The organism is Flavobacterium sandaracinum, from assembly GCF_004349135.1.
GTDB lineage: Bacteria > Bacteroidota > Bacteroidia > Flavobacteriales > Flavobacteriaceae > Flavobacterium > Flavobacterium sandaracinum.
The window spans coordinates 1-115,343 of record NZ_SMFN01000012.1; the positions used below are offsets into that span (position 1 = coordinate 1).

Genomic DNA, 115,343 nt, shown 5'->3' on the forward strand with positions numbered 1-115,343 from the left:
AAGACTTACGGAATGTTTTTGAGAATACCACCGATAAAATTTATGGTCTAAGCAAATTAGCTAGATGGCATGAAAAAGTAGCTCAGGCTGAGTTTAAATCATTTAATACAATATCTAGATCAATACAGAATCATTACCAAACGATAGTAAACTATTTTGACAACAGAAGTACCAATGCTTCTGCAGAATCCTTTAATGCAAAAATAAAAGCGTTTAGATCTCAATTTAGAGGCGTGAGGAACATAGAGTTTTTCCTTTTCAGACTAACAAATATTTACGCTTAATTTTTGCTACTCCACGGGTTTTCGTTATGATCCATTAAAGAGGTAGAAAATAATAAAATACTCAATAGTATTAAATAAAAAAAACTCCATTATTTCTAATGGAGTTTTTTGTGGGCGATGAGGGGTTCGAACCCCCGACCCCCTCGGTGTAAACGAGGTGCTCTGAACCAGCTGAGCTAATCGCCCTATAACAATTAAGTAACTTTCGTAACCGTTTTTGCTGGTGCAAATATACACTTAGAATCCATATATACAAACACTTTTTTAAAAAAAATTATTAAAATTTACGATAAATATTCTTTCTTACTCTTTCACAGCATTTTAAATAAAGGATGAAACGGAATGATTTTTTTGTATTGACTTCGTATAGTCTTACATTTGTCCCATAAATAATAAATAATGGCAAGATTCAAAGAAAACGATTTACCAAAATCAAAAATTACTGCAAGTTCACTCCAAAAAGCGACTGTAATATTTCAATATGCAGGAAATCACCGTTGGAAATTTTATGTAGGTTTAATTTTTTTATTATTCACTGGAGCGACTGCCCTTGCCTTTCCTAAATTGATGGGAATGCTTATTGATTGCGTAAAAAACAAAGACAACTCTCAGGCTAATATGATTGCAGGAGGACTAATCGTAATCTTATTTCTACAATCGATTTTTTCGTTTTTTAGACTATATCTATTTGTCAATTTTACTGAAAACACACTTGCGAATCTGAGACTAGCACTTTATAGTAATTTGGTAAAATTACCTATGTCTTTCTTCTCGCAAAAACGTGTTGGGGAATTAAACAGCCGAATCAGTTCTGATATCACCCAAATACAAGATACCTTAACATCAACCATAGCCGAATTCCTAAGACAATTTATTCTAATTATTGGTGGCGTTCTTTTATTGGCAAATGAAAGTATCAAATTGACATTGTTGATGTTATCCGTTGTTCCGCTTGTTGCTGTTGCGGCAGTTATTTTTGGGCGATTTATTAGAAAATACTCAAAAAATGTTCAAGACAAAGTGGCTGAAAGTCAAGTAATAGTTGAAGAAACCATGCAAGGAATCAGTATTGTAAAGGCTTTTGCCAATGAATGGTACGAAATTGCCCGCTATAACGGAAAAATAAAGGAAGTCGTTAAAATAGCCATTAAAGGTGGAAAATACCGAGGTTACTTTGCTTCATTTATTATTTTCTGTCTTTTTGGAGCCATTGTTGCCGTAGTTTGGTTTGGTGTTCGATTGAGTATTAGTGGAGAAATGAGTGTCGGACAATTAATCTCTTTTGTCCTGTATTCTACGTTTGTAGGAGCTTCTTTTGGCGGAATTGCAGAACTTTATGCGCAAATTCAGAAAGCTATTGGAGCAACGGAACGCGTTTTTGAATTATTAGACGAAACGCCTGAAAAAATTAATTCAACTCAAAATGAAACAGCTCAAAAAATAAAAGGAAACGTTACTTTCAAAAATGTGGCTTTTAGCTACCATTCCAGAAAAGAAATAAAAGTATTGAAAGACGTTAGTTTTACCGCTAATTTTGGTCAAAAAATAGCGATTGTGGGACCTAGTGGAACTGGGAAATCTACTATCGCTTCGCTCCTATTGCGTTTTTATAACATTGATAACGGAGAGATATTGATTGACGGAAAAAATATTTACGATTATGATTTAGAAAATCTTCGAGGAAATATGAGCATAGTTCCTCAAGATGTGATATTATTTGGAGGTACCATTAAAGAAAATATTGCCTACGGAAAACCCAATGCTACTGATGAGGAAATTATTTTAGCTGCACGACAAGCTAATGCTTTAACTTTTATCGAAAGTTTTCCTGAAAAATTTGAAACTATTGTGGGTGAAAGAGGAATTAAATTGTCTGGTGGGCAAAGACAACGCATTGCAATTGCAAGAGCGTTATTAAAAAATCCAAGTATTTTAATTTTAGATGAAGCCACATCGTCATTAGATAGCGAAAGCGAAAAACAGGTTCAAGAAGCTTTAGAAATTTTGATGCAAGGAAGAACCAGTATCATTATAGCGCATCGTTTGTCAACCATTCGCAGCGCAGATCAAATTTTAGTTTTAGACAATGGTAAAATTTCAGAGCAAGGAACACATCAGGAATTAATTGCCTTAGAAAATGGAATCTATAAAAATTTAAGTAATCTCCAGTTTAGTAATTCTTAACCTTTTGATTACCCCTCTCCAAAAGAGAGGGAGTTTTTAATTCTACAATTTTAAAAGCGCTAATTAGTCTGGAAATCAGAATCAATTAGAAATACAATACCTTCGATTTTAAGCAGCAATTAAACCATGAAACTAAAAAAACTTAGCTGATGAATGGGTTGTAACATCGTATTTCTGATTTATATTTTATAAAAATACTGGTTCAATAATTATCTCTGTAAAACTGAGTTTGCAATAAAACACTCCGTGTGGGCGCGATGGTGAATTTCATTTAGTATCGTTTCATCTGGAATGCTATCTCCTGTAAAGGTTATTTTTGGTCGCAGATGGGTACGATCATAATTTTTATAGGAGAAACCATCTAACTCATTTTTCCAACTTCAATTAACTTAATGTTCTGACATGGTTATTTTTTTTAATTAATTATTCTGGTTTGCGTTTCTTATTTTTAATATGGTGTTTTTTAAGCTCACTCCCTTTAGTATCAAAACGAGTTATACTATCCTGACCAACAACATTTACATAGGATAGAGGCTTTACAACTTCAGGCTTTTTTTGTGTTTGTGCCTCATCGTGCCAAGCATCCGATTTAATTAGTTGATTATTTTCGCTTTCATCATTGATGTAGCATTCAAATTTATCACCTTGTCGCTTATATAATGAATTTTTTTTGTGAGGACCTACCCAAGGAGAATCGGTTTTAAAATTAGTTGACCAAGTTTGGCAACACAAATAGCTTCCACAAGGACCTATATCGCCAATGCGATTTGCTTCTTCACGCAACCCAATTTGACACATCTCTATCCGCACATGAAAGGCTTCGAAAAGGCATTTAATTAACTCTCGATAATCCACACGTCCTTCGGCGGTGTAATAAAATGTGGCTTTAGTTTTATCACCCTGATAATCCACATCGGTTAGTTTCATTGATAAACCGAGCTCTTTGGCTATCACGCGTGCTTTACACATCGTATCTAATTCCATTTCTTTGGCAAGCTTCCATTTACTTGTATCATAGGAGGTTGCTTTGCGTTGGATTTTTTTTAAAATATCTTCGCTACGCACATTCTTTTTCTTGAGCTGCAAACTTACTAGTTCCCCAGTTAAGGAAACATGCCCAACATCATAACCACCCTTATTGCCATCAACTAGAACTAATTCTCCATTTTTTAAATCTATGTTTTGATCGTTAAGATAAAATTCCTTTCGGGATCCTTTGAATTTTATCTCAATAATAGTGTAAACTTTATCATCAAGTGGTACAACGATATCCGATAGCCAGTCATATACATCGGATTGGCTGTGTCCATAAGAATAGTATGAATCGCTAGTTTTGATTCCACCAAGAACAATAGTCCCTTCTGTTGAATAATTTTTCATATTGACTTATATATTAATTTCCTCTCGAGCGCGTTTGAAAGTTTGAAATTTCAGTTTAATAAAAGAAAGATAATCAAAATTCGTCTTCATCAATCCCTAGAAGCATATTGTAAACTTCTTGTAATTCCAATAACGTTTTTTTATTCCCCATTTTTTTGGCAATCTCAATTCCTCTTTTATAAATTTCAGCTGCTTTGTCTACTTCATTCAGCGACTCATATAATTTCCCCAATTGATAATAACTCGCTACATAATTTTCATCATCATTTAACAATTTCAAAAAGTAATTTACAGCGGTATCCTTTTCTTTAACCAAAACATATTCTAATGCCAATGCGTATTTCAGAAAAGAGTCGTTGCTATCTTCCTTCAAAAATTCTTGTAATTGTTCAATTCTATTATTCATTATTTTTTGTGAAAGTATTAGTCATATTGAAGAGTCTTTTGCAAAATAATTGCATGCTTAATTTATAAAAATAATTGGTTTTTTTATTAGATTCCAACTAACCTTTAAACTTTATAAATGGCTAAGCTAATCCAGTTTGGTTTTATACCTTGGATCTTGGGCTATTTGAATATCATTATTTGACATTTTCTTACTTTTTTTAAGCTGTTTCCGTAACTACTTTTTTCACTTCGGGAACCATTTCTCGTAGCATATTTTGAACACCCATTTTCAAAGTAGTATTAGTAGAAGGGCAGCCGTGACAAGAACCCTTCAGCATCACGGTTACGGTTCCGTTTTCGAAAGATTTGAAATGAATGGCGCCACCATCTCCTTCAACGGCTGGCCGAATATATTCATCAAGAATTGAAATTATTTTTTGTTCAATATCCCCAGAAATGTTTACCGGTACTTCTGATTTTTCTTCAATTAATTCGCCATCGAGAAGAGGTTCTTTTAGGGCAAGCTTTGCTTTAATTAGCTCCTTAATTTCCGGTATTACCTCATACCATTCAAAGCTTTCGTCCTTGGTTACGGTAATAAAATTGGAAGTAATAAAAACGCCTTTTACATAAGGAAGTTCAAATATTTTTGTGGCAAGAGGAGAAATGGCTGCCTTTTCTTTTGTTCGGAATTCAATGCTTTTGCCTTCCTCATCGATTAACAAAAAGGTCAGTACAAATTTCATTGTGACGGGATTAGGCGTCATTTCGGTATAAATGGAGATTGGTGCGTTCATTTTTTTATATTTATTTAAACTTTTATCGAAAAAAAGATAGGTGTTATATTATTGATTTTACCATTTAACATCTGCCACTTGAGCTGGTACTTTTGCATTTTGTATAGACACTTGCTGCGCCACCTTGCGTGCCATTTCCATGTAGGCAATAGCTTGGGGTGTGTTTTCCTGCAGCACAGCGGGGCGACCTAGATCACCAGATTCACAAATATTTTGTACTAATGGTATTTCTCCCAACAACGGAACTTCTAATTCTTCGGCAAGCTTTTTTGCTCCGTCTTTACCAAAAATATAATAGCGTTTCTCCGGCTCGTCGGGCGGACTGAAATAAGCCATATTTTCTACAATGCCTAAAACGGGTACATTTATAGACGGTAATTGAAACATTCCAACTCCTTTTTTGGCATCAGCCAAAGCCACAAATTGAGGAGTGCTTACAATTACAACTCCGTTCAAAGGAACGGCACCAACCAGTGATAAATGAATGTCGCCAGTTCCGGGAGGTAAATCAATAATCATATAATCTAATTCCCCCCATTCTGCTTCCTGAAACAATTGGACAACCGCTTTTGATGCCATTGGTCCACGCCAGACTAGCGCTTGGGAAGTATCTACAAAAAATCCGATGGATAATAATTTTACTCCAAAACTTTCTACGGGAATCATTTTATTTACACCATTAATCTCTTTAATCATTGGCTTTGCATCCATTACATCAAACATAATGGTTTGTGAAGGTCCATAAATATCGGCATCTACCAAACCAACCGATGCACCTAGTTTTACCAAAGCCAAAGCTAGGTTTGAAGCCACCGTTGATTTCCCAACACCACCTTTGCCGGATGCTACTCCTATAATATTTTTAACATTTGGTAACAAAGGTCCTCCGCTTTTTCGAGAGGAAACATCGGAAGTCATTTTCACATTTACATTCGCTTCTTCATCTATAAAATGTAAAATTGAATTTACACAAGCCTTGTGAATCAATTCTTTCATTGGGCAAGCAGGCGTTGTAAGTACTACGGTAAAACTTACGTTTTTTCCCTCTACTTCTAAATCCTTGATCATGCCAAGGGTTACCAAATCCTTTTTTAAATCAGGATCTTCGACATTTTTTAAAGCTTCTAAAACTTGTTCTTTCGTAATATTCATTTTGGCCTCCTTTTATTTCATTAATTTTTTGTTCTAAAAACTATTTACTTCTCTTACCATAACCAATCTATCATCACCTACAGAAACTAAATAGTTATTATAAGTACTCCAAATTAATTTGTTTACCGAATGTGTGTGAGCATCAAAATTTTCTTTGGTGATGCGTTTTAATAATTGAAACGTTTTTGCATCCCAAATTTTGATAGTTTTATCACGGCTGGCAGTAGCAAATAAGGTCGCATCAGGATTATATACAATATCGTAAATTGCCCAATTATGTGCAGGAATTGACTTTACTAAATCATAATTTCCTACTTGCCATATGTTTAAATGTGCATCTCTTCCTCCAGTCAAAAGAAATTTACCATCAGGGCTGTAACGCACAACATTTGATGCAAGTCCATGCCCAATAAAATCTTTTTTATAATCCAATGTATGCAGGTCAAATACAAGAATATTACAGTCCCCTAGTGCAACCGCTATTTCGGAAGTGGTATAATTAAAATCAATGCTGCGTACTTTTTCCTTGGATAGTTTTTTCATTTTAATCAATGACAAAGTATCAAGTGAGCAAACGGCAAAATTACCATCGCCACCGGCTGTATAAAAGCAATTGGTTTCTAAGGAATATTTGATATCAAAAATCGGTGCCGTATGATGTTGCAGCATTTTTATTTCTTCCTTTTTCTCTAAATCAAGGATGTGAATACTTCCGGTTGTTGTTCCCGCAAGCAATAATTTTTTTTCAGGAATATGACAAATAGCATAAACAGCAGCAGGTAAAGATGCCGAAAATTTTTCGGCTTGCAGAGTTTCTAAATTCCATAATGCGATAAACATATCACTGCCCGCTGTAAAAACAGTATTTTCAGATGTGCCTTTATCCATCGCATATACACAGCCGCTGTGGCCAGTAAGTGTTGCGATATGTTTCATACCAATGTTTATTTTTTTTATTGTCTCCATTTTATTTTAAAAAATTATGCCCACACTATTTTATTTGTAAAGCTGTAACCTAGTGGATTATTGAAATGCTAATTAATTATTTTTGTATCGGGCTACTTTTCTTTCCTTATTTCGAAACTATAGCTACTTCTGACGGTTATTATTGTGTTATAATCCCAGCATATTATAATTTTGGAATGATTATCAATAATTAGTTCCTCTCTCTCTTTTTTTATTTCTTTTAATACTATTCCATTTTTAATTCCTTTTATTCATAAATTCAGGAAGGCGATTATGGTTTTTTTAATTATTGAGTAGCTATTCTATTCCTATTTAAAGAATATGGTATTTAGTCGTTTTCCAAATTTAAATTTGTTTGGGCTGCTTGTATAACGGAACCATAGAACAAGCTTCGCCATACATAACACTTTTTGCAATTGGTCGTAAAAGCCTGGTGATTTCGACATAAGCCGCTTTAGGAACTGGTAAATGGCCACAACCCTTAATCACGACGCGAGCATCTTTATATTCATCGAAATTTAGTTTGTTAAGGATCTCATTATACAAAATGGTTTCCAGTGTTTCTAAATCACCAAACACAACCCTTTTTACGTAAGGCTCTAATTGAATTGCTAACAGCATATAAGCCCAAGTTGGAACAACAGCATCGGCAGAACAAATAAGGGCAGCGTATTTATCTGTGTATTTGCTCCAATCTTCATTCTTAACAAATTCCCTAAAGTCTTTTTCTTTTAATATTAAACCTTGAAATAAATGCTCTTTTATATCCAATACTACACGATCACCCTGAGGGTAAAACGTTTCGAGGTCAATGGTGATGATGCCACTTAATGCTACTTTATTAATTATTTCCTTCATCTATTTCTTTTTTGCTCCTCTCCTTTGGGGAGGTTGGGTGGAGATTTTACATAAATCCTAATTCGAGTTCTGCCTCTTCGCTCATCATTTCTTTTTCCCAAGGCGGGCTATAAGTCATTGTTATTTTTGCTGATTTAATTCCCTCTATTTCACGTAATTTTTGTTCTGTTTCAGGGGGCAAGGTTTCAGCTACAGGACAGGATGGTGATGTTAAAGTCATTAGAATAGTAAGATTGTTCTCTATATCAATATTGAGTTCGTAAATCAATCCTAACTCCCAAATATCAACTGGAATTTCCGGGTCGTAACAAGTTTTAAGGGTATTGATAGCCTTTTGCGCAAGCTCCATATTTTGTGTAATAATTTCTGCTGCCATATCTTTTATTCAAATGTTTTAGCAATCTTTCCTTCAATATAGTCACGCAAAGCCTCAATTTTTAGAGTGTTCACAACTTCCGAAGCGAAGGCGTGCATCAATAATTTTTTAGCATTTGTTAGACCTATTCCACGAGCCTGTAGGTAAAATATTTTTTCTTGATCTAATTTTCCGGTGGATGTCCCGTGCGAACATTTTACATCATCGGCATAAATTTCTAATTGCGGTTTTGTATTGATTGTTCCGTCTTCGCTTAGTAAAATATTTTTATTGGATTGAAATGCATTTGTTTTTTGAGCATCTTTTCTAACAAATATTTTTCCATTAAAAGTAGCGGTTGACTTTCCGTCAATAATCCCTTTGTAAAGCTCGTTGCTGTTGCAATTTGGCTTGCGGTGATCTACGACAGTATGATTATCAACTACTTGATTTCCTGCAGTTATATACAATCCGTTCAAATGCGATTCGATATGTTCATCATCTAACACTAAAGTTAAATTATTGCGAACTAATGCGCCACTCACGGTAAAAGTATGGGTAGAAAATACGCTTTGTTTCTTTTGAATTACTTGTGTGGTATTCATTAAATAACCCAACTCATTTTCATCCTGAATTTTATAATGATCTAGAATAGCGTGCTTATCGACTACAATTTCTGTTACTGCATTACTGAATGTTTTGGCTTTAGAATCAACCGTTTCAAACGATTCAATAATTTTTGCTTGCGCATTTTCATCCACCACGATTAAATTACGTGGATGAATAATGGTGCTTTTGGATGCTGTTGAAATGTGAATGACGTGTATCGGTTTTTCAATTATCACATTTTTTGCAATATGAATAAATACGCCATCTTTAGTCATTGCGGTATTTAACGCAATAAATGGATCCGTTTTTATATCTGCATATTGTGCATAATGTTTTTCAAAAAGAGCAGAATTGCTAGTTGCCGCATTTACTAAACTGCAAATCGTTACCCCTTTTGGAAGATTTTCTAAATTAGATAATCCTTCCACAAAAATACCGTTTTCGATAATTACATTATAAGCCTCTTTTAAAAATTTCAGCGGCTCGATTTGCTCATCGCTGCAGTTTTTACTGGTCGAGAAATCAAATTCCCCTTTCAGCATTAAAGCGATAGGAGTGTATTTATATTCTTCATGCTTTCGGTCTGGAATGCCTTGTTTGTAAAAGCTTTCCATCGCCTGATCACGAAGTTGTGTATCGCCGAATAAAAATAATTTTGATGTCTCAAATTCAAAAATCAATTTATCTTTTATCGTACTGGTTTTAATTGCTGTTTCCATTTTGTACTAAATTAAGCTTCTACTTCTTCTACTTCTTTAATAAAATCATATCCTTTTTCTTCTAGTTCTAAAGCCAATTCTTTTGGCCCTGTTTTCACAATTTTTCCATTATATAAAACGTGAACAACATCGGGGATAATATAATCCAACAACCTTTGATAATGCGTGATAACAATGGTTGCGTTATCTTTCGATTTTAATTTATTCACGCCGTTGGCAACAATTCGTAAGGCATCAATATCAAGTCCACTATCGGTTTCGTCAAGTATGGAAAGTTTTGGCTCCAGCATTGCCATTTGAAATATTTCATTTCGTTTTTTTTCACCACCGCTAAAACCTTCGTTTATCGAGCGACTGATAAGTGCTTTATCTATCTCAACTAATTTTTGCTTTTCTTTCAACAGTGTTAAAAACTCTTTTGCTGCCAGAGGTTCCAAACCTTTGTAAGCGCGAATTTCACCAATAGCTGTTTTTAAAAAATTAATATTGCTTACTCCCGGAATTTCAATGGGATATTGAAACGCAAGAAATATGCCTTCTCTAGCTCTATCTTCCGCTTCTAGTTCTAATAAATTTATACCGTTATAGATTATTTCACCTTCTGTAACTTCGTATTCGGAACGCCCTGCAAGCACTGCAGATAAGGTGCTTTTTCCAGAACCGTTAGGGCCCATAATAGCATGTACTTCTCCCGCTTTTATTTCTAGATTAATTCCTCTTAATATTTCTTTCCCGTCAATTGACGCGTGTAGATTTTTTATTGATAGCATTTTTTTAAAATTTATGAGTTAAAATTTATAGGTTATAAAAGATCTCTCCTTATCCTACTGAGCCTTCCAAGGAAACCTCCAATAATTTTTGCGCTTCAACAGCAAACTCCATTGGCAATTGACTTAATACGTCTTTGCAATAGCCATTTACGATTAGACCAATAGCTTTTTCCGTATCAATACCCCTTTGTTTGCAATAAAATAGTTGGTCTTCACCAATTTTTGAAGTTGTTGCTTCATGCTCGACAATGGCGGTGTTGTTTTTTATTTCGATGTATGGAAAGGTATGTGCACCGCATTGATCAGTCATCAATAAACTATCGCATTGCGAAAAATTACGGGCATTTTCTGCGCCTTTTCCAATACGGACTAACCCTCTGTAACTATTGTTACTATAGCCTGCCGAAATCCCTTTGGATATGATAGTACTTTTAGTATTTTTACCAATGTGGATCATTTTTGTTCCAGTATCGGCTTGCTGATAGTTATTGGTGAGGGCAACAGAATAGAATTCACCTATAGAATTGTCGCCTTTTAAAATCACCGATGGGTATTTCCAAGTAATTGCAGAGCCTGTTTCTACTTGTGTCCAAGAGATTTTAGAATTTTCTTCCAAACAAATGCCACGTTTTGTAACAAAGTTGAAAATACCTCCTTTACCATCTTTATCACCTGGATACCAGTTTTGTACGGTGCTGTATTTTATCTGTGCATTTTTATGTGCCACGAGCTCTACAACGGCTGCGTGCAATTGATTTTCATCACGCATCGGTGCCGTACAGCCTTCGAGGTAACTCACATATGAATCTTCATCAGCAATAATTAAGGTGCGTTCAAATTGCCCAGTTCCAGCCGCTTCTATTCTGAAATAAGTCGAAAGTTCCATCGGACAGCGAACTCCTTTTGGAACATAACAAAACGTACCATCTGTAAATACGGCGGAGTTCAGAGCTGCATAAAAGTTGTCGGTGTAGGGAATAACAGAGCTCATATATTTTTGCACCAATTCTGGATGTTCCTGAATTGCTTCTCCGAAGGAGCAAAATATAATTCCTTTTTCAGCCAATGTTTTTTTGTATGTTGTTGAGACCGAAACGCTGTCGACAATAATATCCAGAGCTATTCTGTTTTCAACGCCTGTTAAACGTTCTTGTTCCAAGATTGAAATACCGAGTTTCTGAAATGTTTTCAATAATTCAGGATCTACTTCATCTAAACTGTTTAATACTGCTTTTGGCTTTGGAGCCGAGTAATAAATGATATCCTGAAAGTCTGGTTTTTGGTAAGAAACATGAGCCCATTTTGGTTCTTCCATTGTTATCCAATGACGGAAAGCCGTTAAGCGATAGTCTAACATCCATTCGGGTTCGTTTTTCTTTGCAGAAATAAAACGAATAATATCTTCATTCAATCCTTTCGGTGCGTTGTCAGCATCAATATCGGTAACAAACCCGTATTTGTATTCCGTGCTGAGTTTTTGTTCTAAAACCTCGTTCATACTATTTAAGTTTTACTATTGTTATTTTGTTCATCGGTAATTCCCGATCCCAAAAATCATTTTGATTAAATTATTAAATGCAAACTATCTTTTTTGGCAAATAATTCTTCTTCGCTTTCGCGCCAATTTTCATCATCTACACAGCAATCAACAGGACAAACAGCGGCACATTGAGGCTCATCATGAAAACCAACACACTCGGTGCATTTATCAGGTACTATGTAATAAACATCATTGGATACAGGTTCTTGCGGTTCATTTGCATCGGCAGTCAATCCGCTTTTTGAGGTAAACATTCCCTTTATGGCTGTTCCATCAGCAAAGCGCCATTCATCGCCCCCTTCGTAGATTGCATTATTCGGACATTCTGGTTCACAAGCGCCACAATTAATACATTCATCTGTAATTATAATTGCCATTTTTTCTATTTTTATAGTGTTTGGAATTTTGCAAGAAATACTTCCAGCTTTTAAGGCTTAAATCCAATATTAAACGCCAAACGATTCTCCACAACCGCAAGTTCTGCTTGCATTTGGATTAACAAATACAAATCCTTTTCCGTTTAAGCCTCCCACATAATCGAGCTCCGTACCTATTAAATAGAGAAAACTTTTTTTGTCAACGGCAATCTTTATTCCTTTGTCTTCAAAAACCTTATCGCTCTCTGTAATCACATTGTCAAACACGAGTTTATAAGTAAGACCGGAACATCCGCCACCATCCACACCTACTCTTATAAAGGTTCCTTCTGGGCTGTTTTCGTTTGCTATTAAACTTAATGCGTGTTCTTTTGCATTTTCTGAAACTGTTATCATTCTATTTCTAATTAATGATTATAATAATTCTTTATTTTCTCCACTTATTTCTTCAAATAAACTTTTAAAAGTAACTGTAGCTTCTTTTTCACCATGGGACAAATCAGATAGTGTGATGGTATCTAGTAACTTATCTATTGCAGATTGAACTATGGTCCAAAGCGATCGAATGGAGCAATCAACTGAATTGCTACATATTTTCATTACGCCAACATGATTGACGCAAAATTGTTCGTCAAATAACCGCCCGCCTAAGGCATTCAAAATGTCGTTTACTGTTATCGTATTTGCAGGTCTGGCCAATACATATCCTCCAACATGTCCTTTGGTACTATTAATTAAACCTTCCATACGAAGGATTCGGGTCAATTTAGAAACATTGGGTTGCGATAATCCTTCGGCTTCACTGAGCTGAGGAATGCTCAAGCCGGACTGATCATTACATTTTGCAATCCGGACTAATAGTCTTAAGCCATACTCGTCTTGTGCTGTTATTTTCATTGTTTAAAAGTTTGATGTTTTAATAATGGATTTTTAATATTTAAATAAACCTATAAGACAAATGTAAACATTGTTTTTCAATATATACTAAAAAGTATATATTAATTTATACTAAAAAGTATATTGATAGCTTTCGTAAAAACTACTATAAAAAGTATCTCTTCATTTGAAACCTCTTTAGTGTAACAAAGAGGTTGAATGACTCAGAACGCCTATTAATCTATGAGAATAACCTTTTATTAATCATGCGATTAACCGGAGATTCAGTACCTCGGTAAAAAAAAGTTAAAATTGACATTGAAGGTTGTTTTTTCAGGATACAGTCGAATGTCCAAAGAAGAACTTGACTTAAAAGAAAATAGAAAAGCAAAGGAATCTCACTAACTATTGTAAATAAAAATTAAACGAACTACGTAATTTTTATCTACAATAGTAAGTAAGTAGTTGGACTTATTTATTGCCGTACTATAAAATGAGTGAAATACTATTTAACATAAAAAGTCATGTAAGCATTAAACCTTAAATGACCTTATTGTTGCTAAAGTTATCAGTCTTACACAAATGAAACTTCAATGACTTATATGGTAAAAAAAATACGTCATTGTTTTATTCTTATTACTTACTTTCGATTATAAAAAAAATGAAACAAAAAAGTGATACACTATACTCAAAATCATCAATAAACAGGAAACATCTCCTACTTATATACTAATAACTATACTTATAAGAGCTAGTAATTAAACGTAATTATATATAAAAAGCTCCAATTTTAAAAAATTGAAGCTTTTTTCAGTGAAAGAGATTTTAAAACTATTTCCCTTTTCTTCTTTTTCTTTCTTCTTTAATCATCGCTAATTCGCGGCTCGTTTGACCCGCTACTGATGTATTTTCTTCTGCTCGACGAATCAAGTATGGCATCACATCTTTGACAGGGCCAAAAGGCAAATATTTAGCCACATTATAGCCGTTAGCTGCCAAATTATAGCTGATATTATCACTCATCCCATACAATTGACCAAACCAAATTCGATCATTATTGGTTTTTATGCCTTGCTCCTGCATCAATTCCATCAATTTGTATGTACTTAATTCATTATGCGTTCCCGCAAAAATCGACATCAAATCTAAATGATCAACCATGTAACGAACTGAGGCATCGTAATTTTCATCTGTAGCTTCTTTTGAAGCGCAAATTGGTGATGGATATCCTTTTTCTTCGGCACGAGCCATTTCTTTTTCCATGTAAGCACCACGGACTAATTTCATACCTATAAAGAATCCGTCATTTTTGGCTTGCTCATGCAATTTTTTCAAGTAATCCAATCGATCCCAACGATACATTTGCAACGTATTGAAAACAATTGCTTTTTCTTTGTTGTATTTGCGCATCATTTCAGTCACTAAATCATCCGCAGCATCTTGCATCCAACTTTCTTCACCATCAATCAAAAGAGCTACATTTTTAGAATGAGCATCTTTGCAAACCAAATCAAAACGCGCCACTACTCTATTCCATTCTGCTTGTTCTTCAGAAGTTAACGTTTGCTTCTCTCCTAATTTCTCATACAATTCAAAACGACCAAAACCGGTTGGTTTAAAAACAGCAAAAGGAATAGCCAAACGTTCTTTTGCAAATTCAATTGTTTTTAGAGTCATTTCAAGTGCAGCATCAAACTGATCTTCTTCTTCTTTACCTTCCACAGAATAATCCAATACAGAAGAAACCCCTTTCGTATACATTTTATCCACTACAGATAGGCAATCTACTTCATTTACACCACCACAAAAGTGGTCAAAAACAGTAGCACGAATTAAGCCTTCAACAGGGAGATTGGCTTTCAAAGCAAAATTTGTAACTGCGGTTCCAATTCGAACTAAAGGCTGATTAGCAATCATTTTGAAAAGGAAATAAGCTCTATCTAATTCGGTATCACTTTTTAATGAAAAGGCAACTTGGGTATTATTGAATATTTTTTCCATTATTTGTTATAATTTTTGTACAAATATAGACAGAGTTTTGAATATTATTCCCCAAAAATTACCTTATTTTGCGGTTCCAATTAATCCATAAAGATGCAATCAATTCAAGCCAACAGTTACCCAATACATTTTAACGAAAAAGCATACGAAGCCTTAAATATTCATTTGAAAGAAAATAAGTATTCTAAAATTTTTATTATTGTTGACAGTAATACGAATGAATTTTGCATTCCAAAATTTCTCCCTTTTCTCGAAACTGAACTTACTATTGAAATCATTGAATTTGATGCAGGTGAAGTAAATAAAAATATTGAGACTTGCGTCCAAATTTGGAATGTACTCACTGAACTTGGTGCCGACAGAAAAAGCCTAATAATTAATTTGGGTGGCGGTGTTGTTACTGATTTAGGTGGTTTTGTTGCTTCAACATTCAAGCGAGGAATTGATTTTATTCACATTCCTACCACATTACTATCAATGGTTGATGCCTCTGTAGGCGGAAAAAATGGGGTCGACTTAGGAAATTTAAAAAACCAAATCGGTGTTATTAATGTGCCAAAAATGGTGCTTATCGACACTCAATATCTTGAAACGGTGCCACAAAATGAAATGCGTTCCGGTCTCGCTGAAATGCTCAAACACGGTTTAATATATGATAAGGACTATTGGGAGCAATTTTTAGATCTAAAATCCATTGATTTTGCTGATTTTGATTCCTTAATTTACCGTTCGATTGAAATAAAAAATGAAATTGTTATCCAAGATCCAACGGAGAAAAATATTCGTAAGTCATTAAATTTTGGTCATACTTTGGGTCATGCCATTGAGAGCTATTTTCTAGAAAATGAAAATAAAACAACTTTGTTACATGGAGAAGCCATAGCCGTTGGGATGATCTTGGAAAGTTTCATCTCGTTGCATAAACAACTAATCAATAAAGAGGAATTCTCTGAGATAAAATCTGGCATAAAATCCATCTATGACGATATCATTTTTGAAGAAAAAGATATAGAGCCTATTTTAGAATTGTTGATACACGACAAAAAAAATGAGTATGGAAACATACAGTTTGCTTTGATTGATGGTATCGGAAAAATAAAAATCAATCAATCGGTTGAAAATGAATTAATTCTTAAGGCGTTTCTGGATTATAAATCTTAATTATTTTTTATAAAAAGGATTGCATTGCGTATATAATATTTTTTACATTTGCACCAATGAAAAAAAGTCAAAACAAACAAAATTATAGTTCTAATAAAACCCAAAAAAAGATGTCTTTTCTAAAGATATTAAAACGGTTTTATTCTATCAAAGGCAACTTTAGTTTTGATGTTTTCCAATATTTAAAAGCAGACCACGAAAAGCTTCAGATCGTTTATGCAAATATTCGGGTTTGAATTATCGGTTACTTTATTTTTACAATATTTTAATCTATAATTACGACATCTAATGAACACAAAATATTCTGATTTAATAAATCAAACCTACTATTTCCCTCAAGAAGAATTTACTTTAAACAAAGATAACCTGCAATTTCACAACATTGATTTGATGAAATTGGTTGAGCAATACGGCACGCCGTTAAAATTCACTTATTTACCTCAAATTTCAAATAACATCAATAAAGCCAAAAGCTGGTTTCGTAAATCGATGGAAAAAAATAAATATGAGGCAAAATACTATTACTGTTACTGTACAAAGAGCTCTCATTTTGAATATATCATGAACGAAGCTTTCAAAAATAATATTCATATTGAAACTTCCTCTGCTTTTGATATTAATATTGTTGAAAATTTATTGGCAAACGGAAAAATCAATAAAAGTACCTATGTGATTTGTAATGGTTTCAAAAGAGACCAATACATTGATAATATTGCGCGTCTTATCAATAATGGTCATAAAAATACGATTCCAATTATTGATAATTTTGAAGAGCTAGATCTACTTCAAGGACAGATAAAAAGTAAATTCAAAATTGGTATTCGCATTGCTGCCGAAGAAGAGCCAAAATTTGAATTTTACACGTCAAGATTAGGAATTGGTTACAAAAATATTGTTCCCTTCTATAAAAGAGAAATCAAAGAAAATAAAAAATTGGAACTGAAAATGTTACACTTTTTTATCAACACCGGAATCAATGACAATGCGTATTATTGGAATGAACTAGTAAAATGTATTAAAGTATACGTGGCATTAAAGAAAGAATGTCCTACACTTGATGGATTAAATATTGGTGGCGGTTTTCCAATAAAAAACTCGCTGGCATTTGAGTATGATTATCAGTATATGATTGATGAAATTATCAATCAGATAAAAATTGCTTGTGATGAAGCTGAAGTAGATGTACCAAATATTTTTACCGAATTCGGTTCCTTTACAGTAGGAGAAAGCGGCGGTGCTATTTATCAAGTTTTATATCAGAAGCAACAAAATGATAGAGAAAAATGGAACATGATCGACTCCTCTTTTATTACCACTTTACCAGATACTTGGGCTATCAACAAGCGTTTTATCATGTTAGCTGTCAATCGATGGAATGAAACTTATGAAAGAGTACTACTGGGTGGAATGACCTGTGATAGCGATGATTATTACAACTCCGAGCAGAACATGAATGCTATTTACTTGCCAAAATACAATAAAGAAAAACCTTTATATATTGGTTTTTTTAACACCGGAGCCTATCAGGAAACTATAGGAGGATACGGAGGATTACACCATTGTTTGATTCCGCAACCCAAACATATATTAATAGATAGAGATGAAAACGGGATTTTAGCCACTGAAGTTTTCTCAGAACAACAAACCTCAGAGGACGTTTTAAAAATATTAGGCTACGACCGAAAATAAATTAACAAGCATTCAGTTATTCAATTTAAAAAATCGTTAAATTTGAAATAATAATTTTAACGTAATGATTATTAGGTATTTAAATTAAAAAAAATGAGCAAAGGACCAATCAGTCAGTTTATTGAAAAGCACTACCTGCATTTCAACTCTGCATCTTTAGTTGACGCAGCTAAGGCATACGAAGAACAATTAGCCAATGGTGCAAAAATGATGGTGAGTATGGCCGGTGCTATGAGTACGGCCGAGATTGGAAAAATATTTTCTGAAATTATTCGTCAGGACAAAGTGCATATCATTTCTTGTACAGGTGCAAATCTAGAAGAAGACATCATGAATTTAGTTGCTCATTCTCATTATGAAAGAGTACCAAATTACCGTGATTTGACTCCTCAAGACGAATGGGATTTATTGGAAAGAGGTTTAAACCGCGTTACAGATACTTGTATTCCTGAGCATGAAGCATTTCGTCGTTTGCAAAAGCATATTTACAAAATCTGGAAAGATGCTGATGACAAAGGAGAAAGATATTTTCCACATGAATTCATGTACAAAATGTTACTATCCGGAGTTCTTGAGGAATATTACGAAATCGACTTAAAAGACAGTTGGATGTATGCAGCGGCCGAGAAAAATTTACCTATTATTGTACCAGGATGGGAAGATAGTACCATGGGAAATATATTCGCATCGTACGTTATAAAAGGAGATTTAAAAGCATCTACAATGAAATCAGGTATTGAATACATGGTTTTCTTATCAGATTGGTATCCAAAAAACAGTACTAATGGGGTAGGTTTTTTCCAAATTGGTGGAGGAATTGCAGGAGATTTTCCAATATGCGTGGTGCCAATGTTGTATCAAGATATGGAAATGCATGACATTCCTTTTTGGAGTTATTTCTGTCAAATTTCAGATTCAACAACCAGTTATGGTTCGTATTCTGGGGCGGTACCAAATGAAAAAATTACTTGGGGTAAGTTAGATATTAAAACGCCTAAGTTTATTATTGAGTCAGATGCTACCATTGTAGCACCTTTAATTTTCGCTTATTTATTAGACCTATAGAATTATTTTATGAAAAGAGTAATAGTTGATTACGCAAAACTTACCAATGAAATTTTAAATCTTTTGGTTGATAAATTTCCAGATGGTTATGATGATTCAAACATTATTAGTTTTAGAAACGCTAAAAATGAATTGATTGAAGCAGTTGAAGTACGAACTGAAGACACTATTTATTTAGTTAAAGTAAGTACTAAACTAGCTGATAGAATTGAAAATTATGATGAAGATGATGAAATCATGATTGATGAAGTTGTTGAGCCAATTAAAGGATTGGATTTAGACGATGATATTGAAGATGATGACGAGGACGAGGATGGTATTGACAAACCAGATGCTGACTCAGGTGATGATGACGATGACGATGATGCGGATGAAAAAGATTTTTCGGATGATGATGACGAAGATGAGGATTAATTAATCCCATTTTTAAATATATTTATAAAAAGGAACTCCTACACGAGTTCCTTTTTTTATAACTTTAGACCTCTAAATATACGCCACAATGACTCAAGAAATATTACACGCCAAACTGAAGGAAAACTTTGGTTTTGAAAAATTCAGACCCAATCAGGAGGAAATAATAAACTGTATTCTTTCTGGACAAGATACAGTAGCAATAATGCCAACTGGTGGTGGAAAATCAATTTGTTTTCAATTGCCTGCATTGGTATTTCCTGGAATTACAATCGTAATTTCCCCGTTAATAGCTTTGATGAAAGATCAAGTTGATAGCTTAAAAGCTAATGGCATTGAAGCCTGTTTTATCAATAGCAGTCAAACCGAAGACGAACGGCAGTTTTATATCGAAAGCTTAAAATCGAATGTAATTAAATTGGTTTACATTGCTCCAGAAAGCTTGTCTTTTCTGGATAATATTTTTAATAGTTTAACCATAAGTCTTATTGCTATTGATGAGGCACATTGCATTTCATCTTGGGGACATGATTTCCGGCCCGCTTATACGAATCTTGGATATCTCAAAAACCGCTTCCCTTCTACTCCAATCCTAGCTTTAACTGCAACCGCTGATAAAGCTACACGTAAAGATATTAGCCAACAATTAAATCTAAAAAATCCTAAACTATTTGTAGCTTCTTTTGATCGAAAAAATCTGAGTTTAGAAGTGCGTCCCGCTTTGGACAGAGTAAAACAAATTATAGATTTTATTCAAGAAAAACCTACCGAATCCGGAATCGTATATTGCTTAAGCCGAAAAACAACCGAAGAACTTGCCGAAAAATTACAAAAAATTGGAATCAGTGCAAAGGCCTATCATGCTGGTTTAGATAATAAAATCCGTTCCAAAACTCAAGATGAATTCATTAATGATGAATGTCAAGTAGTTTGCGCCACTATCGCTTTTGGAATGGGTATCGATAAATCAAATGTGCGTTGGGTGATTCACTATAATTTGCCTAAAAATATAGAAGGTTATTATCAGGAAATTGGTCGAGCTGGCCGAGATGGTTTACCCTCAGAAACCATATTATTCGAAAGTTACGGCGATGTGATTCAATTGCAAAAATTTGCCTCAAAAGGCTTAAATGCTGAAGTACAACTAGCCAAACTAGAGCGTATGAAACAATATGCTGATGCTTTGAGCTGTCGCAGAAAGATATTGCTGTCCTATTTTGGCGAACTCGTTACAGAGAATTGTGGAAATTGTGATATCTGTAAAAATCCACCGCTATTTTTCGATGGAACCATCATTGCACAAAAAGCATTATCGGCAATTTTTCGTTTACAGGAAACGGAACCATTACCGGTGATAATTGACTTTTTACGCGGATCCAAAAATGCTTATATTTATGAAAAAGAATACCAAAATCTAAAAACGTATGGTGTTGGAGTTGAACTCTCTTGGTATGATTGGAACCAATATTTAATCCAACTGATAAATCTTGGTTATTGTGAAATCGCTTTTCATAAACAAAATAAAATTCGACTTACTTCTTTAGCTAAAAAAGTATTATTTGAAGGCGAAAAAGTACAACTCACAACTGTCCAAAAAATCAATATCGACAAGCAAGAAATCAAAGAAACGAAAAGCAAATCTACAGCAAATTCACTTTTTGAAACCTTACGAAAACTACGCTATGAAATTTCCAAAGAAGAATCCGTTCCAGCTTATGTAATTTTCAGTGATGCGGCTTTGCGCCAAATGGAAACCGAAAGACCGATGAGCGATCAAGAATTACTGGCAATTGACGGCGTTGGAAAAGCAAAACTAGAAAAATATGGTGATGCATTTATCAATGCGATTATTGATTTTCAAAAATCTAAGGTTGTCAGAAAAAAGAAAGAAGCTACTACTTACAAAGAAACATTGGAATTGTATAAAAATGGATTTTCTGTTGAAGAAATTGCTCAAAAAAGAAAGTTAGGTCTAAGTACGATTATGTCGCATTTAGCTAAATTGTACATTGATGGTGCTGATATAGATTTGGATTCTTTTATTTCAAAAGAAGAAGTTACGCAAATTGCCGAAGCACAAATAAAACTGGAATCACCAAATACTTTGAAACCCTATTTTGATTATTTTGAAGAAAAAATAGATTACGGAAAAATTCGATTGGCACTGGCAATATTAGAAAAAGAAAACGCAATAGTTTAGCAAGTATTATGATTCATTCCTTTCCTCCTTTTGTGAATTCACAAACAGAAATTTTGATTCTAGGAACTATGCCTGGCATTGCATCATTGGAAAAACAAGAATATTATGCGCACAAAAGAAATCATTTTTGGAAAATAATGTACACTTTGTTGGATAATTTACCAATAGCTGAAGTTTTTGAAAAAAAAATACAATTACTCCAAGCGAATAAAATTGGACTTTGGGATGTTTTAGGAAATTGTGAAAGAAAAGGGAGCTTAGACACTCATATCAAAAATCAAAAAGAAAATGATTTTGAAACACTATTCAAAGAATTCCCCGGAATTGCCACAATCATTTTTAATGGCAAAGAAAGTCATAAATACTTTCTGAAAAAATTTGGACAAATAAAAAGCATCACGTATTATGTGATGCCTTCTACTAGCCCTGCTAATACCATGTCTTTTGAAAACAAGCTAAAAATCTGGTCAGCCGGTTTTCAATAAACTATAAATACCTTTCTTGAAAAACTTTTTGATGGTGTTTTTGATGACCAATGATAATAAAACCAATTGCACGAACCGATACAGCAGCGTTCGAAGCAGTTCCAATTCTCTTTAACTGCTCTTCAGACAAACTTTTGAAAAGAAACAAATTGGAATGTCTAACCGCTGAAAATTCAGTTAGTAAATCCTGAATACTTCTACTGTTAGCACTCGTATTGTCAATATAATCATTTTCATCAAACCCGGGTAAAGGTGTTTGATCCTCTCTAGAAATTCGTAATGCCCGATACGCAAAAATACGCTCGGTATCAATTATATGCTGAATGATTTCTTTGATAGTCCATTTCCCTTCTGCATAGCGATAATCAAATTTGTCCATGGGAATATTTTGTACAAAATGAATAAAATCGTGTAATGAAATTTCTAATTCATCCATCAATGTGACTTCCCCCAAAGCGTTTATGTAGGGAGTATAATAAGCGGCATATTCGTTTACAGGTAATTGTGTTGATTTCATTTTATATTATTTAAGCTGAATTTCTACTAGCATTTGTGTTTCCAAAAAGAGAACGAGTCACTATTTTTTCATATACTTTTATCAAAGCTTCATCAGGTGATTTTTCCTTGTTCAACTCGTTAATTCGTAACAAAGCATATTGCTGTATCGTTAACAATGGCAGTACTATACGTTCTCTTATCTGTATCGATGCTTTACCATCAGGATAATTTTCCATTAGCTCTTTGTGACCCGCAATTTTCAAAAGCAATCGTTTTGTTTCTAAAAATTCGTCATAAATAATTTGCCAGAATTCTCCAAACTGTGGATCTTTTCTCATATAAGCCGTTAATGGAAAAAATGATTTAGCCAATGACATCATACTATTTTCCAACAAGGTTTTAAAGAACAAAGAATTATCATATAAATCTTGGACTTTATTCCATTGGTTCGTATCCTCAAAATGTTTTAAAGCACTACCAACACCAAAAAATCCAGGTACATTTTGCTTCAGCTGACTCCAAGAACCCACAAAAGGAATGGCTCGCAAATCAGCAAAATCTAAGTGTTCTGATTTACTTCTTTTCGAAGGTCGACTTCCAATATTCGTTTTAGCGTAGTACTTTAGCGTACTCATTTGTTCTAAATAGGGGATAAAATTGGGATGATTCTTAAAACTTAAATATTTTTCATATCCTAAACCTGCCAATCGATCTAATATACCTTTTTCCTCTAAAGTCAACTCATTATCTCCTTTGCCAAAAACCTGATTGGTGACACCAGCACTCAATAAGTTTTCCAAGTTATACCTGCAAGAATCTAAAGTCCCAAAATTAGAACTAATAGTCTGCCCTTGCACTGTAACCTGAATTTCATTATTCTCAATATTTGGTCCTAAGGACGCATAAAACTTATGTGTTTTTCCACCACCACGAGCGGGCGGACCGCCACGACCATCAAAGAAAATAACCTTAATTCCATATTTTCTAGATACCTCTGTAAGCTCTTCTTTCGCTTTATAAATACTCCAGTTTGCCATAAGATAACCTCCATCTTTTGTACCATCAGAAAAACCAAGCATGATGGTTTGCTTATTATTTCTATTAATTAAATGTTTTGCATAAGCCGGATTAGTATATAATTTTTCCATAATGGCATGCGCATTTTGCAAATCATCCACTGATTCAAAAAGAGGAATAATATCAACTGTAGGATCCTCCCAATTACTCAAACGAAAAAGCGCAAAGGTTTCCATTACATTAAGCGCACTTTCATTATTACTAATGATATAGCGATTAGCACCAAATTCTCCGTTATTTTGTTGAATTGTTTTGATAGCTTGAACAGATTCAATAGTTAAGCGTGTCAATTCATTTTCAAAAACAGCGGGATCAAGATTCCCACTAGTATTTGACAAGACCTTAAATTTTTCTTCTTCGGTTAATTCAAAATAATTTTTTGGAAAAACAGATTCATCGGTTTTCAAATAATACGTGACGATGTCATTAAACACGGAATCGTGTATTTTACTATTTTGACGAATATCTAAAGAAGCAAAATGAAATCCAAATAAATTCACTTTTATCAGAAGTGCATCCAATTCATCTAAATACAACGACTGATGTTGATCAATAATAATTTGTTTAATTTTACTCAACTGCGATTTAAATTCGTCAAGAGTAATGAAAATTTCTCCTTTTGAATAAAAAACAGATCTATAAAGTTTTTGTTCAAGCTGATTGACTAAAGTATCTACACCAGAGAAAGTTAATTTTCTTTTTAAATCTCTCATTTCAATATAATAACATTTCAGAATAGACGTTCGTAAACGCTCTGCTACTTTCAATGTAATCTCTGTAGTTACAAATGGATTCCCATCACGGTCACCTCCGGGCCAAAATCCAAGCTTAATTAATGGATTTTTTATTGAGTTTCCTTCAAAAATATTTTTTTGAAGATAATGAACCATCTCACCAGAAGTATGATAAAACACATTTTCTAGATACCAAATCAAGCTTACTGCTTCATCAAAAGGATTTGGCTTTTCATTTTGAATAAAAGGGGTTTTACCTAATTGCGCTAAAAGTTGCTTGATATCTAATAAATTATTATTGCGGATTGCCTCTGTTAAATCATTGATAATACCAAGAACTGCTCCAGGATAAAACTGTGTAGGATGAGCTGTTAAAACCGTCCTTATATTGAAATCTTCTAAGAAATCAATTAACTCCTCTTGCTTATTTTTTGCATCAGACTTCTCTTTTATATCTCGAAGAGAACCTCTACCCTCCATATTATTAACAATTGGAAAAGCAGCATCTTCGATAGCATCAAATAATACGATTTGGCGCTCTATATACTGAATAAAACGAAACATGATGTCGATTTTATCAGCCTCCGAGGCATTATGCAAATACCGATTAGCAAAAAAATCAACTATTTCTTTAGGTGTTTCTTGTTTTTTGAAGCCTGTATCGCAAATATCTGAAAATAAAGGAAGTAAAGCTCCTGTATTATCTATAGAATGAAAAGGTAGCGTAATAAAGACACTATTGTAAATATTATATTTAGACAGAACGTCTTGATTAAAACGTTCAATTTTAGGTAGTGTATACATAGTTGTTTAGTTGTAGTTGGTTTAGTTAGTTGGTTTGTCATAAAAAAACCCCAAGAATTAACTTGAGGTTATATTTATTATATAGCATATTCAAGACTAATTACATATTTTTGAAAATAGTATGCATCAAGCGCTTCTTATCATTAATGCTTTCTTCTAGTGAAATCATAGTTTCAGTTCTATAAACACCATCTATATCATCAATCATAAAGATAACATCCTTAGCGTGCTTTGTATCTTTAGCTCTAATTTTACAGAAAATATTAAATTTCCCTGTTGTAACAGACGCAACTGTAACATAAGGAATTTCATTAATTCGCTCCAAAACAAATTTAGTTTGAGAAGTATTGTTTAGAAAAACACCTACATAAGCAATAAATGAATACCCTAACTTATCATAATCAAGAACTAATGAAGATCCCATTATAATACCTGCGTCCTCCATTTTTTTCACTCTGACATGCACGGTACCTGCAGAAATCAATAACTTTTTTGCAATATCCGTAAATGGAACTCTTGTATTGTCTATCAACATATCTAAAATCTGGTGATCTACTTCATCTAAACGAAATTTACTCATAACTCTTAAATTAATATTATTAATTGCTTTAACAAAGTATAAAAATATACATAAAAACAACAAAATGACATAAATATTATATTTTTATCATTCCGTTAACAACTTTTATGTTATTATCTAAACAAAAATCAGTTTTTTGGTTTAATTTAGGAATTGAATCAAAATCATCTTTATAAAGTGCTCCTTTAGCATCGTATTCAAAATGACCAAAATAATTTTCTAAATCGCCTATCTGAACAACGTAGGCATTAAAACAAATCTGATTTTCAATTAACTCTTCTTTGTATTGTGATGCAAAATTGGTGATTATTTCGATACCATCATAATTTATTTTGATGTTTTTATATATAAAATCATAAAAAACGACTTTATTTTGAGGAATATTCAAATATTTGTTAATTCCGTTGCTAACTATAACGTTTTCGCTCAGTGTAGTAAAACTCAGAATTAGTGCCATAAAAACATATTTGCGCGTTTCTTCTCTTTCGTAATCATTTGCAAAATGCCCTGCTTCAAATAATAATGTCGGTACGCCCAAATATTGAAACGTATCTCCTATGCAGTTTATATTGAACGAATCGTCAAAACGCCCAATTTGACCCAGTAAATACTCCTGAAGTTCTCCATTAACACTGGCAATCAAATTAATAGCCTTTAATCTGGATTCGTTTATTTCTCGTTCTTCATTATAAGAAGGGGCTAAAAATGACAATGTAGCTGGTTTTCCAGTATCGCTTACGCCAAAAATAGTGCGTTGATCATGCAGATTAAAACAATAATCCGGTTTAAAAGTTTCAAAAACTTCTCTTAAAAGTTTGCTTTCAGGCTGTGTAAGGTCTTGTGAATCACGATTTAAATCTACTTTGTTCGCATTTTCTCTGGTATATAACGCAGCACCATCTGGGTTCAACATCGGAATACTGTAAAAAGTAAAGGTGCTTAATAATTTTTGTGCTAATTCTGAACCACTATGCAAGACATTTAAAAAGTCAAACAACGCTTTTGTAGTTGTACTTTCATTTCCATGCATTTGCGACCAAAGGAAGATTTTAGTTTTACCTTCTCCAATTTGATACGAATAAATCGAATTTGCTAAAACTGATTTTCCAATAATTTGTAATTGATTATTCGTATTTAATTTTTGCAATAACGGTTCAATCGAATCCAAAGTAATGTACCTACCTTGAATAGTTTCTTCTTTATATTGACTAAATAATAATTCTAAATTCATGCTGTTTTATTTGATTTACAAAAGTAAACATCTTTATATTTACATTTGTAAACAAGTCTCAATTGAAATATTTCAACACTGTAAACATTTATTTGGATTCTAAGTTAGTCCTTTGATTGCTTCTAGTTGACAAATGTTATCTAACAAATAATAACTAATTATAATTCATATTATCAGTTAATTAAAGTTAATTACATGATGTTATACTTTATAATATTTCATACAATTAATGCTATTTACACTTGTAATTTTGGTATTCTCTTTGATTTAGATTACATTTGTAAATAGTCAATTCGTAAAAGCAATTTACAATGGTAAACATAGAAGATTTCATAAAAAGGTTAGAAATTATATTGGATTATTATAGCTTGAATGCTTCTTCTTTTGCTGATAAAATTGGTGTACAGCGTTCCAGTTTGTCTCACCTACTTTCAGGTAGAAACAAACCGAGCTTAGATTTTATTCTTAAAATTTTAGAGGTTTTTCCGGATGTAGATTTGTATTGGATTTTGAATGGAAAAGGAACTTTCCCAAAAAATTCGGAGCAGTTGGATAAAAAAGAAAAAAGCGTTGATCAAGTTGTAAAACAGAATAGTCCTACTCCACCAAATCCAGAGAACATTCCTGAGAATTTATTTTCCGAAATAAAAATCCCAAATCCAATTCCTGCATTGGAAACAAAAAAAATAGAAAATCAAAATAGCGCTAAAGAATCAAATTCTGATGCCATTGATAAAATCGTAATTTTTTATAAAAATGGAACTTTTAAAAGTTATGTTCCCGATTAAAAAAAATAACCCCATTGCGAAATTTCGAAATGGGGCTCTCCTATTTATTCAAATGAAAATCCGTTTTCTGAGATTTTACCTTTTACTCCTTTATAATGTTTCTTCAAAATTGCCATATCACTTTCGATATCTCCAGTTGGTGAAACTGGATTTCCTAAGTTCACTTGTTTTCTTCCAAAATCAAACGTTACAGGAATTATCGGTACATTTGCTTTTAAAGCGATATAATAAAATCCTGTTTTTAATTCGGTAACTTTTTCTCGGGTTCCTTCTGGAGCAACAGCCAAACGAAAAATTTCTCTCCTCTGAAAAATAGCTGCGATCGAATCGACTTTATTCAAACCGCCAGAACGATCCAGTGGCTCTCCTCCCATATACCTAAAATAAAATCCGAAAGGAAAGCGAAACAATTCCTTTTTACCCACCCAGTTCATTTCTAATCCGGTTATTCCTCTGGTAAAAATTCCCAAATAAAAATCATGTGCACTTGTATGTGGCATAACCATCATCACACATTTTTTGATATTTGCATCAATTCCTCCAACTATTTTCCAACCCATGAGCCTGAAAAATATCCATTTATAAAATTGTTTCTTCATTCTTTCTTATTTACCACAAAATAAATAATTTAAATCTTATTTTTGGGTAAAACTGCCTCTAATGATTAAAAAAATATTTAGTTATCTCCTTCCAATAAAAATTTATGAAACAAAATCTTCGTTGAGTAAATCAATCGAAGTGACTTGGTCAAATGGAGAATTAGTTTTAGATTCTGAAAATGCCAATTATTCGTATGGTAGTTTGCAACGTATTTTAAGATTAGGATTGAAAAACATTGGTTATGAAAAAATAGTTCCTATGAAACATATTCTTGTTTTAGGAGTTGCTGGCGGAAGTGTTATCAAAACATTAGTGGATGAAATAAAATATAAAGGAAAAATTACCGGAGTTGAAATTGATCCCGAAATAATTAAAATAGCCAACACCTATTTTAAATTGGATGAAGTGAAAAATCTTGAAATTGTAATAGACGATGCTTTCGAATTTGTTTTAAAAACCAAAACCAAATATGATTTAATTATTATTGATATTTTTCAAGATACTACCATGCCGAATTTTCTATTTGAAACTTTTTTTATCCATAGAATTTGTTTCCTACTCAATCGCAAAGGCTTCATTTTATTTAACACGATGATTTTAACTGATTCACAAAACAAGAGAAATAAAAAATATGTAGCCGAGTTTTTCAACCCTCAATTTAAAATAAGAACAATCCCGAGACTTGAAATTCACAACGAGCTGATTGTTATTGAAAAATTGAATTAAATGAATAATTATAAGTTGGTTTTCAAAAATTTGTAATTACATAGTAACATAGCAACACAATTAATTGTACACTTACATAGTATTATTTAACACTTTGGTGGAATGAAAAAAATTATAAAAAAATTGCTTTTAGGGAAACCATCTCAAGGTGCTCAGCCTCAATTCAATCCCATTCAAAAACGGATTCAAAACATACAATCCATCTGGAATAACGATCATCAGGAAGACAATGGAATTGAAAAAATTGTACGGCTAATGTTGGCCTCTTCGCAATTACTTTTTCCTGGAATTTACATTAAATATTGTGCTAGCAAGAAAGGAGTTGAATATCAGGATCTGGCATTGGATTTTTATGTTTTATTAAAAGTGATTTTTCCAATAGTGATTTTAATAAACCAGTGGCAAAATCAGCAATGGATTATTTGGATTCTTGTCTATGTATTTTTGGAAACTGTTTTTTACATTCCAACATTAATTTTTGCCTCTGATTTATTCTCAAAACCACGCTCATACAAGAGATCCATGTTGTTGCTTTTCTTTAATTATTTAGAGATTGCATTTGCGTATGCCGTCTTTTACTCTGTTGGAAATTACATGAACAGGCCGTTTTTACATTGGTTTGATTCGGTTTATTTTAGCATTGTAACCTCTTCTTCGATAGGTTATGGCGACTATCATCCCGTAACTACCATTGGGAAATTTCTAGTGACTACGCAAGCGTTATTGTTTCTATTCTTTATTGTGCTTTTCTTGAATTTCTTTTCTACCAAAGTAAAAACGAGAGGCTATTTTGATCATGAAAATCAGAACTAAATCACAGCATTTTTCTTGCTTTTTCTAAGTCCTCTGGAGTGTCAATTCCAATTCCAACATGAGAAGTTTCAATCATTTTGATTCGTTTTCCAAATTCAAGATAACGCAATTGCTCTAGTTTTTCGGATGCTTCCAAAGATTGCATTGGTAAACTGTAAAAATCTATTAGAGCTTGTTTTCTAAACGCATAAATCCCGATGTGTTGCATGTAGCGAACACCTACATTTTTCTCTCTTGGGTACGGAATTACCGAACGTGAAAAGTATAATGCAAATCCATTTTGATCCACCACTACTTTTACATTGTTGGGATTATTGATATCATCTTCATTTGTAATTTCGCGCATCAAAGAAGCCAAATCCACTTTCTGATCCAAATCATTTCTAAAAACTTCAATGACTTTTGCCAACGGTTCCGCATCGATAAAAGGTTCGTCACCTTGCACATTAATCACGATATCAACGTCCAGTTTTTCGATGGCTTCCGCAATTCGATCACTTCCTGATTCGTGTTCCTTGATACTCTTGATGGCTTTTCCACCATGAGAAACGATTTCGTCATAAATTAAATCCGAATCTGTTACCACAAAAACATCATCAAATAATTTAGTGTTTATCGCTGCTTCATAGGTTCTTAAAATGACCGTTTTGCCTCCCAAATCCTGCATTAGTTTTGCTGGAAATCGTGTTGAGGCATAACGCGCGGGAATGACTGCTATTATTTTCATTGTTCAAAATATTTCTAAATGTTCTAAATTTACATTTTAAGATTTTATTGCTCTACAAAAAAGTCTTCATCAAGCTGTTTAATTTCATACACTGATTTTATCTGAATGCCAACATTAAACTCATGCATTAAATCCACTAATTTCAAACCATCCAAAAGTATAATTTTATGATGTGCATTTTTAGCTTTTTCAATAGCTCCTTTATCAAAAATTGAAGTAGTTACAAAAACTCCTTTGTTAGTATCACCACTCATTGCACCAATAAAATTTCTTATATCCTTTTCTCTAACTTTATTTTCGTTAAACCTTTTTGCTTGAATGTAAATTTTATCCAAACCTAGTTTATCTTCATTTATAATTCCATCTATTCCACCATCAGAAGATTTAGAGGTTTCTATAAAATCACCATATCCCATTTTTTTCAACAGAATTAAAATTACTTTTTCAAAATAATAAGGATCTATTGTTTTTAGTTTTTCCAACAAATCATTTTTCACTTCAGTTTCTATTTGACTAAAGCCTTCGTCTATTAAATCTTGCGGTGAAGAATTTTGGATTTTGACTATATCCTCTTTATCTGATTTTTCCTTACTATTTTCTTCACGATAAAATTGAAGAATACTAGAATCATCCTCAATACTTTTTAAAGTTAAGTTTGATCTATGATTTAAACCTTTTTCTGTAATTTTTACATTTCCTCTTTCAGGATAAATGATATATCCACCTTTCTTGAGATATGATTTTCCCCAAGCTATTCGATTATTGATTAATATTTCTCCTGATTTGGTTTTTTCATTTAATAGTTCACTGGACAAAGTAGAATAGTATTTTTCGATCACTAATCTCTGCATTTCTCTTGTATGAAGAGTTTCGCCGTTGCTCAAGATATCTAAAATAGGACTAAATGTTTCATGAAATTTTGGGATATCCATAATATGTACTTGAATTATAAGAATAAGTAATTCGCAAAACGCTAATTTACAAAAAAGAGCAAATATAAGATTTATATTATGTTATACTTGCCAATGATAAATAAAATGAAGATTCAAAATTTTATATCAAAATAATGTAACTACCATGTTTTTAACATCCAATGTAATTTTAAAATTGAATTAAACTCAATGGTAATTATTTAATCTTCAATAAATTTACAAGGATTAAGATTTTAGTTACGTATAAAAAACAAACCCCACTTAAATGAAGTGAGGTTCAATTTTAAATATCCAAATCCGTATAATGTCCTTTCAAGCTATGAACTAGCAGAATTCCCTCATCTGGAATTTCATAAACAATTCGATGTTCTTCATTTATCTTTCGGGACCAAGTGCCTTGTAAATTATATTTTAATGCTTCTGGCTTACCTATTCCTTTGAATGGCGTTTTCAGTATATGAACAACCAGAAGCTGAATCTTTTTTTGAATCGCCTTGTTACCCGATCTCTTCCAAAAATCTAGCTGTTCAAGTGCTTTTTTGGTGAGTTTTACTTCCATAAATCCTCAGAAGAGATAGTAGTGCATTCGCCTCGCTCGTATTCGGCTCTACCTTCTTGAACTGATTTAACAAAATCAGGATTGTAAGGACTATCTTCTCCTTGTACAGTAATATTTTTAACTCCTTTTAGATGTTCCAAAAGTGTTTTAATAAACGAAATGTGTTTTTCATCAACTTCAATAGTTATTGTACTCATGATAATATTTTACAAAGTGACTTTTAATGATACAAATATAATAAAAAACAATCTTTTTTGAGAACCAATAATTCCTTAATTAACTAATCTACATAATCTTCACCGATGTCATACTCAACGAACCACCCAATAATTTATCATTAAACAAACTCAATTCTTCTTGTTTTCCTTTTAGTCCCAAAGTGTAAATCAAAGGTAAATAATGTTCTGGCGTAGGAATGGCTAATTGAAAAGCCCTGCTTTGCTTTTCGAAATCAATCAACGGTTGGAAATTTCCGTCAATTAGATAGTCATTTATAGTTGCTCTGGCTTCAATTGCCCAATCATATCCATAATCGTCTTTATCAAAATCCTGAAAATCGACCATTCGCAAATTATGGATAATATTTCCGCTGCCTACAATCAATATTCCTTTGTGGCGTAACGCACTTAATTTTTGAGCTAAATCAAAATGGTACTGGGCCGGTTTGGTATAATCAATACTCAACTGAATCACGGGAACATTAGCTTCGGGATATAAATGTTTAATTACACTCCAAGCTCCGTGATCTAAACCCCATTCTTCATCTAATTCTATGGCTGTTGGCAATAATAATTGTTGCGTTTCTATGGCTAATTCGGGACTTCCTATGGCAGGATATTGCACATCGAACAAGGCTTGTGGAAAACCTCCAAAGTCGTGAATGGTTCTTGGCATTTCCATTGCGGTAACTTTTGTACCTTTGGTAAACCAATGCGCCGAAACACACAAAATGGCATTGGGCTGTGGTAAGGTTTTAGCCAAATTTCGAAAACCAGTCACAAACTGATTTTCTTCTATCGCGTTCATCGGGCTACCGTGTCCCAGGAATAGCACCGGCATTTTTTCGGTATTCGAAAAAGAACCTGATATTTTATGTAAGTCGTTTAATGTGTTCATAGCTGTTTTTTTTACCGCAAATTCGCAAATTATATATTTTAACATTAAATAGAAAAATTTGCGAATTTGCGGTTATTTTAAAATCATTCCACAAAATTCTCATCCTTAAACCCTATCAGATATAATTTATTTTTAGCTCTCGTCATTGCAGTGTACAACCACCGAATATAATCTCTATTGATCCCATCCGGTAAATATGGTTGTTCTATAAAAACCGTATTCCATTGACCACCCTGTGATTTATGACAGGTTATTGCATACGAGAATTTAACTTGTAATCCATTAAAATATTCATTAGCCTTTACTTTTTGGAATTTTTGGAATTTGGTTTCGCCTTCGTAATCTTTTAAAACCTCTTGATACAATCGGTTTGATTCTTCAAAGGTTAGAGACGGTGATTCACTTTTTATGGTGTCCATTAATAATACCGTTTCAAAAGGTATCTGATTAGGGTAATCGATCATTCTAATTTTTACTTTGGCAAACTTAAAACCATACAATTCTTTGATGTTAAAAATTTCCAATATTTCGATAATATCACCATTGGCAATAAAGCCGGCTTCGTCAGAATCTTTCAACCAAAAATAATTATTCTTTACCACCATCAAGAAATCGCCTGTTGATAGTTCACTTTCTTTATCGAGGATTTTGGTTCTGATTTGCTCATTATATTGATTCGCCCTTTTATTGGAACGAACAATAAAAGCGGTGTCTTCGATGCTATAATTACTGTAGGCGGAATTGATGGCATCCTGAATATCGTAACCATCGGTCAACCGAACAATATCTTTGAATTTTTTGACATCAAATTTGAATTCGTCGATGAAAGAATCTTTCAACAATTCTCGAAGTTCCGTTGCATTATGCAAAATCCCTGAATTTTCTTCCTGACGCATGACTTCGTCCAACTCAATATGCTCCACTTCCTTATCATAATTCATTCCCAAAGTGCGAATGTCTAAAGCGGGACTGATGTCTAAATTCACCGGAGGCAACTGGGCAGTATCACCCAATAAAATCATCTTGCAATTGGTTCCCGAATATACATACGAAATCAAATCATCTAATAAAGAACCGTTTTCATACAACTTCGAATCGAAATTCGTATCTGAAATCATCGAAGCTTCATCGACAATGAAAATCGTATTCTTGTGTTTATTTTGTTGTAACGTAAACGAAACGCCACCACCGGAAGATTTCTTGGGAAAGTATATTTTTTTATGAATTGTAAAAGCCGGTTTGTTCGAATAATTGGCAATTACTTTAGCCGCACGACCCGTTGGCGCCAGCAAAACATATTTTTTATTGATGTCTAACAAACTATTTACAATCGTAGAAATAACGGTCGTTTTTCCTGTTCCTGCATATCCTTTTAAAACGAAAATGGTTCTGTTATCAGTTTCGGTTAAAAAAATTGCTATTTTTTGAAAAAAAACATCCTGTTTATACGTGGGTTGAAAAGGGAATTTTTTTTGTAAAAGACTATAAAACAGGGAGGAATTCATGTGGAGTTGCTTACTATAAAATGAACATCAAATATAAGTATTAACTATCAATTACTATTAATAGTTATTATTATAATTTGTAAGTTTGCGTTATTGAAAAAATCAATAGCATGATAAACATAGCCGAAAAAAATTATAAAAAACTATCCATTCAAGTTTCCTTGACAGGACTTTCTTTTTGTTGTTTTGACACGCTAAATAATACCGTAATTTCATTCAACGAAGTACATTTTGATACGTTTCACAAAGCCACAAAAATTGAAGATTTGTTTGCTGATGCTTTCAATACTCATCCAGAATTAAAGGATTCATATGATGAAATTCTGGTGATTCACAATAACAATCTTTCTACTTTTGTACCGGAACCTTTATTTGACGAAAACTTTTTAGGCAGTTATTTACAATACAGTACTAAAGTATTTGAAACTGATTTTTTTGCTTTTGATGAGATTCCAAACTATCAAATGAACACTGTTTATATTCCCTACGTAAATATCAATAATTTTTTCATTGACCAATTTGGCTCTTTCGATTACAAACATGCCAATAGCATTTTGGTTTCCAAACTTTTAATTACTTCCAAAAATAAGGATGATAAAAAAATGTTTGTACATATTAATACCGGTCATTTTGAAATCATTGTGGTTCAGAACCAAAAATTATTACTTTTCAATTCTTTCGATTACACTACGCCCGAAGATTTCTTGTATTATATTTTATTCACGGCAGAGCAATTGAACTTGAATCCCGAAATCTTCCCATTGGAGCTAATCGGAAATATAGATACCGAAAGTGATTATTTCAAAATCGCTTACAAATTCATTCGCAACGTTTCCCTTATCGATGTGGAAGATTTGCGATGGAACAATTATTTTTCTGAGGCCGAAAACAGAAATCATTTTATACTTTTCAACTCATGAGAATCATTTCAGGAAAATACAAAGGAAGACGCATTTTTCCACCAAAAGGATTACCCGTTCGTCCTACTACCGATATGTCTAAAGAAGCATTATTTAATGTTTTGAACAACCATTTCAGTTTTGAAGGACTTAAAATATTAGATTTATTCGCAGGAACAGGAAATATCAGTTACGAGTTTGCTTCTCGCGGAAGCACGCCAATCACATCAGTTGATGGTGATTTTGGTTGTGTAAAATTTATCAAGCAAGTCGCAGCCGAATATGATTTTAATATTGCTGCCACAAAAAGTGATGTTTTTACGTATTTAGAAAGATGTAAAACATCCTACGATATTATTTTTGCAGATCCACCTTATGCTTTGGACCAAAAAACTTTCGAAAAAATCATCCTTTTAGTTTTCGAAAAAGAATTGCTTAATGAAGATGGAATGATGGTAATTGAACATTCGAAATATACCAAGCTAGATCACATGATTCACTTTTCATTTCAAAAAAGTTATGGAGGTTCTATTTTTAGTTTCTTCGAATTAGGGAATAACGAGGAGGAAGAAGCTGAGGAATCAATAGAAGACGATAGCGAAGAGGAATAATCCCATTTTATCTAATTAGGAAGTTGAAACACGTGACAATTTATCCAAAACCATTTGATACGTTGGTGTTTCAATTTCATACTTAGCGCCTTCATTCACCACAAATTCAGTCAAAGAAGCTAGTTCTATTTTTCGTCCTGCTATCAAATCCCGATGCATGGAGGAAGTAGCATCATGCGGTGTTTTTTCTAATTTTAGAATGGTTTGCATAACAATGTCAGCTGGTAAACTCAATCCTTTTACGGCAGCAATCATCGTAATTTCGTTTAATAAGGCAACATACACAGACCGACTCGATTGACTATCTAAAATTTCGCTAATATTTTGATTCAAATACGAAGTAGCTGAAGCCAATGCCGAGATAAAAATGAATTTCTCCCAAACGGTTTCTTCGATGTTCTCCACCAAATAACTTTCCATTTTCGCATTTTCAAGAATAGATTGTAATTTATTTAATACAGTAAGGGGAGCAGTTGCTGATCCAAAAAATAGTTTTTCAAAAGGCCCCACTTTTCTGATCACTCCAGGCGATACAATCATCGACACAATGTAAACGCAGCCTTGTAAAACTTCATTCTCAGGAAATAAAGCACTAATGCGCTCTGGCGCATCAACACCATTATACAACGGCAGAATTACTGTGTTTTTAGTAATACATTTTTTAATAGCAAGAAGACTCTCTTCAATATCATAGGTTTTGGTGGCGCAAATAAGAAAATCAAGTTTTCCAATTATTACTGGGTCATTAGAAACGACAGTTGGAAAAACGATTGACTCCTTTTCTTCAGTAGTAATTTTGAGTCCGTTCTTCGCAATTATTTTTTGAGTTTCACCCCTTGCAATAAATACAATTTCGATTGTATCTGATTCAAAATAAGCTTTTGCTAGTAACCCGCCAAAATAGCCTCCAACTCCACCCATTCCTAAAATTCCGATTCTTGTTCGCATACTTATTTTACTGTTTCAGATTTTATCAAAAGTAGCAAAATCTTTAACATAAACTTCTAAACTGTTGTATCGAAAGAATAAATCAAAATGGTAACTTTTATTTTGCAAAAAAAATAGTACATTTAAAGATTTTTTCATTTTTATAATTCATAAATATTTCTTTTGCATGTTAATAAAAACTATCATCGTTGATGATGATCTAAAATCTAGAGAACTAATCCAAACCTTTTGCGATTTATATAGCGATAACAAAATACAAATTTTAGATTTGTGCAATTCTGTTGATTCAGCTATTATTTCTATCGAAAAGAACAAGCCTGATTTAGTTTTTTTAGACATCGATATGCCTGGAAAAAATGGTTTTGAATTAGTAAATCATTTCACTAAAATAGATTTTGAAATTGTTTTTATAACAGGACATGCCAACCAATTTACCAAAGCTATAGAGATCAGTGCCCTTAATTACTTAATGAAACCTATTAACCCCTTAAATATAAAATCTATAGTAGAGCGTTTCGAAGATAAGATTCTATTGTCAGACAGCATCAATCGGATTGAAATTTTAAAAAATAATTTAAAAGGCGATAAGAAATCGATTGTTTTTCCAAATAATGATGGCTTTACAGTAGCCGAAATTTCAGAAATTCGGTATTGTGAAACAAGCAATGGCGATGGCAAATGCAAAATCATGCTTAATAATGAGTCTATAATTGTCTCAAAATCTTTGAGTACTTTATTTCTATTACTTCCAAATCATACATTTCTAAAGGTAAGTGCTAGCGCGGTAATAAATAAGAATTTCATAAAATCTTTTGATAGTAAAAAGTTTGTTTTAATGATGAAAAACGAATACCAAATTAAGGTTTCAGAAAAATATTACACTAAAACCAGCTTAATGAATGCGCTTGAAAATTAAATATCCCTTTTATCTTTTAATCCTTTTCTACAGTTGTATTTGGGGCCAAATAAAACCTTCAAGAAACTACACAACTGCGGATGGTTTGCCTAACAACGCAGTACGATCCCTGTATTTAGACAAAAATTCCGATTTATGGATTGGTACTGAAAATGGAATATCCAAATTAGAAAATGGTTCTTTTACCAATTTACCTCTTCCGGAAAGCATTGCAAACAAAAGCTGTTGGGACATTTCACAAGATGAAAACGGCGACATGTGGTTTGCCAGTTACGGTGGAGGTGTTTACAAATTTGATGGTATAAATTTTACTTTCCTCAACAAAAAAAATGGTTTGCCAGTGGATCGTGTCCGAAAACTATTTTCACACAATGGCAAAATGTATATTGGCACTGAACTTGGTGTGGCAATTATTGACATCAAAACAAATCGTGTTTTTTCTCCAAAAGGAATAAAACCACATTTTGGCGTATTCATCGTGACAGATTTTTTTATTCACAAGAATCAAATCTACTTCTCCACTTCTAACGAAGGTTTGTTTAAAATCTCTACTATTAATAATGTACCAACAATTGAGCATGTTCTGAATTATCAAAACGTTTTTAGTTTAGGATATTACAATAACATTCTTTTTAGTGGAAATAAAGGGTTTGTTAATTATTTTAAAATTGAAGATGTAATTTCTCAAAAAATAAAAACACAAACTTTTGGAAAAACTACTGTTTGGGATTTTACTAAAGACAATAAAAATATTATTTATGCAGCCGCCTGGGGCATTTATGATTTAAGCGGAGGCTTGTTTCAAGTAAAAAATAATCAATTACAAAATATTTCAGAGGAATATGGGATTGATTCTAAAAATTTACTAAGTGTTGTCTGTAACAATAAAAAAAATATTCTTTACGTAGGGTCAAAAGACAAAGGTATTTACGAAATTCATTTGGACGAAACTATTGATTATAATCCATTTAACGATAAAGCAATTGTTGATTTTGAAACTTTAGACAGTGAAAAAATCATACTTCATCAAGATGGAATTTCGTTTCTAGATGCCAATAATTCCATCTCAAAAATAATTTCTGCTTTTGATTTTAAAAAATTTGAAATTGCTTACATTAACAATTCAAAACAAAGATTGCCAAATCACGCTGATGGTTTTTATGAACTAAATTACAATATCCCAGCACCAGAAATCGAGTTTTATGAAATACTAAAACATCAAAAATCACTTTGGATTACGAGTAATATTGGTGTTTTCGAAATGAATTTTGAGGGTAAAATCATAAATTATCTCCCTATTCACAGTTATAAAATTGGTTTTACAAGTGATAATCAATTTATAGAAACCATTCCTTACGCAGGTGTTCGAGTGTATGATGATGTGTATCATTTAAAAGCCAAACACTTTTCAGAAATTGATAAAAACACTCCTTTGGATGTTGTTGGAATAGTAAATTCAAATGATAAAACCTATTTGATTTCAGTGTTTCAAGGATTATTTGTGCATCAAAACCATAAATTCCAATCGCTGCTAAAAGCAAATATGTGGAAGGAAAGCAAACTAAAATTCATCACCAAAAACAAAAAAGGCAATTTAATTATCGCTTCAGAATTTGGTGCTGTTTCAGTAATTGATGATTCCAATTCATTTCGAATACTACAAACCATCCCAAAAAATCAAATTATAGGGAACACTATAACTTTTCTGGAGAGTTATAAAGATTTCATTTTGATTGGAACTGAAAAAGGAATTAACATCTACCGAAACGGAATAATACAATTGTTTGATAAAGAACAAGGCCTAAAAGATGCTGTAATTAGTAGTTCGCATATTTTTGAAAAGCAATTATATCTGGGTACCAAGAAGGGATTTTACACCATTGATTTACATAAACTTACAGCAAATAAAAATACCGTTTCGAGTATCGAGATCCGATCAATAGCTATCAATTCAATACCTATGAGTGCAACCAATTATCGTTGGTTTACCTATAATTCTAACGAATTGGTTTGCGATTACCAGCACAACACTATCGCAGTAGATTTTGTACCAAAAGGACATTCCTTTCCTAATAAATTAAAATTCAGATACCGCTTAAAAAAGACAAATCGTTGGAGTCCGTACTCCGAAAAGCCTTTTATTTATTTGTCCTATTTGCCTAATGACACCTATCATTTAGAAATTGAAGTTTTAGATTTGAATGCGGGAAAAACGTCGCGTTTTAATATTTTGAAAATCAGAATTCAACCGCCTTTCTGGAAAACGGTTTGGTTTTATGGTTTACTAGGAACCCTATTGGTTTTAGGTATTGTTTTTATAATTTTAAGAATAAAAAAACGAGCGGTTCAAAAAGCCGAAACCGAAAATCAAATTGCTAAAGCAAAACTTGAAACCTTATTGAGCCAAATGAATCCTCATTTTACATTCAATGCTTTAAATACGATTCAGAGTTTTGTTTTTAATAAAGACGCCCATAATTCGGCTGTTTACATTAGTGAAGTTGCTAGTTTAATGCGTCAAACATTAGATAACTCCGCCTCACAAACCATCACCATTGCGGATGAAATTGAGTATTTAAGGACTTACATTGCAATAGAAAACCAACGTTTTGATAATCGCATTCAATTTGAAATACTGCTTGATGACGCCATGAACAAGGAAGCTGTTGAAATTCCAACTATGTTGCTGCAACCTTTTGTAGAAAATATTTTTAAACACGCTTTTGATGACGAATCACTGCATCCTGCTTTTAAAATTGATTTTGTTTTGCTTCAAAAAGAATTATTGCAAATCGCAATTTCTGACAATGGAAAAGGTAAAACCAAAGCTATAAAAAATCACTTTTCCCGAGGAATTTTAATCGCTACTGAACGCCTAAAAATTATGCAACCCACCAATTTTGATCCCATTCAAATTGATTTTTCAGAAACCGGAACTACAGTAAAAATCCGATTAATAATTTAGCTCAAAGAACATAACAGCACAGAATACCTATTTTACAAGACAGATACCCCAAATTACATTTTGGGGTTTTTTATTGTAATTTATCTTTTTAGTTTTGGGTTTTAACCTACGAAAAACAGCAAATACCATTTAATTCCAAATGGCAAATCCAAATCGCCCTTATAGTCGCCTAGCAATCGATAAAGTATTTTCAAAAACTAAAGCTGCGATGCAACAAGCTGCGCTAATTCGTGGCGGGGATGGCTTAGCACTTTACACTGACGTTTACACAGGCAAAAGATTACGTGGTGGAGATCCTTACGACTACGAACACCTGCGCTCTTCCGAAGCAGTTCACACTCAATTTAAATCTCTTTTAACTGACGAGCAAATAGCTTTAGTTGTTAACTGTCCAGAAAATATTGGGGTAACCCTTACTTTTATTAATAAATCTAAAGGGAAAAGAAAAATGGAAGATTGGCTCAGTAATCCTGCAAACCTAACAGCCAACAGGATTGATTTGAAATTGACTTTGTCTAATTTAAAAAAAGCTGATGAGGGGATTGAAAAAATGGTTAAGAGTTTAATGAAATAAAAAAAAAGAGTGACAGGAATTGACAGTTACGAATATTAATTTTGATAATAAATTTAAATAATTAAAAATAATGAATATAAAAAAAGTTGGTAAAATTTTAGGAGGAGTTGCAATTGGTGTAGGTGCAGTTGCTGCGGCACCTTTCACGGGAGGTGGTTCTCTTTTAGCAGGTGCAGCTGCACTTGGATTAGGAACCACAGCTGCTGTAGTTGGTGCTGTAGTTGCAGGCGCAGCCGGAGGAGGTATTGTAAGTTATTTTTCGGGAGAAAAGATAGATTGTAAACTCGGGATGATAGGTATGAAATCATCAGGTAAAACTACGTTATTGAAAAATTTAGGAGGTGTCAAGGAAGTAAAAGTAAACACATATAAAGATGATTATGAAAGTTTTGTTTATACAATAAGTACCGATAAAAAAATATTTATTGACAAAGGAAAGGATATAGGAGGTAACAAACCTTTAATGGCTAATTATAAAGAAATTATTGAAAATAATAATGTTATATTTTATTTTTTTAATATTCACCTGTACCTAACAGAAGATGACTATAGACGTGAGTGTAATAGTCGCCTCCACAGTATTCATTCATATATAAAAGATAAAAAGGTTGCTTTAATTGCATCACACCCTGACCAATCAAATCTTTTAAAAAGCAAACTTGAGGAAGAAATTCTAAATCAAGTTAGTAATAAAGATTATTCAAAATTATTCAATGATAATTTATACGTTGTTAATTTGACAGACAAAAATGAATTCAAAATATTAATTGAAAAAATATTTAGCTAATGAAAAGGATTTTATTTTCACAAAACGAAAGCGCAATAAAAGATGACTATTTTGTTATTGATGGGGTTGTTGAATTAGATAATGTTTCGAATTTATCTTTAAAAGCATTTCAAATTATTAATGATGTTGAAAATTGGAAAGTTATTTATAAAGACACCGAGTTAGAAATTAGAAAAAAAGGAGAATTTTTAAGTATCAAATCACATTATATAAATAAGGATGAATCGGACAGGTTTATTTTTTATATTTATTATGTAGAAACCAATGACATTAGTCTTATGATAAATCTTTTAAAAGAAGATTCTTTAAAAATCAATAAAGAATTAGCTTTTGAAACAGAAAAATTAATTGATAAATTAAATAAAAACGCGGGTCTCAAGAAAATATTAATTGGAATTATTGCCGCAATAGTAATAAGTTTTATAGTATGGGAAATAGTAAAATAGTATTGTTTGAAGAGGACGAAAGGTCTTTAAATTACAAATTTGAAAAATTTGCAGATAGATTAAATTCAACAGAGATTTTATCATTAGAGTATGATAAAGATAAATTTCTTAATGATTATGAAATAGTTGGTCAAGAACCTGAAATAGGTTCGGTTTATTATAAACATCCGAGCAAACCTAATTGTTATGTAAATAGTAGTTTGGGAGAATATTTTTTTATGCAAGAAAAAATTGAGGTTTATGGAAAGATTGCACAATTATTAGGAGCTACTGGTTTTGAAGCTACAGTAGTTTTAGATAGTCAAGAAAAAAAGATAAAAGTTGTAAATGGAGATATACAATATCAAGTCGTCAAAATTGAAGGAGATCGCAAGGAAGAGCAAACTAAGAAAATTATTCAAAGTTTACAACTAAACAGAAAAATCACAATAGAGCCTCATTTTGACAAAAACAGCAGTTATAATAAGGCTTGCGAGTTTTTAAAAAGCAATAATTTTACTTCTGATCCAAGTTTAAATAGTCTTTTAGAGTCTAGAAATCCAGATAATGGTTCCGTTACTCAAGAGCAAACTATAAAAATAGAACTGACAAGCGAATATAATGAACTTTTAGAAATTTCAGCAGGTTTGGAAGTTATGAAAGAGGTTTTTAAATTAAATATGAGTTTTTCTGAAAAATTTGAATCAATAAAAAAGGTTAATCTTGATATGAAGATTTATTTTTAAATGAATACAACAGCGACTTAAATATTAAATCCTTACGGGCAATTAATAATTTAATCTAAAAAAATGAAAACACATTATTTTATTGGAAAAACAGGGATTTATTTAAAACTTGGACCAGCATCTTCAGGTAGAAAAGGAAAAACATTGTTTTACTACCCTTTTTAAGTAAATTCAAAAAACCTCTTAATTTCAAAGTTAAGAGTTTTTTTTTATTCTTATAAATACCCTTCCAACCCTTTCCTCAATTCCTCCCTAATTTCCTCCACTAACCATTTGGGCTCCATAACCTTAACCAAACTCCCATATTTTAAAACATGCTGGCGGAACTCAAAATTAGGATGAATCAGTAATTCAATGTCAAAAGTTTTTTCATTATTGAGATTAATTTCCTCTTGGGAACTATGTAGAGGCAATGATTCCAAATAAGGTTTTTGGGAAATATGAAATGAAAGTTTTATAGATTCTAATTTATGATCCACGTAGTTTAAACCAATTACGCTACTGAATTTGTCTTTTGCTTCTTCCGTTTTTGGTTTAAACTTTTTAGTGCCAATTATTATGTTTCCTATTCTGTCAATTCCAAAAGTACGGTACCCTTTTTCGGTTTCGCCTATGGCATACCAGCGGTTTTGGTATTGTTTCAGAAAATAGGGCTTTAGAGTATATTGTTGTTCTTTGCCATGATAAAAACTATTGTGAATAAAACTTATTGGTACGTTTTTTTGAATAGCTTCTAAAACAATTTTAAAATTCGGTATCGTTTCTATTGCCGCTTTGTTTTCAAATTTTACAAAAGATAATGTATTATTATTCTCGTTTAAATTGGCAGAAAGCTGTTCGGCAGTGGCTAGAATTTCCATGTGGCTGAGAAAAGATTCAATATTCATTGATTTTTCTTCATCCAAATAAAACCCTTCATTACTTCTGGAATGTTTAATTATAATCCCATAATCGTCCCTTAGAGTAGCTTTTATTCTATGAAAGGTGCGTTCACTAATTTTATTATCTCTGTTGGTGCTGATGTATTTAATTAGATTTTCCATACTCTCAAAAGGAGATTTTCTGAGAATTTCGACCAATTGTTTTGTTTGATAAACTTGTGGTGTGTTAAGATGTTTTTGCTCTTTACTTTCTTTTTTCATATTCCAAAAATAGAAATTCAAACTGACTATTAGTGTCATTTTAGATTTATTTTTCACTGACAATAAATGGCATTATCGATTTATATTTTCGCATTCTAATTGTAAAACACCTATCATGAAAAATCTATTCAAAAAACAAAACACAGCAATGGACTTTAGTAGTTTAAGCACCATCTTAACCTCAGGAGCTGCCGCTGGAATGGCAATTGCAAACCATCTTGGTAAAAACCCACAAACAGGAGGCATTATTGGAGTTGGGCTGTCGCTTTTAGTTACAGGCTTAATGACCGCTATGGAAGATGAAATTCCTCCTAAAAACTCAAACAATTAATATAGCTATATAAACCGTTTATCATTTTTAACTAGACGAAGGTCACAACACATTCAAAATTATGTTATTTCAAGCCTTATTAAACATTATTATCTTTTTTATCAAGTGCCTAGTTTGGATTGCCTTTGTATTGGCAGCAATTCCATTTGGGATTTACATGCTTTTATTGGAATGGTTCCCAGAATTCACATTAGCTTATGGTTTTGGATTTTGGTCCGTTTTCTCTATTTTATCAATTATAGGTTTCATAGTACTCTGGAAACCAATAGTCTGGATCGTAGGGATTTTGCAAACACTAGGATTAGGTATGGAATAAAAAAATAACAAAAAACGCTAGCTTGATTGTTAGCGTTTTTAATACCTATTTAAAAATTAAGTTATGAAAACGAAACTTGTACTATAGCCCCGATTGAAGTGAAAATCCTTGTACGGCAAGTTTTTTTTGCCGTTCAAGATTGCAACGGAAAGCGGGACGAATCGTTGATGAAAAACGAATTGCTCTGCTCCCATCATTTATTGCACTTTCTATACTCTTTCGATTCCTATTTTAACATAAACTTCTAAACTGTTGTATCGAAAGAATAAATCAAAATGGTAACTTTGCGTTTTGCAAAAAATTATGCTAGACAAAGACAATACCATTGAAGTTCAAGGCGCTCGCGTGCACAACTTAAAAAATATAGATGTTTCCATTCCTCGAGAAAAACTGGTTGTAATTACTGGTTTATCTGGTTCTGGAAAATCATCCTTAGCTTTTGATACTATTTATGCCGAAGGGCAGCGCCGTTATGTAGAAACCTTTTCTGCTTATGCGCGTCAATTTTTAGGCGGGTTAGAACGTCCTGATGTAGATAAAATTGACGGTCTTTCGCCAGTAATTGCTATTGAACAAAAAACGACTAGCAAGAGCCCACGTTCTACAGTGGGAACCATTACTGAAATTTACGATTTCCTTCGTTTGTTGTATGCTCGTGGTGCCGATGCGTATAGCTACAATACCGGCGAAAAAATGGTTTCGTATTCTGATGAGCAAATCAAGGATTTAATAATTCAAGATTTTACAGGTAAAAGAATCAATATTTTGGCTCCAGTTATTCGGGCTAGAAAAGGACATTATGCCGAACTTTTTCAACAAATTGCCAAGCAAGGTTTCCTTAAAGTTCGGGTGAATGGTGATGTGCTGGATATTACTTTGGGAATGAAACTAGACCGTTATAAAACTCACGATATCGAAATTGTTGTGGACAGAATGGTGATTGAGGACACTCCTGATAATGAAAAACGATTAACAGAAAGCATTAATACGGCCATGCATCATGGCGAAAATGTATTGATGGTTTTAGACCAAGATTCAAACGAAGTGCGTTTTTTTAGTCGGAATTTAATGTGTCCTACAACTGGAATTTCGTATCAGAATCCTGAACCCAATTTATTTTCTTTTAACTCTCCAAAAGGTGCTTGCGATCATTGTAACGGTTTAGGAACAGTAAACGAAATCAATCCTAAAAAGATTATTCCAAACCCTAAATTATCCATAAAAGCAGGTGGTTTTGCTCCGTTAGGCGAATACAAATCATCATGGATTTTTAAGCAATTGGAAATAATAGGCGAAAAATATGGTTTTAAATTGACGGATGCTGTATCAACCATTCCTGACGAAGCAATGGAAATGATCTTGAATGGCGGAAAAGAAAAATTCACCATCAACTCTAAAGATTTAGGTGTTGCCCGAGACTACAAAATTGATTTTGAAGGTATTTCGCATTTCATCAAAAATCAACATGACGAAAGCGGTTCCACGACTATAAAACGTTGGGCAAAGGAATTCATGGACGAAATAAAATGTCCCGTTTGTGAAGGTTCTCGCTTGAAAAAAGAAGCACAGTTCTTTAAAATCAATGAAAAAAATATTACCGAATTGTGCGATATGGACATTTCGGATTTGACGGCTTGGTTTCATGATTTAGACAGTCATTTATCTGATAAACAAAAGCGTATCGCTACTGAAGTAATCAAAGAGATTAAGGACAGATTGAATTTCTTGATGAATGTCGGTTTGAATTATTTGGCTTTAAGCCGAAGTTCAAAATCCCTTTCGGGTGGTGAAGCACAACGAATTCGGTTGGCTACGCAAATTGGTTCACAGTTGGTTGGTGTGTTGTACATTCTGGATGAACCAAGTATTGGTTTGCACCAAAGAGACAACGAAAAACTAATTCATTCGCTGGAACAATTGCGCGATATTGGAAACTCTGTAATTGTGGTAGAACACGATAAAGACATGATTGAACGTGCCGATTATGTGATTGATATTGGTCCAAAAGCCGGAAAATATGGCGGCGAAATTATCAGTAAAGGAACACCTGCTGAAATCTTGAAACACCATACCATTACAGCGATGTACATGAACGGCGAAATGAAAATTGAAGTTCCAAAAAAACGTAGAGAAGGAAATGGAAAATTCCTAAAACTAACGGGAGCAACAGGAAACAACTTGAAAAATGTTTCTATAGAATTGCCGTTGGGCAAAATGATTTGCGTAACGGGAGTTTCTGGAAGCGGAAAATCAACATTGATTAATGAGACGCTCTACCCTATTTTGAACGCTTATTATTTTAATGGAGTCAAAAAGCCAAAACCCTATAAAAAAATAGAAGGCTTGGAACATATCGATAAAGTAATTGATATCGACCAAAGCCCAATTGGTAGAACGCCACGTAGTAATCCAGCAACGTATACCGAAGTTTTTACCGAAATAAGAAATCTCTTTACGATGACTTCCGAAAGTATGATTCGGGGTTATAAAGCGGGACGTTTTAGTTTTAATGTCAAAGGCGGCCGTTGTGAAACCTGCGAAGGTTCTGGTGTGCGAACAATTGAAATGAACTTTCTGCCGGACGTTTATGTAGAATGTGAAACCTGTCAAGGAAAACGTTTTAACAGAGAAACACTGGAAATTCGATACAAAGGAAAATCCATTTCGGATGTACTGAATATGACAGTTGACGAAGCAGTTCCGTTTTTTGAAATGATTCCGAAGATTTACCGAAAAGTAAAAACGATTCAGGATGTTGGTTTGGGTTATATAACTCTGGGTCAACAAAGTACGACACTTTCCGGTGGTGAAGCGCAACGCATTAAACTGGCGGGAGAGTTGTCTAAAAAAGATACTGGAAATACCTTTTATATTCTGGATGAGCCCACCACTGGCTTGCATTTTGAAGATATCAGAGTGTTGATGGAAGTAATTAATAAACTGGTAGATAAAGGAAATACCATATTGATTATCGAACACAATATGGATGTGATTAAACTAGCGGATTATATTATTGACATTGGTCCTGAAGGCGGAAAAGGCGGCGGACAGCTTATTGCCAAAGGAACTCCTGAGGAGGTTGCTAAAAGCAAAAAAAGTTATACCGCTCCATTTTTGAAAAAAGAATTACAATAGCTTTTTATAAAATTAGTGCACTTAATTGTATTTATACCAACATGCAATTAAGTGCTAATTATTAATATAGATACAACTATTCAGCTTTTCACAACTGCAGCTACCATGCAATCTCCTTTTGCAACATTACCCATTTCAAAAAAAAAGCACCTTAAGCAATCAATTATCCCTTTTTTTCTGGTTAAACTACTATTTAGGACTCTTTTGAGTATCAAATAGGGACTGTTTCTATTTTCTTATAGCTAATTTATATATTTATTTTTATTTTGTACTGCTAAAGTCCAAGTATGCTTCCGATTGCGTGAGTGATGGAAGCGGCATCCTTTCCTTTTTTCTTTAAAAAAGGAAAGATACAGCTTACAGCACGACCCAGACGGAGTTTACGGAGGCTGGGGCACGCCCAAAAGTAAACGCAAAGTGAGCAAATACTACATTGTAATTTATAATTTGAAATAGTAGAATCTTTAAAAATTATCATAATATTAGTAGATAGGAGTTGCAAAAAAATGTAATTTGGCACTTTGAATTACTACTTTACAACACTTGTTTATAGAACTTATGGATAAAATAAAAATACTTTGGGTGGATGACGAAATCGACCTTTTGAAACCACATATATTATTTTTGGAGAAAAAAAATTACGAGGTAACTACTTGTAATAACGGGCTTGATGCCATTACTATTTTTGAGGAAAACAATTTTGATATTGTTTTCTTAGACGAAAACATGCCTGGAATGAGCGGTTTAGAAACGTTATCAGAGATGAAGGAGAAAAAATCTTCGATTCCTATGATTATGATTACTAAAAGCGAGGAAGAATATATTATGGAGGAAGCCATAGGTTCTAAAATTGCTGATTATTTGATCAAACCTGTGAACCCGAACCAAATTTTGTTGAGTTTGAAAAAAAATCTCGATCATTCCCGATTAATTTCTCAAAAAACAACTTTGGATTATCAAAAGGAATTTAGAAAAATCACGATGGAAATGGCGATGGTGAATTCCTATGAAGACTGGATTGAGTTATACAAGAAATTGATTTTTTGGGAACTGGAATTGGAGAATATCAATGATCAAAGTATGGTTGAAATTTTGGAATCCCAGAAAACAGAAGCCAATTCCCAATTTGGAAAATTCATTGAGCGCAATTACGAGGATTGGTTTGCACCAAAAGCGGATAAACCGGTTCAATCGCACACACTATTCAAAGAATTAGTCCTTCCTGAACTCAAGAAAAAGGACAAGCCTATTTTGTTTGTCGTAATTGACAACCTGCGCTACGACCAATGGAAGACCTTTGAAAGTGTAGTTGGAAATTACTATAAACTAGAAAAAGAAGTGCCTTACTACTCTATTCTTCCTACAGCGACACAATATGCGAGAAACGCTATTTTTTCTGGTTTAACACCATTAGAGATGGAGAAACAGTTTCCTCAATACTGGAAAAATGACCCCGAAGAAGGAGGAAAAAATCTGTTTGAAGCGGAATTTTTAACGGCACAGTTGAAGCGATTGGGCTTAAATATCAAGGAAGATTATTTTAAAATCACCAGTCTTGCCGGCGGAAAAAAATTAGCCGAAAGCTTCAAAGCCTTAAAAGATAATGATTTAGTAACCGTGGTATACAACTTTGTAGACATGCTTTCTCACGCCAAAACAGAAATGGATGTGGTCAAAGAATTGGCTTCTGATGATAAAGCGTACCGCTCCCTAACGTTGAGTTGGTTTAAAAATTCCCCACTGTTAGAAATCATTCAACAGGCCCAAAAAATGGGCTTCAAATTGATTCTAACCACCGATCACGGAACAATAAACGTAAAAAATCCTTCGAAGGTGGTAGGTGATAAAAACACCAGCTTAAATTTACGTTACAAAACCGGACGTAGTTTGACGTACGAACACAAAGATGTTTATGCGGTGAAAGAGCCAAAAAATATTGGTTTGCCTACCATAAACATGAGTAGTTCTTATATTTTTGCAAAAAATGATTTGTTTTTAGCGTATGTCAACAATTACAATCATTATGTGAGTTATTACAAAAACACGTATCAGCACGGTGGAATTTCATTGGAAGAAATGATTATTCCGTTTTTAGTTTTTAATCCAAAATAAAAAAGTAGTCAGTCTCAGTTTTAAGTGTTTGGCAAGAAACTTAAACTTTAAACAATTTTATAAAAATGAACATCATTTTTTCTATCGACCAACTCGAGGAAGTTGCTCAGCAAATTATAACCAATAATCCTAAAAAAGTGATCCTTTTTCATGGAGAAATGGGTGTTGGAAAAACGACTCTAATTAAACAATTATGTAAAACACTTGGGGTAGTTGGAGCAACAAGCAGTCCCACCTTTTCTTTAGTTAATGAGTACGAAGCGGATGCAAATCAACTCGTTTATCATTTTGATTTTTACAGATTAAACAAAGAAGAGGAGGCTTTAGACATGGGTATTGATGATTATTTGTATTCCGGTAATTGGTGTTTTATTGAATGGGCAGAAAAGATTCCAAATTTGATTCCTGAAACCCATTCCGTAATAACTATTTCGCAGCTTCCTGATGGAAAACGTTCTTTAACCTTAAGTTAAAAATAATTATGAGTTTAGACGATACTGTTGAAATTATACCCTTTTCACCTGCGTATAAAGAAGCTATAAAAACATTAAATCTGGAATGGCTGAAAAAATATTTCAGGGTCGAACCCAAAGATGAAATTGTACTCTCCGATCCTCAAGGCCAAATTATAGACAAAGGTGGAATGATTTTTTATGCCCAATATAATGAGATTATTGTAGGCACTGTTTCTTTGATAAAAATTGACAATACGACTTTTGAATTGAGCAAAATGGCGGTTCAAGATGGCTTACAAGGTTTGGGTATCGGTAAAAAATTAATACTACACTGCTTAGCTGTTGCTAAAGAAAATGGAATGGAGAAACTAATTTTATATTCGAATAGGAAATTACTACCTGCCATTCATTTATACGAGAAATATGGTTTTTTAGAGGTGCCATTGGAAGGTGGTGTTTATGAAAGAGCCGACATAAAGATGGAACGCACCATCCACTACTAATTTTATCAAGTGGTAATGCATTTATCAAAATGCATTAGTATTTTTTATAAAACTTTTTGCGTAAATTGTACCCTTAATTTAACAACATCAATGTCAATAACTATAACGCCATTCACTAAACAACAATTATTACCACAAGAGGAAAAATTGGAGATTGCAAGACAAAAAAGCGAACTTTTTATTGGTATTCCAAAAGAAACGAGTCACCAAGAACGTCGCATTTGCCTTACTCCTGATGCGGTAAACTCGCTGACTTATCATGGACATCGCGTAATGATTGAAGCGGGAGCGGGATTGAGTTCGAGTTATACTGACAAAGAATATTCTGATGCAGGTGCCGAAATGACTAATGACACTAAAAAAGTATTCAGTTGTCCAATGATTTTAAAAGTGGAACCTGCAACACTAGCAGAAATTGCTATGATGAATCCACAGACGATTCTTTTGTCAGCCATTCAGTTAAAGACCCGAAAAAAAACATATTTCGAGGCTTTAAGCAAAAAGAAAATTACTGCATTAGCTTTTGAATATATTAAAGACGAAGACGGAACCTATCCTGCGGTTAAATCGTTGAGTGAGATTGCCGGTACAGCCTCGGTACTGATTGCAGCTGAGCTAATGATTACCAATGAATTCGGAAAAGGATTATTGTTTGGCAATATCACCGGCGTACCCCCTACAGATGTAGTAATTATAGGAGCGGGAACTGTAGGTGAATTTGCTGCCAAAACGGCGATTGGATTAGGTGCATCTGTTAAAGTTTTTGATAATTCCATCACTAAATTACGTAGACTTCAAAACAATTTAAACCAAAGAATTTTCACTTCAACCATTCAACCCAAAGCATTACTAAAAGCACTCAGACGATGTGATGTAGCTATTGGTGCCATGCGAGGCAAGGATCGCTGTCCTGTAATAGTAACGGAAACGATGGTCGAGCACATGAAAAACGGAGCCGTAATTGTAGATGTGAGTATTGATACAGGAGGTTGTTTTGAAACTTCAGAAGTGACCTCGCATGAAAAACCAACCTTCATCAAGAACAATGTGCTGCACTATTGCGTGCCCAATATCCCTTCCCGATATTCTAAAACGGCATCATTATCCATCAGCAATATTATTTCCCCTTACTTAATGAAAATTGCAGAAGATGGCGGTATAGAAAGTGCCATCCGTTGTGATAAAGGATTAAAAAATGGGGTCTATATGTACCACGGAATCTTGACAAATAGTGCCATCGGTGATTGGTTTGATTTACCGTATAACGATATCAATTTAATTGTTTTTTAAGAAAACTTTCAGCTACCTTTGCCAAAAATATAATTCATGAAGTTTATACACCGTTTTGCCTATTATTTGGTAGGTTTAGTAATAGGACTTTTTTTTGTTGCTTTAATTTTTAGTGGCAAAGACACCCGCTGTAATTATTTTCCAAACGCCAGAGTACTGAATGATTTGAGGAATAAACCCTTTTACTATTCCGATAAAGCTTCCGTAATTTTGGGTGAAAAATGGATTGATACAGCCGATATAAAGAATACATTGCAATTTGGTGACGTAGATTTCGACCAAAGTAACGTAGTCCTAAAAAAAGGAAAACTGTACATCATAGAAGGTAAAACAATCAAAAACCAAGAGGTGACTTTGAAAGTCATTAATTACGCTGATAAAGCTGTATTAGAGGATATTATAAAAAAATAAACTCTGAAAATAATCTTAATTAGAACCTGATTTTCTAGTCTTCTATTGAGTATCTGGGCGTGCCCCTCCGTAAAAACTTCGGGTCCTGCTGTCCGTTCCCGCTTTTTTTTCGAGGCCAAAAAACCTCTCAAAAAAGAGCTCCACTCCCATCACTCACGCAAAACAATGCACAAGAAGACGTAATTTTTTTAACAAAACATTTAGAGACTACGCGTTCTCAGATTTGGTTTTCAAATTAAAATCTGTACCATTAAATCCGTACCACTAAATAGGTCTTGAAAATTGATGCAATTTGCGGCAAAATATCTTTTTTAGTCGATAAAGCAAAAGGTACTAAAAGCACAAAGTTTTAGGTTCTGGTGGTGAAATACCGAAAATCATTCTACTGAAATCCAATCAATTAACGCTTTATTGTTCTGCTTTAAATATGCATTTGTTTTACTAAAATGCTTATTACCAAACCATTTTCCTTGATTCGCACTCAATGGCGATGGATGTCCGGACTCCAAAACTAAATGTTTATTTCGGTCTATTCTAAGTCCTTTTTTATGGGCAAAAGCTCCCCAAAGCAAGAAAACAACCTGCTCTTTTTCCTCCGAAATTTTTTGAATTATCGCATCAGTAAAAAGATTCCATTTTAAATGTTTATGACTGTTGGCTGTGTCTTCCCTAACTGTTAGCGAAGCATTCAACAATATAACTCCTTGTTTTGCCCAAGATTCCAAATTTCCAGAATTGGGCAGGAAAATAGTTCCATAATCGTCGCTTAGCTCTCTAAAAACATTGCGCAAGGAAGGTGGAATTCGAACGCCATCATTAACAGAGAAACACAAACCATTCGCTTCACCTTTACCATGATACGGGTCTTGACCAATAATAACCACTTTAACATCTTTGAAACTGCAATAATTAAACGCAGCAAAAATCAGTTCTTTCGGAGGATAACAAGTATGATTTTTATATTCCTCATCAACATTTTCTATTAATTCCTGAAAATAGGGTTTCTGGATTTCATCAGATAAAATAGATTTCCAATTGGGATTGAAGTTGATTTGCATAGTTAAATATTTATAAAACAAATATACAGAGAGAATCGTTTTTTTGAATCCTAAAAAGGATAATAAACATTCATTAATTCTTTGTGAAAGTCTGTTAAATAGTCTTAACTATTAGCTATTTTTGTGTTGAAAAGAATAATACGATAAATGATATCCATCACCGAAAAAACATTACAAGATTTACAATTCCCAACGGTACTCGAAACCATTTCGACCATTTGTAATACTGACATTGGAAAACAAAAAGCATTAGAAATCACTCCTTTTAAAGACAAGGAAACATTGATGCAAGCATTAATGCAAACTTCAGAATATGTTTCGTCTTTCCAAAATAACAATGCGATTCCCAATCATGGTTTTGATGCTATCACGCATGAAATAAAGTTTCTGGCCATTGAAGACAGTTTCTTGGAAGTGGGCAGTTTTAGAAAAATCGCTACCATTTCTTCAACAGTAAATTTCCTGTTGAGTTTTTTGAGAAAATTCGAGGATTATTATCCAAACATAAACGCAAGAGCAAACCAAGTCGAACTGACCAAAGAAATCATCACGATGGTGGACGAAGTAGTCGATAAATATGGCGAAATTAAAGACAATGCATCACCGGATTTATTGAACATCCGTCGCAGTATGAATGCTGTTCGCGGAAAAGTCAATCAAAGTTTTGGCACAGCATTGACCCAATACAATGCTTTAGGATATTTAGACGATATCAAAGAAAGTTTTGTTCAAAACAGACGCGTTTTAGCAGTTTTAGCGATGTATCGCCGTAAGGTCAAAGGATCTATTTTGGGCAGTTCCAAGACAGGAAGTATTGCCTATATTGAGCCGGAAGCTACTTTACAATATTCCCGAGAATTGAGTAATTTAGAATACGAAGAAAAAGAAGAAATCACCCGAATCTTAAAACAGTTATCGAATTATATTCGTCCTTTTTTACCGTTGTTGATCAAATACCAAGATTTTCTTAGTGATATTGATGTAATTGCTGCCAAAGCAAAATATGCGAATAAAATCAATGGAATTTTACCAACAATTACAGAGGAACGCCGCCTTTATTTTAGAGAGGCCTACCATCCTATTCTGTATCTGAACAACAAACAGAAAAATGAAATTACACATCCGCAAACTATTGAACTAGGGCAAGAAAACAGAATCATTGTTATTTCAGGTCCTAATGCCGGTGGAAAAACCATTTCGTTAAAAACCGTAGGACTGCTGCAATTAATGCTGCAATCTGGAATGCTAATTCCCGTACACGAACGCAGTGAAACGTTTCTTTTTGATCGAATATTAACAGATATTGGAGACAATCAATCTATTGAAAATCATCTAAGTACATACAGTTACCGATTAAAAAACATGAACTACTTTTTAAAGAAGTGCAATAGGAAAACCATGTTCCTTATTGATGAATTTGGTACGGGTTCAGATCCTGAATTAGGAGGTGCTTTAGCCGAAATTTTCTTGGAAGAATTCTACCATCGAGAAGCTTTTGGTATTATTACAACGCATTATTCAAACCTAAAAATTCTGGCTAACGAATTGCCTTTTGCCACCAATGCCAACATGCTTTTTGATGAAAAATCATTGGAACCCATGTATAAATTAGCTTTGGGACAAGCTGGAAGTTCCTTTACGTTTGAAGTGGCTTTGAAAAACGGAATTCCTTTCAGCTTAATCAATCGAGCCAAAAAGAAAATTGAAGTTGGAAAAGTACGTTTTGACAAAACTATTGCCACGCTTCAGAAAGAACGTTCAAAAATGGAGAAAACTTCTCAGACGCTAAAAGAGGAAGAAACTAAAGCGCGCGAAGAAGGTAAAAAAATGGAAACTATCAATGTAAAAATAAAACAAAAACTGGAAAGCTATCAGGAATTGTATGATAGTAATCAGAAAACGATTTATATAGGTACTAAAATAGAAGATATTGCGGAGAAATATTTCAACAATAAGAACAAGAAGGAATTACTTGGCGAATTTTTAAAAATAATTGAAATAGAAAATTCAAAACGCAAAAAAGCTTCAACTAAAGAGAGCAAAGCATTAATAGAAAAGAAGAAAGAAGTCATTCAAGAAGTGACTATTCAAGTTGAAGAAATTAGAAAAGAAAAGAAGGAAAAGAAACTAAAAGTAGTGGTTGAAAAACCTAAACACATTCTAAAAGTAGGTGATCGCGTGCGCATGTTTGATGGTAAAGCAGTGGGAACCCTTGATGCGATAGAAAAAAATAAAGCAACGGTAAACTATGGCGTATTCACTTCAAAAGTAAGTCTTGAAGCACTGGAGTTTGTTGAGGCTGGTAAAAGTAAATAAGACACCCTAGGAACGAATCAATCGCACTAACAGGAGTTATGATAGGAGTAATTAGAATAGAAATCCAATTCCTTGTATACTTCAATTTAAAAATATATGGATAAATTACCTAAACATAAAAAAATAATCCTGTTTGATGGCCTATGCAATTTGTGTGATTCAGCGGTGCAATTTATAATTAAGCATGACCAAAAAGACATTTTTAGATTTGTATCCTTGCAATCTGATTTAGGACAAGAAATTATTACACATTTAGGAATTGACACACATAAAACAGATAGTATTATTTTGTATCAGCCCGATTTTGCCTATTATTATAAGTCGGAAGCTGCACTGGAAATTGCTAAAAATTTAGGTGGAATATTTTATTTTGCCAACCTATTTTCTATAGTACCGGTATCATTTAGCAACTATATTTATGATTACATTGCAAAAAACCGCTACAAATGGTATGGTAAAAAGGACCACTGCATGATTCCCACCAAGGAGTTGCAAGCCAAATTTTTAGAATAAACGACCAAGCATGATATTTATCATGACTTTTACTTATTATCAATACTATATTTGGCCCAACTTAAAATAAATAAATCATGAAAGACACTACACTTTTTTCTTGGGATAACGGAACTTTTATAATGGTTGTCGTATTCGGTTTAGTAATCATTGGAATCGTTTCTGCCGTTTTTATTATGATGAATTCTGATAAAAAAATAAAAAAATAGCAAAAAAAAGAGGATGACCAATTTTGGACATCCTCTTGCTATTATTACGCTAAACAGAAGAAATTAACTTCTAATTAGTTTTCTATATTTCAATCGTTTTGGAGTTAAATCCCCACCTAAACGTTTCTTTTTATTTTCCTCATATTCAGAGAAACCACCCTCAAAATAATACACTTCAGAGTTACCTTCAAAAGCTAGAATGTGCGTACAAATTCTGTCTAAAAACCATCTATCGTGAGAAATTACTACTGCGCAACCTGCAAAATTTTCTAAACCTTCTTCCAAAGCACGAAGCGTATTGATATCCAAATCATTCGTTGGCTCATCCAGTAACAAAACGTTTCCTTCCTCTTTTAATGTCATGGCAAGATGTAAACGGTTTCTTTCTCCACCTGAAAGCATCGAAACTTTCTTGTTTTGCTCTCCACCACCAAAATTAAATCTTGATAAATAAGCTCTTGAATTCACTTGCTTTCCACCCATCATAATCAATTCTTGACCGTCAGCGAAGTTTTCCCAAATTGATTTTTCAGGATTAATATTTGAATGTGCTTGATCAACATAAGCAATCTTTACAGTATCCCCAATTAAGAACTCACCTGAATCTGGCTTCTCTTCACCCATTATCATTTTGAAAATAGTTGATTTACCCGCACCATTTGGCCCAATAATCCCAACAATTCCTGCTTGTGGTAATGTAAAGTTTAAATTATCATAAAGTAATTTTTCCCCAAATGCTTTAGACACATTCTTAGCCTCAATTACATTTGTTCCTAAACGTGGACCATTTGGAATGTAAATTTCTAAATTTTCATCCAATTGTTTTTGGTCTTCATTCAATAATTTATCGTAGTTCTGTAAACGCGCTTTTTGCTTCGTCTGACGACCTTTGGCACCTTGACGAACCCAATCCAACTCACGTTCTAAATTTTTTCTACGTTTGGAAGCTGTTTTTTCTTCTAATGCCATACGGCTTGATTTTTGGTCCAACCAAGAAGAATAATTCCCTTTCCAAGGAATTCCTTCTCCTCTATCTAGTTCTAAAATCCAACCAGCCACATTGTCCAAGAAATACCTATCGTGTGTTACTGCAATTACAGTTCCGGCATATTGTGCTAAATGTTGTTCTAACCAAAGTACACTTTCCGCATCCAAGTGATTGGTAGGTTCATCTAGAAGCAAAACATCCGGTTGTTGCAATAACAAACGACATAAAGCTACACGACGACGTTCTCCTCCAGATAAATTCTTAATTGGAGTATCACCTTCAGGAGTACGCAAGGCATCCATGGCGATTTCTAATTTAGTGTCAATTTCCCATGCACCTAATGCATCAATTTTATCTTGTAAAAGCGCTTGACGGTCCATCAACTGCTCCATTTTGTCTGCATTTTCATAGACTTCCGGCAAGCCAAAACTATCATTAATTTTATTGAATTCGTCTAAAACAGCCATTGTCTCAGCCACTCCTTCTCTTACAATTTCAATCACCGTTTTGCTATCATCTAAAATAGGCTCTTGTTCTAAATAGCCTACGGTATATCCTGGTGCAAAAACTACATCACCTTGATAATTTTTATCAACACCTGCAATTATCTTTAACAAAGAAGACTTTCCAGATCCATTTAAACCCAAAATACCAATTTTAGCTCCATAAAAGAAACTCAAATAAATATTTTTAAGTACTGGTTTATCTGCTCCTTGATAAGTTTTACTCAATTTGGACATTGAGAAGATTACTTTTTTATCGTCTGCCATTTTTTTTAATTTAAAATTTAAAATTTAAAATTCAACATTTGAAATAACTATTATAGTCTGCCCTTGAGCGAACTGAAAACCCATGCGTTAGCTAAAAAACCAACTCCTACGGCAGCAAAGCCCCAACCTGCAACGTCATCGTACCTAAAAGCACCTAAGCCAATAAGTAATAAACCCATGATAATCATTATAAGCGTGGCCCAACCTAGGATCGTATTTTTATTCATTGCCATATTTATGGAATTTCGTTTTTAATTCCCATTCTGAAACCTCATAAAGGGTTTGCAAATATCGGGATTTTTTACCCTTTAATTAAATATTTTATAAAGCATTTCTCTTAATAAGTCGGATTGCGACAAAGCATTGGCACCAACACCTTTACTTTTGACATCAATTTCACGCAGAGCTGTTACAATTTGACTCACTTTTTTCATCGGATAATTCTTCAAAGCCACATCATATTCTTTTAAAAAGAATGGATTTACGCCTATTACCGCTGCTACTTTTTTTGGATTTCTGTCCTTCAAACCGTGATACTTCAGCAATTGGATAAAAAAACCAAAAACTAAACTAGTCGTCACCACCATTGGATTATCTTTTGGATTCTGGGCAAAATTTTCAGCAATGGTATAGGCTTTTAATTGGTTGCGTTCACCAAGTGCTTTTCGCAATTCAAATACATTGAAATCTTTACTGAATCCTATATTTTCCTCAATATCCTTTGGACTTATCGTACTTCCAACTGGCAAAATAATTTGTAATTTTTCGAGTTCATTATTTATTTTGCTCAAGTCTGTTCCCAAGAATTCTACTAACATCGCTGTAGCTTTGGGTTCAATAGCATATTTTTTACCAGCGAGGACGCGTTTAATCCAGTCCCCAACTTGATTTTCATATAATTTTTTGCTTTCATACAGCACGCCTGATTTAGCCAATAGTTTGGTCAGTTTTTTTCGCTTGTCCAACGTCTTGTATTTATAACAAAAAACCAAAACCGTTGTCGCCATTGGGTTTTCAGCATAGCTTTCGAGTTTGTCAATAGTACGAATTAGATCCTGTGCTTCCTTAACAATTACAACCTGCCGTTCTGCCATCATTGGATACCGTTTGGCTGTAGAAATAATATCTTCGATTGTAACATCTCTGCCGTACAAAACCGTTTGATTGAATCCTTTTTCCTCTTCCGTAAGCACTTTCCCTTCAATATAGTCTGATAATTTATCGATGTAATATGGCTCTTCACCCATCAAAAAATAAAGCGGTTTAATGTTGCCCCCTTTTATATCATTTACAATTTTTAGTACTTCGTCCATTTTTATATTTTATGTGAAGTTTTCCGTTTAAAGTTTGTCGAATCGGATGAAACTTTAAACTTGAAACTTTCAACTAAATAACTATTTTTGCTTCATGCAGCAATTAAATTTTTCTACTTATCATTTTCGTTTCAAAAATAGCGAAAATAAAGTCTCTATTTTTGATGAAATCAGGAAAAAATTTATCATTCTTACACCCGAAGAATGGGTTCGCCAGCACGTAGTTCAGTTTTTATTAGAAGAAAAAAAATATCCTAAATCATTAATTAATGTAGAGAAAGTTTTAAAAGTGAATGGCTTACGCAAAAGATACGATGTCGTCGTTTTTAATTCTGATGGGTCTATTTTTATTTTAATCGAATGTAAAGCACCCGAAATTAAAATTGCGCAAGCGACTTTCGACCAAATTGCGCGCTATAATATGACAATGAAAGCCCAATATTTGATGGTGACTAACGGATTGAATCATTACTTTTGCCAAATGGATTTCGAAAACGAAAAATATCAATTTCTTACCGAATTACCAATTTATAAAATCCGGTAATCAAAATTAAAAGATGAAAATAGCTGTTGTAATACTAAATTGGAATGGAATTTTATTGTTAGAAAAATTTTTGCCTTCCCTACTGAAATATTCGGATGAAGCCACAATTTATGTCGCTGATAATGCATCGACAGATGATTCAATTTCCTTTGTCAAGGCATTTTTCCCTTCGGTACAAATAGTAAAAAATGATAGTAATTTAGGATTTGCTGATGGCTACAATCAAGCTTTAAAATACATCGACGCGGAAATATATGCCTTAGTCAACTCTGATATTGAAGTAACCGAGAATTGGTTGCAACCCATTATTAAAACGTTTGTAAGTGAACCAAATACTGCAATCATTCAGCCTAAAATATTGGATTTTAAACGTAAAGAATATTTTGAATATGCTGGAGCTGCTGGAGGATTTATAGATCAATATGGCTATCCTTATTGCCGTGGCCGTATTTTTGACACCTTAGAGAAAGATAACGGGCAGTATGATGATCATTGTGAGATATTTTGGGCTTCAGGAGCTTGTTTTTTTATTAGAAGCCAAGTATATAAAGACCTGAAGGGTTTTGATGGAGAATTTTTTGCGCATCAAGAAGAAATTGATTTGTGCTGGCGTGCCTTTAATAAAGGATATAAAATTAAATATATTTCAGAATCCGTTGTTTATCATGTAGGAGGAGCAACATTACAACAGGGCAATCCAAAAAAGACTTTTTTAAATTTTAGAAACTCCTTATTGATGTTGACTAAAAATCTTCCGAAAGATCAATTGTTTAAAATTCTTTTGGGGCGAATGCTTTTGGATGGAATTGCAGGAATTCAATTTTTAACACAAGGAAAACCCAGACATTTTTGGGCCGTATTTAAGGCTCACTGTTCCTTTTATAATCTTTTTGTGACTTATTATAAAAGAAGAAATAAATTTCAAGATCTAGAATACTATAATGTAAAAAGCATCGTTTACAGCTATTTTATTAGAAAAATTATAGTTTTTAACGATTTATTTAGAATTAAATAAAATTTAAAAGGCTAAATTTGTCCTCAACAATATAATCTAAATTTCAATAATTTATGAAAAAAATCGTAATTGCCTTATCAGTAATGGCCCTTTTAACTTCTTGTGTTTCTAAAAAGAAATACACTGACTTAGAAGCTAGAAACAAAGAAACACAAGATTTACTAAATACTGCGACTGTAAAATTAAATTCTTGCTTAGAAGAAAAAGCAGGTCTTGCAGCAACCGCCGCTACTTTAAAAGAACAAAATCAAGGTTTAATTAGTGTTTCCAAAGACATGACTGTATTGTCAACTAAGGGTGCTCAAAATATTGAAAAAGCTTTAGAATCTATCAAGGAGAAAGATTTGAAAATAAGCAGAATGCAAGATGCATTAACTAAAAAAGACAGTGTAACATTAGCATTAGTGACGAGTCTGAAAAGCTCAGTAGGAATATCCGATCCGGATATCGAAATAAATGTTGAAAAAGGAGTTGTTTTTATCTCTATTGCTGATAAATTATTATTTAAAAGCGGAAGTTACGAAGTAACAGATAGAGCTAAAATGGTTTTGGCTAAAGTTGCCAAAGTTGTTAATGACAAACCTGATTTTGAATGTATGGTTGAAGGTCATACGGACAATGTTCCTTATAATGGAACAGGTGTATTGTTAGACAATTGGGATTTAAGCGTGAAACGTTCTACTTCTATTATCCGTGTTTTAACAAATCAACTGGGTGTTAAACCAGAGCAATTAATTGCTGCAGGAAGAAGTTCTTACATTCCATTAGTTTCCAATGATTCTGCTGAAAACAGATCTCGCAACAGAAGAACTCGTATTGTAGTTTTACCAAAAATTGATCAATTTTACGAAATGATTGAAAAAGAAATGAAAAAACAAAGACCATAAGTTTGTCTTTTTATTCAAAAGTAAACGCCTCAAAATTGAGGCGTTTTTTTGTGCTAATTTTTTTTTAAAAAAATAAAAAATTGTTAAAAATTGACTTGTATAAAAACAAAAAAAGCAGGTCAAAAGACCTGCCTATATGTATCCTCAATTTTTCTTTAACAACCAATTAAATATAATTAAGAATAACATGCTTATAATTTATAATCGATATCACTTAAATTGTAGGTAAATATAAAAATTTATACGATAGAAGCAAATATTTTGCCAAAAAATTATATTTTATAAAATATCTAAACTTCCTTTTCCTTCTCTTACTACTATTGGTTCGTCACCCGATAAATCAATAATAGTAGAACCTACATTATCACCATAACCACCATCGATAACTAGGTCAACCAAGTTTTGCCATTTTTCGAAAATCAGTTCTGGATCAGTGGTGTATTCTATCACATCATCATCATCATGAATTGAGGTAGAAACAATAGGATTCCCAAGAAACTTTACAATCTCTAATGCAATCGCATTATCAGGAACCCTGATTCCCACCGTGGTTTTCTTTTTGAATTCCTTAGGTAAGTTATTATTTCCCGGTAAAATAAAGGTATATGGTCCTGGTAAAGCTCTTTTTAAGATTTTAAAAGTAGCTGTGTCAATTTGTCTCACATAATCTGAAATATTGCTCAAGTCATGACAAATAAAAGAGAAATTTGCTTTATCGAGCTTTACTCCTTTTATCTTTGCAATGCGTTCCAAAGCTTTGGTATTCGTAATATCACAACCCAATCCGTAAACGGTATCTGTAGGGTAAATCACCAATCCTCCATCTTGTAAAACCTTAACTACTTTGGCAATTGCCGCTTCGTTGGGTTTATCAGGGTATATTTTTATAAATTGAGCCATTTTATTTAGTTTAAAATTAAGGGTTTGCAGTTTAATGAATTCATGATAGAAACCTAAACTTGAACTCTAAAACACGTTTTTATCCAATAATATCTAGTTTTGCAAATCGCAATAGTAATTTTTTTATACCGCCTACATCAAATTTGATTTCAGCTTTTTTATCCGCGCCTATCCCTTCCAGATTTACAACTTCTCCTTTTCCAAAGCGTTCGTGCATGACAATATTTCCTGCTGCCAGTTTATTATCAAATAAATTTGCCGTTCCTGAAGCCAAATTATTGGAAACCGGCTTTAATTTTCGAATATTTATATCTGATTTAGGTTCAGTATCCGTGTTGTATTTAGGTGGTATTCCTCCTATTGGTTTTGCCAGACGCAATTTAGATTTATCTACTTCACCAAAAATATCACTATCAATCATCGGTTTATAGCGGTAATTGTTTTCAGGAGGCGTCATATATTCTAGATATTGACTATCGATTTCCTCGATAAAACGAGAAGGTTCACTGTCGGTCAACTTTCCCCAACGGTATCGTGATTGTGCATAGGTCAAATATGCCTGATGTTCCGCGCGGGTCAAAGCCACATAGAACAAACGCCGTTCTTCCTCAAGTTCACTTCTGGTACTCATACTCATGGCACTTGGAAACAAATCCTCTTCCATTCCAACGACAAAAACATGAGGAAACTCTAATCCTTTTGCCAAGTGAATAGTCATTAACGCCACACGATCTTCATCGCTAGTATCCTTATCTAGATCTGTTGCTAGAGCTACATCTTCCATAAATTCAGACAAAGCGCCACGAGCACCATCTATTTCTTTTTGGCCATCGGTGAAATCTTTTATCCCGTTTAATAACTCCTCAATATTCTGAATTTTAGCCATTCCTTCCGGAGTTGCATCTTTCTTTAATTCTTGTATCAATCCCGTTTTTTTAGCAACATGATCAGCCAGATAAAACGCATCCTGATTCTCATTTATAGCCTGAAAACTTTGAATCATCGTTACAAAATCTAGTAGTTTTTGCTTGGTTCCAGAATTCAATTTTAAATCAATACGTTCTATATTTTGCATTACTTCAAAAATGGAACGTTTGTAATGATTGGCGGCAATGGTTAATTTTTCGATAGTAGTATTCCCAATTCCACGTGCCGGATAATTAATTACCCGCACCAAAGCTTCCTCATCTTTTGGATTAATAACCAATCGAAGATAACACAAAACATCCTTCACTTCTTTTCTTTGATAAAAGGAAAGTCCTCCATAAATTCGGTACGGAATATCTCTTTTTCTCAAAGCATCTTCCATAGCACGGGATTGTGCATTGGTACGGTACAAAATAGCAAAAGCGCCATTAGGCAACTGATTTTGCATTTTTTGTTCCCAAATGGTACTCGCCACAAAACGGCCTTCTTCATTGTCCGTTAAACTGCGATGTACTTTTATCTTTGGACCCAAATCATTAGCTGTCCAAACGATTTTATCGAGTTTAACTTTATTTTTATCAATAATGGTGTTTGCTGCTTCCACAATATTTTTTGTGGAACGGTAATTCTGTTCCAATCGAAAGGTTTTTACACCTTCATAATCTTTCTGGAAGTTCAAAATATTATTAATATTGGCTCCACGAAAAGCATAAATACTTTGCGCGTCATCACCCACCACACAAATATTTTGAAATTTATCCGATAAAGCTCTGACAATTAAATATTGTGAGTGATTCGTATCTTGGTACTCATCCACCAAAATATAACGGAAACGGTTTTGATATTTAGCTAGAACTTCAGGAAAACGAGTGAGTAGTTCATTTGTTTTCAATAACAAATCATCAAAATCCATGGCTCCTGCTTTGAAACATCGGTCGACATAATTTTGATAAATTTCTCCCATTCGAGGTTTTTTAGACATCGCATCCGCTTCTTGTAAATCCGGATCATTAAAGTAGGCTTTTACCGTAATCAAACTATTCTTGAAGTTAGAAATCCTACTTAAAACCTGTTTGGGTTTATACACATCTCTATCCAATTGCATCTCTTTGATAATTCCAGAGATGGCGCGCAGTGAATCCTGAGAATCGTATATGGTAAAGTTGGAAGGATACCCTAAATGGTCTGCTTCGGAACGTAGAATTCGTGCAAAAACAGAGTGAAAAGTTCCCATCCAAAGGTTTTTAGCCTCACCCGCACCTACAATGTCAGAGATCCGCTTTTTCATTTCTCGGGCTGCTTTGTTGGTAAAAGTCAGGGACAATATACTGAATGCATCGATTCCTTGATGCATCAAATAAGCAATTCTTATAGTCAACACCCGCGTTTTGCCTGAACCTGCTCCTGCAATAATTATCATAGGACCGTCTTTTTGTAAAACGGGTTCGCGTTGTGCTTCGTTAAGTTGATCGATATATTTATGCATGGAAATTTTTAAATTATATTATGCAAAAATAGCGATTTTGAATGAGGTTTAAGTACCAAAAAAGAACAATCCGCGAATTCATTTTACTACTAATTATAATAAGAGATTCTGAATTTATTATTTAAAAAATACATCGTAGGCAAAACGTACTAAAGTACCAATTACTACCACCAAAAAGAACACTCGTATAAAACTATTTCCTTTATTTATAGCTAATTTTGCACCCATCCACCCACCAAAAGCATTACTTGCGGCCATAGGTATTGCTATTGCCCAAATAATTTTTCCTTTTAAAATAAACAAACAAATAGAACCAAAATTTGTGGCAAGATTGACCATTTTAGCATTTGCGGAAGCGTGTAAAAAATCAAATCCCATGATAGCGATAAATGCAACAACAAGAAAACTACCTGTTCCAGGACCTATAAATCCATCATACAAACCCACTATAAAACTAATACCAATTGCATTAAAAATTTGTGTTCTTGGAGAATGATTTTTTTCAATTTGTTGACCAAAATTTTTCTTGGCATAAGTATAAATCACCAAAAAAGATAGCACTACTAATAATAATGGTTTCATGAAATCATTACTCACATACGTCAATAAAGTAGAACCCAAAAATGCTGATGGAAATGCCAAAAGCATCATAACAGACAATAATTTCCAGTTTATGTCCACCTTTTTTAGATATTGATACGCTGCAAAGGAAGTACCACTGAAAGCAGGAACTTTTAAGGTTCCAATAACTGTAGCAACGGGAAGATTTGGCATCAAAATTAATCCCATAGGAGTTTGTATCAATCCACCACCACCAACAATTGCATCAATAAATCCTGCAGCAAAGGCGGCTAAACAAAGTAAAACAAGTACATAAGTCTCCATTACGGTATTTTATTTTAAAAAGTAGCGTTACTAGCGACAAAAATACTATTCGGTTTGATTAATTGCTATTAAATAGAAATTGATTTTTAATCAAAAAAGTATATTTTTGTTCAAAATTTTTACATCAAAATGGACTCAACAAAAATCATAGAAATTCTAGCTTATACAATACCTTCACTGATAACCGGTAGCGTTGCTTATTTTTTATTTGACTCTTATTTTAAAGATCAGCAAAATACCAGACGCTGGTTATTACAAAAGGAAGCTCAGAAAGATGCTTTACCGCTGCGTTTGCAAGCATACGAACGCATGGCTTTGTATTTAGAACGCATCAATCTTACCAAATTATTGATCCGCATTACTCCTCTTTCCCAAGATAAGAATGATTATGAGAATCTTATAATGGCGCAAATAGAGCAAGAATTTGAACATAATTCAACACAACAAATTTACATGTCAGATGAATGCTGGACCATAATTGTAACTGCAAAAAATGCGACAATCCAAATGATACGTGCTGCAAACAAGAGTGATCGTGTGGATTCTGCTGATAAGTTACGTGAAGTTCTATTGAATGATTTAATGGAAAAACAATCTCCAAGCAATGCAGCTTTGGCTTATATCAAAAACGAAGTGGGACAATTGTGGTAAGCAATCCATTCTGCAAATTGAGATTTATTAAAGCATTTGTTACTCATTCTCAAAATCATTCTACTTTTTAAGAATGCAATACCTTTATAATTCTGGAGAAGAGATCAATTCTGCCTTGCATTTTTATTTTCCACAGTTGGGATATTCCTACCTGTCCAAAAAATAAATTCACGAATAGACAAACTAGATTATTGTCTACTTTTATCATATAATTGACGCCCTAATTCAGCTAAGAAAGGAAGACTTACACTTTCATATTCATAAATGTCATCGTTAAAAACACCATCTTTATTTGCTAAAATAGTCGCAGACAACATAAATTCAACCTTGTTTTCTTGGTCAAGAATATAAGCACAATCAATCATGGTGCCATACGCAGTGCCCACTTTATTGTAAATTTTTATATTCGACGGAATGTTTGCCGTTGTATCTCCAAACATAAAAAATTTACAATAACCATCATAATAGGTAATCGGATCAAAGCCTGCATTTTTAGGTAGGTTTTGCATTGAATAAAGTATAAATTCTCTGTCTTTCTCTGTTATTTTAAAACGTTCTTCTTCTTTGAAAGCTTGAGGAAATACAATCCGTTTTAGTGTATTGTGTAAGGTTTCTAATGGGTAGTAATTATTTTTAGAAAAGTCGAAAGGTGCATTTACTAATTTATCCTCCATATCCCGATAACCCACTCCTTTTTTGATACCCAAGAGCGCTAAAGGAATGGGACTTTCATTTAGTTTTGAAGGAAAAATTTCGATCGTTTGGTCGTCTTTGTAGATTGTCGTTGAGTTTACTAAAGGGTTTCTCGAGTCTGGAGTTGAAAGACGGTGGCTTAATCGAAAAGGAAACAGCCCTTTTTCTTTCATCTTTTGGTTCACAAAATCAAAACCAATGAATTCAAGTAAATTTGTACTGGCTGCATTATCGCTCACAGCAAAAACTTTTGAAATTTCTTCAGAAAATTTTATTTTATCTGTGTTCCCTTCTATCGTATATGAGGTATTAATAGAAGTATTAGTGATTGTATTCAATTTTTCCAAAGCCAAAATTGCAATAGGAAATTTTACTGTGCTCGCTGGATAAAAGTAAGTTTTAGCGTCTAAATGATACGTGTAATCCTTAAATGAAATTGCTCCCTTTTTATCTCTTACAATCTGAGTGTAGATAATTTGAAGCTCATATTGCTTTGGATTTTCCATCACCCTTTTTATGTTAGGATTATCGGAGGCCAATGTCTTTTTTAACAGGTCATTTTGCGTACTACAACTAAATGTCGATAGTACTAAAAAAGCAAAAATATATTTTTTTATAACCATCTTATTTTTCTTATTTGAATTGATATTCTTGCGCTATAAATCAGATTCTGGGTGCTATTGGTTGCTAAATTAAATACTTTTACTTTAAAAAGAGGAACTCCATTACTATTTTAAAAACTATGTAAACTTCTTTATATCCTTTCTATCCGTTATTTTAATTTTTAGCAGCGCCGCTTTAAATTAAATACAGTACTGCGAGGAAATAGCTTCAAAAAACATAGCTATTCTTTTAGCAAACGCTGTAACTGAACCTGTTCGGCTTCATTTAAGTCAGGAACTATTTTTTCCAAAGCAAATCTCATTTCTGGATTTTTTAATAACTTTCTAATGGTATCTCTTCCAAATTTAGAAAATTGCCACATGTGATGTGTAGTTGCATTTACAAGATTTTTCAAAACAATATCATTAATTATTTTGAAAGCAAGCAATTTGTCCAAAGCATTTTGTCTGGTATTCGCCTCGTAATTTATAGATGAATACTCTATTAATTCATTGACCCATATTTCTTTCTCTACAGTATAATTAGGTGTTGATAAAGCGAGTGTCAACCACAAAGTCCTTAAATTATAATCATTGAAACCCACCCAATTTTTGGATTGATCTAAATATTTAAAACGCTTTTCTGGAAAATTATTCCATAAATTATATAACGCCAATTCTTGTGTTTGATACGATTTGTCCTCTAATAAAGTTTCATAGTCCATTCTGAAGCTTTCAGGAATTTCATTTAATGTTCCCGCAATTGTTTGACGTAATTGCAGATTTTTAGTTTCTAAAGCTAAAATAAAAAGACTCTCTTTATCTTCCCATTTTTCATTTTTTAATTGATTTAGAATCGCTTCTTTCACCGAAAAATAAACGTCAGATTCCATTATTTTTTTTAAAAAATCCTTTTTATCTAACAACGGTTTATTTTTTAATTTTTCTACCTCAAACAAGATCTGAATTGATTTGTTTTTTAACAATAAAATATTAGCTTGTTGGGTATTAAAAACAGTAGTTTCAAGCCATACTTTACTAAAATTATCCAAATCATAATTTGATACTTTCTTAATTTCAGTAAAAAAATCATTGGTATTCACACTCTGATACGCATGTTTTTTCAAATAGTTTTTGACCGCTTTTTTAAACGCCTTATCGCCTATTTCCTCGTGTAAAATGAATAAAGCCCAAGCACCTTTTTGATAAAATGTCAATGAACTTGCTTTTGCATTCAAAACAGGAATCGGGTCCGTACGAGAGGCAAATTTTAATTGCTGTGCCGACTCATATAATTTGGAATAGAAATAATCTTCACCATAGATTTCTTTTTCGGCAAGCAGTGCATAATACGTAGCAAAACCCTCCTGCAACCAATGGTGTTTACTATTTTCGGCAGTGACTAAATTTCCAAACCATTGGTGCGCTAATTCATGTGCATTGACATTGGTGTAACTTCTGTCTTCAAATCCTGTTGAATCGACAACAAAACGCGTGTTGAAAAGCGTTGCTGATGTATTTTCCATTCCAGCATATAGAAAATCTCGAACAGGTGCTTGTTTGTATATTTCCCAAGGATACTTCACTCCTATTTCCTTTTCTAAAAAATCAAACATTCTTTTTGAATCACGATAGGTTGGTTCAAACTTAGCTTTATCATTAGATTCATAATAAATCTCTAATGGAATCCCCGAATTTGATACTTGAGTTTGCTTGTCAAATTTCCCAATGGCAAGCATCAACAAATAAGAACTCATTGGTTTTTGCATACCATAGTTCCAAACGGAAAGTCCATTCAATTCCGACTTAAATTGCAACGTACCATTTGAAATTACCTGATAGTCTTTATCAAATACGATGTTCATATTAAAAACTACTTTTTCATTCACGTCATCAAAACTTGGAAACCAATGACTCGTATATTTCCCTTGTCCTTGTGTCCAAATTTGTACATTATCATTTGCTTCTGAACCAATGAAATACATCGTTTGCTTTGGCTTTGCCAAATACTGAAAAGTCAGGTTATTTTTCCCTTTTTTAAACCGATATATGATTTGTAGTTCTTTTTGTGTGTTGTGAAAATCAATTGGTTTTCCGTTCAGCATAACATCAAAAAATTCCATATTTTGCGCATCAATTTTAATGGTATCAATGGGTTTCAAAATATTAAAATCATAATCCACAGCTCCAGAAACAGTTTTTTCAATTGGATTTATTGCAATTCTACCCAAAACCGATTTAAAATCGACAAATTGGGTTTGTTGGGCAAAAGTGAATGTGGAAATAAAAAGGAATAGGTATTTCATTACTAGCATATTTAATGATGCGATTTCCAAAGTTACAAAGGTTTCCCCAACTAATCCGGCTAATTTTGTAAGTTTACCTCCAGAAATCCATAAGTAAACTACATTGAAAAAGAAAGCCCTATTTAATTGGAGCAGCGGAAAAGATTCTGCGCTAGCCTTATATAAAAGCCTACAAAATCCAGAAATTGAAATTTCTTGTTTATTAACCAGTGTAAACCAACAGCATCAACGTGTTTCTATGCATGGAGTTAGAGTTGAATTATTACAACAACAAGCCCAAAGCATTGGATTACCGCTTGAAATCATGCAAATTCCTGAAATGCCAACTATGGAAGCCTACGAAGATGTGATGCGAAAAACATTGGTAAAACTAAAAAATCATGGTGTCACCCATTCTATTTTTGGAGATATTTTTCTGGAAGATTTGCGTAAATACCGTGAAGATAAATTAGCCGAAATAGGTTTCGAAGGCATTTTCCCGCTTTGGAAAATCCCAACACACGAAATCATTCAGGAATTTATAAGTTTAGGTTTTAAAACAATTGTAGTTTGTGTCAACGAACGTCATTTGGATAAAAGCTTCGTAGGTCGCGTTATCGATCAGGATTTCATAAATGATTTACCAGACAACGTAGATGTTTGTGGTGAAAATGGCGAATTCCACACCTTCACTTTTGACGGTCCCATTTTCTCCAAACCTATCAAATTTGAAATTGGAGAAGTTGTGTATCGAAAATATGAAAAACCAGAAAAAGAAGATTCATCCGATACTTCTTGTGATACAAATGCATCCGATGTGTTTGATTTTGGGTTTTGGTATTGTGATTTGGTTGGTAAATGATTTAAAAAAACTCCCAAATCAATAAGACAACGGAGTTCTATTTGTAAAGAATAGTAAAATATACTAATCTAAACTTGGTACAGAAAAAGTATCTAAAACACTTTTTTCACTCATAAGTGCTTCAATTTCATTTGATTTTCTTGGTGCTTCCGATGATAAATTTACCGGTCCATTTGTTGTAATTAAAATATCATCTTCAATTCGTACCGCAATTCCCCACCATTTTTTATCACAATCACTACCTATTGGAATGTAAATTCCAGGCTCTACGGTCACGACCATATCTGCTTCAAAAACAGTATACAAACCTGGATCGTGAACATCTAACCCAATGTGATGCGAAGTTCCGTGAGGAAAATATTTTCTAGATTCTTGTTCCGTTTTAACAATTCCTAGTTTCACTAAGCCAGCACTGATTATTTTGCGTGCAGCAACATCCGGCGCATTAAAACTATTCCCCACTTTTGCGACAGCAATACCAGCTTCTTGCGCTTCATAAACCAAATCATAAATTAGCTTTTGCTCCGTAGAAAATTTTCCATTAGCTGGAATGGTTCGGGTTACATCAGCGGTGTAGCCATGATATTCAGCTCCTAAATCCATTAAAACCAACTCATTTTCGACTTTCATTTTGCTGTTTTCAATATAATGCAATACGCAACCATTATTTCCTGCGCCCACGATTGATGGATAACCCTCAAACTCACTGCCGTACTTTTTGTATACAAATTCATGAACTCCCTGTATTTCCGTTTCCGACATTCCAGGATGCATCGCTTTCATGATTTCACGTTGTCCCATTGCCGAAATCCGAACCGCTTTAGTCAATAAAACCAACTCTTCTTTGGATTTTTTCTCACGAAGACTCGCCATAAAGGTCAAAATCGATTTGGTATTTATTGTAGCCTTTTTTGAAGTGACACTTTTTTTAGTGTTCATTTCGTTTTGCACATTCAAATCCATTTGTGGTCTCTCTTTTTCGCTGTAGCCAATTTGTGATTTAAAAGCACTAATTAATTTATATAAATCGGCTTTTTCATTTTTCGAATTTCGAGTGTCATCTTCAAATTCCTTAAAGAAAACAGTATCAAAATTTGCATAATCAATACCCGAATTTAAAAACGCTGCTCCATCCAAAGCATTATCAAAACCCAACTCTTTTTTAGCGCCCTCCGTTCCTAAGCGGACTCCTGTCCATTGTTCCGCTCTTGGATTTTTTTCCTGAACATAGAGCAATTCAGTGAATGACTTTCCTTCTTTATTAGTTTGATTATTCGAAAAAACAACTAGCACTGAATTAGGTTCTTTGTATCCTGTTAAATAATAAAAATCTGGATCTTGATGGTAGATAAAATCCACATCATTGGCTCGGTTCCGAATAGGATTACTAAAAAATACTGCCACACTATTCTGAGGCATTTTGGCACGCAAGGCTGCTCTGCGTTCTTTATGGAATTGAGTCGACAAATAATCGTTTGGATTTCCGTTTTGCGCTATGGAGACACAAACAAAAAAGACAGTAAAAACAAAAGAAAGTTTTAAATTCATAGCGCTACATTTTAGGGTTTTGCAAAATAAATAAAAGATTTTGATAGCATTAATTAGTACGTAAATATAATTTTTTTGTGCGTACCAACTATTTTTTTTTTGAAAGACTGATTCTACTATTCGATTAAAAATAGAAAAAGAGCACCAGAAGTTGTAAAAACTTCTGAATACTCTTTGACAAAAGTGCTTCATAATCCTAAAATTAACCAAATCTAAACCTTATGAAAATGTTTTAATAAGCACTTATAATTTACTTTTTAACTAAAATTGTAAAACAGTATTTGACTTCGGTTATATATTTTATAGATGCTACTTCTTGCAATAGGTTGCGTCAAATTATAACTATTTTTTTCTAAAGCTAAAATAGAGCCTTAAAAATCTTTGTTTAAACTCCAAAAAATACCGCTAATTCGCAAATTTGAGATGGATTATACCATTTATAATTTGCGAATTAGCGGTTGAACTGGACTAGAAGTCTTATTATCGTTCTTCGTACATTTTCAGCAATTGTGTCACTGTATTCCAATTTCGGATTGTTGCAATAACATTCAGTTTTTTCTCGATGTATTTTTGATCAAATCTGGTCTTTCCGGCGCCAACAGCATATTTTATAAAGATTTTGTTGCCATCAATACTTGCTTCATCTGGTTTGAATTGGCTAATTTTCAAATCATTCATACTCGTACTTTGCAACGTAGTCGAAATAAAAGCTACATACAACTTCTTAGTATCAATATCTTTTTCCTTCAAAAATGAATTCTTTTTGAAACAAGCTTCTAAATCCTCTTTTTTAATAACAACAACAGGAACTTCATGTCCAAAAATCTTAAAAATTTCTTGTTTTATTTTGAATCCAACGGCAGCTCCATTTTCTTCTTCGGTATCCACAAAAACATTTCCGGATTGAATGTACGTTTGCACATTTTGAAAACCAATGGCTTCCAAAGTCGTTTTTAGCGCTTCCATTTTTATCATACTGTGACCAGAAACGTTGATGCCACGAAGTAATGCGAGATGAGTTGTCATTTGTTGAAATTTTATTTTTTGCGAAGGTATTGTGTTTAAAAAGATAAATACATATTTAATTATCAGTTCTTCTCAACTTAGTAATACTCATTTTAGGGTGATTATTCGAATATTTTAAAAATTAAGACCAAAACTAAAATAGCAAAGATTAGTACTATTACAGGAAATAATACATTTAATATTGCTTTACCAATAGATAATTGCTGTACTTCAGCTATTCCAATTATGCACAATACAAGCGACCAAATTCCCAGTCCCGACTGTACAAAAAGCAGTAGATACAAAATCACACTTTCAGTTGAAGCTAAATTGTATAAATCAGAATCTGATTGGAATAACTGATTTCCATATAACGCAAGCTGCGGAATCAGAAGTATTAAAATGAAAATAGAAGGAAAAAAAGCATAAGCCAAAACTCTTACTATAGATTGTGTATTTCCCTTTCCATTCAACCAACTGCCAGTCCAGCTAATAAGCGCAGCATAAAGATAATAGGAAATCCAGCCAAAAATACCACCAAAAATAACACAGACAGCGATTATATTCCAAAGGGAAAAGTTATCTCCCATATTTTTCGCTGATGCTCTATCAAAAGTTCTTACAATACCAGCTAGAAATAATAAAATATACAAATGTTTCTCATATTTGTATTCATTTATAAATTGAAAAGCTGTTCTTGGTGCCGTCATTAATTTTAGGAACAGCTCTTTCTCAGCGATTTTAATTCTTTCCGATGGTTGTTCTGTTTCATTCATAGTATTACTGTCATTTTTTAATTGATTATTTGTTCAGGCGCTGGAATAATTAAAAATAATATGCTTCTTTCTTATTATAAAAGTACATTAGCCGCAGTTTATTTGTTAAAATTAGTCTCAGATTACATTTGTAATATATAGAGCTCATTGAACTGTTATATCAAAAAATAATTAGCTACTATCTTGTTTATAACACCTTACACTTGATAATACTACATTCTAATAATTTTCGCACTTTATAATAAGTGTAAAATTATCCACGACAATGCCTATTATTTTTTATCTTGGATTAATTTTAATTTTTCGTGGTTTCCAAATATAGTACTAATAAGTTTGAATTTTTATTTTAAAATACTTTCTCAAAATTATTCCTAAATAAACGCACCTGTTCCATTTTCCTGTAATCACTTAAAAAAAATAAAAAAAAGCCTCCACCAAAACATTGTTTTGGTGGAGGCTTTCAAAACTAAAATGCAACGTGAATTAGCAACAAACTGCAGTAGTTTAAAAATATTATTTAAAGTCTAGTACAAATTCCGCTTTAGGTGTTCTCACTTTTTTCATTGGAGCAATCCAATCGTTTGGTGTATCGGCGTAGCCTACATACATTAGCGAAACACTTTTTAAACCTAATTTATCTAGTGCTAAGATTTCGTCAACCACCCTGTTATCAAAACCTTCCACTGGTGTGCTGTCTACTTTTAGTTCAGCGGCTTGCGCCAAAGACAATCCAAGAGCAATGTAAGTTTGTCTGGCAATGTGCGCGAAGTTTTCTTCAGCAGGTTGTGCGAGGTAGATTTTCTTAAGCATATCCGTATAGCTATTAAAACGCCCTTGTGGTAAACCGCGCTCTGCTGTAGTGTAATCGTACACTTTATCAATGCGCTCAGCCGTGTAACGATCCCATCCAGCAAAAATCAAAACATGAGAACAATCTCTCATGCATTCTGGATTCAGTGCTCCTTTAACCAATTTTTCTTTTAGTTCTTGATTTTCAACAACAAGCACTTGAAAAGGTTGTAATCCTGAAGAAGTAGGTGCCAAACGCGCCGCTTCTACAATTTTATCAATATCTTCTTTGCTTACTTTTTTGGTAGCATCATATGCTTTTACAGCATGTCTCCTATTTAAATCTTCTAGTAAAGCCATTGTGTATTTCTATTTTTTAATAAGTCAATTAGTTGTTTGAAACCGTTAGCGTAACTAACATATTTCCTCTCGTCGCATTAGAATAAGGGCACACTTGATGCGCTTTTTCTATTAAATCTTGCGCTACGTCTAGTGTTACTCCGGGAATAATTGCATGCAAAGCGGCTTCCAAACCAAAACCTCCTGCGTCATTTTGTCCAATGCTTACACTTGCGGTTACGGTAGTTTCACCGGTTTGGATGTTTTCTTTTTTGATTACCAAGTTCAAGGCGCTATCAAAACAAGCCGAATAACCTGCAGCGAAAAGCATTTCTGGGTTGGCATAATCATCATTGGCGCCGCCTAACGCTTTTGGATATCGTACTTCTAATGCTACAATTCCGTTTTCGCTTTTTACTTGTCCGTTTCTACCGCCTGTTGCAGTAGCTTGTGTGGTATACAATGTTTTCATCTTTATTTTTTTGCTATTTTAGTAATTATGTTTTTTAATAGTAACAAATCCTCCGCAGAAACATTCATAGCTTCCATTAACTGTTGCGGAATGCAAGCTGCTTTTTCTTTTAGTGCTACCCCTTTTTCAGTCAACGAAATGTTGACGATTCTTTCATCAACCGTGCTTCTGATTCGGGTTACAAACGCCTTCGTTTCCATTCGTTTTAATAATGGCGTGAGCGTTCCACTATCTAATTTTAGTTTGTCACCAAGCTGATTAACGGTTTGCTCTTTGTATTCCCACAAAACGAGCATCACTAAATACTGCGGATAAGTCAACTCAAGCGCCTCCAACAATGGACGGTATTGATTGATGATCTCCTTTGCGAAGGCGTAAACGGGAAAACAAACTTGCTCGCTGATGTGTAGTTGGTCTTTCATGGTTTGTTTATTATGGTACAAAGATAGTTTTAATTACATTGTGTACAATTTAATTGATTACAATTAATATAAATTTAACTCGTAGTGGTTTTTATTTCATGGCTATTTTTTCAACATATAAGACAGGTAAGTTTTTCTTTTACAAAGATTCACTGATAAAAAATAAGATTCACTAAGCTGTTATTTAAACATATAAGGAATATAAGTGCATGTAAGTTTTAAACTCAGACAAATACAGCAAGGGTTGTTGTTCCAAAGGAATCGCTACTAATTGAGTTTGGTTTCTTTTCAACATATAAGACAGGTAAGTTTTCTTTCGGAAAGTCTCAGAGAGGAAGAAATAAGATTTACAAATCAGGTTTTTAACATATAAGTCATGTAAGTGCGTATCAGTTTTAAGCTTAAACAAATGAGGCAACGTTTATCATTCCTGATGAATCGATGGCAGTGCCTCTCCATAAAAATAGAGTCCTTATATCCAAAAGTTCTTTCGAGTTCTAAATGTTTCTAGCCTTGATAGCAGTGGAAAGCCTTTGCGAGGTGAAAACCATTTTTTTCTGGTTAAGGCAGAGCGACCGCAGGAAGCTCCTGCCCTAACCTAGAAAAAAGGTTTGAGCCTGCAAAGCTTGAAACGGATAGCGAGAATAGCTACTAAGGAAAAAATATTTCATGGTAGCTGAAATGACATACGTTATTTTGACTCTATTGCTATTGCCAATACCTAATTTTTTGATCCTTTGTGATTTTCTATTTTGCAAACAAAAAACTATCTTCGTACTTTGCAAGAAAGAAGAATTTTGACTTTAAAAGTGTGGTTCTTTTTGTAGTTTCCCAAATAATTTAAAATGTCTGTTAACAACCTCCTCCTTACTCCTATAGAATATTTAAAAGGCGTTGGTCCCAATCGGGGCGAATTGCTGCGTAAAGAATTGGGAATTTACAAGTATGTGGATTTAGTGAATTTTTTCCCCAACAGATACATTGACCGAACGCGGTATTACAAGATTAACGAACTGCAAAACAACAGTGCCGAGGTTCAAATAATTGGTAAAATAATCAACATTAAAACGGTTGAATTTGGCAGAAACCAAAAGCGTTTGGTCGCCTCCTTTGTGGATGATACGGGCCAAATGGAACTCGTTTGGTTTCAAGGACATAAATGGATTCGAGAGAGCTTAAAGCTCAATGAAATTTGTGTGATTTTTGGGAAATGCACGTCTTTTGGCAGTACATTCAATATGGCGCATCCGGAAATTGAGTTGATGAGCGAACATGAAAAAAGCTTGCGTTCCGCCATGCAACCCGTTTATCCTTCGACCGAAACCTTGACAAATCGTGGTATTTCAAATCGAGTGATTAATAAAATGATGCAGCAATTGTTTCTGGAAACACAAGCGTTGTTTACGGAAACATTACCGGATTATTTAATTCAAGAATTAAAGCTAATTCCTAAAAAAGCGGCTTTATTCAATATTCATTTTCCAAAAAGCACCGAAGTTTTGGCGAAAGCTAAATTCCGATTAATATTTGAAGAATTGTTTTTTATCCAGTTGCAATTAATCACAAAAAATCTCATTAGGAAACACAAAATAAAAGGACACCCATTTTCGATTGTCGGTAACTATTTTAATGATTTTTACCAAAATCATTTGCCTTTTCAGTTGACCAATGCTCAAAAAAGAGTAATCAAAGAAATACGAACGGACATGGGAAGCAACGCCCAAATGAACCGTTTGCTGCAGGGTGACGTAGGTTCCGGAAAAACCATTGTGGCTTTTATGAGCATGCTTTTGGCACTAGATAATGGTTTTCAGGCGTGCTTGATGGCGCCCACGGAAATCTTGGCAAATCAGCATTTTATTGGCTTATCAGAATTAGCCGAAACTCTAAATATAAATATCAGAATCTTAACGGGTTCTACTAAAATAGCACAACGCCGAATTATTCATGAAGAATTGGAAAACGGTACTTTACATATCCTTATCGGAACACATGCTTTACTAGAGGACAAAGTGAAATTTAAGAATTTAGGACTCGCTGTAATTGATGAACAACACCGTTTTGGCGTAGAACAACGCTCTAAATTGTGGAAGAAAAATGTGATTCCCCCACACGTTTTGGTGATGACCGCCACGCCTATTCCACGAACATTAGCCATGAGTTTGTATGGCGATTTAGACATTTCAGTAATCGATGAATTGCCTCCGGGACGTAAACCAATTCAGACCGTACATCGTTTTGATAGTAACAGATTAAAAGTTTGGAAATTCCTTCGGGACGAAATTGCTTTGGGACGCCAAATTTATATTGTGTACCCTTTAATTCAGGAATCAGAAAAAATGGATTTCAAAGATTTAATGGACGGTTACGAAAGTGTTTCAAGAGATTTTCCTTTGCCACACTATTCGATTTCTATTCTTCACGGAAAAATGAAACCAGCAGAAAAAGATGCTGAAATGAAACGTTTTTCGGAAGGAAAAACCAATATTATGGTAGCCACCACCGTAATTGAAGTCGGCGTAAATGTTCCGAACGCTAGTGTGATGATTATTGAAAGTGCAGAACGTTTTGGATTATCGCAACTGCATCAGCTTCGTGGTCGTGTGGGTCGTGGAGCAGAACAAAGTTATTGCATCCTGATGACGAGTCATAAATTGAGTTCCGACAGTAAAACCCGGATGGAAACCATGGTACAAACCAATGATGGTTTTGAAATTGCCGAAGTCGACCTAAAACTCCGAGGTCCGGGTGATTTAATGGGAACGCAACAAAGCGGCGTGCTTAATCTTCAAATTGCCGATTTGGTTCGAGACCGAGATACTTTGGCTCTAGCCAGGAATTATGCTTTGAAATTGCTGAAAGACGATGCCGGAATGCAAAAACCGGAACATGCAGCTTTGAGAGCTGTTTTTATCGAAATGACCAAAAAGAAAAATATTTGGAATTATATTAGTTAAGTGGCATTACAAATGTTTTTATTTAAAATATTAGACCGGTATTTTTATTTAAGATATTAGTTCGTTTCGACTACAATATATCAGTTTTAAATACTATTAATCAGTTATTTGATCATTTTATTTGTTTTTTAAATTCCTGTTTCAATTATTAAAACTCATACCTCTTAACCCGTTGGGTGCAATTATTCAAAACGTCAGTTCGACTATTTTTTGTGAAGTAAAACGGAACAAAACTTCTCGATACGCTACGCTTCTCGAAGTAGCGTGTATCGAGAACTGCTTTTAATGAAATTTTTCTTGCTCTCGATACATTTTACTTCCCCAAGCTTCGGGAGAAAGATACTCGAACTCTCGAAAAATTACTATCAAAACTACTTACACCAAAGGGTACTTCATAATTTTTTAGAAATATATTACTTAATTTTTATCTCATAAAAACTTTTTTCAATTCTTGCTTAAACCATTTTCATTTTTGGGTGTCCTATCATCTAGCCTTTAGAATGGATTGTATCCATCTACAAAATATTTCATTTTTAAATGTTAATATTTGTATGTACAAACGTTAAAAAAAAATTAACAACATCACAATTTCCGTTTCTAAAACCTAAATTTGTTTTAACTAAAATTATTGAAAACTAATCCTACTTTATATTAAACCCATGAAAATAAAATACCTAGTTTATGCCGTGCTAACAATTGGAATCATTGGATTTATCGGTTACAGAATCTCAGAAAATAAAAGTAAAAATGAAGATTCAAAAGACCAAAAAGGAAAAAGCAAATCGATGAGCGTAAACGGAATAGTAGCAACACCGCAAACTTTTGACAATAATTTGTCACTTTCGGGGTCAATAGAAGCCAATGAGCAAGTTGAAATCCGAAGTGAAGTTTCTGGAATTGTAGAAGGTATTTATTTTAAGGAAGGAAGTAATGTCAGTAAAGGACAAGTACTTTTTAAGGTAAATGATTTAGAGTTAAGAGCGCAGTTGAGACAAACGTCAACCAGAGAAGGATTGGCCTCGGAAAATGAAAGAAGAGCCAAATTATTACTACAAAAAGAGGCCATCAGCCAGGAAGAATATGATTTGGCCAGAGCCGATCTAAAATCGGCACAAGCCCAAAGTCAATTGATAAAGGCGCAAATTGCCAAAACATCCGTTAGAGCACCATTCTCAGGAAGAATTGGATTGCGTTCTATTTCACCGGGAACTTACATCACACCAACAATTTTAGTGGCAAAATTAGTGAACACTGGAAAATTAAAAATTACTTTTTCGATTCCTGAAAAATACGCCAGCCAAGTAAAAACAAATACAACCCTAACGTTTAAAGTGGCCGGTTCTGACGAGAAATATACTGCTAAAGTATATGCAATCGAACCTGAAGTGGCTGTTGCTACCAGAACATTACAAGTTCGTGCCATTGCGGAAAATAAAACTGGAAAATTATTACCAGGAACATTTGCAGATGTAGAATTGCCTTTGGATATCATAAAAGATGCAATTGTTGTTCCAACAGAGGCTATTATTCCAGTTCAGAACGGTAAAAAAGTATTTATTTCCAGTAATGGTCAAGCCAAAGAAGTAATGATAGAAACCGCTACACGAACAGATGCTTCCATACTTGTACTTTCTGGATTGAAAGCAGGTGATACCGTTATTACAAGTGGCGTAATGTCATTAAAAAACGAAACTCCTGTAAAAGTTCTAATAAAATAGATTGAGATATTAGATTCGTTCCTACCAATCATAAATCTAAAATTAGCAATCAAAAATCTAAAATCTAAATGAGTTTATCCACAACAAGTATTAGAAGACCCGTATTTACCATAGTAATCAATTTAGCCATCGTATTGTTTGGATTAATTGGTTACACCTTTCTGGGCGTTCGAGAATTTCCATCGATTGATCCGGCACAAGTTTCCATTCGTACCAATTATGCCGGTGCAAATGCCGACATCATCGAATCCCAAATCACGGAACCGCTTGAAAAAGCGATCAATTCCATTGACGGAATTAGGAACGTGACTTCCTCCAGTGCGCAAGGAAGTAGCAATATTACTATCGAGTTTAATTTGGATAAAAACTTGGAAGATGCTGCCAATGATGTCCGTGATAAAGTATCGCAAGCCGTTAGAAACCTACCGCAAGATATAGATTCGCCGCCGGTAGTTTCCAAAGCGGATGCGAATGGTGATGCCATCATTTCGATGACCGTTCAAAGTGATACCAGAAACGCATTAGAACTGAGTGATTATGCTGAAAATGTAATTTCACAAAGGCTTGAAACCATTCCTGGTGTGAGTGGTGTCCAAATTTGGGGCCAAAAAAGATACGCAATGCGGTTGTGGATTGACCCGGTTAAATTGGCTTCTTACGGCTGTACCGTTTCAGAAGTGAGAGATGCCTTGAACAAACAAAATGTGGAATTACCGTCCGGAAAACTAACGGGAGACAATACTGAATTGACGGTAAAAACCGTTGGAAACCTTTCTACTGCTGAAGAATTTAATAATATCATTATTCGTTCTGAAGGGGAAAAAGTAGTACGTTTCAGCGATGTAGGAACCGCAATCCTAGGACCTGAAAACACAGAAACTAAAATGACGCAATCTGGAGCGCCATTAGTAGGTGTAGCTATTGTGCCACTTCCGGGAGCCAATTATTTAGATATTTCTACTGCTTTTTACAAGGAATTCGAAAAATTAAAAAAAGATTTACCTAAAGATATTAAGCTGAATATCGCTATTGATAATACTATTTTCGTAAAAAAATCAGTAATTGAAGTAGCGGAAACATTAGGGATTTCTATTGTTTTGGTAATCTTGATTATCTATTTATTCTTTAGGGATTGGGCGATTGCGTTTAGACCCTTGATTGATATTCCCGTTTCGTTAATCGCTACATTTTTTATTATGTGGCTTTTTGGATTTTCCATTAATGTCTTGACATTATTGGCAATCGTTCTGGCAACAGGACTTGTGGTCGATGATGGAATTGTGGTCACCGAGAATATTTTCAAAAAAGTAGAAGAAGGCATGACGCCAATCGAGGCAGCCATCAAAGGGTCTAACGAAATATTTTTTGCAGTAATTTCGATTTCAATCACCTTAGCAGCGGTATTTCTTCCAGTAATTTTCCTCGAAGGATTTGTCGGGCGACTGTTTCGGGAATTTGGCGTCGTCATTGGTGCTGCCGTTTTGATTTCGGCATTTGTATCGCTGACTTTAACCCCAATGTTGAACGCTTATTTAATGAAAGGCGGCGAACAAAAAAAATCAAAATTCTACATTCGTACTGAACCTTACTTTCAACAATTAAACAGTGGTTATGCAAGTGCATTAAGCCGTTTCATGAAGAAAAAATGGTTGAGTTTCCCAATTCTAATTGCTTGTTTTGGATTAATTTATTTGTTTTTCAACCTTTTGCAAAAAGAAACAGCACCTTATGATGACCGAAGTGGTTTTGTTTTACGAATGACAACTCCTGAAGGTTCTTCTTATGAATACACAGATCGCTTCATGCAAGAAGTATCAAAATTAGTTGATGACTCGATTCCGGGCAAAAAAGTAGCCTTGGTAATTACCTCTCCTGGTTTTGGATCTTCATCAGTAAATAGTGGTTTTATTCGGGTATCCTTAGTTCAACCAAATGAAAGAACCGATTCACAAAAAGAAATTGCAGAAAAATTGACCAAATGGACGAAGCAATATCCCGACGCAAAAACATCCGTAATTGAGCAACCAACAATTGCTGTGAACCGACGCGGTGGTTTGCCGATTCAATATATTATTCAAGCGCCAAACTTTAAAAAACTGGAAGAAAAAATTCCTATTTTTATGGATGAAGTAGCTAAAAACCCAACTTTTGCCGTTAGTGATGTGAATTTAAAATTCAATAAACCAGAAGTTAATGTCACCATTGACAGAGAAAAAGCGGAAAGTTTAGGAATTTCGGTGATTGATATTGCGCAAACGTTACAACTTTCCTTGAGTGGACAGCGTTTTGGTTATTTCATGAGAAATGGAAAACAATATCAGGTTATTGGACAATTTGATCAAAAAGACCGTTCGAAACCATTGGATTTAACTTCGATGTTTGTCAAAAATAATATGGGACAATTGATCCAAATGGATAACGTGGTAACAATTGAAGAAAAAAGTAATCCGCCACAATTGTATCACAACAATCGTTATATGGCGGCCACTGTTTCTGCTGGTCTTGCTCCGGGCAAAAGTATCAGCGATGGAATTGATGCGATGAACGAAATTAAAGCCAAAGTTCTTGACGATAGTTTTACAACTGATTTAGGTGGAGAATCTCGAGATTTTGTCGAAAGTAGTTCGAATACTGCCTTTGCATTTGGATTGGCTTTACTGCTAATATTTTTAATTTTGGCAGCACAATTTGAGAGTTTTATTGACCCATTCATTATTATTCTAACCGTACCAATGGCCGTTGCAGGAGCTTTATTCTCGTTGTGGTTGTTTGACCAAACGTGGAATATTTTCAGCCAAATTGGAACTGTAATGCTTATTGGTTTAGTAACCAAAAACGGAATCTTGATTGTCGAGTTTGCCAACCAACTTCGAGAGCAAGGCAAACCAAAATTAGAAGCCATTTTAGAAGCTTCGGAAGCGAGATTACGTCCAATTTTAATGACGAGTTTAGCTATTTCATTAGGTGCACTACCAATTGCAATGTCACTTGGAGCAGCTTCAACGAGTCGAATTGGAATGGGAGTTGTAATTGTAGGTGGAACTATTTTCTCTTTAGTGTTAACTTTATTTGTTATTCCCGCAATGTATTTGATGTGGTCCAAAGCCAGAAAACACTATCCTGAATTTGATCATATTGAAGAATATGAGAAAGAAGTTAAATAATTTGAATGAACGCTGATGATTTGGATTAAAATATTCTTTTGAATAACTAATAATCTGAGTCAAAAAAATATAATTATGACACATACTAAAATACTTTTTCAAAATTTTATTCTACTATTGTTCTTTACAACAACGGCTAGTGCACAACAAGTCCTGACATTAGAAAACGCAGTTAAAATTGCTTTGGAAAACAATTACGAAATAAAAATTGCTACCAACAACTTGACCATTCAAAAAACAAACGTAGCCATTGGTAATGCTGGAATGTTACCAACTGTTAGTGCTAATGTACTTGATAATAATAGTGTTCAAAACAGTTCTCAAATACGTCAGGACGGGACAGAAACAGAATTAGATAATGCTAAAAACAACAGTTTAAGCTACGGGGTTGGACTAGATTGGACTATTTTTGATGGATTGCGAATGTTTGCTAGAATGGATCAACTCAAAGAATTGCAAAAATTAGGCGAAGCGCAATTAAAGTTGACATTGATTACCCGAATAAGCGATGTGAATGCGGCGTATTATGATTTGGTTCAGCAACAACAACAATTAGCGGCATTAGATACTACAATTGTTATTTCAAATCAGCGATTGACTTTGGCACAAAACAGATTTACAATTGGAAAAGCATCTAAATTAGAAGTTCTAAATGCTCAAGTAGATTTAAATACGGATCAAGTAGCGCTGTTGAGACAAAAGGAATTGTATGCTAATAGCAAAATCTTACTAAATCAGTTAATGGCCAGAGATGTTGCTACAGATTTCAAAGTAATTGACCAACTTGAAGTTGATTCCTTACTGTTACTGCCAGAACTTAAAGCATTAGCCGAAAAGCAAAATCCACAATTAGAAACTCAAATTATTAATAAAAGAGTAGCCGAATTAGAATTAAAGCAAATTAAAGCGGCACGTTACCCTACCATACGAGTAAATACTGCTTATAATTTTTCAGAAAGTCAATCTAGTCTGGGGTTTGTGAAAGAATCTCAATCCAGAGGTTTTAACTATGGTTTTAGTGCTTCATTAAACTTATTTGATGGTTTTGCACAAAACCGAAATGAGAAAATTGCTAAGATTCAAATTGAAAATTCGAAGTTAAATATAGATCAGCAAAATTTAGTTTTAAACTCACAGTTAGCCACTTCGTATCAGACTTATTTAACTAATTTAGAATTGATTGCACTAGAAGAAAAAAACGAATTGATTGCCAAACAAAATCTGAACATAACCCTAGACAAATTCCGCATCGGTACGATAACCACTTTAGAATTTAGAACCGCACAATTGAATTATGTCAATGCCAAAGTGCGTTTCAGTAATGCTCAATTTCAAGGAAAATTATCTGAAATCGCATTGCGCGAATTGGCAGGAAATCTTATTTTTTAATTTACTTTTGTTAAAAAAAGCATCTTAAATGGTTTCATACAATACAAAAGACTGGTTTACTTTTATTTTTCGTTTTCATAAAGCGGACACTTTTAGAACGTTACTACCATTAATGTTGGGGATTGGTGTTTATTCTGGAATTGTGGGTTATTTGGAAGTTGTATATTGGAAATTATCGGACAACAGTTATGTCAAGAATATTACAATCATGCACGGAATGTTTGGTTTCGTAATTTCATTGCTACTGGTTTTCAGAACTAATACTGCTTATGACCGTTGGTGGGAAGGACGAAAAATGTGGGGTGCTTTAGTGAACAACAGCCGCAATTTTGCTATTAAGCTTTCTGTAATATTAACAGATGAAAAAGACATAGCCTATTTCAGAAAATTAATTCCCAGCTACGCTTCTATTTTAAGCAAACATTTAAAAGATGAAGAAACTGCTAAACAATTATTTGATGATGTTGATTTAGAAATTGATCATCACAAACACAAGCCGAATCAGGTTGCAAAAATGTTGTTTCAAAAAATTAATGATTTGTACAATTCAAAAAAAATTTCGGGGGATCAACTGATTATTTTGAACGATGAAGTAAAATCCTTTACAGATATTTGTGGTGCGTGTGAACGAATTAAAAACACCCCTATTCCCTACTCGTATAGTGCTTTTATAAAGAAATTTATCTTTTTTTATGTGATGACTTTACCCTTTGGTTACGCTCTTAGCCTTGGGTTTTATGTAGTTCCCGTTATAGTATTTATTTTTTATGTTTTAGCGAGTTTAGAGTTAATAGCCGAGGAGATTGAAGATCCTTTTGGAACTGACGAGAATGATTTACCTACACATAAAATGGCTGAGAACATTAAAAAACATGTGGAAGAATTACTTTAATTTTGTTAAACCGTGTTCTAATCCTGAATTTTTTTATTAAATTTAAATATTGTACTTTTTAAAGTTTAAATAATATGAATAGTAACCGCGCACTTATAAATCCACCTCTTCTATCTAACGAGAAATCATTAAAAACTTTAGTCGAAAACAGAACCGTTTACTCCTTGAACCATTGCGAGCTCAATCTTTTTGAGACTTATGAATCTACTGCATTAGTTCCTTTGAAATTTAATGATTTTGTGGTGACCAGCATGCTGCGAGGCAAAAAAGTGATGCATTTGTTTGATGATCCTGGTTTTGTCTATTTACCCGGAGAAACAGTTGTCATTCCTTCCAATGTGGAAATGAAAATCGATTTTCCAGAGGCTTCAAAAAATAATCCTACGCAGTGTTTGGCCTTGGCAGTTGACCAAACTAAAATTACAGATACGTTGCAGTTTTTAAACGAACGGTATCCAAAAGAAGGAAAAAACCAATTTTGGCAATTGGATTACCAAAATTATTTTTTTTATAATAATGTGGAATTAGCAACAACGATTAATAAATTGATCAAAGAATGCATGAGCACTTCTATCACAAAAGATGCGCTGGCCGATTTGACTTTACAGGAATTATTGATTCGGATTATTCAAACCCAAACCGCAAAAGCAATTGATGATGGCTTGTTTACCGACCCAAAAAACCCCATTACGCAAGTAGTAGAATTTATCCGATTGAATTTAAAGGAAAATATCAGCATGAAAAATCTTAGCGAAAAAGCATGTATGAGCTCTACTTCATTCTATAGACTTTTCAAAAGAGAATTAGGCATGAGTCCTATCGAATTTGTGATTGGCGAGAAAATTAGATGCGCCAAACAATTACTCAAAAATCCTACAATTCAAATTAATGAAGTTTGCTACTTATCCGGATTCGAAGATTCCAATTACTTTATACGTTTGTTTAAAAAACACGAGGGAATTACACCAAAACAGTACCAATTACTGTATGTTGTCAACTAAATTTATTCAATATAGGATACAGGTTCCAATGTTAATTCTTCTTCTGGTGTAAAAATTCGATATTCGATTCGGAAGGTTTTTTTCAAAGGTGTTTCCAATGAAAATCCTCCAACCCCAAAGGCATCAATCACATCCAATGTGAAATGAGCGTGTTTCCAATATTCGAATAAATCTTTGTCTACCCAAAACTCCGTATTTTCGATTGTACCAATACAAACATCACCTAATCTTTGATAGAAACCTCCTTTTTCAAAACATTGCGGTTGCGTTCCTTCACAACAACCTCCGGCTTGGTAAAACATTAAATCTCCATGTTTTTCCTGTAAAATTTTGATTAGTGCTATTGCCTTTTCGGTAGCGTCAATTCTTTTTATCATCTTTTTATGGGTATTGATAAAAACAGAAAATTTATGCGAACACAAATTTTCTGTTATACTAAATTAAATTATTGCTTGGCAATTTCAAGTACGACACGTCCTTCAATTTGTCCTTTTTTCATTTTTCCTAAAACATCATTTACATCTTCTAATCTTGCTGATGTCACGGTTGCTTTGACTTTTCCCTCTACAGCAAATTGAATCGCTTCTTGTAAATCTTTTCGTGTTCCTACAATTGAACCCCGAATTGTAATTCTATTTAATACCGTATCAAAAATCGATAAATCAAAATTTCCAGGAGGAAGTCCGTTCAACGCCATAGTTCCTTTTCGTCTTAAGGTTTCTAATCCTTGTTTAAAGGCGATTGGAGAAACAGCCGTAATTAAAGCTCCGTGCATACCACCAACTTCTTTTTTAAGAAATTCTCCAGGATTTTGATTCTTAGCATTTATTACTAAATCAGCACCTAATTTTTTTGCTAAATCTAATTTATCATCTGCAATATCAATGGCAGCAACATGCATTCCCATAGCTTTTGCATATTGCACAGCTACATGCCCCAAACCACCAATTCCCGAAATAGCTACCCACTCGCCAGGTTTTACCTCTGTTTCTTTTAATCCTTTATAAACAGTAACCCCTGCGCATAGGATAGGTGCCATCTCCAAAAAATTCACATTCGAAGGTAAATGCCCAACGTATCTTGCATCGGCAATCACATATTCGGCAAAACTACCATCTACACTATAGCCTCCATTTTGCTGAGTGTCACACAATGTTTCCCAACCGGTAATGCATTGATCGCAACCACCACAAGCGCTATATAACCATGGTACACCAACTGCATCCCCTTCTTTTACATTCTTTACATCTGAACCCACAGCTACAACATATCCTACTCCTTCATGACCTGGGATCAATGGCATTTTAGGTTTAACTGGCCAATCCCCTTCAATTGCGTGTAAGTCTGTGTGGCAAACACCACTAGCTATTATTTTTACTAAAATTTCATTTCTACCAGGGCGTTTAACTTCAACTTCTTCGATTTTTAAAAGTGACCCAAATTCCCTAATCACAGCAGCCTTCATTGTTTTTGGTAACATAGTATTTAGATTTATAAAAAAAGGAAAGTTCGTTAACTTTCCCTTTTTCAATTAATAATTCATTCTAAAAGAAACCCAATTTCTTTTTATCGTAAGAAATCAACATGTTTTTGGTTTGACGGTAGTGACCTAACATCATTTTGTGATTTTCACGACCAATTCCAGATTGTTTGTATCCTCCAAAAGGAGCTCCAGCAGGATAAGAATGGTATTGATTAATCCAGACACGACCTGACTGAATCGCTCTTGGCACCTGATAAATCTCGTGCGCATCGCGTGTCCAAAGTCCAGCTCCCAAACCATACATCGTATCATTTGCAATAGCAATCGCTTCTTCTGTTGTTTTAAAAGTAGTTACAGCCAAAACAGGTCCGAAAATTTCTTCTTGAAAAATACGCATCTTGTTATGCCCTTTGAAAAGAGTTGGTTTGATATAATATCCTCCAGCTAAATCCCCATCCATGAAGTTTTCTTCACCTCCTGTTAAAACTTCGGCACCTTCTTCTTTTCCTAATTTTATGTAAGAAAGTATTTTTTCCTTTTGTATCAATGAAGTTTGTGCTCCCATCATTGTGGTTTTATCCAATGGATTCCCCATTTTAATTGCTTCAGTTCTTTCAATTACTCGGGCGATAAATTTATCATAAATATCCTCATGAACTAATAATCGAGAAGGACAGGTACAAATTTCACCTTGGTTTAAAGCAAACATTACCGCTCCTTCAATTGCTTTATCGAAGAAATCATCATCAGCATCACCCACGGATTTCATAAAAATATTCGGAGATTTCCCTCCCAATTCTAAAGTTACCGGAATAATGTTTTCTGTAGCATATTGCATTACTAAGCGACCTGTTGGTGTAGAACCTGTAAAAGCTGCTTTTGAAACTTTTTTATTGGTTACTAAAGCTCTTCCAAGCTCTGCTCCAAAACCGTTTACAATATTTATAACTCCAGGAGGAAGAAGATCACCAATCAATTCCATCAAAACTAAAATTGAAATTGGAGTACTTTCTGCTGGTTTTAAAACTACGGTATTTCCTGCGGCTAAGGCTGGGGCAAGTTTCCAAACGGCCATTAAGATTGGAAAATTCCAAGGAATAATTTGAGCAATTACTCCTAAAGGCTCACTTAAAGCAATGGAAACCGTTTGAGAATCTAATTCTGTGATGGAACTTTCTTCTGCACGAATTACTCCAGCAAAATATCTAAAGTGGTCCACCACTAAAGGCATATCTGCCGCTAATGTCTCTCTAATGGCTTTTCCGTTATCAATAGTCTCAACAGTTGCAAGATATTCTAAATTATCTTCAATAACCTGAGCAATTTTATTCAATAAGTTACTGCGTTCTGTAGCAGAGGTTTTTCCCCATGTTTGAAAAGCGTCATACGCTTTATCAACAGCAAATGCTACATCTTCCTTACTAGAGTGAGCAGCTTGCGTAAAAACTTTTCCATCTATAGGAGAAACTACGTCAAAATAGTCACCATTTATTGGTGCTACAAATTTACCACCGATGTAATTATCGTATTTTGCCTTAAATTCAGGTCTTTGCATTACGTTATCCATTTGGTTTTATTTTTAGATTTACTCAAATTTAGTTTCTTATTTGTCAACAGAATAGCATTAATCATCCAACTAATAGCATTAAATTTTACTATCTGTTTTTTTAACCTAATTTTATTATTTATTTCACATTTATTTACATTTAATGTTGCCAAATTAACATTTTACTATATGCTTACTACTACAAAATCAATTATAAAAAACAAAAAAAATTGTTTCTTACTCCAACCTGCAATCCTTATATTTGCAATCTTGAAAAAAACACAAAATGAAAATATCTTACAACTGGTTAAAACAATTCATCAAAATAGACTGGAAATCCGATGAAACTGCTGCATTACTTACAGATTTAGGTCTGGAAGTAGAAATAGTAGAAAAATACCAATCCGTAAAAGGTGGATTAGAAGGTATTGTTGTAGGGCATGTTCTCACCTGCGTCCAACATCCCGATGCGGACAGACTAAAAATAACCACCGTAGATTTAGGCAACGGTGTTCATGTGCAAATTGTTTGTGGAGCCAATAATGTTGCAGCAGGTCAAAAAGTACCGGTCGCTACTATTGGAACTACATTATACGACGCAGCGGGAGTTGCTTTTTCGATAAAAAAAGGTAAAATACGAGGACAGGAAAGCCACGGAATGATTTGTGCAGAAGATGAAATTGGTCTAGGTGAAAGCCATGACGGTATTATGATTTTAGACGATGCATTAGTGCCGGGAACCCCTGCTTCAACCGTATTTAAAATTGAAAATGATGAAGTTTTTGAAATTGGACTTACACCCAATCGTGCTGATGCCATGAGTCACTTAGGAACAGCTAGAGATTTGAGAGCTGGACTTTTACAGAGTGGTGTAAACGTAGAATTAATCACCCCATCCGTTAGTAATTTTAGAGTAGATAAAAGAACTTTGAAAATTGACATAGATGTAAAAGAACCAAAACTTGCCCCTCGTTATTGCGGTGTAACTATTTCAGGGATCGAAGTCAAAACATCTCCTGCCTGGTTGCAAAACAGATTGAAAGCAATTGGATTAAATCCAAAAAATAATATTGTCGATGTTACTAATTATGTTTTGCATGAATTAGGACAACCACTTCATGCGTTTGATGCTGCAAAAATTAATGGTAAAATAATTGTACAAACGCTTCCTGCTGGAACGAAGTTCACTACCCTTGATGATGTGGAGAGAACTTTACACGAAGAAGATTTAATGATTTGTGACGAAAAAGGACCTTTATGCATTGCCGGTGTTTTTGGTGGTAAAAAATCGAGTGTTTCTGAAAATACGAGCTCTATTTTCTTGGAAAGCGCCTATTTTAATCCTGTGAGTATACGTAAAACAGCTAAAAGACACCAGCTAAACACCGATGCTTCTTTTCGTTTTGAAAGAGGAATTGACCCTACTATTACAGAATATGCCTTAAAACGTGCTGCGTTATTAATACAAGAAGTAGCAGGTGGAGAAATTACATCTGACGTTTTTAATGTATATCCAAAAAAAATAGAAGATTTTAGCGTTTTCTTAAACTTTAGTAAAGTCGCAAAAATTATTGGAGAAGAATTACAAAAAGATACGATAAAAAAAATATTAGTTTCTTTAGATATCAAAGTAAATAGCGTCTCAGATGCTGGTTTGGGATTAACAATTCCTGCATACCGCGTTGATGTACAAAGAGAAATAGATGTTATAGAGGAAATATTAAGAGTTTATGGCTACAACAACATTAATTTTTCTAAAAAACTACATGCCACGGTTTCTAATTCGCCTAGAAACGAAGATTACAAAATACAAAATGTGATTGCCACACAATTAAATTCTCAGGGATTCAATGAAATGATGGCAAATTCATTAACTACTGCATCTTACGTTGGACTTTCAGAGGATTTGAATCCAACAAACAATGTGACAATGTTAAATCCCTTAAGTGCTGATTTGTCTACAATGCGACAGTCCTTGCTATTTTCAGGATTAGAAGCCGTATCGTATAATATCAATCGTAAAAATGCCGATTTGAAATTATTCGAATTTGGAAAAACATACCATAACTACCTTGCTGGTTACGAAGAAAAAAAGCATTTAAGCTTATTCCTTACTGGTAGCAGAAATCAGGAAAACTGGACAGCAACTCAAAAACCTTCCGATTTCTTTTTATTTAAAGGGTTTACCAATGGAATTCTTTCTCGTTTAGGAATTCAAAAAACACAAAATGTACCAGTTACTTCTGATGTATTTTCTGAAGGGATTGCAATTAGCGTTGGAAACGAAATTCTAGTAGAATTAGGAGTAGTAAAAAAATCAATTTTAAAACATTTTGGAATCAAACAAGAAGTGTTTTATGCAGATTTTAATTGGAACTTAATTTTGAAATTACTTTCAAGCAAAATAAAATACACTGAAATTCCTAAATATCCAGAAGTTCGCAGAGATTTGGCTTTATTGATTGACCAAAGTGTAACTTATGATCGTATTTACAGTATTGCCTGTCAAACGGAGAAAACATTGTTAAAAGACATTAATTTATTTGATGTGTATGAAGGACAAAATCTTCCAGAAGGCAAAAAATCGTATGCGTTGAGTTTCACTATTCAGGACAATTCAAAAACACTAACTGATGTTCAAATTGATAAAATTATGAGCAAGTTGCAAAAGAATTTTGAAACTGAACTTGGAGCCAGCTTACGCTAGTAACTTTATAAAACATATAAAATCCCAATTCTAAAATTAGAATTGGGATTTTTTTATACAAAAAAACCCCGCATTTAGCGAGGCTCTTAAGACTAACAAAATATCAACCTCTAATTCTAAAAGTTATTGTTTAGGTAATACTACAGCATTAATTACGTGAATCACACCATTTGATTGGTTTACATCTGCAATTGTGACTTTAGATTTTCCACCATTCTCATCAGTAATATATAAGTCTTTCCCTTTCATCCAAGCAGTCAAAGTTCCACCACTTACTGTTTTCATTGTTGCTTTTCCATTGCCCATTTTAATAGCTTTTGCTATATCGGAGGCATTCATTTTTCCTGCAACAACATGATACGTAAGTATAGTTTGTAACATTTTTAAGTTTTCTGGCTTTAACAAGGTAGTTACAGTTCCAGCTGGCAATTTATCAAATGCTGCATTTGTTGGAGCAAAAACGGTGAATGGTCCTTTACTTTGTAATGTTTCAACTAAACCAGCTGCTGTAACTGCTGCTACTAAAGTGGTATGGTCTTTTGAGTTTACAGCATTTTCAACAATGTTTTTAGACGGATACATAGCAGCTCCACCAACCATTACTGTTTTTTGAGCAAAAGAAGTTACTCCAAATACTAATGCAAATAATGCAATCGATAAAAATTTTCTAGTTTTCATAAAATCTGTTTTTTTAAGTTATATAAAGTCATTTACGCACTACAATTGCTTTTGGTTTTAAAAAAAAGAAAGTATTTTATAAATTACTGATTTACAATAAATTAAAGCCAAATATTTTTTTATATTTCTATAAGAATTTAACGTGTAAAATAGCCCCGATTGAAGTAAGTATCCTTTTTATTGTGCTTTTGAAAGTTTCAAATACAAGATAAATGTGCTGCACAATAAAAAGATACTGCGAAAAGCGGGAGGAATAGTGAATTGAAAAATCAATTATGATGCTCCTAAATATTAAAACATCAATTTATAAAGCAAAAAAAAGCCTCACATTGCTGTGAGGCTTTCTCTATTTAAAAAATTTCAAGAAATTATTTTTTCTCTGATTTTTCCATTTTAGCTTTCAATGCTGCTAAAACATCATTGTTGTCTCCTAAAGTTGCAGCTGGTGCATTTGTAGATGATGCAGATGAAGTATTTTCAGTTGCAGTTTTCACATTTTTCTCTTCTTCTTCACGGAAGATAGCAGTGTGAGAGGCAACTACTCTTTTGAATTCTTTATTAAATTCGATTACTTTGAAATCAGCTGATTCTCCTTTTTTCAATTTCTTACCGTCTTCTTTTTCAAGGTGACGAGTAGGAATGAAAGCAACGATATCATCTCCGAATTCTACAGTAGCTCCTTTGTCAACGATTTCAGAAATTTCACCGTTGTGGATCGTTCCTACAGCGAAAGAACCTTCATACTGATCCCAAGGATTAGCAGTAGTTTGTTTGTGACCTAAAGATAATTTACGTCCATCAACATCTAATTCTAATACTACTACGTCTAATTTTTCACCAACATTTACAAATTCAGATGGATGTTTGATTTTCTTAGTCCAAGATAAGTCAGAGATGTAAATTAATCCATCAATTCCTTCTTCTAATTCTACGAAAATACCAAAGTTTGTAAAGTTTCTAACGATACCTGAATGTTTAGAACCTACAGGATATTTAGAAGTGATATCAGTCCAAGGATCTTGAGACAATTGTTTGATACCTAATGACATTTTACGGTCATCTCTATCTAAAGTTAAGATAACTGCTTCAACAACATCACCTACTTTTACGAAATCTTGAGCAGAACGTAAATGAGTAGACCAAGACATTTCAGAAACGTGTATTAAACCTTCAACACCTTCAGCAACTTCGATGAAAGCACCGTAATCAGCGATTACAACTACTTTACCTTTTACTTTGTCTCCAATAGCTAATTTAGCATCTAGAGCATCCCAAGGGTGAGCGTTTAATTGTTTCAATCCTAATTGAATTCTTGTTTTCTCATCATCGAAATCAAGGATTACAACATTTAATTTTTGATCTAATTCAAGAACTTCAGATGGGTGGTTGATTCTAGACCAAGAAAGGTCAGTAATGTGAATCAATCCATCAACTCCACCTAAGTCAATAAAGACACCATAAGAAGTAATGTTTTTAACAACACCTTCTAATACTTGTCCTTTTTGTAATTGACCGATGATTTCTTTTTTCTGGATTTCGATATCCGCTTCAATAAGCGCTTTATGCGATACAACAACATTTTTGAATTCGTGGTTGATTTTCACAACTTTAAATTCCATCATTTTGTTTACATATACATCGTAATCTCTAATTGGCTTAACATCAATTTGAGATCCTGGTAAGAAAGCTTCAATTCCGAAAACGTCCACAATCATACCACCTTTAGTTCTGCATTTTACAAAACCATTAACGATTTCTCCTGTTTCGTTAGCCGAAATAACTCTATCCCATGATTTGATAGTACGTGCTTTTCTGTGAGATAATACTAATTGACCCGTTTTGTCCTCACGGATGTCAATTAATACTTCAACAGTATCACCTACTTTTAAGTTTGGGTTGTAACGGAATTCGTTCAATGAAATAACACCTTCCGATTTTGCGTTGATATCAACGATAACGTCTCTATCTGTAATTCTAACAACTGTACCATCAACCACTTCTTCTTGATCTGTAGCGATAAATGTTTTTGAAACTAGTTCTTCGAATTCTAATAAGTTTTTCTCATCAACAGCATCAATACCTTCTTCGAAATTGTGCCAGTTAAAATTTGCTAAAAACTCTTCTTGTGATTTTACTTGTTCAGACATGCTGATTAAAAATTTGTATTCTGTATTCTCTCGAGTTTCTTGATGTGTTAGAAAACAGCAGAAGTTGTTTGTATAATTAATTGAACCCCAAAGGAAACTCTTATTCACCTAAAGGACTGCAAAAGTAACACAATTATCTTAAATAGCAAAATATTTATAGTATGATAATACGTTGATTATTAGGAGCAGACATTTTGCGATTTTCAAGACCTCTTTTCCCGCTTTCCGCTGTATCCACGCCCAAAAGCGTGGGATGCCGCTTCACTCGGGGCTATTATACTTCAATTGGTTTTTCAACACAAAAAAACCCGATACCTATTTTTCAGTTATCGGGTTCTATTTATTTTCCTGTCACTTTTTAATGACTTATATTTTCAACATCCAAAGGATTGTGTTTGTGTTTGAACAGTACCGCAAAGGCTACTGCAATCACCAACGCATAAATTGCAAAAGCCAGCCAAATTGTATGCCAGTCTTTCATTAAAATTACTTTGCTGAACAATCCATCAGCTCCTATCGTATTCCCTTGACCAGAAACAAATTCTAACATTTTTGAATTTGTCGTTTCTGTTTCCAGAAAACCAGCTAAATCTGTAGTGTTACTAAATGATTTAGTGAAATATTTATCAATTGCCCATCCTGAAGTAAAACTCCCTAAAACGGCACCAAAACCATTGGTCATCATCATAAACAAACCTTGCGCCGAAGAACGATTTTTTGAATCTGTATTCGTTTCTACAAATAATGATCCAGAGATATTAAAGAAATCAAATGCCATTCCGTACACCACACAAGACATAATAATCATCCACAATCCGCTTGTTGGATTTCCGTAAGCAAATAATCCAAAACGCAATACCCAAGCCAGCATACTAATCAACATCACTTGTTTGATACCAAAACGTCTTAAAAAAAAAGGAATCGCAAGAATAAACAAAGTCTCAGAAATTTGAGAAATGGACATGATAATGGTTGAATATTCCACTACGAAAGAATCTGCATATTTTGGAAAATGTTTAAATTCATCCAAGAAAACATCTCCGTATGCATTTGTTAATTGTAGCGCCCCTCCTAAAAACATAGAGAAAACAAAAAATAAAGCCATTTTATAATCGGCGAATAACTTGAAAGACTCTAATCCTAATGTTTCCATTAGCGACGCATTTTCCTTTGATAAACGTTGTGGCTTACATTCTGGTAAAGAAAAAGAATAAATTCCCAATACCACAGCGGCTAAACCTGCTATGTAAAACTGATATTCTGTTGCTTTATTTCCCGTTAAATTAGTAATCCACATGGCTACAATAAAACCGATCGTTCCCCACACCCGAATAGGCGGAAAATTTTTGATTACATCTTTATTGTTTAATTTTAATGCGGTATATGATATAGAATTGCTCAAAGCAATCGTTGGCATATAAAAACACATGGCCAAAAGCATAATGTAAATAAAAGTTTCAGGAGTGGATACTTGTGGAATGTAGAACAGAACCGCAGCATATAAAATATGAAGAATTCCATATAATTTCTCCGCATTTACCCATCTGTCAGCGATAATTCCAGTAAGTGTAGGCATAAATAAGGAAGCAATTCCCATCGTTCCAAAAACTAATCCAAACTGAGTTCCTTCCCAATTCTTGGTGCCAAACCAATAATTTGCAATGGTAATCAACCAAGCTCCCCAAACAAAAAACTGAAGAAAGCTCATTATTACCAATCTATTTTTAATTCCCATGAGATGAATTGTTTTTTATTTTTTTTTTAAAAAAATTAGCAAGGCGTAAATCTACTATTAAAAATGAAATCTGCAAATAATTATATCGCTTTAGTAATTTCATTTACCAATTCTAAAACAAGCTCAAATTGTTCCTCACGATTCAAATGGGAATTATCAATTTCAATCGCATCGTCTGCCATCACTAAAGGAGAATCCTCCCGATGTGTATCAATGTGATCTCGCTCTTCAACATTTGCCAAAACTTCCTCAAATGTCACGGGGTCACCTTTTGCTACCAATTCATCATAACGCCTTTTTGCTCTTGTGGTTGCACTGGCGGTCATGAAAATTTTGAGCTCAGCATTGGGAAAAACGACCGTACCAATATCCCTTCCGTCCATAACAATTCCTTTGTCTTTTCCCATTTCTTTCTGTTGTTCCACTAATTTGGCTCGAACTTCAGAAACTTCAGCTACTTTGCTGACAAAACTAGAAACTTCAATCGTTCTAATTTCGGTTTCAACGTTCACATCATTTAAATACATTTCGCCAAAACCCAAAACTGAATTAAATTTGAAGTGCAATTTTATATTTGGCAAGCTGTTTATCAATGTTTGTATATCAAAATAATCCGCATTTATGTAGCCGTTTTGCATCGCAAAAAATGTCACGGCACGGTACATCGCTCCCGTATCTACATACACATATCCCAAATGATTGGCGAGTTGTTTTGCTAAAGTACTTTTTCCTGTAGAGGAAAAACCGTCAATGGCGATAGTAATTTTTTTATTCAAAATATAAAATTTAAAGTTCTTTTTTATGTCAAAATTTTTACTGGAAATTAATCGTCAGTCCAAATAAGCTTGTATTTCCAGCTAATGTATATCTGGAATACGAATAATTGAATTTCAGTTTGTTTAATTTGAGTCCGAAACCCAATGAAACTCCGGAAAAATTGCGCTGCTCTTCTAACCGTAATTCCTCTGCTCTTCTAAAATTATATCCCAATCGCAAATTGAATGCTTTTTTAGGAAAGAGTTCAACGCCTACAATCACATGTCGCAGTGCGTTATTTACAAATGATACTTTTTCTTCGGTCGATTCCCCATTAAAGGAGGATGATCCTCTTACTGGATTTGAAAAAGCGATATTCCATTGCTGTAAATTTTCTAAAGTAAGATGCCACCGAATAGGAACGTTTTCTAATTCTTGCGAAACTCCAGCAATAATTTCGATTGGTAGTTTTTCACGAACACCATTATAAGTTGAAAACTGAGTTCCAATATTTCGAATTGCCAACGCCCAGTTTACATCGTTTTTTTCATCAATAAACAAAGCGCCAATGTCTAAAGCTCCGCCAAAAGAATGATAGCTTTCCAAACTGGAAGAAATCAGTTTTGCACTCGCTCCTATATGAATATCAGTGTAAGGAATATTGTAAGCATATCCTAATGACAGCGCTATTTCGCTTCCTGTAAATGCAGATGTAGGCTGACCATTTTCATCAAAACCTTCAAAATTACCGTAGTTTACATAATTTACACCAGCCTGAAAAGTTTGCAAATGGCGGTCATAAGTATACGCATATGAAGCAGTTCCATATGTAACTTCCCCAAAATAACTTCCATAATTCAAAGCCAGATGGTTGTCCATTTCTGCGTTTATGGTTGCGGGATTAAAATGAGCTTGATTGACATCATCATCATAGATTGTAATTACTTTTCCTCCCAAGGCTGCCTGTCGAGGCGAAGTGACTAAATTCAAAAACTGATAGGTATACTTTCCTCCTATTTGACTGTAAGAAACAGCACAAATAATCAGGAAACAGTATAGTAGAAGTTTTTTTAACATGCTTTAAATTGCAGTTGGTGTAAAATAAAAACGCAACTGCGAAGATAAAATTATAAATACAATAAATGGCAACTTTGAAACTCGTAATTGCAAATAAAAAATCCAAATTCCATCTCTTGAAAATCAAGTTTTGAAATTTGGACTATTATGATTTAGAAGTTGTAATTTATTACAAATCCTTAGCGTTTTTTACTTTCTGATCGGTTAAAGCAAATTTTAATACTTCGCTCATTTCCTTCACATAATGAAAAGAAAGTCCTTCTAGATACTCTGGTTTTATTTCATCAATATCACTCTTATTTTCATGACACAGAATAATTTCTTTAATATTCGCTCTTTTGGCTGCCAATATTTTTTCTTTGATTCCGCCTACTGGCAACACTTTTCCACGCAACGTGATTTCTCCTGTCATCGCTAAGTTTTTCTTGACACGTTTTTGTGTAAACAATGAAACTAAAGACGTCAACATCGCAATACCAGCACTTGGACCGTCTTTTGGAGTAGCTCCCTCCGGAACGTGCAAGTGAATATTATATTTAGAAAGAATTTCTGAATCCAATCCTAAAAGTTTTGCATTGGCTTTAATATATTCTAAAGCGATGGTAGCCGATTCTTTCATGACTGTACCTAAATTTCCGGTAATAGTCATAATTCCTTTTCCAGGAGAAAGCAACGATTCGATAAATAGAATATCACCACCAACAGAAGTCCAAGCCAAACCAGTTACCACACCGGCAACATCATTGTTCTCGTATTTGTCTCTTTCTAATCTTGGAACACCAAGCGTTTTTATAATATCTTCGTCCGTAACTTTTTTGTTATATTCTTCTTCCATCGCAACTGATTTAGCTGCATTACGGATTACTTGAGCAATTTTAGCTTCCAAACCACGAACACCAGATTCACGGGTATATCCTTCAACAATTTTTTCTAATTGTTTTTTTCCAATGGTTAAATGTTTGGTCGTTAAACCATGTTCTTTCAATTGTCTTGGAAACAAATGCTGACGCGCAATTTCTACCTTTTCTTCAATGGTGTAACCTGACATTTTGATGATTTCCATTCGGTCTTTCAACGCAGGTTGAATTGCACCCATATTATTAGAAGTCGCAATAAACATCACTTTAGATAAATCATATCCCATTTCAAGGAAATTATCATAAAAAGAATTGTTTTGTTCCGGATCTAAAACTTCCAATAATGCCGATGAAGGATCACCTTGATTACTGTTTGATAATTTGTCGATTTCATCCAAAACAAAAACTGGATTTGATGTTCCTGCTTTTTTCAAACTTTGAATAATACGCCCCGGCATAGCACCAATATAGGTTTTTCTGTGTCCACGAATCTCTGATTCATCGCGCAAACCACCTAATGAAATACGCACATATTCTCTACCTAAAGCCTCTGCAATAGAACGACCAATAGAAGTTTTACCAACTCCAGGAGGTCCTGTCAAGCAAATAATAGGCGATTTCATATCATTACGCAATTTTAAAACTGCCAAATGTTCAATCATTCTTTTCTTCACATCTTCAAGCCCAAAATGATCTCTATCTAATATTTTTTGAGCACGTTTCAAGTCAAAAATATCTTTAGAATACTCGTTCCAAGGCAATTCTAAGAACAACTCTAAATAGTTTCTTTGAATTCCAAAATCAGGCGCTTGCGGATTCATACGACGCATTTTTGACAATTCTTTATCAAAATGCTTTTTAGTTTTCTCATCCCATTTCTTGGTTAGAGACTTCTGTACCATTTCCTCTATTTCCTCTTCTTGAGAAACACCACCCAGCTCTTCTTGAATGGTTTTCATCTGCTGGTGCAGGAAATATTCTCGTTGTTGTTGGTCTAAATCAAAACGAACTTTAGATTGAATATCATTTTTCAATTCGAGTTTTTGCAACTCAATATTCATATAACGCAACGTCTCTAAAGCTCTCTCTTTTAATTCATTAATCGCTAGTAAATCTTGTTTCTCTTTAACTGATAAATTCATGTTTGAAGTAACAAAATTGATCAAGAAAGATTGACTTTCGATATTTTTGATAGCAAAGGTTGCTTCGCTAGGAATGTTTGGACTTTCTTTGATAATTTGAATCGCTAATTCTTTCACGGAATCCAGAATAGCTACAAACTCGGTATCATTTTTTTTCGGTCGCTTTTCAGGAACCTCTTTGATTTTTGCAGTTAAATATGGAGATTCTTCAACGATATCGTCAATTTCGAAACGCTTTTTACCTTGAAGAATTACAGTAATATTGCCATCAGGCATTTTTAGCACACGTAAAATTCGAGCAACAGTACCTATTTTATGAATATCATCTTTCGTTGGATCTTCATCTTCCTCGTTGATTTGAGCAACGACACCAATTGTTTTTCCAGCTGCATTGGCGTCATTAATCAATTTGATTGATTTATCACGTCCTGCAGTAATTGGTATTACAACTCCAGGAAATAAAACCATATTTCGCAATGGCAAGATCGCTAATAATTCAGGTAATGCCTCATTATTCATTTCCTCCTCATCCTCGGGAGTCAAAAGTGGAATTAAATCTGCTTCCGAATCAAATTCCTGAAGTGACAGATTGTCAATAGTAAGTATTTTATGATTTGACATATATTATTTAAGTCTTTTTGTCATTAAAAAAATTATTCTTGAAGCAAATATAAGGTTTCAAAATAGTCTTTTAATATAAAAGCATTGTTTAATCCTCAAAATTTGCATGACGGTAAAAGAGTCAATCTTTGTGCCAAAACAAACTATCTTTAACCAATTTTTAATCAGAAAGTAAAAATACAGGCTATTAAAACAGCTACAAATTAATAACTCAGGAACAATAAAATGAAAATTTTAGTTTTATTTTTATAAAAATGTAACAATGAAAAAAATAACAAGTCTTTATACTAAATTACAAGCAGCTGTTTGAATGTAAACCAATACAATATAGAAGAATTGATTTTGCTCTGCAAGCAAAAAAATCAAAAAGCACAATGCGAAATTTACAATCGCTATGCAAAAGCCATGTATAATGTCTCGCATAGAATTGTAAAAGACAGCCATTTTGCTGAGGATGTGATGCAGGAGAGTTTCTTGAAAGCATTCAGTCGTATAGAAGATTATAAACAAGAAGTAGCTTTTGGCGCTTGGCTAAAACGAATTGTGGTGAATTGCAGTATTGATTTTTACAAGAAAAACAATCAATTTAAATTGGAGGATTTTGATACAACATTGTATAAAATTGAGGAAAAGGAATCCACTTTAACTGATAGTACACATTTCAATGAGTTAAAAGTAAAACAGATTTTAGAGGTTATCAACTCTTTGAAATACAATTACCGAATGGTTTTAACGCTATTTTACATAGAAGGATACGACCAGGAAGAAATTAGCGAAATTTTGAACATTAGTTATGCCAATTGCAGAACTACATTAAGCAGAGCCAAGGATTGTTTGCGAAAAAAACTAGAGGAAATATGAAAAAGGAAAATAAAAAACTAGATCAATTATTTGAAAAATTTGAAAATCAATGGGACATCGAGACTCTTGAAAGTAATCATGAGAAACGATTTATACAAAAATTAAAATCCAAAAAATCAAAGTGGAAACGCTTCGTGTCTATAGGTATTGCTGCTTCTATCGTCCTAATGTTAGGTCTTTCATTCATTTATAATACACCCAAGAAAACGGAAGAATTGCAATTTGCGTCTAAAGAAACCAAACAAACGGATTCGATTTTTACTGTTTTAATTGAAAAGGAATTAGAAAAAATAAAAGAAAAAAAATCACCTGAAAACGAAAAAATAATCGCTGACGCACTCAAACAAATGCGAACATTGGACAACGATTACGACAAAATAATTAAGGAACTTGAAACTAATGGAGAAAGTAAACAGATTATTTATGCAATGATCAGTAATCTTCAAACGCGGATTTCTTTTTTGCAAAGCGTACTACAACATATTGAAAATAAGGAACAAATAATAAAAATAGCTGATGAAAAAACAATGTAAAATACTAATTTTATTTATTTTGGTTCCAATTTTTGGATATGCAATCGATAATGATTTCCTGCATTCAAAAGAAAAAAATATTAAAAAAGCGTATTATGTAAATCCTGACGCTACGCTTTCGATTGACAATTCGTACGGTACGATTTCAGTAACTACTTGGAACGAAGACAAAATTGAACTTGGTATTAGTATCAAAGTGAGTGGCGATAATGAGAATTGGGTCAACCAACGTATAGAAACTATTGCTGTTGACATAATCGCTCTGAAAGGAATGATTTCTGCCAAAACAATTCTAGGAAATTCCAGCTTCAAAGGTCAAGGCAAAAACAATAGTTTTGAGATAAATTATATGCTAAAAATTCCCAGAAATGGAAGTGTAAAACTCAATAACAAATACGGTAATATCAATACCACTGATTTATTTGCAGAAGCGGATATTAAATGTAAATATGGAAAATTAACCTTGGGGAGATTGTCTGGAAACAGCACTATTCAAATGGAATATTGCAATAACTCGAGTATTGAATTTCTAAAAAATGGAATGGTTACTGCTAAATATTCGAATCTAAAAATTAGCGAAACAACTAAGCTCGATTTAATTTCGGATTACACAGATATCGAAATTGAGCAAAGTGATGCTATTAAATACAACAGTAAATATGGTAAAATCAGAATTCAAAATGTAAAAACCCTCGACGCAACAGGAAATTATTTGACGATAAAAATTGGAGAAGTCTTTGATTATTTAAAACTGAACACAAAATATAGCTCTTTAGCCGTTCAATCCATAAATGCTAAGGCAAATTCGGTTACTGTAGTTGCGGGATATACCGGAATTAATATTGGATACGCTACTAATTTTGCCTTTGATTTTAATGTGCTTTTAAAATACGCTACCTTTAAATATGATTCTGATTTAGAAATTGATTCTAAAGAAGAAGTATCAAATTCAAAAAAATACAGCGGTTTTCACAAGAAAAAAGGACTTAATAATTTGAGTATAATTTCAGATTATGGAAACGTAACATTAACTAAAAACCAATAACCAAAGAACAACACTTATGAAAAAATCAATTCAATTATTTGTCAGTTGCGCAGTATTAATGACGTCGATAGCTCAAGCGCAATGGTCCTCAAAATCAAAAATAAATGGTAATGGAACTTTAGTATCCGAAAAAAGAACGACATCCGCCTACGATGAAATTGCTGTAATAGGCTTTTTTGATGTGGAATTAGTTTCGGGTAATGAAGGCAACATAACTGTAAAAGGAGAAGAAAATTTACTGCCTTACATCAAAATTGAAGTGGTCAATAAAGTTTTGAAAATTTATGCAGAAAAGAACAAATACATCAGCAGCAGCAAAGGGAAAGAAATTATTATAACTGTTCCTTTCGAAAGTATTAATCAAGTTTCTTTAACCGGTTCTGGCGATGTATTGACTAAAAATCGCATCCAATCAAAATCATTTTCAGCTAAATTAATTGGCTCTGGCGACCTGAATTTAGAAGTAGAAGCGGATGATATAGACGCAAATTTAAGTGGTTCCGGAGATTTAAAACTAACCGGTACAGCGGTAAATTTAAACAGTAATCTTAACGGATCAGGTGATATAGATGCTGCTAACTTAAAAGCTAAAAACGTAACAGCAACCGTTTCTGGATCAGGAGACAATACAGTTTTCTGCAGTGATAGCCTTCATGCAAGAGTTTCTGGTTCCGGAGACATTGAATACAAAGGCGATCCAAAGAAAAAAGATACCAAAGTGACAGGCTCAGGTACTATTTCAAAAGCTTAATTTAGAATTTAGCATGTTATAGCAAGGTGTTTTATTAATTTAAAACACCTTTTTTTGGCACTCTTTTCAATAATAAAACAGCTATTACAAAAAACACTCCCAAAAATACGATAGCAAGTCTTGGGCTTCCAGTAATCTGATCAATAATTCCATAGACTAACATTCCAATTACGATTCCAATTTTTTCAGCAACATCATAAAAACTAAAAAAAGACGCTGTATCCTGCGTTTCTGGTAATAATTTAGAATACGTAGAACGCGATAGAGCTTGAATTCCTCCCATTACCAAACCTGCAATTGACGCCATTATATAAAAATGAATGGGTAAAGTAATAAAAAATGCAAGTGCACAAAAAACAGCCCAAATACAATTAATGAAAATCAAAGTTGGAATATTACCAAATTTTTCTGATGCCCTTGAAGTTAGAACCGCACCAAGAACCGCTACTAATTGAATGATTAAGATACAAATAATTAAACCCGTTGTACTCTCCGCTTTAGAAGACCAAGCAATTTCTTGTGCACCAAAGTAAGTGGCAACTAGCATTACTGTTTGTACAGCCATACTTGAAACAAAAAAACCTCCTAAATATCGTTTCAATGCAATATTTTCTTTTAACAAAATCCAGACCTTTTTTAACTCTTTAAAACCATTTAGAATAACATGATGCGTTACTTTACGGTCACTATTTTTATTTCCTTTTGGTAAAAAATAATAGGTGTACTGACTGAATAAAATCCACCAAACTCCCACCATTACAAAGGAATATCGCATGGCTTTCATAGCTGCTTCACCATCAGTTCCAGAAATCCCAAAAAGCTTGGGCTTCATAATCATCGCTAAATTGACAATCAATAAAATTACACTTCCGATATATCCCAAAGAATATCCTTTGGCACTAATTTTATCTTGCTGCTCTACATAAGCAATATCAGGCAAATAAGAATTATAAAAAACTAAACTTCCCCAATACCCAATCAATCCTAGAAAATAAAATGCCAATCCGAGGTAAATATTGTCCAGATTGAACCAATACAATCCCATACAAGACAAAGCTCCCAGATAGCAAAAGAATTTCATAAATACTTTTTTATTCCCAACATAATCTGCAATTCCAGATAATAACGGCGAAATAAAAGCAACTAATAAAAATGCAAAAGCAGTCACGAAACTAATTAAAGCGGAATTTTTTAGATGCAAACCAAAAACATCAATATAATGATCTCGTTCAGAAAATAAAGCCTCATAAAAAATTGGGAATACTGCAGATGCAATAGTAAGTGTATAAACGGAATTTGCCCAATCATAAAAAGCCCAAGCATTCAATAATTTTTTACTTCCTTTAGGTAAATCAGCCATGTATATTTATTTATGTTGCGAATTTATTTAATTTTCGCTGATAAAATTCAAAAAACAACTTTTTTTGATTGTAACAACTAGCGTATGAATTACAAGGTATTAAAACGAGTAAAATTTTAAAACGAAAAAAGGCTACTCTCACTCGAGAATAGCCCATTTAGATGTTCAATAAAGAACACTATAATTTCAAATTGTTATTTGTAAATAATACCAACTTTAGCAGCTAAAGCTTTAGATTCTGGAATTAATGCTTTCAAATTTGCAATTCTTGTTGCATCAGAAGGGTGTGTACTAAAAAACTCTGATGGTGCTTGACCTGAAGATTGCGCAGCCATTCTAGACCAGAAATTAATCGATTCATCTGGATTATATCCTGCAATTGCCATTAAAGTAAGTCCAATTTTATCTGCTTCCGTCTCGTGATTCCTACTAAAAGGTAGCATTACACCATATTGTGAACCCATACCATACGCTTGACCCCATATTTGTTGGGTTTGTTCACTTTTTCCTCCAGTAGCTACAGCAACTCCTACAGCTCCTAATTGTTGTAATTGAGAAGCACTCATACGTTGCGCACCATGATTTGCTAAGGCGTGAGAAACTTCATGACCCATTACAGTTGCTAAACCTGAATCATTCAATGTTACTGGTAAAATTCCGGAATAAACAACAATTTTCCCTCCTGGCATACACCAAGCATTTACTTCTTTATTATCAATCAATTTGTATTCCCAACGGTAATCCGCTAAATATTGTGATTGACCTAAATACGTTAAATATTTTTCGGCTGCAGCTTTAATTCGTATTCCTATTGCTTCCACTTTTCTAGCATCTGCAGTTCCGGTAATTACTTTATTTTCCTTTAAAAAAGTACCATATTGTTGAAATGATGTTGGAAACAATTCACTGTTAGAAACAAAATTTAAACTTTTCTTCCCTGTAATTGGATTAGTTGCGCAAGAATAAACCAATCCTGCTGCAAAAATCCCTATTAATAAATGCTTTTTCATAATTTTAAATATTTAATATTTAACAAAAATACACGTATTATAAAGTTTAATGTTTACATAATTAAATATAAAAGTTTCAACTTTATTGTTATTCTCCAATAATGTGCAATGCCGTAAACTCCTTATCAACAATTAAATAGCCTTCTTTCTCTAAAGTGTTTTTGTCAAATGACACCTCTACATTATCAATTTCAATCGTTTTTACTTTAAAGGGTAATCCTATGAGATTAATTTTATACTTAGAATAATTTGTATCATATTTTCCTTCTTTGTGCAATTGAATAATCAATTCATTTTCCTTACCAGTGGTTTTAAAGGATAAGAAGCTGTATCTTCCTTTTTTGTAATCATAACCATCTTGAGCATCTTCGTAGACTACTGATTTTTCTTTTCCTTCTTTGTAGTAAATATCTAAAGTCAGCTCATCAAATTCTAACTCTCCCACATATTGTTGTACAGGATATTTAGGAATAATTGCTCCCGCTTTCACAAAAATTGGAATTTGATCAAATTTAGTATCTACCCAAATTTCCTTTCCTCCTTTTACTTTTTCATTCGACCAATAATTATACCATTGTCCACGAGGAATATACATTCTTCTTCCTAAAGAATTTGGTTCTAAAATTGGACAAACTAATATCTGATTTCCAAAAACAAATTCATCATTTCTGTAATGCGTTTGAATATCTTCTTGATCATAATAAACTAATGGTTTCAACATAGGAATTCCTTCCTCAATGTATTGCCAGAACATAGTGTATAAATAAGGTAATAATTGATACCTTAAATTGACGAATTTCCTGGTGATATTAATAACCTCTTCGTCAAAAGCCCAAGGTTCTTGATCTCCATGATCTCCTGAAGAGTGCGTTCTGCAAAATGGATGGAAAACGCCCAGTTGAATCCAACGTGCGTATAATTCTCCAGAAGGTTGTTCTGCAAATCCTCCAATATCTGATCCAGTGAAACCCATTCCCGAAATTGACATGCGTTGCACCTGAATATTGGCTATCCATAAATGTTCCCAAGTAGCCACATTATCTCCAGTCCAGGACGATGTGTAGCGTTGCGCACCTGCATAAGCTGATCTCGTAATTACAAAAGGTCTTTTAGGATACGCAAATCGTTTCACACCATGATACGTTGCTCTTGCCATTTGCGTACCATAAATATTGTGTGCTTTCCTATGACTGCAAGGGTTTCCATCATAATCGTGGCGCACATCCATGGGAAACGTTTTATTAGGAACTTCCATAACGGCAGGTTCGTTCATATCATTCCACACTCCTTTTACCCCAATATCTGAAATCAATTCTTTGAATAATCCTGCCCACCATTCTCTTACCACAGGATTCGTATAATCCGGAAAGTTACATTCTCCCGGCCAAACTTTCCCTTTCATGTAAGGACCGTCAGCTCTTTTACAGAAATAATCTTTCTCTAAAGCTTCTTTATAAATTGAATATTCTTTATCGATTTTTATTCCCGGATCAATAATCACGACAGTTTTGAAACCATCTTCGGCAAGTTCAGCCACCATTTTTTTAGGATCAGGAAAATATTCTTTGTTCCAAGTGAAGCATCGAAAACCTTCCATATAATCTATATCCAAATACAAAGCATCACAAGGAATTTTTAATTCTCTGAATTTGGCAGCAACTTCTTTCAAATTACTTTCCGGATAGTAACTCCATTTACATTGGTGATATCCAAGTGCCCAAAGCGGCGGTAGCTCTGGTTTACCCGTCAAATGGGTATAAGTTGTAACCACATCCTGCATTTCAGGACCGTAAATGAAGTAATAATTCATTTCTCCTCCTTCAGCCCAAAAACTGGTTACATTTCTTCTTTCGTGACAAAAATCAAAATAGGTTCTAAAAGTATTATCAAAGAAAATACCATACGATTGTTTGTTTTGTAATCCAATATAAAACGGAACTACTTTGTACAAAGGTTCTTGGTCTTTTTGAAAAGCATACTGATCCGTGGCAAAATTTTCCAGTCTCTTACCCTTAAGATTCATTTGAGTTGCTTTATCGCCAAGTCCGTAAAAGCATTCTCCATCTTTAGAAGCTTTACTCATTTTTACGATATTACCACCATATTCATAGCTTTCTTCCCAATGAAATCCAAGTTCATCTTCTAAAATAATAGTGTCCTCTAAATCAAAAATTGACAATCGCATGTCATTTTTTTGAATCCTGCACTTTACTTTACTGGTTTTAATCTGATAATAATCGGCTACTTCTGATATTTCCAGATGATTGTACCCATGGGAATGATTTTTATCTACTGCATAAGAAAAATCATTGCTAAAATATCCTTTTGTAGTAAACCTAAACCGAATTAAACTATCTCTTAAAACCGTTACTTTTAATATGACACTATTATCTGTATGAAAACTTATCGAATCAACTTCATGTTCAAAAGAGACTATTTTAGTAGGATATAAATCTCCTTTATATTCTAATTCTGTATTTGTAATCATATTTTATGGTATTTACTTTGATCTTAATCTAAAATTCAAACTTACAAATTTAGTTTGTAAACGGTTAAATTTGTGAGTTTTATTAACGATAACGTTATAGTGTATTTCAATCTAGCAGTTAAAACTATATAATAATGGTTTCCATAATAAATGAAAACCATTATCTATTCTTAATCAACAAAAAAACAATTTTGTACTTATGAAATTTTAAATACAGTAACGCTTAAAGGTGGCAAAAGTAATTCTGTTGAATAATCTCTTCCATCGTACGGCATTGCTTCAATTGCAATTTTTTTAGCGTTTGAAACGCCGCTTCCTCCATAATTGGAAGCGTCACTATTAAAAATTTCTGTCAATTTTCCTTTTTTGGGCAAACCAATACGATAATTAGAACGTACTATTTGCGTAAAATTACAAACTACAATGACGTCATTTTTTGGATCATTTCCTTTACGTATGAAAGACATAACCGCATTTTGATGATCCGAGTAATTGATCCATTCAAAACCATCTGCACTAAATTGTTTTTCATGTAAAGCAGGCTGATTTTTATATAGTTTATTCAAATCAGTTATTAATTTTTTGACTCCGGAATGAAAAGGATATTGCAATAAATGCCAGTCTAAACTTCCTTCAAAATTCCATTCGCCACTTTGTCCAAATTCACTTCCCATGAACAACAATTTAGTTCCGGGATGCATAAACATATAGCCATAGAGTAATCGGAGATTCGCAAATTTCTGCCATTCATCACCGGGCATTCTTCCTGCAATAGATTTTTTTCCGTACACTACTTCATCATGCGAAAGTGGTAGCATAAAATTCTCCGAAAAAGTATAGGTCATCGAGAAAGTCAAATCATTTTGATGATACTTTCTATAAACAGTGTCTTTCTGAAAATATTCTAACGTATCATGCATCCAACCCATCATCCATTTCATACCAAAACCTAAACCACCAATGGACGTAGGTCTAGAAACCATAGGGAAAGACGTGCTTTCTTCGGCGATGGTTTGTACGCCTTCATAATTAGAATAAACAGCTTCATTAAATTCTTTCAGAAAACTGATCGTATCCAAATTTTCTCTTCCACCGTAAATATTAGGTTCCCACTCGCCATCATCTCTGGAATAATCCAAATACAACATCGAGGCAACAGCATCTACACGCAACGCATCGGCGTGATAATTATGCAACCAAAACAACGCATTACTGATTAGAAAGGAACGAACTTCATTTCGTCCATAATTGAAAACTAAACTTTTCCAATCAGGATGATATCCTTTTCTACGATCCGGATGCTCAAAAAGATTTGATCCATCAAAAAACCCTAAACCATGCGCATCATCCGGAAAATGTGAAGGAACCCAATCCAGAATTACTCCAATTCCGGCTTCGTGTAATTTGTCTACCAAATGCATAAACTCTTGCGGATTCCCAAAGCGGGATGTTGGCGCAAAATATCCCACTAATTGATATCCCCAAGACGGATCATAAGGATATTCCATGATGGGCATAAACTCAACATGCGTAAATCCGGTTTCTTTAATGTAGTTTACCAAATCTTCTGCAAATTCCAGATAGGTCAAAAATCGATTTTCCGTTGTATGTCGCTTCCACGATCCTAAATGGACTTCGTAAACGGAATAAGGTTTGTCCAAACCATTATGATTTTGACGCGTCTCCATCCACTTTTTGTCTTTCCACTTATACTCTAAGTCCCAAACAACTGATGCCGTATGCGGTGGTTTTTCACAGTAAAAAGCAAAAGGATCAGCTTTCTCCGTTACAATACCTCCGTTATTAGATTGTATTTTATATTTATAGGTTGTCCCTTTTTTGACATTTGGAATAAAACCTTCCCAAATACCTGATGAATCCCAACGAACTTCTAAAAGATGTTCGCCTTGTGTCCAAAAGTTGAACTCTCCAACCACTGATACCGAATGAGCGGTAGGAGCCCAAACTGCAAAATAAACGCCATCTACTCCGTCAACTGAAATAAGATGTGCACCAAGTTTTTCATACAGGCGGAAATGTTTCCCAGCTTTAAATAAATCGATGTCAAAATCGGTAAAAAGAGAATGCGTAATAACTTTACTCATATAACAATTGTATAATTCTACTTTTTATAAACAGAATAGAATATTATTTTTTCAGAAAAAACAGTTTAAAAATTTATTTTATGATATAATTATCTGGTATAATTGCTCCTTTTTTAATGACAACAATTCCGTCTTTTATGGCATACAACTCATTCGAAAAATCTTCTAAATGACTGCCGCCACTAATGTATACATCATTCCCAATTCTGCAATTTTTATCCACGAGAGCATTGCTGATAAAACATCTTTCTCCAATTCCCACCAGTTGTCTCCCTGTTCTTAGATCTTCATTCATATCATCAATATTCTGATAAAAATCATTCCCCATTACATAACAATTTTGAATGATGCTTCCCTCGCCAATTCTAGATCGGATCCCAATCACGGAACGATTAATTTCTTTTGCATTCAAAATACAACCTTCCGAAATCAATGATTTATCAATCATTGTTTTTTGGAATTTTGATGGTGGAAGTAATCTAGGTCTGGTGAAAATTTTATTATCGTTATCGAATAAATTAAATTTTGGTAAGTCATCGGTTAATCCAATATTAGCTTCAAAAAAGGAATCAATATTACCAATATCTGTCCAATATCCTTCATATTGGTAACTTAAAATCTTTTTGTTTCCTACAGCCTGCGGAATAATTTCTTTACCAAAATCTTTTGTTTCTTTATTGGACATAATATCCATCAATAATTTTCTATTGAAAATATAAATTCCCATGGAAGCCAAATAATGTTTGCCTTCGCTTTTCATTTGATCACTTACATTTGATTCCCAATCTGGTAATAATTCCTTCGCTGGTTTTTCAATAAAAGATTCAATACAACTTTCGGAGTTTGTTTTCAAAATTCCAAATTCAGGCGCATCTTTTGCATTCACAGGTAATGTCGCAATGGTAATATCAGCTTCTCTCTTGATATGTTCCTCTACCATATCGTTAAAATCCATTTGGTATAACTGATCTCCGGAAAGAATCAAGGCATAATCAAAATCATGATTCAAGAAATGAGGCATACATTGTCTTACGGCATCTGCAGTTCCTTGAAACCAAGTTGGGTTATCAGGCGTTTGCTCAGCTGCTAGAATATCAACAAAAGCATGACTAAAAATACTAAAATTATACGTGTTTTTTATATGCGCATTTAGGGAAGCCGAATTAAATTGTGTCAATACAAACATTCTGTAAATATCTGAATTCATACAATTTGATATCGGAATGTCGACTAATCTGTATTTTCCTCCTATTGGTACAGCCGGTTTTGATCTTGATTCTGTCAAAGGATATAATCTGGAACCTTGTCCTCCACCTAAAATAATTGCAATTACATTTTTCTTTTTGGCTTTCATTTCTTGTTAATTATTAGTTTGTACATTTCTATATATTCCTGACAAACACGCTCCCAAGAATGGTCCGTGTTCATTCCTGTTTTTCTGATTGTATTTAGATGTTTTTTGTCTTCATATAAATTGACTGCTCTCTGAATCGAATAACAAATATCTCCTACTGTGGCTTGATCATGACAAATCCCATTT

Annotated in this window: 103 protein-coding genes and 1 tRNA gene (1 of these 104 running past the window's edge); 46 read left to right on the top strand and 58 right to left on the bottom strand. The window is 33.7% G+C overall.

The window, feature by feature from the left end; genetic code table 11:
- On the top strand, positions 1-284 hold a 284-nt coding region (locus E0F91_RS10775), incomplete at its 5' end, for a transposase (protein ID WP_165930120.1).
- Positions 285-395: 111 nt separating this feature from the next.
- On the opposite strand, the gene E0F91_RS10780 is transcribed toward E0F91_RS10775, so the two are convergent.
- Positions 396-470 (bottom strand) — tRNA-Val (locus tag E0F91_RS10780).
- Between the two features lie 213 nt (positions 471-683).
- On the opposite strand from E0F91_RS10780, the gene E0F91_RS10785 reads away from it, so the two are divergent.
- The gene (locus E0F91_RS10785) at positions 684-2,468 is read left to right on the top strand and encodes an ABC transporter ATP-binding protein (protein WP_132066551.1); all 1,785 of its coding nucleotides are present in this window, start codon (positions 684-686) and stop codon (positions 2,466-2,468) included.
- 423 nt (positions 2,469-2,891) lie between these two features.
- On the opposite strand, the gene E0F91_RS10790 is transcribed toward E0F91_RS10785, so the two are convergent.
- The 14 genes from E0F91_RS10790 to E0F91_RS10855 form a co-directional block, all read right to left on the bottom strand.
- Entirely contained in the window at positions 2,892-3,848 is a 957-nt protein-coding gene (locus E0F91_RS10790) for a PSP1 domain-containing protein (RefSeq protein ID WP_132066552.1), read from the bottom strand.
- Between the two features lie 73 nt (positions 3,849-3,921).
- Positions 3,922-4,254, bottom strand: a complete 333-nt coding sequence (locus tag E0F91_RS10795) for a tetratricopeptide repeat protein (protein ID WP_132066553.1) — start codon at positions 4,252-4,254, stop codon at positions 3,922-3,924.
- A gap of 199 nt (positions 4,255-4,453) precedes the next feature.
- Positions 4,454-5,032: a NifU family protein gene (locus tag E0F91_RS10800; RefSeq protein WP_132066554.1), complete on the bottom strand. Its 579-nt coding sequence runs from the start codon at positions 5,030-5,032 to the stop codon at positions 4,454-4,456.
- Between the two features lie 57 nt (positions 5,033-5,089).
- Complete coding sequence (locus tag E0F91_RS10805) at positions 5,090-6,184, bottom strand: Mrp/NBP35 family ATP-binding protein (protein ID WP_132066555.1); 1,095 nt, start codon at positions 6,182-6,184, stop codon at positions 5,090-5,092.
- Positions 6,185-6,217: 33 nt separating this feature from the next.
- The gene (locus tag E0F91_RS10810; protein ID WP_132066556.1) at positions 6,218-7,150 is read right to left on the bottom strand and encodes a WD40 repeat domain-containing protein; all 933 of its coding nucleotides are present in this window, start codon (positions 7,148-7,150) and stop codon (positions 6,218-6,220) included.
- A gap of 345 nt (positions 7,151-7,495) precedes the next feature.
- On the bottom strand, positions 7,496-8,008 hold the full coding sequence (locus tag E0F91_RS10815; protein ID WP_132066557.1) for a DUF2480 family protein: 513 nt from the start codon (positions 8,006-8,008) through the stop codon (positions 7,496-7,498).
- Positions 8,009-8,054: 46 nt separating this feature from the next.
- Complete coding sequence (locus tag E0F91_RS10820) at positions 8,055-8,384, bottom strand: iron-sulfur cluster assembly protein (protein WP_132066558.1); 330 nt, start codon at positions 8,382-8,384, stop codon at positions 8,055-8,057.
- 5 nt (positions 8,385-8,389) lie between these two features.
- The gene (gene sufD, locus E0F91_RS10825) at positions 8,390-9,691 is read right to left on the bottom strand and encodes a Fe-S cluster assembly protein SufD (protein ID WP_132066559.1); all 1,302 of its coding nucleotides are present in this window, start codon (positions 9,689-9,691) and stop codon (positions 8,390-8,392) included.
- 11 nt (positions 9,692-9,702) lie between these two features.
- The gene (gene sufC / locus E0F91_RS10830) at positions 9,703-10,461 is read right to left on the bottom strand and encodes a Fe-S cluster assembly ATPase SufC (RefSeq protein WP_132066560.1); all 759 of its coding nucleotides are present in this window, start codon (positions 10,459-10,461) and stop codon (positions 9,703-9,705) included.
- Positions 10,462-10,510: 49 nt separating this feature from the next.
- Positions 10,511-11,959, bottom strand: coding sequence for a Fe-S cluster assembly protein SufB (gene sufB, locus E0F91_RS10835; protein ID WP_132066561.1), 1,449 nt, complete (start codon positions 11,957-11,959; stop codon positions 10,511-10,513).
- Between the two features lie 65 nt (positions 11,960-12,024).
- A complete protein-coding gene (locus E0F91_RS10840; protein WP_132066562.1) occupies positions 12,025-12,378 on the bottom strand; it encodes a 4Fe-4S dicluster domain-containing protein in 354 nt (117 codons plus the stop codon).
- A gap of 69 nt (positions 12,379-12,447) precedes the next feature.
- Entirely contained in the window at positions 12,448-12,774 is a 327-nt protein-coding gene (locus E0F91_RS10845; protein WP_074723354.1) for a HesB/IscA family protein, read from the bottom strand.
- A gap of 18 nt (positions 12,775-12,792) precedes the next feature.
- Positions 12,793-13,275 (bottom strand): RrF2 family transcriptional regulator, encoded by a 483-nt coding sequence (locus E0F91_RS10850; protein WP_073351071.1) that lies wholly within the window; start codon positions 13,273-13,275, stop codon positions 12,793-12,795.
- Between the two features lie 810 nt (positions 13,276-14,085).
- Positions 14,086-15,255, bottom strand: a complete 1,170-nt coding sequence (locus tag E0F91_RS10855; RefSeq protein ID WP_132066563.1) for a proline dehydrogenase family protein — start codon at positions 15,253-15,255, stop codon at positions 14,086-14,088.
- A gap of 93 nt (positions 15,256-15,348) precedes the next feature.
- Here E0F91_RS10855 and aroB point away from each other — a divergent pair, with 93 nt between their 5' ends.
- The 6 genes from aroB to E0F91_RS10885 all read left to right on the top strand — a co-directional run bounded on the left by aroB (position 15,349) and on the right by E0F91_RS10885 (position 22,269).
- Complete coding sequence (gene aroB, locus E0F91_RS10860; protein ID WP_132066564.1) at positions 15,349-16,416, top strand: 3-dehydroquinate synthase; 1,068 nt, start codon at positions 15,349-15,351, stop codon at positions 16,414-16,416.
- Positions 16,417-16,704: 288 nt separating this feature from the next.
- Positions 16,705-18,105, top strand: coding sequence for a type III PLP-dependent enzyme domain-containing protein (locus tag E0F91_RS10865; protein ID WP_073353126.1), 1,401 nt, complete (start codon positions 16,705-16,707; stop codon positions 18,103-18,105).
- A 93-nt stretch (positions 18,106-18,198) separates the two neighbouring features.
- Positions 18,199-19,170, top strand: coding sequence for a deoxyhypusine synthase family protein (locus E0F91_RS10870; RefSeq protein WP_073353127.1), 972 nt, complete (start codon positions 18,199-18,201; stop codon positions 19,168-19,170).
- A gap of 9 nt (positions 19,171-19,179) precedes the next feature.
- Entirely contained in the window at positions 19,180-19,584 is a 405-nt protein-coding gene (locus E0F91_RS10875; protein ID WP_132066565.1) for a DNA primase, read from the top strand.
- An 88-nt stretch (positions 19,585-19,672) separates the two neighbouring features.
- Positions 19,673-21,784 carry a DNA helicase RecQ gene (gene recQ, locus E0F91_RS10880; protein ID WP_132066566.1) on the top strand — a complete coding sequence of 704 codons (2,112 nt, stop codon included), beginning with the start codon at positions 19,673-19,675 and terminating at the stop codon, positions 21,782-21,784.
- Positions 21,785-21,792: 8 nt separating this feature from the next.
- On the top strand, positions 21,793-22,269 hold the full coding sequence (locus E0F91_RS10885) for a DNA-deoxyinosine glycosylase (protein WP_132066567.1): 477 nt from the start codon (positions 21,793-21,795) through the stop codon (positions 22,267-22,269).
- 1 nt (position 22,270) lies between these two features.
- Here E0F91_RS10885 and E0F91_RS10890 read toward each other — a convergent pair whose 3' ends face one another.
- From E0F91_RS10890 to E0F91_RS10905, 4 genes are all read right to left on the bottom strand, one after another.
- Positions 22,271-22,786: a DinB family protein gene (locus E0F91_RS10890; protein WP_132066568.1), complete on the bottom strand. Its 516-nt coding sequence runs from the start codon at positions 22,784-22,786 to the stop codon at positions 22,271-22,273.
- Positions 22,787-22,796: 10 nt separating this feature from the next.
- Positions 22,797-25,382 (bottom strand): phosphoenolpyruvate carboxylase, encoded by a 2,586-nt coding sequence (locus tag E0F91_RS10895; RefSeq protein WP_132066569.1) that lies wholly within the window; start codon positions 25,380-25,382, stop codon positions 22,797-22,799.
- Between the two features lie 100 nt (positions 25,383-25,482).
- On the bottom strand, positions 25,483-25,962 hold the full coding sequence (locus tag E0F91_RS10900) for an Lrp/AsnC family transcriptional regulator (RefSeq protein WP_066082003.1): 480 nt from the start codon (positions 25,960-25,962) through the stop codon (positions 25,483-25,485).
- A 76-nt stretch (positions 25,963-26,038) separates the two neighbouring features.
- A complete protein-coding gene (locus E0F91_RS10905) occupies positions 26,039-27,193 on the bottom strand; it encodes a M14 family metallopeptidase (RefSeq protein ID WP_132066570.1) in 1,155 nt (384 codons plus the stop codon).
- A gap of 311 nt (positions 27,194-27,504) precedes the next feature.
- Between E0F91_RS10905 and E0F91_RS10910 the strand changes: the two genes are divergently transcribed.
- Positions 27,505-27,981, top strand: a complete 477-nt coding sequence (locus tag E0F91_RS10910) for a helix-turn-helix domain-containing protein (protein WP_132066571.1) — start codon at positions 27,505-27,507, stop codon at positions 27,979-27,981.
- Positions 27,982-28,025: 44 nt separating this feature from the next.
- Here E0F91_RS10910 and E0F91_RS10915 read toward each other — a convergent pair whose 3' ends face one another.
- A complete protein-coding gene (locus E0F91_RS10915) occupies positions 28,026-28,580 on the bottom strand; it encodes a 1-acyl-sn-glycerol-3-phosphate acyltransferase (RefSeq protein ID WP_132066572.1) in 555 nt (184 codons plus the stop codon).
- Positions 28,581-28,641: 61 nt separating this feature from the next.
- On the opposite strand from E0F91_RS10915, the gene E0F91_RS10920 reads away from it, so the two are divergent.
- Both E0F91_RS10920 and E0F91_RS10925 read left to right on the top strand, forming a co-directional pair.
- Positions 28,642-29,307 (top strand): spermidine synthase, encoded by a 666-nt coding sequence (locus E0F91_RS10920; protein ID WP_132066573.1) that lies wholly within the window; start codon positions 28,642-28,644, stop codon positions 29,305-29,307.
- 102 nt (positions 29,308-29,409) lie between these two features.
- Positions 29,410-30,120 (top strand): potassium channel family protein, encoded by a 711-nt coding sequence (locus tag E0F91_RS10925; RefSeq protein WP_132066574.1) that lies wholly within the window; start codon positions 29,410-29,412, stop codon positions 30,118-30,120.
- Position 30,121: 1 nt separating this feature from the next.
- Here the strand turns inward: E0F91_RS10925 and kdsB are convergent, their stop codons facing one another.
- The 6 genes from kdsB to E0F91_RS10955 all read right to left on the bottom strand — a co-directional run bounded on the left by kdsB (position 30,122) and on the right by E0F91_RS10955 (position 34,959).
- The gene (gene kdsB / locus E0F91_RS10930) at positions 30,122-30,847 is read right to left on the bottom strand and encodes a 3-deoxy-manno-octulosonate cytidylyltransferase (RefSeq protein WP_132066575.1); all 726 of its coding nucleotides are present in this window, start codon (positions 30,845-30,847) and stop codon (positions 30,122-30,124) included.
- 44 nt (positions 30,848-30,891) lie between these two features.
- Positions 30,892-31,779 (bottom strand): restriction endonuclease, encoded by an 888-nt coding sequence (locus E0F91_RS10935; RefSeq protein WP_132066576.1) that lies wholly within the window; start codon positions 31,777-31,779, stop codon positions 30,892-30,894.
- A 283-nt stretch (positions 31,780-32,062) separates the two neighbouring features.
- Positions 32,063-32,338 (bottom strand): Txe/YoeB family addiction module toxin, encoded by a 276-nt coding sequence (locus tag E0F91_RS10940; RefSeq protein ID WP_132066577.1) that lies wholly within the window; start codon positions 32,336-32,338, stop codon positions 32,063-32,065.
- Positions 32,329-32,535, bottom strand: a complete 207-nt coding sequence (locus tag E0F91_RS10945) for a DUF2683 family protein (protein WP_132066578.1) — start codon at positions 32,533-32,535, stop codon at positions 32,329-32,331. The genes E0F91_RS10940 and E0F91_RS10945 overlap by 10 nt, the downstream gene beginning before the upstream one ends.
- A gap of 88 nt (positions 32,536-32,623) precedes the next feature.
- Positions 32,624-33,454 (bottom strand): 4,5-DOPA-extradiol-dioxygenase, encoded by an 831-nt coding sequence (gene ygiD / locus E0F91_RS10950; RefSeq protein ID WP_132066579.1) that lies wholly within the window; start codon positions 33,452-33,454, stop codon positions 32,624-32,626.
- 83 nt (positions 33,455-33,537) lie between these two features.
- Positions 33,538-34,959, bottom strand: a complete 1,422-nt coding sequence (locus tag E0F91_RS10955; protein WP_132066580.1) for an ATP-dependent DNA helicase — start codon at positions 34,957-34,959, stop codon at positions 33,538-33,540.
- Positions 34,960-35,069: 110 nt separating this feature from the next.
- On the opposite strand from E0F91_RS10955, the gene E0F91_RS10960 reads away from it, so the two are divergent.
- Both E0F91_RS10960 and E0F91_RS10965 read left to right on the top strand, forming a co-directional pair.
- The gene (locus E0F91_RS10960) at positions 35,070-35,879 is read left to right on the top strand and encodes a DUF3822 family protein (protein ID WP_132066581.1); all 810 of its coding nucleotides are present in this window, start codon (positions 35,070-35,072) and stop codon (positions 35,877-35,879) included.
- The gene (locus tag E0F91_RS10965; RefSeq protein ID WP_132066582.1) at positions 35,876-36,469 is read left to right on the top strand and encodes an RsmD family RNA methyltransferase; all 594 of its coding nucleotides are present in this window, start codon (positions 35,876-35,878) and stop codon (positions 36,467-36,469) included. The genes E0F91_RS10960 and E0F91_RS10965 overlap by 4 nt, the downstream gene beginning before the upstream one ends.
- A gap of 15 nt (positions 36,470-36,484) precedes the next feature.
- Here the strand turns inward: E0F91_RS10965 and E0F91_RS10970 are convergent, their stop codons facing one another.
- On the bottom strand, positions 36,485-37,417 hold the full coding sequence (locus E0F91_RS10970) for a ketopantoate reductase family protein (RefSeq protein WP_132066583.1): 933 nt from the start codon (positions 37,415-37,417) through the stop codon (positions 36,485-36,487).
- A gap of 166 nt (positions 37,418-37,583) precedes the next feature.
- On the opposite strand from E0F91_RS10970, the gene E0F91_RS10975 reads away from it, so the two are divergent.
- The 6 genes from E0F91_RS10975 to E0F91_RS11000 all read left to right on the top strand — a co-directional run bounded on the left by E0F91_RS10975 (position 37,584) and on the right by E0F91_RS11000 (position 43,830).
- Positions 37,584-38,333: a LytR/AlgR family response regulator transcription factor gene (locus E0F91_RS10975; protein ID WP_132066584.1), complete on the top strand. Its 750-nt coding sequence runs from the start codon at positions 37,584-37,586 to the stop codon at positions 38,331-38,333.
- On the top strand, positions 38,317-41,298 hold the full coding sequence (locus E0F91_RS10980) for a sensor histidine kinase (protein ID WP_132066585.1): 2,982 nt from the start codon (positions 38,317-38,319) through the stop codon (positions 41,296-41,298). The genes E0F91_RS10975 and E0F91_RS10980 overlap by 17 nt, the downstream gene beginning before the upstream one ends.
- A 139-nt stretch (positions 41,299-41,437) precedes the next feature.
- Complete coding sequence (locus E0F91_RS10985) at positions 41,438-41,872, top strand: hypothetical protein (RefSeq protein WP_132066586.1); 435 nt, start codon at positions 41,438-41,440, stop codon at positions 41,870-41,872.
- A gap of 70 nt (positions 41,873-41,942) precedes the next feature.
- On the top strand, positions 41,943-42,659 hold the full coding sequence (locus E0F91_RS10990; protein WP_132066587.1) for a P-loop NTPase family protein: 717 nt from the start codon (positions 41,943-41,945) through the stop codon (positions 42,657-42,659).
- Positions 42,659-43,105, top strand: coding sequence for a hypothetical protein (locus E0F91_RS10995; protein WP_132066588.1), 447 nt, complete (start codon positions 42,659-42,661; stop codon positions 43,103-43,105). Before E0F91_RS10990 ends, E0F91_RS10995 begins: the two co-directional genes overlap by 1 nt.
- Positions 43,087-43,830, top strand: a complete 744-nt coding sequence (locus tag E0F91_RS11000; RefSeq protein ID WP_132066589.1) for a hypothetical protein — start codon at positions 43,087-43,089, stop codon at positions 43,828-43,830. The genes E0F91_RS10995 and E0F91_RS11000 overlap by 19 nt, the downstream gene beginning before the upstream one ends.
- A 215-nt stretch (positions 43,831-44,045) precedes the next feature.
- Here the strand turns inward: E0F91_RS11000 and E0F91_RS11005 are convergent, their stop codons facing one another.
- Positions 44,046-45,011, bottom strand: a complete 966-nt coding sequence (locus E0F91_RS11005) for a helix-turn-helix transcriptional regulator (RefSeq protein ID WP_132066590.1) — start codon at positions 45,009-45,011, stop codon at positions 44,046-44,048.
- 76 nt (positions 45,012-45,087) lie between these two features.
- Between E0F91_RS11005 and E0F91_RS11010 the strand changes: the two genes are divergently transcribed.
- The 8 genes from E0F91_RS11010 to E0F91_RS11045 all read left to right on the top strand — a co-directional run bounded on the left by E0F91_RS11010 (position 45,088) and on the right by E0F91_RS11045 (position 53,525).
- Positions 45,088-45,303 carry a hypothetical protein gene (locus tag E0F91_RS11010; protein WP_132066591.1) on the top strand — a complete coding sequence of 72 codons (216 nt, stop codon included), beginning with the start codon at positions 45,088-45,090 and terminating at the stop codon, positions 45,301-45,303.
- 61 nt (positions 45,304-45,364) lie between these two features.
- Entirely contained in the window at positions 45,365-45,619 is a 255-nt protein-coding gene (locus E0F91_RS11015; protein WP_132066592.1) for a hypothetical protein, read from the top strand.
- 303 nt (positions 45,620-45,922) lie between these two features.
- Positions 45,923-48,754, top strand: a complete 2,832-nt coding sequence (gene uvrA, locus E0F91_RS11020; protein WP_132066593.1) for an excinuclease ABC subunit UvrA — start codon at positions 45,923-45,925, stop codon at positions 48,752-48,754.
- Between the two features lie 558 nt (positions 48,755-49,312).
- A complete protein-coding gene (porX, locus tag E0F91_RS11025; RefSeq protein ID WP_132066594.1) occupies positions 49,313-50,866 on the top strand; it encodes a T9SS response regulator signal transducer PorX in 1,554 nt (517 codons plus the stop codon).
- 65 nt (positions 50,867-50,931) lie between these two features.
- Entirely contained in the window at positions 50,932-51,339 is a 408-nt protein-coding gene (gene tsaE / locus E0F91_RS11030; RefSeq protein ID WP_132066595.1) for a tRNA (adenosine(37)-N6)-threonylcarbamoyltransferase complex ATPase subunit type 1 TsaE, read from the top strand.
- An 8-nt stretch (positions 51,340-51,347) separates the two neighbouring features.
- A complete protein-coding gene (locus E0F91_RS11035) occupies positions 51,348-51,824 on the top strand; it encodes a GNAT family N-acetyltransferase (protein WP_132066596.1) in 477 nt (158 codons plus the stop codon).
- A 90-nt stretch (positions 51,825-51,914) separates the two neighbouring features.
- Positions 51,915-53,114 (top strand): alanine dehydrogenase, encoded by a 1,200-nt coding sequence (locus E0F91_RS11040; RefSeq protein ID WP_165930121.1) that lies wholly within the window; start codon positions 51,915-51,917, stop codon positions 53,112-53,114.
- A gap of 36 nt (positions 53,115-53,150) precedes the next feature.
- Positions 53,151-53,525: a DUF4258 domain-containing protein gene (locus E0F91_RS11045; RefSeq protein ID WP_132066597.1), complete on the top strand. Its 375-nt coding sequence runs from the start codon at positions 53,151-53,153 to the stop codon at positions 53,523-53,525.
- Positions 53,526-53,902: 377 nt separating this feature from the next.
- On the opposite strand, the gene ung is transcribed toward E0F91_RS11045, so the two are convergent.
- A complete protein-coding gene (gene ung, locus E0F91_RS11050) occupies positions 53,903-54,583 on the bottom strand; it encodes a uracil-DNA glycosylase (protein ID WP_132066598.1) in 681 nt (226 codons plus the stop codon).
- Positions 54,584-54,730: 147 nt separating this feature from the next.
- Here ung and E0F91_RS11055 point away from each other — a divergent pair, with 147 nt between their 5' ends.
- From E0F91_RS11055 to E0F91_RS18100, 3 genes are all read left to right on the top strand, one after another.
- The gene (locus tag E0F91_RS11055; protein ID WP_132066599.1) at positions 54,731-56,899 is read left to right on the top strand and encodes an endonuclease MutS2; all 2,169 of its coding nucleotides are present in this window, start codon (positions 54,731-54,733) and stop codon (positions 56,897-56,899) included.
- 96 nt (positions 56,900-56,995) lie between these two features.
- On the top strand, positions 56,996-57,412 hold the full coding sequence (locus tag E0F91_RS11060) for a thiol-disulfide oxidoreductase DCC family protein (RefSeq protein WP_132066600.1): 417 nt from the start codon (positions 56,996-56,998) through the stop codon (positions 57,410-57,412).
- A 77-nt stretch (positions 57,413-57,489) separates the two neighbouring features.
- On the top strand, positions 57,490-57,621 hold the full coding sequence (locus E0F91_RS18100; protein WP_279432788.1) for a hypothetical protein: 132 nt from the start codon (positions 57,490-57,492) through the stop codon (positions 57,619-57,621).
- 63 nt (positions 57,622-57,684) lie between these two features.
- Here the strand turns inward: E0F91_RS18100 and ettA are convergent, their stop codons facing one another.
- The 3 genes from ettA to holA all read right to left on the bottom strand — a co-directional run bounded on the left by ettA (position 57,685) and on the right by holA (position 60,692).
- A complete protein-coding gene (gene ettA / locus E0F91_RS11065; protein ID WP_073353164.1) occupies positions 57,685-59,379 on the bottom strand; it encodes an energy-dependent translational throttle protein EttA in 1,695 nt (564 codons plus the stop codon).
- A gap of 50 nt (positions 59,380-59,429) precedes the next feature.
- The gene (locus tag E0F91_RS11070) at positions 59,430-59,612 is read right to left on the bottom strand and encodes a CAL67264 family membrane protein (protein WP_073353166.1); all 183 of its coding nucleotides are present in this window, start codon (positions 59,610-59,612) and stop codon (positions 59,430-59,432) included.
- Positions 59,613-59,687: 75 nt separating this feature from the next.
- Complete coding sequence (gene holA, locus E0F91_RS11075; protein ID WP_132066601.1) at positions 59,688-60,692, bottom strand: DNA polymerase III subunit delta; 1,005 nt, start codon at positions 60,690-60,692, stop codon at positions 59,688-59,690.
- Between the two features lie 94 nt (positions 60,693-60,786).
- On the opposite strand from holA, the gene E0F91_RS11080 reads away from it, so the two are divergent.
- From E0F91_RS11080 to E0F91_RS11090, 3 genes are read left to right on the top strand one after another with little or no spacing between them, the layout of a single operon-like run.
- Positions 60,787-61,236 carry a type I restriction enzyme HsdR N-terminal domain-containing protein gene (locus E0F91_RS11080; protein ID WP_132066602.1) on the top strand — a complete coding sequence of 150 codons (450 nt, stop codon included), beginning with the start codon at positions 60,787-60,789 and terminating at the stop codon, positions 61,234-61,236.
- A gap of 13 nt (positions 61,237-61,249) precedes the next feature.
- Positions 61,250-62,251, top strand: a complete 1,002-nt coding sequence (locus E0F91_RS11085) for a glycosyltransferase family 2 protein (RefSeq protein ID WP_132066603.1) — start codon at positions 61,250-61,252, stop codon at positions 62,249-62,251.
- Positions 62,252-62,304: 53 nt separating this feature from the next.
- Positions 62,305-63,138, top strand: a complete 834-nt coding sequence (locus E0F91_RS11090; RefSeq protein WP_132066604.1) for an OmpA/MotB family protein — start codon at positions 62,305-62,307, stop codon at positions 63,136-63,138.
- Positions 63,139-63,417: 279 nt separating this feature from the next.
- On the opposite strand, the gene E0F91_RS11095 is transcribed toward E0F91_RS11090, so the two are convergent.
- The 3 genes from E0F91_RS11095 to E0F91_RS11105 form a co-directional block, all read right to left on the bottom strand.
- Complete coding sequence (locus E0F91_RS11095; RefSeq protein WP_132066605.1) at positions 63,418-64,038, bottom strand: L-threonylcarbamoyladenylate synthase; 621 nt, start codon at positions 64,036-64,038, stop codon at positions 63,418-63,420.
- A gap of 79 nt (positions 64,039-64,117) precedes the next feature.
- Positions 64,118-66,451, bottom strand: coding sequence for an ATP-dependent helicase (locus E0F91_RS11100; protein WP_132066606.1), 2,334 nt, complete (start codon positions 66,449-66,451; stop codon positions 64,118-64,120).
- Positions 66,452-66,568: 117 nt separating this feature from the next.
- On the bottom strand, positions 66,569-67,336 hold the full coding sequence (locus E0F91_RS11105) for a sulfite exporter TauE/SafE family protein (protein ID WP_132066607.1): 768 nt from the start codon (positions 67,334-67,336) through the stop codon (positions 66,569-66,571).
- Positions 67,337-67,465: 129 nt separating this feature from the next.
- Here E0F91_RS11105 and E0F91_RS11110 point away from each other — a divergent pair, with 129 nt between their 5' ends.
- Complete coding sequence (locus tag E0F91_RS11110) at positions 67,466-67,987, top strand: DUF7935 family protein (RefSeq protein WP_132066608.1); 522 nt, start codon at positions 67,466-67,468, stop codon at positions 67,985-67,987.
- A gap of 188 nt (positions 67,988-68,175) precedes the next feature.
- Here the strand turns inward: E0F91_RS11110 and E0F91_RS11115 are convergent, their stop codons facing one another.
- Both E0F91_RS11115 and E0F91_RS11120 read right to left on the bottom strand, forming a co-directional pair.
- A complete protein-coding gene (locus E0F91_RS11115; protein ID WP_132066609.1) occupies positions 68,176-69,303 on the bottom strand; it encodes a serine hydrolase in 1,128 nt (375 codons plus the stop codon).
- Between the two features lie 221 nt (positions 69,304-69,524).
- Complete coding sequence (locus E0F91_RS11120; protein WP_132066610.1) at positions 69,525-71,588, bottom strand: M1 family metallopeptidase; 2,064 nt, start codon at positions 71,586-71,588, stop codon at positions 69,525-69,527.
- Positions 71,589-71,691: 103 nt separating this feature from the next.
- Between E0F91_RS11120 and E0F91_RS11125 the strand changes: the two genes are divergently transcribed.
- Positions 71,692-72,429 (top strand): Dph6-related ATP pyrophosphatase, encoded by a 738-nt coding sequence (locus E0F91_RS11125; protein WP_132066611.1) that lies wholly within the window; start codon positions 71,692-71,694, stop codon positions 72,427-72,429.
- A gap of 63 nt (positions 72,430-72,492) precedes the next feature.
- Here the strand turns inward: E0F91_RS11125 and E0F91_RS11130 are convergent, their stop codons facing one another.
- The 6 genes from E0F91_RS11130 to E0F91_RS11155 all read right to left on the bottom strand — a co-directional run bounded on the left by E0F91_RS11130 (position 72,493) and on the right by E0F91_RS11155 (position 77,780).
- Positions 72,493-73,977, bottom strand: a complete 1,485-nt coding sequence (locus tag E0F91_RS11130; protein WP_132066612.1) for an aminopeptidase P N-terminal domain-containing protein — start codon at positions 73,975-73,977, stop codon at positions 72,493-72,495.
- Between the two features lie 480 nt (positions 73,978-74,457).
- Complete coding sequence (locus tag E0F91_RS11135) at positions 74,458-75,003, bottom strand: DUF1697 domain-containing protein (protein WP_132066613.1); 546 nt, start codon at positions 75,001-75,003, stop codon at positions 74,458-74,460.
- 101 nt (positions 75,004-75,104) lie between these two features.
- Positions 75,105-75,758: a Yip1 family protein gene (locus E0F91_RS11140; RefSeq protein ID WP_132066614.1), complete on the bottom strand. Its 654-nt coding sequence runs from the start codon at positions 75,756-75,758 to the stop codon at positions 75,105-75,107.
- A 513-nt stretch (positions 75,759-76,271) separates the two neighbouring features.
- Entirely contained in the window at positions 76,272-76,907 is a 636-nt protein-coding gene (locus tag E0F91_RS11145; protein WP_132066615.1) for an NAD(P)H-dependent oxidoreductase, read from the bottom strand.
- 28 nt (positions 76,908-76,935) lie between these two features.
- Positions 76,936-77,358: an organic hydroperoxide resistance protein gene (locus E0F91_RS11150; RefSeq protein WP_073353194.1), complete on the bottom strand. Its 423-nt coding sequence runs from the start codon at positions 77,356-77,358 to the stop codon at positions 76,936-76,938.
- 2 nt (positions 77,359-77,360) lie between these two features.
- Entirely contained in the window at positions 77,361-77,780 is a 420-nt protein-coding gene (locus tag E0F91_RS11155; RefSeq protein ID WP_073353196.1) for a MarR family winged helix-turn-helix transcriptional regulator, read from the bottom strand.
- An 845-nt stretch (positions 77,781-78,625) separates the two neighbouring features.
- Here E0F91_RS11155 and recG point away from each other — a divergent pair.
- The 6 genes from recG to E0F91_RS11185 all read left to right on the top strand — a co-directional run bounded on the left by recG (position 78,626) and on the right by E0F91_RS11185 (position 88,901).
- A complete protein-coding gene (gene recG / locus E0F91_RS11160; protein WP_132066616.1) occupies positions 78,626-80,737 on the top strand; it encodes an ATP-dependent DNA helicase RecG in 2,112 nt (703 codons plus the stop codon).
- A 659-nt stretch (positions 80,738-81,396) separates the two neighbouring features.
- Positions 81,397-82,455 (top strand): efflux RND transporter periplasmic adaptor subunit, encoded by a 1,059-nt coding sequence (locus tag E0F91_RS11165; protein WP_132066617.1) that lies wholly within the window; start codon positions 81,397-81,399, stop codon positions 82,453-82,455.
- A gap of 68 nt (positions 82,456-82,523) precedes the next feature.
- Positions 82,524-85,619, top strand: coding sequence for an efflux RND transporter permease subunit (locus E0F91_RS11170; protein WP_132066618.1), 3,096 nt, complete (start codon positions 82,524-82,526; stop codon positions 85,617-85,619).
- 75 nt (positions 85,620-85,694) lie between these two features.
- Positions 85,695-87,008 carry a TolC family protein gene (locus E0F91_RS11175; protein WP_132066619.1) on the top strand — a complete coding sequence of 438 codons (1,314 nt, stop codon included), beginning with the start codon at positions 85,695-85,697 and terminating at the stop codon, positions 87,006-87,008.
- Positions 87,009-87,036: 28 nt separating this feature from the next.
- Positions 87,037-87,900: a bestrophin family protein gene (locus E0F91_RS11180; RefSeq protein ID WP_132066620.1), complete on the top strand. Its 864-nt coding sequence runs from the start codon at positions 87,037-87,039 to the stop codon at positions 87,898-87,900.
- A gap of 74 nt (positions 87,901-87,974) precedes the next feature.
- Complete coding sequence (locus E0F91_RS11185; protein ID WP_132066621.1) at positions 87,975-88,901, top strand: AraC family transcriptional regulator; 927 nt, start codon at positions 87,975-87,977, stop codon at positions 88,899-88,901.
- 2 nt (positions 88,902-88,903) lie between these two features.
- Here the strand turns inward: E0F91_RS11185 and E0F91_RS11190 are convergent, their stop codons facing one another.
- From E0F91_RS11190 to E0F91_RS11200, 3 genes are all read right to left on the bottom strand, one after another.
- On the bottom strand, positions 88,904-89,278 hold the full coding sequence (locus E0F91_RS11190; protein ID WP_132066622.1) for a DUF779 domain-containing protein: 375 nt from the start codon (positions 89,276-89,278) through the stop codon (positions 88,904-88,906).
- Between the two features lie 68 nt (positions 89,279-89,346).
- Complete coding sequence (gene adhP, locus E0F91_RS11195; RefSeq protein ID WP_132066623.1) at positions 89,347-90,381, bottom strand: alcohol dehydrogenase AdhP; 1,035 nt, start codon at positions 90,379-90,381, stop codon at positions 89,347-89,349.
- 64 nt (positions 90,382-90,445) lie between these two features.
- Positions 90,446-91,951, bottom strand: a complete 1,506-nt coding sequence (locus E0F91_RS11200) for an aldehyde dehydrogenase family protein (protein WP_132066624.1) — start codon at positions 91,949-91,951, stop codon at positions 90,446-90,448.
- A 265-nt stretch (positions 91,952-92,216) separates the two neighbouring features.
- On the opposite strand from E0F91_RS11200, the gene pheT reads away from it, so the two are divergent.
- A complete protein-coding gene (gene pheT, locus E0F91_RS11205) occupies positions 92,217-94,637 on the top strand; it encodes a phenylalanine--tRNA ligase subunit beta (RefSeq protein WP_132066625.1) in 2,421 nt (806 codons plus the stop codon).
- 123 nt (positions 94,638-94,760) lie between these two features.
- On the opposite strand, the gene E0F91_RS11210 is transcribed toward pheT, so the two are convergent.
- The 6 genes from E0F91_RS11210 to lon all read right to left on the bottom strand — a co-directional run bounded on the left by E0F91_RS11210 (position 94,761) and on the right by lon (position 103,650).
- Positions 94,761-95,315: a fasciclin domain-containing protein gene (locus E0F91_RS11210; protein ID WP_132066626.1), complete on the bottom strand. Its 555-nt coding sequence runs from the start codon at positions 95,313-95,315 to the stop codon at positions 94,761-94,763.
- 368 nt (positions 95,316-95,683) lie between these two features.
- The gene (rpsA, locus tag E0F91_RS11215) at positions 95,684-97,462 is read right to left on the bottom strand and encodes a 30S ribosomal protein S1 (RefSeq protein WP_132066627.1); all 1,779 of its coding nucleotides are present in this window, start codon (positions 97,460-97,462) and stop codon (positions 95,684-95,686) included.
- 358 nt (positions 97,463-97,820) lie between these two features.
- Positions 97,821-99,197, bottom strand: coding sequence for a nucleoside permease (locus E0F91_RS11220; protein ID WP_132066628.1), 1,377 nt, complete (start codon positions 99,195-99,197; stop codon positions 97,821-97,823).
- A gap of 80 nt (positions 99,198-99,277) precedes the next feature.
- On the bottom strand, positions 99,278-99,973 hold the full coding sequence (gene cmk / locus E0F91_RS11225) for a (d)CMP kinase (protein WP_132066629.1): 696 nt from the start codon (positions 99,971-99,973) through the stop codon (positions 99,278-99,280).
- Positions 99,974-100,010: 37 nt separating this feature from the next.
- Positions 100,011-101,030 carry a type IX secretion system protein PorQ gene (gene porQ / locus E0F91_RS11230; RefSeq protein WP_132066630.1) on the bottom strand — a complete coding sequence of 340 codons (1,020 nt, stop codon included), beginning with the start codon at positions 101,028-101,030 and terminating at the stop codon, positions 100,011-100,013.
- A 169-nt stretch (positions 101,031-101,199) separates the two neighbouring features.
- Complete coding sequence (gene lon / locus E0F91_RS11235) at positions 101,200-103,650, bottom strand: endopeptidase La (protein ID WP_132066631.1); 2,451 nt, start codon at positions 103,648-103,650, stop codon at positions 101,200-101,202.
- Between the two features lie 306 nt (positions 103,651-103,956).
- Here lon and E0F91_RS11240 point away from each other — a divergent pair, with 306 nt between their 5' ends.
- The 4 genes from E0F91_RS11240 to E0F91_RS11255 are packed head-to-tail and all read left to right on the top strand — an operon-like array spanning position 103,957 to position 106,840.
- Complete coding sequence (locus E0F91_RS11240) at positions 103,957-104,511, top strand: RNA polymerase sigma factor (RefSeq protein WP_132066632.1); 555 nt, start codon at positions 103,957-103,959, stop codon at positions 104,509-104,511.
- Positions 104,508-105,044 (top strand): anti-sigma factor, encoded by a 537-nt coding sequence (locus E0F91_RS11245; protein ID WP_132066633.1) that lies wholly within the window; start codon positions 104,508-104,510, stop codon positions 105,042-105,044. Before E0F91_RS11240 ends, E0F91_RS11245 begins: the two co-directional genes overlap by 4 nt.
- Positions 105,028-106,089 (top strand): hypothetical protein, encoded by a 1,062-nt coding sequence (locus E0F91_RS11250; RefSeq protein ID WP_132066634.1) that lies wholly within the window; start codon positions 105,028-105,030, stop codon positions 106,087-106,089. The genes E0F91_RS11245 and E0F91_RS11250 overlap by 17 nt, the downstream gene beginning before the upstream one ends.
- Before the next feature lie 16 nt (positions 106,090-106,105).
- Entirely contained in the window at positions 106,106-106,840 is a 735-nt protein-coding gene (locus E0F91_RS11255; RefSeq protein ID WP_132066635.1) for a head GIN domain-containing protein, read from the top strand.
- A 34-nt stretch (positions 106,841-106,874) separates the two neighbouring features.
- On the opposite strand, the gene E0F91_RS11260 is transcribed toward E0F91_RS11255, so the two are convergent.
- The 6 genes from E0F91_RS11260 to E0F91_RS11285 all read right to left on the bottom strand — a co-directional run.
- On the bottom strand, positions 106,875-108,200 hold the full coding sequence (locus E0F91_RS11260; protein ID WP_132066636.1) for an MFS transporter: 1,326 nt from the start codon (positions 108,198-108,200) through the stop codon (positions 106,875-106,877).
- 194 nt (positions 108,201-108,394) lie between these two features.
- Complete coding sequence (locus E0F91_RS11265) at positions 108,395-109,210, bottom strand: M48 family metallopeptidase (protein ID WP_132066637.1); 816 nt, start codon at positions 109,208-109,210, stop codon at positions 108,395-108,397.
- An 88-nt stretch (positions 109,211-109,298) separates the two neighbouring features.
- Positions 109,299-111,698, bottom strand: a complete 2,400-nt coding sequence (locus tag E0F91_RS11270) for a glycoside hydrolase family 31 protein (protein WP_132066638.1) — start codon at positions 111,696-111,698, stop codon at positions 109,299-109,301.
- A gap of 197 nt (positions 111,699-111,895) precedes the next feature.
- Positions 111,896-113,803 (bottom strand): 1,4-alpha-glucan branching protein GlgB, encoded by a 1,908-nt coding sequence (gene glgB / locus E0F91_RS11275; RefSeq protein ID WP_132066639.1) that lies wholly within the window; start codon positions 113,801-113,803, stop codon positions 111,896-111,898.
- A gap of 73 nt (positions 113,804-113,876) precedes the next feature.
- Positions 113,877-115,157 carry a glucose-1-phosphate adenylyltransferase gene (locus E0F91_RS11280; protein ID WP_132066640.1) on the bottom strand — a complete coding sequence of 427 codons (1,281 nt, stop codon included), beginning with the start codon at positions 115,155-115,157 and terminating at the stop codon, positions 113,877-113,879.
- Positions 115,154-115,343 carry the 3' end of a glycogen synthase gene (locus tag E0F91_RS11285; RefSeq protein WP_132066641.1) on the bottom strand. 1,232 nt of this gene lie beyond the right edge of the window, so the window shows 190 of its 1,422 coding nt (coding positions 1,233-1,422); the start codon falls outside the window, past its right edge; its stop codon occupies positions 115,154-115,156. The genes E0F91_RS11280 and E0F91_RS11285 overlap by 4 nt, the downstream gene beginning before the upstream one ends.

What these genes read in the sequence shown, in the direction of transcription:
- E0F91_RS10785 (WP_132066551.1), top strand. Translation starts at nt 684, where the DNA reads ATGGCAAGATTCAAAGAAAACGATTTACCAAAATCAAAAATTACTGCA.
- E0F91_RS10790 (WP_132066552.1), bottom strand. Translation starts at nt 3,848, where the DNA reads ATGAAAAATTATTCAACAGAAGGGACTATTGTTCTTGGTGGAATCAAA.
- E0F91_RS10795 (WP_132066553.1), bottom strand. Translation starts at nt 4,254, where the DNA reads ATGAATAATAGAATTGAACAATTACAAGAATTTTTGAAGGAAGATAGC.
- E0F91_RS10800 (WP_132066554.1), bottom strand. Translation starts at nt 5,032, where the DNA reads ATGAACGCACCAATCTCCATTTATACCGAAATGACGCCTAATCCCGTC.
- E0F91_RS10805 (WP_132066555.1), bottom strand. Translation starts at nt 6,184, where the DNA reads ATGAATATTACGAAAGAACAAGTTTTAGAAGCTTTAAAAAATGTCGAA.
- E0F91_RS10810 (WP_132066556.1), bottom strand. Translation starts at nt 7,150, where the DNA reads ATGGAGACAATAAAAAAAATAAACATTGGTATGAAACATATCGCAACA.
- E0F91_RS10815 (WP_132066557.1), bottom strand. Translation starts at nt 8,008, where the DNA reads ATGAAGGAAATAATTAATAAAGTAGCATTAAGTGGCATCATCACCATT.
- E0F91_RS10820 (WP_132066558.1), bottom strand. Translation starts at nt 8,384, where the DNA reads ATGGCAGCAGAAATTATTACACAAAATATGGAGCTTGCGCAAAAGGCT.
- sufD (WP_132066559.1), bottom strand. Translation starts at nt 9,691, where the DNA reads ATGGAAACAGCAATTAAAACCAGTACGATAAAAGATAAATTGATTTTT.
- sufC (WP_132066560.1), bottom strand. Translation starts at nt 10,461, where the DNA reads ATGCTATCAATAAAAAATCTACACGCGTCAATTGACGGGAAAGAAATA.
- sufB (WP_132066561.1), bottom strand. Translation starts at nt 11,959, where the DNA reads ATGAACGAGGTTTTAGAACAAAAACTCAGCACGGAATACAAATACGGG.
- E0F91_RS10840 (WP_132066562.1), bottom strand. Translation starts at nt 12,378, where the DNA reads ATGGCAATTATAATTACAGATGAATGTATTAATTGTGGCGCTTGTGAA.
- E0F91_RS10845 (WP_074723354.1), bottom strand. Translation starts at nt 12,774, where the DNA reads ATGATAACAGTTTCAGAAAATGCAAAAGAACACGCATTAAGTTTAATA.
- E0F91_RS10850 (WP_073351071.1), bottom strand. Translation starts at nt 13,275, where the DNA reads ATGAAAATAACAGCACAAGACGAGTATGGCTTAAGACTATTAGTCCGG.
- E0F91_RS10855 (WP_132066563.1), bottom strand. Translation starts at nt 15,255, where the DNA reads ATGGAAAAAATATTCAATAATACCCAAGTTGCCTTTTCATTAAAAAGT.
- aroB (WP_132066564.1), top strand. Translation starts at nt 15,349, where the DNA reads ATGCAATCAATTCAAGCCAACAGTTACCCAATACATTTTAACGAAAAA.
- E0F91_RS10865 (WP_073353126.1), top strand. Translation starts at nt 16,705, where the DNA reads ATGAACACAAAATATTCTGATTTAATAAATCAAACCTACTATTTCCCT.
- E0F91_RS10870 (WP_073353127.1), top strand. Translation starts at nt 18,199, where the DNA reads ATGAGCAAAGGACCAATCAGTCAGTTTATTGAAAAGCACTACCTGCAT.
- E0F91_RS10875 (WP_132066565.1), top strand. Translation starts at nt 19,180, where the DNA reads ATGAAAAGAGTAATAGTTGATTACGCAAAACTTACCAATGAAATTTTA.
- recQ (WP_132066566.1), top strand. Translation starts at nt 19,673, where the DNA reads ATGACTCAAGAAATATTACACGCCAAACTGAAGGAAAACTTTGGTTTT.
- E0F91_RS10885 (WP_132066567.1), top strand. Translation starts at nt 21,793, where the DNA reads ATGATTCATTCCTTTCCTCCTTTTGTGAATTCACAAACAGAAATTTTG.
- E0F91_RS10890 (WP_132066568.1), bottom strand. Translation starts at nt 22,786, where the DNA reads ATGAAATCAACACAATTACCTGTAAACGAATATGCCGCTTATTATACT.
- E0F91_RS10895 (WP_132066569.1), bottom strand. Translation starts at nt 25,382, where the DNA reads ATGTATACACTACCTAAAATTGAACGTTTTAATCAAGACGTTCTGTCT.
- E0F91_RS10900 (WP_066082003.1), bottom strand. Translation starts at nt 25,962, where the DNA reads ATGAGTAAATTTCGTTTAGATGAAGTAGATCACCAGATTTTAGATATG.
- E0F91_RS10905 (WP_132066570.1), bottom strand. Translation starts at nt 27,193, where the DNA reads ATGAATTTAGAATTATTATTTAGTCAATATAAAGAAGAAACTATTCAA.
- E0F91_RS10910 (WP_132066571.1), top strand. Translation starts at nt 27,505, where the DNA reads ATGGTAAACATAGAAGATTTCATAAAAAGGTTAGAAATTATATTGGAT.
- E0F91_RS10915 (WP_132066572.1), bottom strand. Translation starts at nt 28,580, where the DNA reads ATGAAGAAACAATTTTATAAATGGATATTTTTCAGGCTCATGGGTTGG.
- E0F91_RS10920 (WP_132066573.1), top strand. Translation starts at nt 28,642, where the DNA reads ATGATTAAAAAAATATTTAGTTATCTCCTTCCAATAAAAATTTATGAA.
- E0F91_RS10925 (WP_132066574.1), top strand. Translation starts at nt 29,410, where the DNA reads ATGAAAAAAATTATAAAAAAATTGCTTTTAGGGAAACCATCTCAAGGT.
- kdsB (WP_132066575.1), bottom strand. Translation starts at nt 30,847, where the DNA reads ATGAAAATAATAGCAGTCATTCCCGCGCGTTATGCCTCAACACGATTT.
- E0F91_RS10935 (WP_132066576.1), bottom strand. Translation starts at nt 31,779, where the DNA reads ATGGATATCCCAAAATTTCATGAAACATTTAGTCCTATTTTAGATATC.
- E0F91_RS10940 (WP_132066577.1), bottom strand. Translation starts at nt 32,338, where the DNA reads ATGGAAGTAAAACTCACCAAAAAAGCACTTGAACAGCTAGATTTTTGG.
- E0F91_RS10945 (WP_132066578.1), bottom strand. Translation starts at nt 32,535, where the DNA reads ATGAGTACAATAACTATTGAAGTTGATGAAAAACACATTTCGTTTATT.
- ygiD (WP_132066579.1), bottom strand. Translation starts at nt 33,454, where the DNA reads ATGAACACATTAAACGACTTACATAAAATATCAGGTTCTTTTTCGAAT.
- E0F91_RS10955 (WP_132066580.1), bottom strand. Translation starts at nt 34,959, where the DNA reads ATGAATTCCTCCCTGTTTTATAGTCTTTTACAAAAAAAATTCCCTTTT.
- E0F91_RS10960 (WP_132066581.1), top strand. Translation starts at nt 35,070, where the DNA reads ATGATAAACATAGCCGAAAAAAATTATAAAAAACTATCCATTCAAGTT.
- E0F91_RS10965 (WP_132066582.1), top strand. Translation starts at nt 35,876, where the DNA reads ATGAGAATCATTTCAGGAAAATACAAAGGAAGACGCATTTTTCCACCA.
- E0F91_RS10970 (WP_132066583.1), bottom strand. Translation starts at nt 37,417, where the DNA reads ATGCGAACAAGAATCGGAATTTTAGGAATGGGTGGAGTTGGAGGCTAT.
- E0F91_RS10975 (WP_132066584.1), top strand. Translation starts at nt 37,584, where the DNA reads ATGTTAATAAAAACTATCATCGTTGATGATGATCTAAAATCTAGAGAA.
- E0F91_RS10980 (WP_132066585.1), top strand. Translation starts at nt 38,317, where the DNA reads ATGCGCTTGAAAATTAAATATCCCTTTTATCTTTTAATCCTTTTCTAC.
- E0F91_RS10985 (WP_132066586.1), top strand. Translation starts at nt 41,438, where the DNA reads ATGGCAAATCCAAATCGCCCTTATAGTCGCCTAGCAATCGATAAAGTA.
- E0F91_RS10990 (WP_132066587.1), top strand. Translation starts at nt 41,943, where the DNA reads ATGAATATAAAAAAAGTTGGTAAAATTTTAGGAGGAGTTGCAATTGGT.
- E0F91_RS10995 (WP_132066588.1), top strand. Translation starts at nt 42,659, where the DNA reads ATGAAAAGGATTTTATTTTCACAAAACGAAAGCGCAATAAAAGATGAC.
- E0F91_RS11000 (WP_132066589.1), top strand. Translation starts at nt 43,087, where the DNA reads ATGGGAAATAGTAAAATAGTATTGTTTGAAGAGGACGAAAGGTCTTTA.
- E0F91_RS11005 (WP_132066590.1), bottom strand. Translation starts at nt 45,011, where the DNA reads ATGACACTAATAGTCAGTTTGAATTTCTATTTTTGGAATATGAAAAAA.
- E0F91_RS11010 (WP_132066591.1), top strand. Translation starts at nt 45,088, where the DNA reads ATGAAAAATCTATTCAAAAAACAAAACACAGCAATGGACTTTAGTAGT.
- E0F91_RS11015 (WP_132066592.1), top strand. Translation starts at nt 45,365, where the DNA reads ATGTTATTTCAAGCCTTATTAAACATTATTATCTTTTTTATCAAGTGC.
- uvrA (WP_132066593.1), top strand. Translation starts at nt 45,923, where the DNA reads ATGCTAGACAAAGACAATACCATTGAAGTTCAAGGCGCTCGCGTGCAC.
- porX (WP_132066594.1), top strand. Translation starts at nt 49,313, where the DNA reads ATGGATAAAATAAAAATACTTTGGGTGGATGACGAAATCGACCTTTTG.
- tsaE (WP_132066595.1), top strand. Translation starts at nt 50,932, where the DNA reads ATGAACATCATTTTTTCTATCGACCAACTCGAGGAAGTTGCTCAGCAA.
- E0F91_RS11035 (WP_132066596.1), top strand. Translation starts at nt 51,348, where the DNA reads ATGAGTTTAGACGATACTGTTGAAATTATACCCTTTTCACCTGCGTAT.
- E0F91_RS11040 (WP_165930121.1), top strand. Translation starts at nt 51,915, where the DNA reads ATGTCAATAACTATAACGCCATTCACTAAACAACAATTATTACCACAA.
- E0F91_RS11045 (WP_132066597.1), top strand. Translation starts at nt 53,151, where the DNA reads ATGAAGTTTATACACCGTTTTGCCTATTATTTGGTAGGTTTAGTAATA.
- ung (WP_132066598.1), bottom strand. Translation starts at nt 54,583, where the DNA reads ATGCAAATCAACTTCAATCCCAATTGGAAATCTATTTTATCTGATGAA.
- E0F91_RS11055 (WP_132066599.1), top strand. Translation starts at nt 54,731, where the DNA reads ATGATATCCATCACCGAAAAAACATTACAAGATTTACAATTCCCAACG.
- E0F91_RS11060 (WP_132066600.1), top strand. Translation starts at nt 56,996, where the DNA reads ATGGATAAATTACCTAAACATAAAAAAATAATCCTGTTTGATGGCCTA.
- E0F91_RS18100 (WP_279432788.1), top strand. Translation starts at nt 57,490, where the DNA reads ATGAAAGACACTACACTTTTTTCTTGGGATAACGGAACTTTTATAATG.
- ettA (WP_073353164.1), bottom strand. Translation starts at nt 59,379, where the DNA reads ATGGCAGACGATAAAAAAGTAATCTTCTCAATGTCCAAATTGAGTAAA.
- E0F91_RS11070 (WP_073353166.1), bottom strand. Translation starts at nt 59,612, where the DNA reads ATGGCAATGAATAAAAATACGATCCTAGGTTGGGCCACGCTTATAATG.
- holA (WP_132066601.1), bottom strand. Translation starts at nt 60,692, where the DNA reads ATGGACGAAGTACTAAAAATTGTAAATGATATAAAAGGGGGCAACATT.
- E0F91_RS11080 (WP_132066602.1), top strand. Translation starts at nt 60,787, where the DNA reads ATGCAGCAATTAAATTTTTCTACTTATCATTTTCGTTTCAAAAATAGC.
- E0F91_RS11085 (WP_132066603.1), top strand. Translation starts at nt 61,250, where the DNA reads ATGAAAATAGCTGTTGTAATACTAAATTGGAATGGAATTTTATTGTTA.
- E0F91_RS11090 (WP_132066604.1), top strand. Translation starts at nt 62,305, where the DNA reads ATGAAAAAAATCGTAATTGCCTTATCAGTAATGGCCCTTTTAACTTCT.
- E0F91_RS11095 (WP_132066605.1), bottom strand. Translation starts at nt 64,038, where the DNA reads ATGGCTCAATTTATAAAAATATACCCTGATAAACCCAACGAAGCGGCA.
- E0F91_RS11100 (WP_132066606.1), bottom strand. Translation starts at nt 66,451, where the DNA reads ATGCATAAATATATCGATCAACTTAACGAAGCACAACGCGAACCCGTT.
- E0F91_RS11105 (WP_132066607.1), bottom strand. Translation starts at nt 67,336, where the DNA reads ATGGAGACTTATGTACTTGTTTTACTTTGTTTAGCCGCCTTTGCTGCA.
- E0F91_RS11110 (WP_132066608.1), top strand. Translation starts at nt 67,466, where the DNA reads ATGGACTCAACAAAAATCATAGAAATTCTAGCTTATACAATACCTTCA.
- E0F91_RS11115 (WP_132066609.1), bottom strand. Translation starts at nt 69,303, where the DNA reads ATGGTTATAAAAAAATATATTTTTGCTTTTTTAGTACTATCGACATTT.
- E0F91_RS11120 (WP_132066610.1), bottom strand. Translation starts at nt 71,588, where the DNA reads ATGAAATACCTATTCCTTTTTATTTCCACATTCACTTTTGCCCAACAA.
- E0F91_RS11130 (WP_132066612.1), bottom strand. Translation starts at nt 73,977, where the DNA reads ATGAATTTAAAACTTTCTTTTGTTTTTACTGTCTTTTTTGTTTGTGTC.
- E0F91_RS11135 (WP_132066613.1), bottom strand. Translation starts at nt 75,003, where the DNA reads ATGACAACTCATCTCGCATTACTTCGTGGCATCAACGTTTCTGGTCAC.
- E0F91_RS11140 (WP_132066614.1), bottom strand. Translation starts at nt 75,758, where the DNA reads ATGAATGAAACAGAACAACCATCGGAAAGAATTAAAATCGCTGAGAAA.
- E0F91_RS11145 (WP_132066615.1), bottom strand. Translation starts at nt 76,907, where the DNA reads ATGGCTTTACTAGAAGATTTAAATAGGAGACATGCTGTAAAAGCATAT.
- E0F91_RS11150 (WP_073353194.1), bottom strand. Translation starts at nt 77,358, where the DNA reads ATGAAAACATTGTATACCACACAAGCTACTGCAACAGGCGGTAGAAAC.
- E0F91_RS11155 (WP_073353196.1), bottom strand. Translation starts at nt 77,780, where the DNA reads ATGAAAGACCAACTACACATCAGCGAGCAAGTTTGTTTTCCCGTTTAC.
- recG (WP_132066616.1), top strand. Translation starts at nt 78,626, where the DNA reads ATGTCTGTTAACAACCTCCTCCTTACTCCTATAGAATATTTAAAAGGC.
- E0F91_RS11165 (WP_132066617.1), top strand. Translation starts at nt 81,397, where the DNA reads ATGAAAATAAAATACCTAGTTTATGCCGTGCTAACAATTGGAATCATT.
- E0F91_RS11170 (WP_132066618.1), top strand. Translation starts at nt 82,524, where the DNA reads ATGAGTTTATCCACAACAAGTATTAGAAGACCCGTATTTACCATAGTA.
- E0F91_RS11175 (WP_132066619.1), top strand. Translation starts at nt 85,695, where the DNA reads ATGACACATACTAAAATACTTTTTCAAAATTTTATTCTACTATTGTTC.
- E0F91_RS11180 (WP_132066620.1), top strand. Translation starts at nt 87,037, where the DNA reads ATGGTTTCATACAATACAAAAGACTGGTTTACTTTTATTTTTCGTTTT.
- E0F91_RS11185 (WP_132066621.1), top strand. Translation starts at nt 87,975, where the DNA reads ATGAATAGTAACCGCGCACTTATAAATCCACCTCTTCTATCTAACGAG.
- E0F91_RS11190 (WP_132066622.1), bottom strand. Translation starts at nt 89,278, where the DNA reads ATGATAAAAAGAATTGACGCTACCGAAAAGGCAATAGCACTAATCAAA.
- adhP (WP_132066623.1), bottom strand. Translation starts at nt 90,381, where the DNA reads ATGTTACCAAAAACAATGAAGGCTGCTGTGATTAGGGAATTTGGGTCA.
- E0F91_RS11200 (WP_132066624.1), bottom strand. Translation starts at nt 91,951, where the DNA reads ATGGATAACGTAATGCAAAGACCTGAATTTAAGGCAAAATACGATAAT.
- pheT (WP_132066625.1), top strand. Translation starts at nt 92,217, where the DNA reads ATGAAAATATCTTACAACTGGTTAAAACAATTCATCAAAATAGACTGG.
- E0F91_RS11210 (WP_132066626.1), bottom strand. Translation starts at nt 95,315, where the DNA reads ATGAAAACTAGAAAATTTTTATCGATTGCATTATTTGCATTAGTATTT.
- rpsA (WP_132066627.1), bottom strand. Translation starts at nt 97,462, where the DNA reads ATGTCTGAACAAGTAAAATCACAAGAAGAGTTTTTAGCAAATTTTAAC.
- E0F91_RS11220 (WP_132066628.1), bottom strand. Translation starts at nt 99,197, where the DNA reads ATGGGAATTAAAAATAGATTGGTAATAATGAGCTTTCTTCAGTTTTTT.
- porQ (WP_132066630.1), bottom strand. Translation starts at nt 101,030, where the DNA reads ATGTTAAAAAAACTTCTACTATACTGTTTCCTGATTATTTGTGCTGTT.
- lon (WP_132066631.1), bottom strand. Translation starts at nt 103,650, where the DNA reads ATGTCAAATCATAAAATACTTACTATTGACAATCTGTCACTTCAGGAA.
- E0F91_RS11245 (WP_132066633.1), top strand. Translation starts at nt 104,508, where the DNA reads ATGAAAAAGGAAAATAAAAAACTAGATCAATTATTTGAAAAATTTGAA.
- E0F91_RS11250 (WP_132066634.1), top strand. Translation starts at nt 105,028, where the DNA reads ATGAAAAAACAATGTAAAATACTAATTTTATTTATTTTGGTTCCAATT.
- E0F91_RS11255 (WP_132066635.1), top strand. Translation starts at nt 106,106, where the DNA reads ATGAAAAAATCAATTCAATTATTTGTCAGTTGCGCAGTATTAATGACG.
- E0F91_RS11260 (WP_132066636.1), bottom strand. Translation starts at nt 108,200, where the DNA reads ATGGCTGATTTACCTAAAGGAAGTAAAAAATTATTGAATGCTTGGGCT.
- E0F91_RS11265 (WP_132066637.1), bottom strand. Translation starts at nt 109,210, where the DNA reads ATGAAAAAGCATTTATTAATAGGGATTTTTGCAGCAGGATTGGTTTAT.
- E0F91_RS11270 (WP_132066638.1), bottom strand. Translation starts at nt 111,698, where the DNA reads ATGATTACAAATACAGAATTAGAATATAAAGGAGATTTATATCCTACT.
- glgB (WP_132066639.1), bottom strand. Translation starts at nt 113,803, where the DNA reads ATGAGTAAAGTTATTACGCATTCTCTTTTTACCGATTTTGACATCGAT.
- E0F91_RS11280 (WP_132066640.1), bottom strand. Translation starts at nt 115,157, where the DNA reads ATGAAAGCCAAAAAGAAAAATGTAATTGCAATTATTTTAGGTGGAGGA.